This is a genomic window from Pseudoalteromonas sp. Bsw20308, from assembly GCF_000310105.2.
Lineage (GTDB): Bacteria > Pseudomonadota > Gammaproteobacteria > Enterobacterales > Alteromonadaceae > Pseudoalteromonas > Pseudoalteromonas fuliginea.
This window is the reverse complement of record NZ_CP013138.1, coordinates 2,997,820-3,113,162: the sequence shown is the minus strand read 5'-3', so window position 1 is coordinate 3,113,162 and position 115,343 is coordinate 2,997,820. Positions and strand designations below refer to the sequence as shown.

113 protein-coding genes, 1 tRNA gene and 1 pseudogene (1 of these 115 running past the window's edge) are annotated in these 115,343 nt (G+C 39.1%); 93 read left to right on the top strand and 22 right to left on the bottom strand.

Translation table 11 applies throughout. The annotated features are described in order from the left end of the window. The first annotated feature begins 26 nt into the window (after window positions 1-26). The 6 genes from lepA to pdxJ are packed head-to-tail and all read left to right on the top strand — an operon-like array spanning window position 27 to window position 5,835. Entirely contained in the window at window positions 27-1,814 is a 1,788-nt protein-coding gene (gene lepA, locus D172_RS13760; RefSeq protein WP_007377529.1) for a translation elongation factor 4, read from the top strand. Window positions 1,815-1,830: 16 nt separating this feature from the next. Beyond that, window positions 1,831-2,766 carry a signal peptidase I gene (lepB, locus tag D172_RS13755; RefSeq protein ID WP_007377528.1) on the top strand — a complete coding sequence of 312 codons (936 nt, stop codon included), beginning with the start codon at window positions 1,831-1,833 and terminating at the stop codon, window positions 2,764-2,766. Between the two features lie 2 nt (window positions 2,767-2,768). After that, entirely contained in the window at window positions 2,769-3,446 is a 678-nt protein-coding gene (gene rnc, locus D172_RS13750; RefSeq protein WP_007377527.1) for a ribonuclease III, read from the top strand. Beyond that, window positions 3,436-4,368 (top strand): GTPase Era, encoded by a 933-nt coding sequence (gene era / locus D172_RS13745; RefSeq protein WP_007377526.1) that lies wholly within the window; start codon window positions 3,436-3,438, stop codon window positions 4,366-4,368. The genes rnc and era overlap by 11 nt, the downstream gene beginning before the upstream one ends. 20 nt (window positions 4,369-4,388) lie before the next feature. Further along, window positions 4,389-5,081 carry a DNA repair protein RecO gene (recO, locus tag D172_RS13740; protein ID WP_007377525.1) on the top strand — a complete coding sequence of 231 codons (693 nt, stop codon included), beginning with the start codon at window positions 4,389-4,391 and terminating at the stop codon, window positions 5,079-5,081. Between the two features lie 22 nt (window positions 5,082-5,103). Further along, window positions 5,104-5,835, top strand: a complete 732-nt coding sequence (gene pdxJ, locus D172_RS13735; protein ID WP_007377524.1) for a pyridoxine 5'-phosphate synthase — start codon at window positions 5,104-5,106, stop codon at window positions 5,833-5,835. Between the two features lie 27 nt (window positions 5,836-5,862). On the opposite strand, the gene barA is transcribed toward pdxJ, so the two are convergent. After that, a complete protein-coding gene (gene barA / locus D172_RS13730) occupies window positions 5,863-8,649 on the bottom strand; it encodes a two-component sensor histidine kinase BarA (protein WP_033023737.1) in 2,787 nt (928 codons plus the stop codon). A 124-nt stretch (window positions 8,650-8,773) separates the two neighbouring features. Between barA and rlmD the strand changes: the two genes are divergently transcribed. The 5 genes from rlmD to eno all read left to right on the top strand — a co-directional run bounded on the left by rlmD (window position 8,774) and on the right by eno (window position 16,425). Continuing rightward, on the top strand, window positions 8,774-10,099 hold the full coding sequence (gene rlmD / locus D172_RS13725) for a 23S rRNA (uracil(1939)-C(5))-methyltransferase RlmD (protein ID WP_007377522.1): 1,326 nt from the start codon (window positions 8,774-8,776) through the stop codon (window positions 10,097-10,099). An 8-nt stretch (window positions 10,100-10,107) separates the two neighbouring features. After that, a complete protein-coding gene (relA, locus tag D172_RS13720; RefSeq protein ID WP_007377521.1) occupies window positions 10,108-12,264 on the top strand; it encodes a GTP diphosphokinase in 2,157 nt (718 codons plus the stop codon). A 2-nt stretch (window positions 12,265-12,266) separates the two neighbouring features. Then, window positions 12,267-13,061 (top strand): nucleoside triphosphate pyrophosphohydrolase, encoded by a 795-nt coding sequence (mazG, locus tag D172_RS13715; RefSeq protein WP_007377520.1) that lies wholly within the window; start codon window positions 12,267-12,269, stop codon window positions 13,059-13,061. A 154-nt stretch (window positions 13,062-13,215) separates the two neighbouring features. Next, window positions 13,216-14,850, top strand: a complete 1,635-nt coding sequence (locus D172_RS13710) for a CTP synthase (RefSeq protein WP_033015319.1) — start codon at window positions 13,216-13,218, stop codon at window positions 14,848-14,850. A 276-nt stretch (window positions 14,851-15,126) separates the two neighbouring features. Continuing rightward, on the top strand, window positions 15,127-16,425 hold the full coding sequence (gene eno / locus D172_RS13705) for a phosphopyruvate hydratase (protein WP_007377517.1): 1,299 nt from the start codon (window positions 15,127-15,129) through the stop codon (window positions 16,423-16,425). A gap of 199 nt (window positions 16,426-16,624) precedes the next feature. Here the strand turns inward: eno and mutH are convergent, their stop codons facing one another. Further along, entirely contained in the window at window positions 16,625-17,296 is a 672-nt protein-coding gene (gene mutH / locus D172_RS13700) for a DNA mismatch repair endonuclease MutH (protein ID WP_007377516.1), read from the bottom strand. 426 nt (window positions 17,297-17,722) lie between these two features. On the opposite strand from mutH, the gene rppH reads away from it, so the two are divergent. The 13 genes from rppH (at window position 17,723) to D172_RS13635 (ending at window position 29,811) form a co-directional block, all read left to right on the top strand. Further along, window positions 17,723-18,241 (top strand): RNA pyrophosphohydrolase, encoded by a 519-nt coding sequence (rppH, locus tag D172_RS13695; protein WP_002958704.1) that lies wholly within the window; start codon window positions 17,723-17,725, stop codon window positions 18,239-18,241. A gap of 30 nt (window positions 18,242-18,271) precedes the next feature. Then, window positions 18,272-20,536 carry a phosphoenolpyruvate--protein phosphotransferase gene (gene ptsP / locus D172_RS13690; RefSeq protein ID WP_007377514.1) on the top strand — a complete coding sequence of 755 codons (2,265 nt, stop codon included), beginning with the start codon at window positions 18,272-18,274 and terminating at the stop codon, window positions 20,534-20,536. 90 nt (window positions 20,537-20,626) lie between these two features. Further along, a complete protein-coding gene (locus D172_RS13685; RefSeq protein WP_007377513.1) occupies window positions 20,627-21,436 on the top strand; it encodes a sulfite exporter TauE/SafE family protein in 810 nt (269 codons plus the stop codon). Window positions 21,437-21,448: 12 nt separating this feature from the next. Continuing rightward, the gene (gene lgt / locus D172_RS13680; RefSeq protein WP_007377512.1) at window positions 21,449-22,252 is read left to right on the top strand and encodes a prolipoprotein diacylglyceryl transferase; all 804 of its coding nucleotides are present in this window, start codon (window positions 21,449-21,451) and stop codon (window positions 22,250-22,252) included. Between the two features lie 10 nt (window positions 22,253-22,262). Next, the gene (locus D172_RS13675; protein ID WP_007377511.1) at window positions 22,263-23,114 is read left to right on the top strand and encodes a thymidylate synthase; all 852 of its coding nucleotides are present in this window, start codon (window positions 22,263-22,265) and stop codon (window positions 23,112-23,114) included. 21 nt (window positions 23,115-23,135) lie between these two features. After that, entirely contained in the window at window positions 23,136-24,014 is an 879-nt protein-coding gene (gene galU, locus D172_RS13670) for a UTP--glucose-1-phosphate uridylyltransferase GalU (RefSeq protein ID WP_007377510.1), read from the top strand. 565 nt (window positions 24,015-24,579) lie between these two features. Further along, window positions 24,580-25,548 (top strand): IS30 family transposase, encoded by a 969-nt coding sequence (locus tag D172_RS13665; protein WP_007377509.1) that lies wholly within the window; start codon window positions 24,580-24,582, stop codon window positions 25,546-25,548. Window positions 25,549-25,663: 115 nt separating this feature from the next. After that, complete coding sequence (locus D172_RS13660; RefSeq protein WP_007377508.1) at window positions 25,664-26,341, top strand: SPOR domain-containing protein; 678 nt, start codon at window positions 25,664-25,666, stop codon at window positions 26,339-26,341. Window positions 26,342-26,480: 139 nt separating this feature from the next. Beyond that, window positions 26,481-27,074: a FlgO family outer membrane protein gene (locus D172_RS13655; RefSeq protein ID WP_007377507.1), complete on the top strand. Its 594-nt coding sequence runs from the start codon at window positions 26,481-26,483 to the stop codon at window positions 27,072-27,074. Window positions 27,075-27,087: 13 nt separating this feature from the next. Continuing rightward, complete coding sequence (locus D172_RS13650) at window positions 27,088-27,783, top strand: FlgO family outer membrane protein (RefSeq protein WP_007377506.1); 696 nt, start codon at window positions 27,088-27,090, stop codon at window positions 27,781-27,783. A gap of 7 nt (window positions 27,784-27,790) precedes the next feature. Further along, the gene (locus tag D172_RS13645; RefSeq protein ID WP_007377505.1) at window positions 27,791-28,462 is read left to right on the top strand and encodes a FlgO family outer membrane protein; all 672 of its coding nucleotides are present in this window, start codon (window positions 27,791-27,793) and stop codon (window positions 28,460-28,462) included. Between the two features lie 71 nt (window positions 28,463-28,533). Then, window positions 28,534-28,608: transfer RNA gene (locus D172_RS13640), tRNA-Arg, on the top strand. A 309-nt stretch (window positions 28,609-28,917) separates the two neighbouring features. Further along, window positions 28,918-29,811: a DNA-methyltransferase gene (locus D172_RS13635; RefSeq protein ID WP_205986643.1), complete on the top strand. Its 894-nt coding sequence runs from the start codon at window positions 28,918-28,920 to the stop codon at window positions 29,809-29,811. On the opposite strand, the gene D172_RS13630 is transcribed toward D172_RS13635, so the two are convergent. Both D172_RS13630 and D172_RS13625 read right to left on the bottom strand, forming a co-directional pair. After that, entirely contained in the window at window positions 29,808-30,554 is a 747-nt protein-coding gene (locus tag D172_RS13630) for a ScaI family restriction endonuclease (protein WP_007377503.1), read from the bottom strand. The two genes, D172_RS13635 and D172_RS13630, sit on opposite strands and share 4 nt — an antisense overlap. Then, window positions 30,555-30,770, bottom strand: a complete 216-nt coding sequence (locus D172_RS13625) for a helix-turn-helix domain-containing protein (RefSeq protein ID WP_033023736.1) — start codon at window positions 30,768-30,770, stop codon at window positions 30,555-30,557. 199 nt (window positions 30,771-30,969) lie between these two features. Between D172_RS13625 and D172_RS13620 the strand changes: the two genes are divergently transcribed. Further along, window positions 30,970-31,944, top strand: a complete 975-nt coding sequence (locus tag D172_RS13620) for a transposase (protein WP_007377502.1) — start codon at window positions 30,970-30,972, stop codon at window positions 31,942-31,944. Window positions 31,945-32,295: 351 nt separating this feature from the next. On the opposite strand, the gene D172_RS13615 is transcribed toward D172_RS13620, so the two are convergent. After that, entirely contained in the window at window positions 32,296-33,228 is a 933-nt protein-coding gene (locus D172_RS13615) for an exopolyphosphatase (RefSeq protein ID WP_007377501.1), read from the bottom strand. 152 nt (window positions 33,229-33,380) lie between these two features. Between D172_RS13615 and D172_RS13610 the strand changes: the two genes are divergently transcribed. Next, window positions 33,381-34,349 carry an IS30 family transposase gene (locus D172_RS13610; protein WP_007377509.1) on the top strand — a complete coding sequence of 323 codons (969 nt, stop codon included), beginning with the start codon at window positions 33,381-33,383 and terminating at the stop codon, window positions 34,347-34,349. A 124-nt stretch (window positions 34,350-34,473) separates the two neighbouring features. Here D172_RS13610 and D172_RS13605 read toward each other — a convergent pair whose 3' ends face one another. Next, entirely contained in the window at window positions 34,474-35,922 is a 1,449-nt protein-coding gene (locus D172_RS13605) for a dihydrolipoyl dehydrogenase (RefSeq protein ID WP_007378720.1), read from the bottom strand. A 54-nt stretch (window positions 35,923-35,976) separates the two neighbouring features. Continuing rightward, complete coding sequence (locus D172_RS13600) at window positions 35,977-36,705, bottom strand: glutathione peroxidase (RefSeq protein ID WP_007378719.1); 729 nt, start codon at window positions 36,703-36,705, stop codon at window positions 35,977-35,979. Window positions 36,706-36,817: 112 nt separating this feature from the next. Here D172_RS13600 and D172_RS13595 point away from each other — a divergent pair, with 112 nt between their 5' ends. Then, window positions 36,818-37,720 (top strand): LysR substrate-binding domain-containing protein, encoded by a 903-nt coding sequence (locus D172_RS13595; RefSeq protein WP_007378718.1) that lies wholly within the window; start codon window positions 36,818-36,820, stop codon window positions 37,718-37,720. Here D172_RS13595 and D172_RS13590 read toward each other — a convergent pair. Beyond that, window positions 37,717-38,910: a flagellar assembly protein FlgT gene (locus D172_RS13590; protein WP_007378717.1), complete on the bottom strand. Its 1,194-nt coding sequence runs from the start codon at window positions 38,908-38,910 to the stop codon at window positions 37,717-37,719. The genes D172_RS13595 and D172_RS13590 overlap by 4 nt on opposite strands. A gap of 130 nt (window positions 38,911-39,040) precedes the next feature. Here D172_RS13590 and D172_RS13585 point away from each other — a divergent pair, with 130 nt between their 5' ends. Continuing rightward, window positions 39,041-39,499 (top strand): LPP20 family lipoprotein, encoded by a 459-nt coding sequence (locus D172_RS13585; protein ID WP_007378716.1) that lies wholly within the window; start codon window positions 39,041-39,043, stop codon window positions 39,497-39,499. A gap of 45 nt (window positions 39,500-39,544) precedes the next feature. On the opposite strand, the gene flgN is transcribed toward D172_RS13585, so the two are convergent. The 3 genes from flgN to flgA form a co-directional block, all read right to left on the bottom strand. Next, complete coding sequence (flgN, locus tag D172_RS13580) at window positions 39,545-39,976, bottom strand: flagellar protein FlgN (RefSeq protein ID WP_007378715.1); 432 nt, start codon at window positions 39,974-39,976, stop codon at window positions 39,545-39,547. Further along, the gene (flgM, locus tag D172_RS13575; protein WP_007378714.1) at window positions 39,969-40,289 is read right to left on the bottom strand and encodes a flagellar biosynthesis anti-sigma factor FlgM; all 321 of its coding nucleotides are present in this window, start codon (window positions 40,287-40,289) and stop codon (window positions 39,969-39,971) included. Before flgM ends, flgN begins: the two co-directional genes overlap by 8 nt. A gap of 76 nt (window positions 40,290-40,365) precedes the next feature. After that, window positions 40,366-41,073 carry a flagellar basal body P-ring formation chaperone FlgA gene (gene flgA, locus D172_RS13570; protein WP_007378713.1) on the bottom strand — a complete coding sequence of 236 codons (708 nt, stop codon included), beginning with the start codon at window positions 41,071-41,073 and terminating at the stop codon, window positions 40,366-40,368. A 141-nt stretch (window positions 41,074-41,214) separates the two neighbouring features. Between flgA and D172_RS13565 the strand changes: the two genes are divergently transcribed. The 19 genes and pseudogenes from D172_RS13565 to fliD all read left to right on the top strand — a co-directional run bounded on the left by D172_RS13565 (window position 41,215) and on the right by fliD (window position 61,828). Next, window positions 41,215-42,147, top strand: coding sequence for a chemotaxis protein (locus tag D172_RS13565; RefSeq protein WP_007378712.1), 933 nt, complete (start codon window positions 41,215-41,217; stop codon window positions 42,145-42,147). A gap of 20 nt (window positions 42,148-42,167) precedes the next feature. Beyond that, on the top strand, window positions 42,168-43,001 hold the full coding sequence (locus D172_RS13560; RefSeq protein ID WP_007378711.1) for a CheR family methyltransferase: 834 nt from the start codon (window positions 42,168-42,170) through the stop codon (window positions 42,999-43,001). 142 nt (window positions 43,002-43,143) lie between these two features. Beyond that, window positions 43,144-43,551, top strand: coding sequence for a flagellar basal body rod protein FlgB (gene flgB / locus D172_RS13555; RefSeq protein WP_007378710.1), 408 nt, complete (start codon window positions 43,144-43,146; stop codon window positions 43,549-43,551). Window positions 43,552-43,556: 5 nt separating this feature from the next. Then, window positions 43,557-43,988, top strand: coding sequence for a flagellar basal body rod protein FlgC (gene flgC, locus D172_RS13550; RefSeq protein WP_007378709.1), 432 nt, complete (start codon window positions 43,557-43,559; stop codon window positions 43,986-43,988). A gap of 13 nt (window positions 43,989-44,001) precedes the next feature. Next, on the top strand, window positions 44,002-44,682 hold the full coding sequence (locus tag D172_RS13545; RefSeq protein WP_007378708.1) for a flagellar hook assembly protein FlgD: 681 nt from the start codon (window positions 44,002-44,004) through the stop codon (window positions 44,680-44,682). Between the two features lie 59 nt (window positions 44,683-44,741). After that, window positions 44,742-46,112, top strand: a complete 1,371-nt coding sequence (gene flgE / locus D172_RS13540) for a flagellar hook protein FlgE (protein ID WP_007378707.1) — start codon at window positions 44,742-44,744, stop codon at window positions 46,110-46,112. Window positions 46,113-46,304: 192 nt separating this feature from the next. After that, complete coding sequence (locus D172_RS13535) at window positions 46,305-47,048, top strand: flagellar basal body rod protein FlgF (protein ID WP_007378706.1); 744 nt, start codon at window positions 46,305-46,307, stop codon at window positions 47,046-47,048. 21 nt (window positions 47,049-47,069) lie between these two features. Further along, window positions 47,070-47,858, top strand: a complete 789-nt coding sequence (gene flgG, locus D172_RS13530) for a flagellar basal-body rod protein FlgG (protein ID WP_007378705.1) — start codon at window positions 47,070-47,072, stop codon at window positions 47,856-47,858. A gap of 16 nt (window positions 47,859-47,874) precedes the next feature. Beyond that, a complete protein-coding gene (gene flgH, locus D172_RS13525) occupies window positions 47,875-48,558 on the top strand; it encodes a flagellar basal body L-ring protein FlgH (protein ID WP_007378704.1) in 684 nt (227 codons plus the stop codon). A 12-nt stretch (window positions 48,559-48,570) separates the two neighbouring features. Next, complete coding sequence (locus D172_RS13520) at window positions 48,571-49,665, top strand: flagellar basal body P-ring protein FlgI (RefSeq protein ID WP_007378703.1); 1,095 nt, start codon at window positions 48,571-48,573, stop codon at window positions 49,663-49,665. A 132-nt stretch (window positions 49,666-49,797) separates the two neighbouring features. Beyond that, window positions 49,798-50,793: a flagellar assembly peptidoglycan hydrolase FlgJ gene (gene flgJ / locus D172_RS13515; protein ID WP_007378701.1), complete on the top strand. Its 996-nt coding sequence runs from the start codon at window positions 49,798-49,800 to the stop codon at window positions 50,791-50,793. 1 nt (window position 50,794) lies between these two features. Further along, a complete protein-coding gene (gene flgK / locus D172_RS13510) occupies window positions 50,795-52,810 on the top strand; it encodes a flagellar hook-associated protein FlgK (protein WP_007378700.1) in 2,016 nt (671 codons plus the stop codon). Window positions 52,811-52,812: 2 nt separating this feature from the next. Beyond that, on the top strand, window positions 52,813-54,081 hold the full coding sequence (flgL, locus tag D172_RS13505) for a flagellar hook-associated protein FlgL (RefSeq protein ID WP_007378699.1): 1,269 nt from the start codon (window positions 52,813-52,815) through the stop codon (window positions 54,079-54,081). A gap of 227 nt (window positions 54,082-54,308) precedes the next feature. After that, complete coding sequence (locus D172_RS13500) at window positions 54,309-55,799, top strand: flagellin (RefSeq protein WP_007378698.1); 1,491 nt, start codon at window positions 54,309-54,311, stop codon at window positions 55,797-55,799. Between the two features lie 253 nt (window positions 55,800-56,052). Next, window positions 56,053-56,412, top strand: a pseudogene (locus D172_RS21940) (flagellin); the annotation flags it as partial. Window positions 56,413-56,907: 495 nt separating this feature from the next. After that, the gene (locus D172_RS21935) at window positions 56,908-57,588 is read left to right on the top strand and encodes a flagellin (protein WP_007379113.1); all 681 of its coding nucleotides are present in this window, start codon (window positions 56,908-56,910) and stop codon (window positions 57,586-57,588) included. A gap of 697 nt (window positions 57,589-58,285) precedes the next feature. Further along, window positions 58,286-59,770, top strand: coding sequence for a flagellin (locus D172_RS13490; RefSeq protein WP_058230558.1), 1,485 nt, complete (start codon window positions 58,286-58,288; stop codon window positions 59,768-59,770). Between the two features lie 144 nt (window positions 59,771-59,914). Next, entirely contained in the window at window positions 59,915-60,337 is a 423-nt protein-coding gene (locus D172_RS13485) for a flagellar protein FlaG (RefSeq protein WP_007379096.1), read from the top strand. 48 nt (window positions 60,338-60,385) lie between these two features. Continuing rightward, window positions 60,386-61,828 (top strand): flagellar filament capping protein FliD, encoded by a 1,443-nt coding sequence (gene fliD / locus D172_RS13480; RefSeq protein WP_007379097.1) that lies wholly within the window; start codon window positions 60,386-60,388, stop codon window positions 61,826-61,828. A 390-nt stretch (window positions 61,829-62,218) separates the two neighbouring features. On the opposite strand, the gene D172_RS13475 is transcribed toward fliD, so the two are convergent. Then, on the bottom strand, window positions 62,219-62,533 hold the full coding sequence (locus D172_RS13475; RefSeq protein WP_007377969.1) for a hypothetical protein: 315 nt from the start codon (window positions 62,531-62,533) through the stop codon (window positions 62,219-62,221). 8 nt (window positions 62,534-62,541) lie between these two features. Next, entirely contained in the window at window positions 62,542-62,943 is a 402-nt protein-coding gene (gene fliS / locus D172_RS13470; protein WP_007377968.1) for a flagellar export chaperone FliS, read from the bottom strand. A gap of 354 nt (window positions 62,944-63,297) precedes the next feature. Between fliS and D172_RS13465 the strand changes: the two genes are divergently transcribed. Next, entirely contained in the window at window positions 63,298-64,734 is a 1,437-nt protein-coding gene (locus tag D172_RS13465) for a sigma-54 dependent transcriptional regulator (RefSeq protein ID WP_007377967.1), read from the top strand. A 242-nt stretch (window positions 64,735-64,976) separates the two neighbouring features. Here the strand turns inward: D172_RS13465 and D172_RS13460 are convergent, their stop codons facing one another. Next, entirely contained in the window at window positions 64,977-65,573 is a 597-nt protein-coding gene (locus D172_RS13460; RefSeq protein ID WP_007377965.1) for a DNA-3-methyladenine glycosylase I, read from the bottom strand. Window positions 65,574-65,703: 130 nt separating this feature from the next. Between D172_RS13460 and D172_RS13455 the strand changes: the two genes are divergently transcribed. The 31 genes from D172_RS13455 to D172_RS13305 all read left to right on the top strand — a co-directional run bounded on the left by D172_RS13455 (window position 65,704) and on the right by D172_RS13305 (window position 95,720). Continuing rightward, entirely contained in the window at window positions 65,704-66,816 is a 1,113-nt protein-coding gene (locus D172_RS13455; RefSeq protein ID WP_007377964.1) for a sensor histidine kinase, read from the top strand. Beyond that, the gene (locus D172_RS13450) at window positions 66,813-68,252 is read left to right on the top strand and encodes a sigma-54-dependent transcriptional regulator (protein ID WP_007377963.1); all 1,440 of its coding nucleotides are present in this window, start codon (window positions 66,813-66,815) and stop codon (window positions 68,250-68,252) included. The genes D172_RS13455 and D172_RS13450 overlap by 4 nt, the downstream gene beginning before the upstream one ends. Window positions 68,253-68,407: 155 nt before the next feature. After that, entirely contained in the window at window positions 68,408-68,740 is a 333-nt protein-coding gene (gene fliE, locus D172_RS13445) for a flagellar hook-basal body complex protein FliE (RefSeq protein ID WP_007377962.1), read from the top strand. A 20-nt stretch (window positions 68,741-68,760) separates the two neighbouring features. After that, complete coding sequence (fliF, locus tag D172_RS13440) at window positions 68,761-70,476, top strand: flagellar basal-body MS-ring/collar protein FliF (RefSeq protein ID WP_007377961.1); 1,716 nt, start codon at window positions 68,761-68,763, stop codon at window positions 70,474-70,476. Beyond that, the gene (fliG, locus tag D172_RS13435; RefSeq protein WP_007377960.1) at window positions 70,469-71,509 is read left to right on the top strand and encodes a flagellar motor switch protein FliG; all 1,041 of its coding nucleotides are present in this window, start codon (window positions 70,469-70,471) and stop codon (window positions 71,507-71,509) included. Before fliF ends, fliG begins: the two co-directional genes overlap by 8 nt. A 3-nt stretch (window positions 71,510-71,512) precedes the next feature. After that, window positions 71,513-72,319 (top strand): flagellar assembly protein FliH, encoded by an 807-nt coding sequence (fliH, locus tag D172_RS13430; RefSeq protein ID WP_007377959.1) that lies wholly within the window; start codon window positions 71,513-71,515, stop codon window positions 72,317-72,319. Between the two features lie 18 nt (window positions 72,320-72,337). After that, on the top strand, window positions 72,338-73,672 hold the full coding sequence (fliI, locus tag D172_RS13425; RefSeq protein WP_007377958.1) for a flagellar protein export ATPase FliI: 1,335 nt from the start codon (window positions 72,338-72,340) through the stop codon (window positions 73,670-73,672). Beyond that, window positions 73,672-74,118, top strand: a complete 447-nt coding sequence (gene fliJ, locus D172_RS13420) for a flagellar export protein FliJ (RefSeq protein WP_007377957.1) — start codon at window positions 73,672-73,674, stop codon at window positions 74,116-74,118. The genes fliI and fliJ overlap by 1 nt, the downstream gene beginning before the upstream one ends. Window positions 74,119-74,211: 93 nt before the next feature. Next, window positions 74,212-76,146: a flagellar hook-length control protein FliK gene (locus D172_RS13415; protein WP_007377956.1), complete on the top strand. Its 1,935-nt coding sequence runs from the start codon at window positions 74,212-74,214 to the stop codon at window positions 76,144-76,146. A 57-nt stretch (window positions 76,147-76,203) separates the two neighbouring features. Further along, on the top strand, window positions 76,204-76,734 hold the full coding sequence (gene fliL, locus D172_RS13410; protein ID WP_007377955.1) for a flagellar basal body-associated protein FliL: 531 nt from the start codon (window positions 76,204-76,206) through the stop codon (window positions 76,732-76,734). A gap of 9 nt (window positions 76,735-76,743) precedes the next feature. Further along, window positions 76,744-77,832, top strand: a complete 1,089-nt coding sequence (gene fliM, locus D172_RS13405) for a flagellar motor switch protein FliM (protein ID WP_007377954.1) — start codon at window positions 76,744-76,746, stop codon at window positions 77,830-77,832. 20 nt (window positions 77,833-77,852) lie between these two features. After that, window positions 77,853-78,251, top strand: a complete 399-nt coding sequence (gene fliN / locus D172_RS13400) for a flagellar motor switch protein FliN (protein ID WP_007377953.1) — start codon at window positions 77,853-77,855, stop codon at window positions 78,249-78,251. Next, entirely contained in the window at window positions 78,248-78,631 is a 384-nt protein-coding gene (gene fliO, locus D172_RS13395) for a flagellar biosynthetic protein FliO (protein ID WP_007377952.1), read from the top strand. Before fliN ends, fliO begins: the two co-directional genes overlap by 4 nt. Window positions 78,632-78,635: 4 nt before the next feature. Further along, complete coding sequence (fliP, locus tag D172_RS13390) at window positions 78,636-79,376, top strand: flagellar type III secretion system pore protein FliP (RefSeq protein WP_007377951.1); 741 nt, start codon at window positions 78,636-78,638, stop codon at window positions 79,374-79,376. 40 nt (window positions 79,377-79,416) lie between these two features. Then, window positions 79,417-79,686: a flagellar biosynthetic protein FliQ gene (locus D172_RS13385; RefSeq protein WP_007377950.1), complete on the top strand. Its 270-nt coding sequence runs from the start codon at window positions 79,417-79,419 to the stop codon at window positions 79,684-79,686. Between the two features lie 2 nt (window positions 79,687-79,688). Further along, entirely contained in the window at window positions 79,689-80,468 is a 780-nt protein-coding gene (fliR, locus tag D172_RS13380; RefSeq protein WP_033023775.1) for a flagellar biosynthetic protein FliR, read from the top strand. 9 nt (window positions 80,469-80,477) lie between these two features. Next, window positions 80,478-81,608, top strand: a complete 1,131-nt coding sequence (gene flhB / locus D172_RS13375; RefSeq protein WP_007377948.1) for a flagellar biosynthesis protein FlhB — start codon at window positions 80,478-80,480, stop codon at window positions 81,606-81,608. A 73-nt stretch (window positions 81,609-81,681) separates the two neighbouring features. Next, on the top strand, window positions 81,682-83,793 hold the full coding sequence (gene flhA / locus D172_RS13370) for a flagellar biosynthesis protein FlhA (RefSeq protein ID WP_007377947.1): 2,112 nt from the start codon (window positions 81,682-81,684) through the stop codon (window positions 83,791-83,793). Window positions 83,794-83,813: 20 nt separating this feature from the next. Beyond that, the gene (flhF, locus tag D172_RS13365; RefSeq protein WP_007377946.1) at window positions 83,814-85,298 is read left to right on the top strand and encodes a flagellar biosynthesis protein FlhF; all 1,485 of its coding nucleotides are present in this window, start codon (window positions 83,814-83,816) and stop codon (window positions 85,296-85,298) included. Beyond that, complete coding sequence (locus D172_RS13360; protein WP_007377945.1) at window positions 85,291-86,151, top strand: MinD/ParA family ATP-binding protein; 861 nt, start codon at window positions 85,291-85,293, stop codon at window positions 86,149-86,151. The genes flhF and D172_RS13360 overlap by 8 nt, the downstream gene beginning before the upstream one ends. A 26-nt stretch (window positions 86,152-86,177) precedes the next feature. After that, the gene (locus tag D172_RS13355) at window positions 86,178-86,888 is read left to right on the top strand and encodes an RNA polymerase sigma factor FliA (protein ID WP_007377944.1); all 711 of its coding nucleotides are present in this window, start codon (window positions 86,178-86,180) and stop codon (window positions 86,886-86,888) included. 40 nt (window positions 86,889-86,928) lie between these two features. Continuing rightward, on the top strand, window positions 86,929-87,312 hold the full coding sequence (gene cheY, locus D172_RS13350) for a chemotaxis response regulator CheY (RefSeq protein ID WP_007377943.1): 384 nt from the start codon (window positions 86,929-86,931) through the stop codon (window positions 87,310-87,312). A 17-nt stretch (window positions 87,313-87,329) separates the two neighbouring features. Then, the gene (locus tag D172_RS13345; RefSeq protein ID WP_007377942.1) at window positions 87,330-88,097 is read left to right on the top strand and encodes a protein phosphatase CheZ; all 768 of its coding nucleotides are present in this window, start codon (window positions 87,330-87,332) and stop codon (window positions 88,095-88,097) included. A 15-nt stretch (window positions 88,098-88,112) separates the two neighbouring features. After that, window positions 88,113-90,302, top strand: coding sequence for a chemotaxis protein CheA (locus tag D172_RS13340; protein WP_007377941.1), 2,190 nt, complete (start codon window positions 88,113-88,115; stop codon window positions 90,300-90,302). Between the two features lie 61 nt (window positions 90,303-90,363). Further along, window positions 90,364-91,494, top strand: coding sequence for a protein-glutamate methylesterase/protein-glutamine glutaminase (locus D172_RS13335; RefSeq protein WP_007377940.1), 1,131 nt, complete (start codon window positions 90,364-90,366; stop codon window positions 91,492-91,494). Beyond that, complete coding sequence (locus D172_RS13330) at window positions 91,487-92,251, top strand: flagellar motor protein (protein ID WP_007377939.1); 765 nt, start codon at window positions 91,487-91,489, stop codon at window positions 92,249-92,251. The genes D172_RS13335 and D172_RS13330 overlap by 8 nt, the downstream gene beginning before the upstream one ends. A 5-nt stretch (window positions 92,252-92,256) precedes the next feature. Continuing rightward, entirely contained in the window at window positions 92,257-93,207 is a 951-nt protein-coding gene (locus tag D172_RS13325; RefSeq protein ID WP_007377938.1) for a flagellar motor protein MotB, read from the top strand. An 18-nt stretch (window positions 93,208-93,225) separates the two neighbouring features. Beyond that, the gene (locus D172_RS13320) at window positions 93,226-93,996 is read left to right on the top strand and encodes a ParA family protein (RefSeq protein ID WP_007377937.1); all 771 of its coding nucleotides are present in this window, start codon (window positions 93,226-93,228) and stop codon (window positions 93,994-93,996) included. A gap of 3 nt (window positions 93,997-93,999) precedes the next feature. Beyond that, window positions 94,000-94,782 (top strand): chemotaxis protein CheW, encoded by a 783-nt coding sequence (locus tag D172_RS13315; RefSeq protein WP_007377936.1) that lies wholly within the window; start codon window positions 94,000-94,002, stop codon window positions 94,780-94,782. Window positions 94,783-94,806: 24 nt separating this feature from the next. Beyond that, a complete protein-coding gene (locus tag D172_RS13310) occupies window positions 94,807-95,301 on the top strand; it encodes a chemotaxis protein CheW (protein ID WP_007377935.1) in 495 nt (164 codons plus the stop codon). 17 nt (window positions 95,302-95,318) lie between these two features. Then, the gene (locus tag D172_RS13305) at window positions 95,319-95,720 is read left to right on the top strand and encodes a DUF2802 domain-containing protein (protein ID WP_007377934.1); all 402 of its coding nucleotides are present in this window, start codon (window positions 95,319-95,321) and stop codon (window positions 95,718-95,720) included. A 31-nt stretch (window positions 95,721-95,751) separates the two neighbouring features. On the opposite strand, the gene D172_RS13300 is transcribed toward D172_RS13305, so the two are convergent. Both D172_RS13300 and D172_RS13295 read right to left on the bottom strand, forming a co-directional pair. Beyond that, complete coding sequence (locus D172_RS13300) at window positions 95,752-96,060, bottom strand: EscU/YscU/HrcU family type III secretion system export apparatus switch protein (protein ID WP_007377933.1); 309 nt, start codon at window positions 96,058-96,060, stop codon at window positions 95,752-95,754. Between the two features lie 2 nt (window positions 96,061-96,062). Beyond that, entirely contained in the window at window positions 96,063-98,423 is a 2,361-nt protein-coding gene (locus D172_RS13295; RefSeq protein WP_007377932.1) for a flagellar hook-length control protein FliK, read from the bottom strand. Window positions 98,424-98,536: 113 nt separating this feature from the next. Here D172_RS13295 and ccmA point away from each other — a divergent pair, with 113 nt between their 5' ends. The 10 genes from ccmA to D172_RS13245 are packed head-to-tail and all read left to right on the top strand — an operon-like array spanning window position 98,537 to window position 106,254. Further along, complete coding sequence (gene ccmA, locus D172_RS13290) at window positions 98,537-99,154, top strand: cytochrome c biogenesis heme-transporting ATPase CcmA (RefSeq protein ID WP_108912434.1); 618 nt, start codon at window positions 98,537-98,539, stop codon at window positions 99,152-99,154. Then, a complete protein-coding gene (ccmB, locus tag D172_RS13285; RefSeq protein ID WP_007377929.1) occupies window positions 99,154-99,840 on the top strand; it encodes a heme exporter protein CcmB in 687 nt (228 codons plus the stop codon). Before ccmA ends, ccmB begins: the two co-directional genes overlap by 1 nt. Beyond that, the gene (locus D172_RS13280) at window positions 99,840-100,577 is read left to right on the top strand and encodes a heme ABC transporter permease (protein ID WP_007377928.1); all 738 of its coding nucleotides are present in this window, start codon (window positions 99,840-99,842) and stop codon (window positions 100,575-100,577) included. Before ccmB ends, D172_RS13280 begins: the two co-directional genes overlap by 1 nt. 2 nt (window positions 100,578-100,579) lie before the next feature. Next, window positions 100,580-100,783 (top strand): heme exporter protein CcmD, encoded by a 204-nt coding sequence (gene ccmD, locus D172_RS13275; protein WP_007377927.1) that lies wholly within the window; start codon window positions 100,580-100,582, stop codon window positions 100,781-100,783. After that, entirely contained in the window at window positions 100,780-101,259 is a 480-nt protein-coding gene (gene ccmE / locus D172_RS13270) for a cytochrome c maturation protein CcmE (RefSeq protein WP_007377926.1), read from the top strand. Before ccmD ends, ccmE begins: the two co-directional genes overlap by 4 nt. A 2-nt stretch (window positions 101,260-101,261) precedes the next feature. Beyond that, on the top strand, window positions 101,262-103,232 hold the full coding sequence (locus tag D172_RS13265) for a heme lyase CcmF/NrfE family subunit (protein WP_007377925.1): 1,971 nt from the start codon (window positions 101,262-101,264) through the stop codon (window positions 103,230-103,232). Then, window positions 103,229-103,798 carry a redoxin family protein gene (locus tag D172_RS13260; RefSeq protein WP_007377924.1) on the top strand — a complete coding sequence of 190 codons (570 nt, stop codon included), beginning with the start codon at window positions 103,229-103,231 and terminating at the stop codon, window positions 103,796-103,798. Before D172_RS13265 ends, D172_RS13260 begins: the two co-directional genes overlap by 4 nt. After that, window positions 103,798-104,259, top strand: coding sequence for a cytochrome c-type biogenesis protein (locus D172_RS13255; protein WP_007377923.1), 462 nt, complete (start codon window positions 103,798-103,800; stop codon window positions 104,257-104,259). Before D172_RS13260 ends, D172_RS13255 begins: the two co-directional genes overlap by 1 nt. Beyond that, the gene (ccmI, locus tag D172_RS13250; RefSeq protein WP_007377922.1) at window positions 104,260-105,513 is read left to right on the top strand and encodes a c-type cytochrome biogenesis protein CcmI; all 1,254 of its coding nucleotides are present in this window, start codon (window positions 104,260-104,262) and stop codon (window positions 105,511-105,513) included. A 9-nt stretch (window positions 105,514-105,522) separates the two neighbouring features. Next, a complete protein-coding gene (locus tag D172_RS13245; protein ID WP_007377921.1) occupies window positions 105,523-106,254 on the top strand; it encodes an MlaA family lipoprotein in 732 nt (243 codons plus the stop codon). 59 nt (window positions 106,255-106,313) lie between these two features. On the opposite strand, the gene D172_RS13240 is transcribed toward D172_RS13245, so the two are convergent. Then, entirely contained in the window at window positions 106,314-107,540 is a 1,227-nt protein-coding gene (locus D172_RS13240; protein ID WP_007378628.1) for an EAL and HDOD domain-containing protein, read from the bottom strand. 343 nt (window positions 107,541-107,883) lie between these two features. Here D172_RS13240 and putP point away from each other — a divergent pair, with 343 nt between their 5' ends. Next, window positions 107,884-109,404 carry a sodium/proline symporter PutP gene (gene putP / locus D172_RS13235; protein ID WP_058230557.1) on the top strand — a complete coding sequence of 507 codons (1,521 nt, stop codon included), beginning with the start codon at window positions 107,884-107,886 and terminating at the stop codon, window positions 109,402-109,404. An 84-nt stretch (window positions 109,405-109,488) separates the two neighbouring features. On the opposite strand, the gene D172_RS13230 is transcribed toward putP, so the two are convergent. Beyond that, the gene (locus D172_RS13230) at window positions 109,489-109,806 is read right to left on the bottom strand and encodes a YebG family protein (RefSeq protein WP_007378630.1); all 318 of its coding nucleotides are present in this window, start codon (window positions 109,804-109,806) and stop codon (window positions 109,489-109,491) included. 302 nt (window positions 109,807-110,108) lie between these two features. On the opposite strand from D172_RS13230, the gene D172_RS13225 reads away from it, so the two are divergent. Then, entirely contained in the window at window positions 110,109-110,405 is a 297-nt protein-coding gene (locus D172_RS13225) for a ComEA family DNA-binding protein (protein WP_007378631.1), read from the top strand. A gap of 16 nt (window positions 110,406-110,421) precedes the next feature. Here D172_RS13225 and D172_RS13220 read toward each other — a convergent pair whose 3' ends face one another. From D172_RS13220 to nhaB, 3 genes are all read right to left on the bottom strand, one after another. Beyond that, entirely contained in the window at window positions 110,422-110,724 is a 303-nt protein-coding gene (locus tag D172_RS13220; protein WP_007378632.1) for a DUF6170 family protein, read from the bottom strand. 5 nt (window positions 110,725-110,729) lie between these two features. Then, entirely contained in the window at window positions 110,730-111,248 is a 519-nt protein-coding gene (gene dsbB, locus D172_RS13215) for a disulfide bond formation protein DsbB (protein ID WP_007378633.1), read from the bottom strand. Between the two features lie 104 nt (window positions 111,249-111,352). Next, entirely contained in the window at window positions 111,353-112,933 is a 1,581-nt protein-coding gene (gene nhaB / locus D172_RS13210; RefSeq protein ID WP_007378634.1) for a sodium/proton antiporter NhaB, read from the bottom strand. A 304-nt stretch (window positions 112,934-113,237) separates the two neighbouring features. Between nhaB and fadR the strand changes: the two genes are divergently transcribed. Next, window positions 113,238-113,951: a fatty acid metabolism transcriptional regulator FadR gene (gene fadR, locus D172_RS13205; RefSeq protein ID WP_007378635.1), complete on the top strand. Its 714-nt coding sequence runs from the start codon at window positions 113,238-113,240 to the stop codon at window positions 113,949-113,951. A gap of 362 nt (window positions 113,952-114,313) precedes the next feature. Then, a complete protein-coding gene (locus tag D172_RS13195; RefSeq protein WP_007378637.1) occupies window positions 114,314-114,919 on the top strand; it encodes a peroxiredoxin in 606 nt (201 codons plus the stop codon). A gap of 59 nt (window positions 114,920-114,978) precedes the next feature. On the opposite strand, the gene D172_RS13190 is transcribed toward D172_RS13195, so the two are convergent. Then, window positions 114,979-115,343, bottom strand: partial view of a TonB-dependent receptor gene (locus D172_RS13190; RefSeq protein WP_007378638.1) — the end only. It continues 2,227 nt past the right edge of the window; only the last 365 of its 2,592 coding nucleotides appear in the window; its start codon lies off the right edge, out of view; it ends in the stop codon at window positions 114,979-114,981.

The window sequence follows — 115,343 nt, the reverse complement described above, 5'->3', positions numbered from 1 at the left end:
TAAAATAGAAGTATAGAATCCAGTTTATGAAGCATATCCGTAATTTTTCGATCATCGCCCATATTGACCATGGTAAATCGACCCTTTCAGATCGTTTGATCCAAGTTTGTGGCGGTTTAACCGACCGTGAAATGCAAAAACAAGTTTTGGATTCAATGGATATTGAGCGCGAACGTGGTATTACCATTAAAGCGCAAAGTGTAACGTTGAATTACAAAGCGAACGACGGCGAAACCTACCAACTTAATTTCATTGATACTCCAGGACACGTTGATTTTACGTATGAAGTGTCGCGTTCTTTAGCTGCATGTGAAGGTGCGCTACTCGTTGTTGATGCAGGCCAAGGCGTTGAAGCACAAACACTAGCTAACTGTTACACCGCTATTGAAATGGAATTAGAAGTAATTCCAGTACTTAATAAAATCGATTTACCGCAAGCAGACCCTTTACGTGTTGCAGAAGAAATTGAAGAGATTATTGGTATTGATGCCCTAGATGCTGTGCAGTGTAGTGCTAAAACAGGCGTAGGTATTGCTGAAGTACTTGAAATGATTGTTAAAGATGTTCCGCCACCAGTAGGCGACAAAGATGCACCTTTACAAGCACTTATTATCGATTCTTGGTTTGACCCATACCAAGGCGTTGTATCACTAGTGCGTATTAAGCACGGTGAATTACGCACTGGCGATAAAATAAAAATAATGTCGAACGAGCATATCCATACTGCCGACCAAGTGGGTGTGTTTACACCTAAGCAAACCAACACCGGTATTTTAAGAACAGGTGAAGTAGGGTTTGTTATTGCTGGCATTAAAGAGATACATGGTGCGCCAGTAGGTGACACTATTACTCATCAAAAAAATGCAGCTCCACTTCGCTTACCTGGCTTTCAAAAGATTAAGCCTCAGGTTTATGCGGGTATGTTCCCAATTGCATCAGATGAGTATGAATCATTCCGTGATGCACTTAACAAATTAAGCCTAAACGATGCGTCGTTATTCTTTGAACCAGAGAATTCAACCGCACTAGGTTTTGGTTTCCGCTGTGGCTTTTTAGGCATGCTACACATGGAAATCATTCAAGAGCGTTTAGAGCGTGAATACGATATTGATTTAATAACAACTGCACCTACGGTAATCTATGAGATAGTTACTAAAGAAGGTACATTTCAGATTGATAATCCGTCTGATCTACCTGCTGTAAACGATATTGTAGAGATTCGTGAACCAATTGTTGAAGCAAATATTTTGGTACCACAAGAATACCTAGGTAATGTTATTACCTTATGTATTGAAAAACGTGGTAGTCAAACAAAAATGACTTATCACGGTAAGCAAGTAGCTGTTACATATGAGCTACCTATGGCTGAAGTGGTCATGGACTTTTTTGATAAATTAAAATCTACAAGTCGTGGTTTTGCATCACTGGATTATAATTTTAAACACTTTCAAACATCTGATATGGTGCGTGTTGATATTTTGATCAACAGTGAACGTGTTGATGCACTTGCGATTATTGTTCACAGAGATGGTGCACAATCTCGTGGTCGTCAGTTAGCTGATGCATTGAAAGAACTTATTCCACGTCAAATGTTTGATATTGCGATTCAAGCAGCGATTGGACAGCATGTTATTGCACGTACCACAGTCAAGCAATTACGTAAAAACGTAATCGCTAAGTGTTATGGCGGTGATGTGAGTCGTAAGAAAAAATTACTTAAAAAGCAAAAAGATGGTAAAAAACGAATGAAGCAAGTAGGTAATGTTGAAGTGCCTCAAGAAGCGTTTTTAGCTATTTTAAAAGTTGGTAAATAAAAACAAAGGATTATAAATGGCTGGTTATTTTTCAGTTTTATTGGTGCTATTAACTTTAGGCTCAGGCTTAATATGGTTAATAGATCACTTACTGTATGCACCTAAAAGACAGGCGCGCTTAGCGATAGCGCAAAAGTCTGCAGGTGCGCCGTTAGATGATGAAACAGCAGCATTAATAGCACCAGAACCAGTAATAACAGAAACGGCAAAGTCGATTTTTCCGATGATTGCTGCAATTACTATTTTTAGATCATTTATTTTTGAACCGTTTCAAATTCCATCGGGTTCAATGATGCCTACGCTGCTAGTTGGTGATTTTATTTTAGTGCAAAAGTACTCATATGGAATAAAAGACCCTGTTTGGCGTACCCAATTAGTTGATATGGGTGAACCTGAACGTGGTGATATTGTTGTTTTTAAATACCCGTTAGATGAAAAAGTTGACTATATTAAACGTACAATAGGTTTACCTGGCGATAAAGTTGTTTATCGTGATAAACGTTTATATATTCAGCCAAATTGTAAAGAAGGCGAAACCCAGCAGGGTGAGCTTTTATGTAATGAATTCAATAAAATTGATTTTAAATTAATTAATGATAATGAATTTAAACAAGGCCCAATGCCTCTAGCTCGCGTAAATGAAAATTTAACAACAGTTACGCATGATATTTTAATCAACCCACAAGCGCCTGAAAGAAAAGGGCGTTATTACCAGCAACCGGGCACGCCTTCTGATGAATGGATTGTTCCTGCTGAACATTATTTTATGATGGGTGATAACCGCGACAACAGCCAAGATGGTCGCTTTTGGGGCTTTGTACCAAAAGAAAACTTGGTGGGTAAAGCTGTCTTTATATGGATGAGTTTTGAATTTGAGAATGGCCCTGATGATATTTTACCAGGATGGGTTCCAACTGGTGTTCGTTTTGAGCGCCTAGGTAATATTCAGTAACAATGAAAAAAAATGTAACAGAATTATATGACAAAATTGGCTATGTATTTACTGATCAAGGTTTACTTGAGCAGGCAATGACGCACCGCAGCCACAAAGGTCAACATAATGAGCGACTAGAATTTTTAGGTGACTCTATTTTGAGCTTTGTGATTGCTAATGCACTTTATGCCAAATTCCCTAAAGCGCGTGAAGGTGATTTAAGCCGTATGCGCTCAACACTTGTACGAGGTCAAACTCTTGCCGAGTTTGGTCTTGAATTTGGCTTGGGCGATTATTTACGCTTAGGTCCGGGTGAGCTTAAAAGTGGCGGATTCCGTCGTGAGTCAACGCTTGCTGATGCAGTAGAAGCTATTATTGGTGCTGCATTTTTAGATTCAGGTATCGACCGCTGTGGCGAGCTTATATTAGCGTGGTATGAATCTCGCTTGGATGCTATTTCACCAGGGCTTAATCAAAAAGATCCGAAGACCCTGCTACAAGAGCATCTACAAGGTCGTAAGTTGCCTCTTCCAGGTTACACTGTGGTTGATACTAAAGGCCAGGCACACAATCAAACATTCACGGTTGAATGTATTGTTGATGGAATGGATAGCATAATTTCTGTTGGTAGCTCACGCCGCAAGGCTGAACAAAAAGCTGCCGAAAAAGCATTGAAGATAATTAAAAATGAATCTTGATACCCTAATACAGCCTCGTGAAGGTGATGTAGATACGTTTTGTGGCATGGTCGCAATTGTAGGACGTCCAAATGTTGGTAAATCGACTTTACTCAATGAGATCATTGAGCAAAAAGTAAGTATTACCTCACGTAAACCACAAACAACGCGCCATCGTATTATGGGTATTCATACCGAAGGTAAACATCAAGCTGTTTACATCGATACGCCAGGGCTACACGTTGAAGAAAAGCGTGCTATTAACCGCTTAATGAACCGTGCAGCGTCTAGCTCAATCGGTGATGTAGAGCTTATTATATTTGTAGTTGAAGGCACTCACTGGAATGCTGATGACGACATGGTACTGAACAAAGTATCGCAAAGTGGTAAGCCGGTATTATTGGTTATTAATAAAATAGACCAAGTTAAAGACCGCGATCTTGTATTGCCTCATATGAAGTGGTTAGGCGATAAGTTTGATTTTGTTGGTATTATGCCTGTGTCTGCAAAACAGGGAAAAAATATAGACTTAATCAAAGCTGAAGTAACTAAGCGCTTACAACCGTGTGAGTTTTACTTCCCTGAAGATTACGTCACAGACCGCTCAATGCGCTTTATGGCGGCTGAAGTTATCCGTGAAAAATTAATGCGCTTCATGGGTGAAGAATTACCGTATTCTGTTACTGTCGAAATTGAACAGTTTAAATGGCAAGACAACGGTATTTGGCATATCAACGGATTAATTCTTGTTGAGCGCGAAACACAAAAACGCATGGTTATTGGTAATAAAGGCGAAAAGCTAAAAACCATTGGCCGTGAAGCCCGTAAAGACATAGAGGAAATGCTTGATAACAAAGTATTTTTAGAGCTTTGGGTGAAAGTTAAATCTGGTTGGGCTGATGATGAACGAGCACTACGAAGCTTAGGTTATGGTGAAGACTAAACCAATAATTAGTATTATCTATGGATAGCGACTTCTACACTGCTTATTTATTGCATCGACGTCCTTACAGTGACTCGCAAGTAATGCTTGATATGCTTGTAGAAGGCGTTGGGCAACTTAGAATGATTGCACGCATTAGTGGCCGCCAGGCCACTAAACATAAAGCTCAGTTACAACCTTTTCAACCACTACTTGTCCATTACAGTGGTAAATACGATCTAAAATACATCAATAAGTTTGAGCTACATGGCACACCACTTTTTTTAAAAGGTGATGAGCTTTATTGTGGCTTTTATTTAAATGAATTAACTAACCGAATAGTGCCTATTAATGAACCTATAGAACAGGTTTTTCATCTTTATAAAACGCATTTAGAAAACCTAAACAGTGGAGCTAATTTACAAGCTGTGCTTCGCTCATACGAGTTTCAATTATTAGAGCTACTTGGCTATGGCGTCGATTTTAGTTTTGATGCCAGTGGTGAACCAATAGACGAGACGCAAACGTATAGTTACTTTCCTGAGTTTGGTTTTTTAGTGCAAGAAGATACGCGTTCTGGCTTTAGCGGTTTACAACTAAATGCGATAGCAAATCATGACTTTAGCCAAACTGATGTGTTATATATGGCAAAACAATTAAGTCGATATTTATTAAAGCCTTTATTAGGTAATAAGCCATTAAAGAGCCGTGAGCTTTTTAGTGCTTCTCAATAATCGTAATTTTACAGGTAAAATAATGAAAGATATTCTTTTGGGTGTAAACGTTGATCATATTGCAACGCTTCGCCAAGCGCGTGGAACTACATATCCAGACCCTGCTCATGCAGCCAGTGTTGCTGAGCACGCAGGCGCCGACGGCATTACGATTCACTTACGTGAAGATCGTCGCCATATTCAAGACCGCGACGTTTACGTGATGGCTAAAACGATTCAAACACGCATGAATCTTGAAACAGCTGTTACCGATGAAATGATAAAAATAGCGCTTGAAGTAAAACCTGAGTACGTGTGTTTAGTACCTGAAAAGCGCGAAGAATTAACAACCGAAGGTGGCTTAGACGTAGCCGGTAATATAGATAAAATTAAAGCCGCAACAAAAACGCTTACTGACGCAGGCATTAAAGTATCGTTATTTATTGATGCAGATAAAGTGCAATTAGATGCAGCCAAAGAATGTGGTGCTCCTTATGTAGAGATACACACAGGCGCGTATGCTGATGCAACAAATGATACCGATTTACACAAAGAGTTAGAGCACATTCGTGAAGGTGTTAAATACGCAGCGAGTTTGGGGCTGATTGTTAACGCGGGACATGGACTTCATTATCATAATGTAAAACCGATTGCAGCAATGCCAGAAATTTACGAGCTTAATATAGGTCATGCTATCATTGCTCGCGCCGCGATTGATGGATTGGAAAAAGCAGTCCGCGATATGAAACGCCTAATGCTTGAAGCACGAACTTAAGTTATTTTAGTTAAAAAGACACGCTTATTATAGCGTGTCTTCTTTAGATTTTTCAGCTGATTTTGAATCGAGAAGTAAGCTTTCAAGTTCATCTTGTAGCTCAAAAAGCTCTGGTTCTATACTCTCAAGTATACATTCGCTCTTAAGTGATGTTTCGATGGTCTCTGCCAATGACTTAAGTCTTGGTACACCTGTGTAACAACACGCTCCATGGAACTTGTGGACAATGCTTAGCACTTGTTTACAACTGGTATCATCAATTGCTTTTGCAAGTAAGCTAAGTGTTTCAGGTATGCTTGATAACAGCATGTTGAGCATTTCAAGAGCAAGCTCATTTTTACCACCAGCACGTTGCAGTGCTAATGCCCAATCTATACGATTACTTTCGAAAGGAGCAGGGCTTTGTGGTACTTCATTTTTGGTTTTATCACGATTAACAGGTGTCTGCGGGCTATGTTCGCTGATTATCTGTTTCAACATGTCTTCATCAATAGGCTTGGTTAGGTAACCTTTAAAGCCATCTTTAAGTAGCTGCTCTTTTTCGCTATTCAGTGCATGAGCAGTCACTGCAATGATTGGTGTATCTTCGTTTAGAGATGACTCTTGAATAAGTTTACATGCAGTAATACCGTCCATAATTGGCATTTGTATATCCATAAAGATGACATCATATTTATGGCTTTTACTTAAACTATAAGCCTGTGAGCCATTATGAGCGGTTTCTATTACTTCAATCTGTTCACTTAATAAAGTATGGAGAAGCTTTAAATTAGCATCGTTATCATCAACGACAAGTACTTTAAGTGGAAGTAACTGGTGTTCATTCTGCTCAATATTATGAACAGGGTGGTCTAGTCTGTATGGTGCTGCAAGTACTTCACACAGTTTTCGGTGGTTAAGTGGTTTACTTAAACACGCATCAGCACCACTGCCTATAAACGCTTCTCGCATATTGTGCGAAACTGTATTTAACATTAAATATAAGTAGTCAGTCGATTCGCGAACTGATTTTACATAGCTTTTTAATTGCTGCATATCATCAACAGAAGCCATGTGACCTATTAAGCAAATATCGTATTTATGCTCTTTATTTGTTATAGCGTCTAAAAAACTGGTTTCGTTAAAGCAGGCTGTAACTGATGTTTGCCACTGTGTTAATAACGATAGAACAGCGTGATGAGTATGCTCATGCGGTTCTAAATATAAAATACGTTTACCAATGAGAGATTTACTCGGTAAATCGTTGGTAAATACGTGATTCGGTAATCTAAATATACTGTTGAATGTGAAACACGTGCCGTTACCAGGTGCTGAGTTGAGTGTTATTCGGCCATTCATTGCTTCAACAATATGTTTGGTAATGATAAGCCCCAAGCCCGTGCCACCGAATTTTCGGGTAATACTTGAATCAGCTTGGCCAAATGGGGTAAACAGTGAGTCTTGTTTATTCATAGGAATACCAACACCCGTATCAGTTACTGAAACTAATAAAGAAGCACGCTCTTCATCAAGTAATCGGTAACTTACATCTACTTTTATAGAGCCTTTTTCAGTAAATTTTATAGCGTTACTTAATAAGTTTATAAGTATTTGTTTAAAACGAGTTGGATCGCCAGTTAAGTCATCAGGGACTTGTTGATTAATATAAATAGATAATTCAAGTTGCTTATCATGAGCACTCGGAGCGAGCAATGTCATTACTTCGTTTATGGCATCCCTAAGTTGAAACTGAATTGATTCAAGTTCCATTGCACCGGCTTCTAATTTAGAAAAATCTAAAATATCACTAATAATCGTCATCAGGCTATTTGCAGAAAGTTCAATTGTGTCTAAATAGTCTTTTTGGTGTTTATTTAGCGGTGTTTTATAAAGTTGTCGTGTAAAACCAATCACCCCATTTAAAGGGGTACGTAGTTCGTGACTCATTTTAGCTAAAAAATCAGACTTAACTCTGTTGGCATCTTGCGCTTCTTTTTTTGCCATCGTGAGCTGGATATTTTGAGTTTCGTACTGCTCTAATGTTTCACGATAATCACTGGTTGCTTGATCGATGTTTTTTTGCATTTCATCTTTTTGCATTACCATTGTATGGGCTATCGTATTTAAACCTTCCCGCAATAGTTCAAACTCACCGATCATGGTATCAGTTAGTCCCGTATTTCTTTTTCCTTCAACCAACTTGTCGGTGGCAAGTACGAGTTTATTAAGCGGCGTCATAAACATACGACTAAGTCTTAATGCTAAAATAGCGGCAAACACCAAAGATAGAATAATAACAATACCGCTTATTAATAGCGCACGTTGTTGGCCTATTACAGCTTGATCTTTATTTAGCTGTAAAATAACCGTGCCTAAAGGTGATTGTAATTGACTCGGTTCCCATTTCAAATCTTGGCTAGTGTGATTGAAAATGGGGGTAAAAAACGTGACGAGTTCATCTGACTTTTGCACTTGAGTAGTATTTAAGTTTTGCATTGCTTTTTGATTAATTAACTTATCAAAAGAGCGATGATAATTACTGGTCATGATGAGCTGATTATTATCATCAAAAATGGCAATCGATTTTACTGTGGGTGAGTGCTTATTATGGGTATAGCTAATTAGTCGATTAAGTAGTTGTTTGTTTTTTTCTTGTAGTGGTTGTTCAAGCGCAATTGCTAAAGGCTCTGAAATAGTAGTCCCTTGTTGATATAAAATTTCATCAAGCTCAATGTAACGATTTATTGTAAAATACCCACCAAGTAACAATCCAATGATCACCGTCGGGATCAGGGTCAGTGTTAAAACAGAATCGCGTAAGCCTAATTTGGTCATAATGGAAGCATTTTTATCATTATTAGTATCCTTTGAGTATATACGGATCAACACCTATTCTCAAAGCATCTACCATCGTTGAAGATCAATTGTTTTAACCAATAATTATTTAAGGTAATGCCAAATGGCACAAATTTTTAAAGCTAAAAAACAGCCGCTACAAAAAAAGTCAGTGGTACTTGATATAACAGCAATGGATCATCAAGGGCGTGGTATAGCTAAGCATAATAATAAAGTGTGTTTTGTTAGTGGTGCTTTACCTAACGAACAAGTTAAAGCAACAATAATCGATGATAAAGCCCGCTACAGTAGCGCGGCAACGCAAAAGATTATTAAAGCAAGTGATGCACGCGTAACCCCTTTTTGTGAACATTATAATCACTGCGGTGGCTGTCAATTACAGCATTTAGAGACAAGCCAACAAGTCATTGAAAAACAAACGGCGGTTAACCAGTTATTTGAAAAGTTCGCCAAACAAAAAAACTTAAATTGGGAGGCGCCATTATTAAGCAAGTCAACGCATTACAGGCGCAGCGCCCGTATTGCTGTTATGTTTGATAAAGCGGCTAAAAAAATACGCGTGGGTTATAGGGCGAGTGGTTCTAAAAATATTGTTAGTATTAACCAGTGTGCAGTATTGAGTGAAGCATTCGCAGATGTATTTACACTTTTTGATAGTTTAATTAATCAACATAAGTCGCTGCACAGTATCAGTCATCTGCAGTTGTGTGAAAGCGACGAGCACAGCTTTGTTGTTATTCGTCATACAAAAACAATCCCCGACGAGTTTAAAATATTAGTCGAGCAGGCTACTGCAAGTCATAAATATGAGATTGTATGGCAAAGTGAAAGTGACGTGATTGAACATTCACACTTTGCGATGCCGTATTATTATTTAAAAGAATTTGATCTTAAGTTTGAATTTGGTTTAGGTAATTTTATCCAAGTAAACGCGCAAGTTAATCAAGCTATGCTAAAGCAATCCGCAGACTGGCTTAATTTAAATGGCGATGAAAGTGTATTAGATTTATTTTGCGGCATTGGTAACTTTTCACTCGTGTTGGCAAAACAAGCAAAAACAGTTATTGGCGTAGAAGGTGTTACTTCAGCGGTTGCAATGGCGGCTCAAAATGCGCAAACTAACTCTATTACCAATGCCGAGTTTTATTGCTTTGATTTAACGCAAAAAATACAAAATGCGCCGTGGTTTAGTAAAGATTTAGATGTATTAGTGTTAGACCCATCTCGTACTGGTGCAATGGCTGTTTTAGAGCAACTACCTTTAAAGCAGTTTAAAACAATTTTATATGTCTCTTGCGACCCTGTTACTTTAGCCCGTGACAGCGCTATTATTTCGCAAGCAGGCTTTGAGCTTAATAAAATAGGGCTAATGAATATGTTTCCTCATACAGGACATATCGAAACTATGGCGTTATTTCAACGGAGGTAAAGCGCATTATGGTAGCTACACGTCAATCACATCAGCAAGTTGAAACAGGTGATTTTGCGACTCGTCTTAAAGTACTCAAACTTTGTGCTGAAAAGGCGGAGATGCTTAATCAAGCGCAAGCACTGTGTGTTAACAGTAATAGTCAGAGTCGACAAAACACAGCCATTGAAATGGTTGAGATTTTAGTTGAGTTAAATCTTGATGCTGAATCGTTAGCGACGGCGTATTTAACCCCATATTTTTTAGATGGCTTAGTGCCTTTAGAAGTGATCGAAGAGCAGCTAGGTAGTAATGTGGCCATACTGCTAACAGGCGTTGCGCAAATGGCGACTATTAGCACTTTATCGCATCAAGGCAAAGGCACGGTGCAAGTCGATAACATTCGAAAAATGCTGTTAACCATGGTTGAAGATGTCCGTGCAGTGGTTATCAAGTTAGCTGAGCAGGTTTGCCATTTACGTAACGTAAAAGATGCTGGCGAAGAAGATCGCGTTATTGCTGCAAAAGAAACTGCCGATATTTTTGCCCCACTAGCTAATCGACTCGGTATTGGGCAATTAAAGTGGGAGCTTGAAGATTTATCGTTTAGGTATCTTCGTCCAGATATTTACAAAAATATTGCTAAGCAACTCGATGATAAACGTTTAGCACGCGAAGCTTATATGGAAGATATGGTGGAGCAAGTCAAAAGCCGTTTGAGTGAAGCAGGCATAGAGGCTGAAGTTTACGGTCGACCTAAACACATTTACAGTATTTATAAAAAAATGGCGCAAAAAAACTACGAATTTGATCAACTGTTTGATATTCGTGCTATGCGTATTGTGGTTGAGCGCTTGCAAGACTGCTACGGTGCGTTGGGTATTGTGCATACCAATTGGCGTCATCTTAATAAAGAGTTTGACGATTACGTCGCGACGCCGAAACAAAACGGCTATCAGTCTATTCATACCGTGGTATTTGGCCCTGAAGGTAAAACTGTAGAAATTCAAATACGTACCCAAGATATGCACCAAGATGCAGAGCTGGGTGTGGCAGCGCATTGGATATATAAAGAAGGCGCATTACCAGGGCGCGGCTCGGGTTATGAGCAAAAAATTAGCTGGCTACGTAAATTACTGCAATGGCAAGAAGAAGTAGTTGATGGCGGCGATTTAGCTGAAGAGCTTAAAAATCAGGTGGTTGAAGACCGCGTATACATATTTACACCCAGTGGCGATATTATTGATTTGCCACTTGGCGCTACACCGCTTGATTTTGCTTATTATATTCATTCGAACGTTGGCCACCGCTGTATTGGTGCAAAAGTATTTGGCAAAATAGTGCCGTTTACGCATCAACTTACAACGGGGGATCAAGTAGAAATACTGACACAAAAGCAGCCTAATCCGAGTAGAGATTGGTTAAACCCGTCACTAGGTTACATTAAGTCATCGCGTGCAAGAGCTAAAATACATCATTGGTTTAAGCAACTTGATCGCGACAAAAACTTAAGTGCTGGTAAAGAAATACTTGATAATGAACTGCAAAAATTAGGTTTAAGCTATAAAGCTCTAGAGCCAGCAATAAAGCGGTTTAACTTTAAAGAGCTTGACGATTTAATGGTTGCCATTGGTGCGGGTGATGTACGCCTCAATCAAATGCTAAATTTTGTTACCGACCGCACAGAAGACGAACCGGTAATTCGTATTAAAGCACCCAGTAAAGTAACGGGTGATAAAAACGGCATTGTAGTTGATGGCGTTGGTAGTTTAATGAGCCATGTTGCAAAATGTTGCCGCCCTGTACCTGGCGATGAAATTATCGGCTATATTACGCAAGGGCGTGGTATTGCGGTGCATCGTGAGGATTGTGACTCATTTTACCACCTTAAGGCACAACACCCAGAGCGTGTTATTGCAGTGAGTTGGTCAGACGATATTAGTGGTTCATACGCACTAAGTATTAAAATAGAAGCAACCGATCGTTCAGGGCTAATACGCGATATAAGCTCAGTACTTGCTAACGAAAAAGTCAACGTACTTAATATGAATGTAAATACGGTTGAAGATAATCAGTTAGCAGTGTTCACAATGCAAATAGAAGTACATGACTTATCGGGTACTAACCGTGTTCTTTCTAAGTTACACCAAATTGAAGGTGTACACGATGCCAAGCGTGGTCATTAACCATGAATGATAATGCAGCGCTTACACAACTTCTTAGCATAATGAACACACTGCGAGATCCCAAGGGCGGTTGTCCGTGGGATCTCAAGCAAGATTTTAAATCTATTGTGCCGCATACATTAGAAGAAGCATACGAAGTTGCTGACTGTATTGAGTCAGGCAACTTAGGTGAGCTTAAAGGTGAGCTCGGTGATTTGTTATTTCAAATCGTGTTTTATGCCCAACTAGCTCAAGAGCAAAACCTATTTGATTTTAATGATGTAGTTGAGCAATTAAACAGCAAATTGATCCGTCGTCATCCACATGTATTTGCCGATAAAAAAGTACTCACTGCTGAGCAATTATCGCAGCAGTGGCAAGCAATAAAAGCGCAAGAACGTAGTACCAGAGCAAAAAGCGAATCACCTTCCTTTTGGCAAGATATTCCTGCAAATATGCCAAGTTTAAGTAAAGCTAAAAAAATCCAACAACGCGTGGCTTCTCTTGGTTTTGATTGGCCAACGTATCATGGTGCTCTTGATAAAGTGAGCGAAGAAGTGCTTGAAGTAAAAGAAGCGATTGAACAGGACCCTTTTTCGGATCATACCGCAGAAGAACTTGGCGACTTACTTTTTGCAACCGTGAATGTAGTACGCCATGTAAAACGCGACCCTGAGCAACTTCTTCGCAGTGCCAATGATAAGTTTTCAACGCGCTTTGAAAAAGTCCAAGAGTATTTAAACGCACAAGGCAAAAGTTTAGATACTGCCACCTTTGAAGAAATGGATCGCGCATGGGATGCGATTAAAAAATTGTAATTAAATTATGCACATTTTTTGTGCGCACATTTGCTATTTTTAGCTGGATTGATAAGCCGTGTTTTGGTACAATTTCGCCCCGTCTTGATGATATACCCTTAGGCTCTTCTTTGGGTGTTATATTCCTTTTAATTCCTGATATTCTAGGGTTCGCATGAGTACAAAATTTATCTTCGTTACTGGCGGAGTTGTTTCTTCGTTGGGTAAAGGTATTGCAGCAGCATCGTTGGCAGCTATTTTAGAAGCCCGTGGTTTAAATGTTACCATTTTAAAGCTGGATCCTTACATCAACGTTGACCCAGGCACAATGAGCCCAATTCAACACGGTGAAGTATACGTTACAGAAGACGGCGCAGAAACTGACCTTGATTTAGGTCACTATGAGCGTTTTATTCGTACCAAAATGACTAGTCGTAATAACTTCACACAAGGCCGTGTATACGAAGACGTATTACGTCGTGAGCGCCGTGGTGAATACCTAGGTGCAACTATTCAGGTTATTCCACATATCACTAACGATATTAAGCAACGTGTATACGACGGTGCTGAAGGTTATGATATTGCTATTGTAGAAATTGGCGGCACAGTAGGTGATATAGAATCACAACCGTTTATTGAAGCAATTCGTCAGATGGGAACTGAAATTGGCCGCGAACGCGCGCTATTTATTCACTTAACGTTAGTGCCATTCTTAGGCCCTGCCGGTGAAGTGAAAACTAAACCAACTCAGCACTCTGTTAAAGAGTTACGCTCAGTCGGTATTCAACCAGATATTCTTATTTGTCGTTCTGACCGTAAACTACCAAATAATGAGCGTGCAAAAATCTCATTATTTACAAACGTAGAAGAAAAAGCGGTTATTTCACTGCCAGATGTAGACAGCATCTATAAAATTCCAGCATTATTAAAGTCGCAAGAATTAGATAATTTTGTATGTCGTCGTTTTCACTTAGATCCACCAGAAGCTGATTTAGCTGAGTGGGAACAAGTACTTTATCAAGAGTCTAACCCAACAGGTGAAGTGACAATTGGTATGGTTGGTAAATACATTGAATTACCAGATGCGTACAAATCGGTTAACGAAGCATTAAAGCATGCGGGCCTTAAAAACCGTTTAACAATTAATATCGAATACGTAGATTCACAAGATCTTGAAAGTAAAGGTGTTGAGTTACTCTCGCATTTAGATGCTATTTTAGTGCCAGGCGGCTTTGGCGGTCGTGGTGTTGAAGGTAAAATATTAGCGGCTAAATATGCGCGTGAAAATAAAGTGCCTTACTTAGGTATTTGTTTAGGTATGCAAGTAGCGCTTATTGAATATGCACGAAATGTTGCAGGCCTTAGTGATGCAAACTCAACCGAGTTTAATGCAAAATCTGCAGCACCTGTTGTTGGTTTAATCACTGAATGGCTAGATGCAGAAGGCAATGTTGAAACGCGTGATGCTGAATCTGATTTAGGTGGCACAATGCGTTTAGGCGCTCAAAAATGTCATTTAACACCGGGCTCTAAAGTACATGAAGTATATGGTAGTGATGAAATTGTTGAGCGTCATCGCCATCGCTACGAAGTTAACAACAACTTTGTAGAGCAATTAGAAAAAGCAGGTTTAAGCTTTACCGGTTTATCAGAAGATAAAAAACTGGTAGAAATTATCGAAAATAAAGATCACCCTTGGTTTATTGCCGCGCAGTTCCACCCGGAATTCACGTCAACCCCACGTGATGGTCACCCGCTATTTGAAGGGTTTGTAGCAGCCGCTCATATCCACCAAAAAGCGTCATCGTAATTTAAAAAGGCCGTGCATATTGCACGGCTTTTTTGTTTTAAGGGCTGACTAATACCCATTTTATTAAAAACATGAGCATTGTATCGCATTAAATAACTCACTCACTGCGTTAAAAATTACTCATATAGAACAACTATATGTCATAATTTCTGCCTTGTTATTGAGCTATTTTCTTAGCGCTATAATAGCTCACTAATTTAATGCAATTGGTATAAACTATATAAAACGTAGTAAAGTTAGTCGAACTCACCATTTTGGGAATATAGAGGAATCAAGATGTCAAAAATCGTAAAAGTAATAGGTCGCGAAATTATGGACTCGCGTGGTAACCCAACTGTTGAAGCTGATGTACATTTAGCTGATGGTTCATGGGGCCGTGCTGCTGCACCTTCTGGTGCATCTACAGGTACTCGCGAAGCATTAGAGTTACGTGATGGTGACAAAACGCGTTATTTAGGTAAAGGCGTATTAAAAGCAGTTGGTTATATCAACAAAGAAATTGCTGACGCTTTAGCTGGTCAAAATGCATTAGAGCAAAGTACTGTTGATAAAGTAATGCTAGATTTAGATGGTACCGAAAATAAAGAAAAATTAGGTGCCAATGCAATCTTAGCTGTATCACTAGCAACAGCAAAAGCAGCTGCACAATCTAAAAAGGTTGAGCTTTATGAACATATTGCTGACTTAAACGGCACGCCGGGTGTTTATTCAATGCCACTTCCAATGATGAACATCATCAATGGTGGCGAGCATGCAGATAACTCTGTAGACATCCAAGAGTTTATGATCCAACCTGTTGGCGCTACTAACTTCCGCGAAGGTCTACGTATGGGCGCTGAAGTATTTCATAGCCTTGCTAAAGTACTTAAAGCTGATGGCCATTCAACAGCAGTTGGCGATGAAGGTGGTTTTGCGCCTAACCTTGCATCTAACGAAGCGGCTCTTGCTGCAATCAAAGTAGCTGTCGCAAACGCAGGTTACGAGCTAGGTAAAGATATTACTTTAGCGATGGATTGTGCAGCTTCTGAGTTTTACGACAAAGAAGCAAACATCTACGACCTTAAGGGTGAAGGCAAAAAATTCACTTCTGAAGAATTTAACTTTTTCTTACAAGATCTTACTGAACAGTACCCAATCGTTTCTATCGAAGATGGTCTTGATGAGTCTGATTGGGATGGCTTTGCACATCAAACTAAGCTAATGGGTGATAAAATCCAATTAGTAGGTGATGATTTATTCGTAACAAATACTAAGATTTTAAAACGTGGTATCGACAACGGTATTGCTAACTCAATCTTAATTAAGTTTAACCAAATCGGTTCTTTAACTGAAACGTTAGCAGCAATTAAAATGGCTAAAGACGCTGGTTTCACTGTTGTTATTTCTCACCGTTCTGGTGAAACTGAAGATTCAACAATTGCTGATTTAGCAGTGGGTACTGCTGCAGGTCAAATTAAAACAGGTTCATTGAGCCGTTCTGACCGTGTTGCAAAGTACAACCAATTGCTACGTATTGAAGAGCAATTAGGCGATAAAGCACCGTACAACGGTCTTAAAGAAGTTAAAGGTCAGTAATTCTATTTTATATAGAATCTAATTTTTAATTTTAGATGATAAAATCCTCGCACAAGCGGGGATTTTTTATGCCTGATACTTTTATTCAAAGAGATGAAAATAAGTTGTAGGTGTTAAGCTTGCTGACGCGCACGCAGTGCGAAAAGGAAGATTCACAAATAATAACTCTTTGTTTAAGTCTTACTACTTTACAGAGCACTCAAAGCTGAAATTGCTGTTTTAAAATCTCGCCAGTAAAGCTGGTTTTTAGATAAAAGCCACGGGGCAGGGTTTTTATTATTTGCCCATTAGGGCCAATGGCATCAGTGACTATTTTGCTATGGGCCGCTTTTGGGCGTATTTGCATTGCATCGCCTAAATGGCCCGATATTTCGTCAATTCGGCCAAGTGCAATTAACTCCATTTGCTCTTCCCAGTCGCGCTGTAATAAAGCGTCCTGCTCAGGTGTGGGTTGCCATAAAAAGCCACTGCCGATTGTTCTATCAAATGGAGCAATATCACGCTCGCTTAAAATAGGTAGCCATAAAACGTGATTAAGCTTTTTGCGAACGCTGCTGGTATGCCACGTCATCCCCGTCACGTTCATTAGTGGCGTTACAGATACAAATGTTGTTTCCAGTGGTTTCCCTTTATAAGAAATAGGGAGTGTTTTTAGCTCTATGCCTAAATCTTCAAAATCGGGTAGTGGTTTAGAGCCTGCAGTTGCACCTAAAACGTATTCTATTAATTGTCCCGTCCAGCCTTTTTCTCGCAGTAAATCGTCAGGCGTTTTAAAGTTATACTCATTGGCTAATTGGCCAAGTGTCAGGCCTGCAATATTATCAACCCGCTTTATTAGGTCATTAATTGAATGTGGTTTTGTTGGTCGCATATCACTAATTTGAGTTGAATAAATCACCTTGTCATGATAGCAAATCAGCTAAGCCGTGGATATCTTTGCGTTTGTGTGTTTTTTGTACATGAGGTGTTTGCTGTAATTTTACACACGCTAAAAAGTGAGCGAATTAACTTAAGTAACTGAACTGCTTTGTAATTTTGTGTTTTATAGTTCAGCTTTAATTAAGTGAGATTAGAGTTGCAGGGATAAATACAGATGTATGAACAAGTTTATCCACAGATTCTGTGGAGAAAGTCAGTTTTTAGATCTCATATTGTGGATTTGTTTGCAAAATGAGCGTGTTTTACAAAAGTTATGCACAAGCTGTGGGTAAGCAGAGTAAAACTCGTAATAGTATTTGCCGTATTGCGGGTTATGTGGAACAATCATAAAAAATCGACTTACAAATGAGGCACTAAGGTGATTGATGCCGAAGGTTTTCGTGCCAATGTCGGAATTGTAATTTGCAATAATCAGGGACAGGTGTTTTGGGCCAGACGCTATGGTCAACATTCTTGGCAATTTCCCCAAGGTGGTGTTGATGATGGTGAGACAGCAGAACAAACCATGTACCGCGAGTTACACGAAGAAGTAGGGCTGCGACCAGAAGATGTAGAAATAGTCGCAAGCTCAAAACATTGGTTACGCTATAAATTACCCAAACGATTAATCCGCCGAGACTCTAGTCCGGTGTGTATTGGGCAAAAACAAAAATGGTTTTTACTAAAATTACGCTGTAAAGACGAAGATGTAAATTTACTTAAAACCCATCATCCTGAATTTGATGATTGGCGCTGGGTAAGTTATTGGTATCCTGTAAGACAGGTTGTATCGTTTAAACGGGATGTTTATCGACGAGTAATGAAAGAGTTTGCTCCTTTCGCCATGCCTTTTAATAAGAGAGAACAACATAAAGATCATTGGCGAAGTAAAAGGTAGTAATTTCTCGATACAATAAAGGAGCAGGGTATGCTGGCTACACTGAGATCTATTGCGGAGTCTGTATCGCGGCAAGCGAATTTAGACAGCGCATTAGTGTGCTTTGTGCAAATGGTGAAAGATGCCATGAAAACCCAGTGCTGCTCCATTTATTTTGCAGATTACAGCCAAGACAATTTTGTACTTATGGCAACCGAAGGACTAAACCCCGATGCGGTAGGTAAGTTTAGAATTGGTTTTACCGAAGGTTTAGTTGGCCTAGTAGCGCAACGCGAAGAACCTATTAATATTGCATTTGCTAAATCACATCCGCGTTTTAAGCTCTCCCCTGAAGTAAATGAAGAAGGCTACAACGCTTTTTTATCTGTACCCGTTGTTCATCAAAAAAAAGTATTGGGTGTTATTGTCGTTCAACAAAAAATGGCGCGTGTATTTAGCCAAGATGAAGAGTCATTTTTAATTACGCTTTCTGCTCAACTGGCTTCACAGTTAGCACATGCCGAAATTAAAGAAGTTTTGCGCCAAGATGAATCATCTCATCAAACATCGGTATTAAAAGGCGTATCGAGTGCGCCGGGTATCGGTATTGGACAGGCATTTGTACTTTTGCCTAAACTTGATTTTAAATCGATTGAACTCAAAAAAGATCATGATACAACAGAGCAACGCCGTTTGTTTACACAAGCCGTAGCTGCAACGCGTAAAGAATTTAGTACCCTTTCGATGACGCTAAGTGATTCTATTCCGCACGAAGCTCTTGCTGTATTTGATGTTTACCAACAGCTACTTGATGCAAAAAGTTTAGGCCACAATGTAGAAATGCAATTACAAGAAGGCTGGTGTGCTAAAAGTGCATTAAAAATTGTAATAGAGCGTTTAATATCTCAATTTAATGCCATGCAAGACCCTTACATAAAAGAGCGCGCCGTTGATGTTAAAGACATTGGCTTGCGGGTACTGCATCATCTTGTAAATACCGAACATGCTGTTAAAAATTACCCTCCCAATACAATTTTGATTGCCAATACGTTAACACCAGCAATGCTTGCAGAAGTACCAAAAGGGCATTTAACCGGTGTCGTTAGTGTAAATGGCTCAGCAAATAGTCACGCGTCTATATTAACGCGTGCAATGGGTATTCCTGCTATTTGGGGTATAGAGGATTTACCTTTATTGCAGTTTGACGGTAAATCAATGATTTTAGATGCATTTGCAGGGCGTTTATACATATCGCCATCGCAAATGTTAATGGATGAATACACCGAATTACAGCATCAAGATAATCTACTTAATAATCGCTTTTTAGCAGAGCAAGACTCAGAATCAATTACGCTTGACGGTGAGCATGTTAGCTTATTATTGAACGCAGGCCTTGAGCTTAATACCGAGCAAAGTAGTTCACATATTTGTGACGGTGTAGGGCTTTATCGAACCGAAGCGTGGTTTATGCAAAAAGGTCAGTTTCCTTCGCAATCAGAGCAAGAAAATTGGTATCGAGAAGTACTAACTAGCTATCATCCCAATCCTGTGGTTATGCGAACATTAGACATAGGTGGCGATAAGGTTCTTGATTACTTTAACATAACCGAAGAAAACCCATTTTTAGGTTGGCGTGGTATTCGTATCAGTCTTGATCACCCTGAATTGTTTTTAGATCAACTCAAAGCCATGCTTAAAGCCAATATAGGTTTAGGTAATTTAAAAATAATGCTGCCAATGATCAGCGGAACCGAAGAAGTAGACGAGTCACTCGCATTGTTTGAGCAGGCTTATTTTGAGCTAAGTGAAAAATACCCAGAACAACAAATAGAAAGACCCGATATAGGTATTATGCTTGAAGTGCCATCAAGCGTATTTATGCTGCCAGAGTGGTCTAAAAAAGTTGATTTTTGCTCCGTAGGCAGTAACGATTTAACGCAGTATTTATTAGCGGTAGATAGAGCAAATGCCCGAGTTGCTGAGTTGTTTAATCCCTATCACCCTGGCGTACTTAGAGTGCTTAATAAAATAGCCTGCGAGTGCGAACAGTATGAGTTACCTTTTAGTTTATGTGGAGAATTAGGCGGCGATCCTGAAGGTGCAATACTCCTTATTGCTATGGGATACAGACGTTTAAGCATGAATCTATCATCACTTAATAAAGTTAAGTGGGTACTCAGACGTTTAAGTGTAAGTGATATGGAACAATTACTAACTGCATGTTTGGCGCAGTCGACTGCAAAGCAAGTACTGCGTTTAACACGTAATTTTATGTTAGAACATCACTTAGGTGACTTGTTTTACACGCCAAAATAACTAAGTGCGTCGAATTAATTTAAATACGAAGATGCTATTAGTTTTATAATCCTTTAATATATAAGTCTCCAAAGGGTATTTGAGATTACTATGTATGACTTAGGTTTGTTAGTCGCAAGCTGCGCACTACTAGGCTGTATTGTCGGGTTTTTAGCGGGTTTACTAGGCATTGGCGGCGGTTTAATTATTGTCCCAGTACTCAGTGCGTTACTGCTGTCATTTAATGTAACCTCAGCAGATCATGTATTAGTGATTGCTATTGCAACGTCACTTGCTTCTATTTTATTTACCTCCACCTCTTCAGCGTTGGCTCATCATAAAAATGATAATGTGCCTTGGGCAATTGCGCCTTGGGTTATGTCGGGTGTGGCTTTAGGCGCGCTTATTAGCGGCTTTGCAGCAAGCCTTATTCCAGAGCAAATATTGCGCACTGTGTTTGCTGTAAGTGTTGTATTTATAGCAGGGAGAATGGTGCTCTCAACTCGTAATAAACCAATGTCAGAAAAACCGTTACCAGCAGGTCCTATTTTAGGCGGGATTTCGGCAATAATGGGCGGGTTATCAGGTTTGATAGGTATTGGTGGCGGCGCATTAATAGTCCCTATGCTTAATTATTTTTCGGTTGATATAAAAAAAGCAATTGGTTGTGCCGCAGCCTGCGGAATTGTTATTGCATTATTTGGCTCTGTTGGCTATGTCAGTGCCGGCTGGCACGTGACTGATTTAGAACATGGTTTTGCAGGATTTGTGTATCTTCCTGCGTTATTTGGTATTGTATTAACGTCGTGGTTTGTTGCACCTATTGGTGCTAAAGCAACTCATTATTTACCTGTTAATACAATTAAGAAAGTTTTCGCGGTGCTGCTTGTAGTTATCGCAATCAAAATGGTTTTTAGCTAAAGGTTTATTTTTATGGCACTTGAGTTTCCTCAAATCGATCCAATAATTTTTTCAGTTGGGCCACTTAGCGTACGTTGGTACGGCTTAATGTATTTAATAGGTTTTGCATTTGCGATGTGGTTTGCAAATCGTCAAGCGTCAAAACCAAACTCTGGTTGGACTAAAGACCAAGTAAGCGATTTACTGTTTTACGGCATGTTAGGGGTAATACTAGGCGGGCGTATTGGCTACGTATTGTTTTACCAGTTTAGTTACTTTATAGAAAACCCACTGTATTTATTTAGAATAGATCAGGGCGGCATGTCGTTTCATGGTGGAACACTTGGCGTTATAACCGCCGTCGCAATTTTTTCGTGGACGCGCAAAAAGTCACTGCTTCAAGTGGGCGACTTTGTTGCACCATTGGTTCCTGTAGGGCTTTTAGCCGGACGTATTGGTAACTTTATAAACGGTGAGTTATGGGGCCGAGTTACCGACGTGCCATGGGCAATGGTATTTCCAACGGGCGGTCCGCTTGCGCGTCACCCATCGCAATTATACGAAGCATTTTTTGAAGGCTTAGTGCTCTTTTTAATCTTGCAATGGTTTATTAAAAAGCCTCGTCCGGCAGGCAGCGTAGCCGGTGTGTTTTTATTAGGTTATGGCGTGTTTAGGTTCTGTATTGAATACTTCCGCCAACCAGATGCACAACTCGGTTTATTTGCTGACTTTATTTCAATGGGGCAAATACTTTCGCTTCCTATGATAGTAGGCGGATTAGGGTTATTAATTTGGGCTTATAAGCAACCACAACACGTTACAACAGCTAAGGCATAATACAAAAAACATGAAACAATATTTAAAGTTATGTCAGCGTATTGTTGACGAAGGGCAGTGGGTAGAAAACAAACGTACAGGTACGCGTTGTTTAACTGTAATTAATGCTGATTTAGAATACGATGTAGCTAATAATCAGTTTCCGATGATCACCACACGAAAAAGTTACTACAAAGCAGCGATTGCTGAATTACTAGGTTACTTACGTGGTTACGACAGTGCTGGGCAGTTTCGTGATATTGGCTGTAAAACATGGGATGCTAATGCGAACGATAATAACGCATGGCTTAATAATCCTAACCGTAAAGGTGAGGACGACATGGGACGCGTTTACGGCGTACAAGGGCGTGGTTGGCAACGCCCAGATGGTTCAACACTTGATCAGCTCGCTAAAGTTATTAATAACTTAAAAAATGGCATTGATGACCGTGGTGAGATAATCACGTTTTATAACCCAGGCGAATTTGAGCTTGGTTGTTTGCGCCCGTGTATGCATACGCACACCTTTTCGTTGCTTGGCGATACCTTATATTTAACGTCTTATCAGCGCAGTTGTGATGTGCCGCTTGGCTTGAACTTTAATCAAATACAATGCTTTGTATTATTGGCGCTAGTAGCTCAAATTACTGGTCATAAAGCGGGTAAGGCATACCATAAAATTGCCAATGCACATATTTATGAAAACCAACTTGAGTTGATGCGAGATGTGCAGTTAACACGTCAGCCATTTGCATCGCCTCAACTAAAAATTAATCCAAAAATTAAATCGTTAGAAGACATAGAAACGTGGGTAACACGAGACGATTTCGAAGTAACAGGCTATCAATGCCACGAAGCGATTCAATATCCATTTTCAGTATAATAAAAGATTAAGGAAAACATAATGAAAGCAGTGATCCCCGTAGCGGGCCTTGGTACTCGCATGTTACCAGCAACAAAAGCAATTCCTAAAGAAATGCTGCCAGTGGTAGACCGTCCTTTAATTCAATACGTAGTTAATGAAGCAGTTGCTGCCGGTATTAAAGAGATAGTGCTAGTAACGCATTCAAGTAAAAACTCAATCGAAAATCACTTTGACACCAGTTTTGAACTAGAAGCTACTTTAGAGAAGCGTGTTAAGCGGCAATTACTTGCCGAAGTGCAAGCTATTTGCCCTAAAGACGTAACCATTATTCACGTACGCCAAGGTGAAGCCAAAGGCCTAGGGCATGCTATTAGCTGTGCGGCACCGATTATTGGTAACGAACCGTTCGTAGTTATTTTACCAGACGTAATTATTGATGATGTAGAGAGCGATCTTAAAAAAGATAACTTAGCAGAAATGATCGCACACTTTAACGAAACCAAGCACAGCCAAATTATGGTAGAGCCAGTACCAATGGCACAAGTAAACCAATTTGGTGTAGTTGATTTAGGTGACGTTGAGTTAAAGCAGGGCGAAAGCTCGCCAATTATGAATATGGTAGAAAAACCACCTGTAGACGAAGCACCATCAAACTTAGCGGTAGTGGGTCGTTATGTGTTAAGTGAAAATATCTGGCCTTTACTTGCAAAAACTCCGCAAGGGGCAGGCGATGAAATTCAGTTAACAGATGCAATTGCGATGCTAATGGAACACGAAAAAGTAGATGCATACGCTATAAAAGGCCGTAGCCACGACTGTGGAAGTAAAGTTGGTTATTTAAAAGCGACTATTGAATTTGCACTACGCCGTGATGAATTTGCAGATGAACTAAAAGCATTTATTAAAGCGTTGATTTAATTTAAAAGATAACGTTAATAATAAAAAGGCGCCAACATGGCGCCTTTTTTAATGTTTAACCAGAGCTCTGGTTAAGAGATATACTAACATATTGAATTATGGTGATATTTAAATTTATTTTCTCTAGCCAGAGGTTTTCAGTGAAAACAAGGCTAATTTACGCGTCAATAGCTTTTGGGGATGAAGTTATTATCGAAATTGTGGGTTAAATACACTGTTGCAAACGTAGTATCTAAAAATACAACAACTCAAAAACTGTTGTTATTTTAAGGATTGAATATGTTTAAATGCGCGGTTTTTAAGTTATATTGTTGTTTTTGTGTTAATTGGCACTAAATTTGTATTAAATGTTTTCTTAAGGATAAAGGGACCCGCGTTAATTGTTTTTTAAAACACAATTAAAGCTGAAATGAGTTGTTCCCATGGCCTATTTAAAGTTAAACACTTAGTACCAACTTGCAATAATGTCCTAGATTCAAATTGTAAGTGCATAACTTGTTTTGACTAGATTAAGTGGTCAGTTGCTCATAAGCTAACTGCTTTTTCTCCGGCAAGAGATTTTACAATGAGACATTACAAACAACTGACCTATGAGCAAAGATGCCAGATCGCTGTTCTAAAGAAAAGCGGTTTTACGCAACAAAGTATTGCTGAGCTAACTAATTTATCGCAATCTACGATTTCAAGAGAGCTTGCTAGAAATACAGGCAAGCGAGGTTACAGATACAAACAAGCTCATGAGCGGGCTTTGTCTCGCCGAAGAAGTGCAAGAAAACCACTTAAGATGACACTTGAAATGATGGCTTTAATTACCCAGAAGCTTAATGAGAAGTGGAGTCCTGAACAAATAACGGGATGGTTGCGCAAGGAAAATAAACAATCTGTCAGTCATGAATGCATTTATCTATATATCTGGGAAGATAAAAAAGCAGGTGGTGAGTTATACCTACATCTGCGCCGACACGGTAAGAAATATCACAAGCGCAGTCATGGTAAGACAAACCGAGGACAAATAAAAAATCGCGTTAGCATTGAAGAACGTCCACAAATAGTTGATGAGAAAGGCCGTATCGGAGATTGGGAAATAGATACCGTCATAGGTAAAGGTCATCGAGGCGCCCTTGTTACCATTGTAGAGCGGGTCACCCAATTCACTGTATCAACTCAGGTGGCAGGCAAAACAGCACAAGCCGTCACTGCGGCGACGATAGAACTATTAAGACCATATAGGTCAGCGCTTCATACCATCACGGCTGACAATGGAAAAGAGTTCGCTTATCATGAGCAAATCACAAAGGCATTAAGTGTTCCTGTTTATTTTGCTCATCCTTATCACTCATGGGAGCGCGGATTGAATGAAAACACGAATGGATTACTACGCCAGTATTGGCCGAAGAGCACAGATTTTAAGGCGGTAACACCAGCGCAAGTTATACCAGTACTTGAGCAACTTAATAATCGTCCGAGAAAGACACTTGGATTTGAAACGCCTGCAAAATTGATGCAAGATCATTTGGCGGCTAAAGCCGCCTAAACGTTATGCACTTCAGATTTGAATCCGCGTGTTTAATTAAGCGAATTGGTATAATTTATAAGAATGTTTAGTTGAAATGTAAGTGTAATTACACTGCTTTCAGGATAACGAATACATGTTTAAACATAAAAATAATAATAAAAATATAATTCTGAGTCTTTTAACGTTTGTATTTTGTACTGCCTGTGCTTCTACGTCAGAAGTAAACCAGTTAGAAAAACCAAGTAATTTACCAGAATATGTGTCAATTACGGCCTTAGAGCTTGCTCAGTTAAAAGATGCAGCAATGCAATGGCAACAAGCTAGAGCGGGCCTTGAGCGTATTTTAAGGCTCGAAAAAGAGATCACTTATTTAGTTAACCATATCGACATTATTAACACTAAAGCGATAACGCAATCCAACCAACGTTATACTCGTGCTGATACACGCAATCCTACAGCTGCTCATACCATAAAGGCGCTTTCGAAAGCGCCTAAACATAGCTACAGTAAAAAACGGGCTGTAAAATTAAATACGCTTAAGCATTCATTTTCATTACAAGTGGCATCAGTTAGCTCTGAGCCAAGCTTAAAAAAAGTATGGCAAAACCTGAACATACAGGCAGCTCCATTGTTTAGAAAAAAAATAGAGACTAACGTAGAGCAAATCCGTATTAACGATAAAACATTTTACCGCTTAAAACTGGGTTCATATCAAAAGTTAAATAACGCCAAAGCAGATTGCGAAGTATTTAAACTTTATAAACTCGATTGCATAGTAAGTAGTTACACAGATAAACCCATTAAACTATAGTTTAAACAAATAGTTGAGGTGGGCATGTTAATCGGATTTAGGTTAAGCATTGGTGTAGGTTAACTAGCAAAATAATTCAAAATTCTTTTAGGCATAATAATTGCTTCATCTTTTGTATATTTGAAAGAGGATGGCAATTATGCGCCTTTTATTACCCCTATTATTAGTTAACTTAGCCGCTTGCAGTTTGATACCGCAACCAGCGCCAAGTATAAGCACACACGCTCCTAAAGCGGCTATGGCACCTTACACAGTTAATGATTATGTAAATACGCTAACAGTGCAGCTTAGTCATTTAAAAGAGCCGTTAAGTCGTAATTCCCGCATTGGTGTAAGTAGCTTTTATTTTGCTGATGGGCTCGACACCAAGTTAATGACAGAGCAAGCTTCAGGGCTTAGCCAACAAATCCAAGAAAGTCTATTAACCCAAATGACCCAGCTTGGTTACCATACGGTAGAGTATAGATTAGACAATAATATAACATTATCGAGTAATGCCGATAATGTACTAAGTCGCGATTTAAATAAATTACGTGAACGTCAAAAAATTGACTTGATAGTTACCGGTACTGTGACTCGTCAGCAGCATGCATATATAGTAAATGCGCGACTAGTTAATATAAACAGCAAACAAGTTTTATCAGCAGGCAGTACCGAGATCCCTATTAATGTAATGTGGGGAAATGAAAAAATTCAGCAGCGCGACGGCCTTTTATACCGCAGCGAATACTAATTTGGAGCACAAAATGAGAAACCTACTAATTACATTATGTTTGCCATTGGGATTTGGCTGTTCGCAAATGTTTAATGGCATGGAGTCAGAACAAGTAGAAGAACCGCAAAGCAATAGCCCTGTAATGCTTGTAAGTGAGCAACGCGAAGTTGCGTCGCCTGTTGTAAATAATCAACTTTTTCAGTCTGGGTTGGTTGAGCAAAATAACTACACTAAATCAATGCCCGCCAAGCGTAAAAATATTAACCATTACGTGCGTGGCATAATGCAAGACATGGTCGAAAACTTACAGTACGTAAATGATAAAACACCACTTGCTGTTTCAAGCTTTGTATTTTTAGATGATAACTACAACGATGGCAGTTTATTAGGAAATCAGATATCAGAAAGCTTTATGCACGAACTGCATAGTTTTGGTATACCGGTCATTGATTTTAAAACAACCGACTTTATGCGAGTAACACCGGCGGGTGACTTTGTATTTAGTCGCGACTATTTAGAGTTAAATCAAGATCAAAATTTTAACTACGTCCTAGCCGGTACCTTAGTGAGCCATCAAGGGGGGGTATTAGTAAATGCTCGTATTGTTGGTTTGAAAAGTAAAGCGGTTGTAGGCAGTGCACAAGGCTTTATTCCTCAGTCAGTTGTTGATGCGCTTAACAGCAGCTACCGAACTGATGGCATAATGCTTAAGCAAGCGGATGAGTGAGGTGATTATGCGTTATACATTAAACAGCGTGCTTAGCGCTTTTAGCATGCTAGCATTGGCTGGGTGTTCTATGACACATATTACTCAACAGCAACAAAACACAAATACCCGCGTAGATGTAAACACACAGCATGAGCAAACACCGGAAATGCTGTCGTCGGCTAAAGTAGATGTACATGACGAATACGATTCATCACAACAATTTATGCCCCTTAACCACCATCAAACATTGGTTAATTATGTAGAGCAAATGGCCCTCGATCTAGTCGACACCCTCGAATCAGGTAATGATACTAATGCGCATTTAAATATTGCGGTTACAACCTTAGTTAATTTAGATGCCACACTGAACAACACAAATCAGCTTGGAAATCAAATATCTGAAACCTTAATCCATCAATTACAAAAATTTGGTTATGGTGTTGTTGATTTTAAAACCACAGAAACCATAGACGTAAATAGCCGTGGCGACTTTGTTTTATCGCGTGATATAGCAAAACTTAATGAAGACCAAATGGCCAGCCACGTACTTGCAGGTACTTTAATTTATCGACGTAATGGGGTTGCGGTCAATGCGCGTGTTATTAACATAGACACCAAGCAAGTTGTTGCCACTAGCCGAAAATTAATACCGTTATACGTACTAAATAAAGAAGATATATACTTATCAAGCAATTAAGTTCAGTTGTCGCTTGATATAAAAAACCAGATACCGTTATAATTCACACCTCTAAGCACACGCTTATTTGTGGCCTCTTAGTTAAATGGATATAACGGCCCCCTCCTAAGGGGCAGTTACAGGTTCGATTCCTGTAGGGGCTACCAATAAAATCAATGGGTTATGATTTAAGTTCTTTTATTTTTAATTTCTGTGTAGCAAATATGTAGCACTGTGAAGTTCAGATAAAAAATCTTTAACCTTCCATTTTACTCTAGAATAGAAAGTTTAGTACATGTAACTTCTATTGAGTCTCTTTTTTCTTGTATGAAAATCCACTGCTTAATTAAATTGAATTTAGTTAGTACTCAAAGTGAGAAAATTACTTTGTTGAGATGGCTTGTCTCCATCAACGTGGACTGAAAAAAAGCGTATCTCACGTGTTACTTGATTTAAAACTTCAAAGTGCTTAGGATATGCGTCACTTTATATTGGGTAGTTTTCATAGAATGAGTTTAGAGAAATTTAATAAAATAAAACAAATATTAGGAGAGCCAAATTTAGAAAGGGAAGGCGTAGCGATATATCAAATGGATTGCCTTGAAGCTATGAAAAAACTCCCTAGTGATCTGGTCGACCTCACTATAACCTCACCTCCATATAATATAGGTAAAGAGTATGAGGAATTAGCCAAGTTAGATGATTATTTGAACTGGTGTGAGAGCTGGATTGGGGAAATTTACCGTTTAACTAAAAAAGATGGAACATTTTGGCTGAATGTTGGATATTTAGAGGTCGCAGATGAGGGGCTTGCAGTTCCAATACCTTATCTACTTTGGAATAGAACACCTTTCTACTTTCTCCAAGAAGTTGTATGGAATTATGCTGCCGGTGTTGCATGTAAGAAAAGGTTTTCGCCTAGAAACGAAAAGCTTCTTTGGTATGTGAAAGATAAAAAAAGCTATACATTCAATCTCGATGCGGTCAGAGATCCTAATGTAAAATATCCTAATCAAAAGAAAAATGGAAAGCTAAGATGCAATCCATTTGGAAAGAATCCTAGTGATGTTTGGCAAATTACTAAAGTTACATCTGGTAAAAATAGATCGTCAGTTGAGAGAACCCCACACCCCGCGCAATTTCCAATGGAACTTGTCGAGAGGATGCTCAAGGCTTCCAGTAATACAGGTGATGTTGTTATAGATCCTTTTATGGGGTCAGGAAGCACTGCTGAATGTGCAATTCGAAACGGGCGTTATGTTGTAGGTTTTGAGCTGAAAAGTGAATATATAGGTTATGCAGAACAACGTATAGACAGATACCTAGAAGATAAAGAACTAGCTTCTAGGCAGGAGAGTTTAGAGATTTAAAATGAATTTAGGAAGTCATAGTTGTCTTGATATGTTTTCCTAATTTTTAAGTTCATACCAGAGTAGGCTTTTAAATCACCAAAGGTGTATACTTGTTCAGAGTGAAAAATAGTTGCAGCTCTAGGGCCAATTCCATTAAGGAGTTCTATAGGACTATTATTTCTATAGGCTCCATTTATTTCAAATAGTTTGTATTTGTAAACATCTGGTTTTAATACCGCAGCTTGCCCAGTTGCAGCCCCTTGAGGAACCCAATCATCTTGATCTACCCATCCTATTCTTATTAACGTAATTGCATGCTTATAAAAGTTTACTGTAATGTAAAAGCCTGACTTATCTTTACCAGCATTTTCCAAGGATAAAGCCTGCTGATTGTAGCTGCGGTTGCCATAAAGAGAATAGCCAAGCTGTCCCGAACTCTTCATTTCAGTTGAAAAAATAGGATTTTGAATATTTACTAAATCTTTATCGCTTTTGAACTCTTCGCCTTTCCAATCAAAAGGGTATCTACTTTTTAATTCATGAGAAAATAATTTCTGGAAGAAGTATCCTACTACTGTTGCAGGTAAATCAACTTCGTACAAATCAATCTCACCGCCAATTCGAGATGTCCATAATCGCTCCCAAGAAAGCATTGCTATTTCTAATATTTCTTCAGGATTAAGAGGATACTGATTGATAAGATCTTCGGTGATATTTGTCCAGTTAGCTATAGGTTGATTTGCGTAAGGTGATATTTTCATTTATTTTATTCCTTTAAATAAAATAGAAGGTGAGGTGTTTAGAGCTTGGGAAATTAAGATAATATTATTAAGGCTAATATTTCTTTCTCCTCGTTCTACCGAGCCAATATAAGTCCTATGCAGAGAACATAAGTCAGCGAGTTCCTCTTGTGATAATTCAGCATTTAGGCGAAGCTCTTTCAAGTTCCTACCAAATTGTTCTTTATATGTTTTCATGTTATTCAGTTTGTATTTGTGATGACGATGAGTCTACAGACTATGAGTAGCAGTTAAGGGAGGGGCAAATAAATAGTTTGTATTTTTACAGCGCTTTTTGATGGTTGATTTCTAATAACAAAGACACCCATTCTAATTTTGCACTTTATGAAACGAAGTACTAGGCTTTATTTAGTGCAAAAAACAAGCAGGGTGTTACATGGCAATCGCAAGAAAGCGCCAAGTAAGTTTGGTCGATACAAAATATTATCACTGTATTTCACGTTGTGTTCGCCGTGCTTTTTTATGTGGCGAAGACCATTTCACCGGTCAATCTTATGAGCATCGTAGAGGTTGGGTTGAAGATAAGCTGCTTGAATTAGCTAAGGTATTTTGTATTGATGTATGCGCTTATGCAGTGATGAGTAATCACACTCACTTAGTACTGTATGTTGATGATAAAAAAGCAAACAGGCTGAATGATAAAGCGATTGTTATTCGCTGGCATAAACTCTGTAAAGGCACATTGTTAACGCAGAAATATGTACAAGGTGAAAAGCTAAGTAAAGCTGAACTTATCTTTTTTAATCAAACAGTAAAGGAATACCGAGAGCGCTTATCAAGTATTAGCTGGTTTATGAGGTTATTAAATGAAGACATTGCGCGCAGAGCAAATAAAGAAGATAACTGTACTGGCCGTTTTTGGGAGGGACGATTTAGATCCCAAGCATTATTAGATGAAGCTGCACTTGCCGCCTGTATGGCGTATGTCGATTTAAATCCCATCAGAGCCAAAATGGCAAATACACCAGAGGAATCAGACCATACCAGCATCAAACAACGCTTAACACGGGCAAACGAAGGCAAGCAACCAAAACAACTGCTCCGCTTTGCAGGCATGCCACGTCAAATAATGCCAAAAGGACTCCCGTTTGAGCTTAAATCGTATCTTGAACTTGTTGAGTTAACAGGGCGTTGTATGCGAGAAGATAAACGCGGGTATATTGAAAGTACACGCTTACCCTTACTCGAAAGAGTAAATATCTCCCCCGAAAACTGGTTAAAACTCACCACACAATTTACACGCGTATTTCACGGTGCAGTAGGGAGGCCCACTTCACAAGTGAGTTACTGTGAAAACTTAAACCGAAAACGGCGAGCGAATATAAGTAACTGCGAAAAGCTACTCGCATAACGTTTAAACAACTCAATAAAAATTAAAACTGCAATGATGCAGCTATTTTCATGCGCGTAATTTAAGTTTAACAGTGATAATGGCTTATTTGGTAATCCCCCCGAAAAATAATAATATAAAAAGAAATGAATTCTTGGTCAAAAAAGTAAATTTAATGACACAATATTATTTGTACAATTAGATAGAGTGGCTGTCCTGTTTAATCAGTTTAATCAGCCTTTTACTTCGAGTATGAGTTCTCCATCGTAATAGCTTTGTAAGTATGCTTTATTATTTTTATACACAAAAAAAGCGAGTAAACGTCAATTTACTCGCTCTATTAATAGTTTAAAAAACGCTAAATTTTAATGTCTAACCATCACTTGTAATTGTATCGATTAACTCACTAAGTACGGCTTCAGCTTGGCTTGTTTCTACTTGGCAAGTGCCGGCATTTAAGTGCCCGCCACCATTATATTTTAAGCATAGCTCGCCAACATTGGTGTTTGAGGTACGGTTGGTGATTGATTTACCAATTGCGTACACTACGTTTTGCTTTTTAAGGCCCCACAGTTTATGAATTGAGATGTTGCAGTTGGGGTACATGGCGTAAATAACAAAGCGGTTGGTAGCGTAAATAGTTTCTTCTTGGGTTAAATCAAGTACCACTAAATTTTTATGGACAGTGGCGCATTGAGTAATTTGCTCTTTTGCTTTTTCGTTATGCTCGTTATATAAAGCAACACGTTCGGCTACATCTTCTATTTGTAGTATTTGTTCAATGCTTTGGTCTTTACAGGCGTCAATGAGTTTCATCATTAATTGGTAGTTTGAAATTTTAAACTCACGGAAACGGCCTAACCCTGTGCGTGCATCCATAATGAAGTTCATTAATACCCAGTCTGTTGGGTTTAATATTTCGTCTTTTGAAAACTGAGCAGCATCACCTTTGTCTACGGCGTCCATCATTTCAACTGAGATATTCGGAAATTTTTCAGCGCCACCATAATAGTCATAAACTACACGTGCAGCCGAAGGGGCTTGCGGATCAATAATATGGTTTTTAATGTCGTTTGAGTTACGTACGGTTTCGCTAAGGTGATGATCAAACGCTATATGACAACCTGCAACGTAGGGAAGGTTGGTGGTAATGTCGTTTTCGGTAATGTCTATTTTGCCATCTTGCATGTCTTTTGGATGAACAAACAAAATGTCGTCAATTAGGTCTAAGTCTTTTAAAAGGACGGCGCATACTAGGCCATCAAAATCACTGCGTGTAACAAGTCTAAATTTATTATTGGACATAGCTATTCCATCATTTTAATTGAGTTATCAATTGAGTGTAACAGTAAATATATTACCTAGATTCAAATTGTAAGTGCATAACTTGTTTTGACTAGATTAAGTGGTCAGTTGCTCATAAGCTAACTGCTTTTTCTCCGGCAAGAGATTTTACAATGAGACATTACAAACAACTGACCTATGAGCAAAGATGCCAGATCGCTGTTCTAAAGAAAAGCGGTTTTACGCAACAAAGTATTGCTGAGCTAACTAATTTATCGCAATCTACGATTTCAAGAGAGCTTGCTAGAAATACAGGCAAGCGAGGTTACAGATACAAACAAGCTCATGAGCGGGCTTTGTCTCGCCGAAGAAGTGCAAGAAAACCACTTAAGATGACACTTGAAATGATGGCTTTAATTACCCAGAAGCTTAATGAGAAGTGGAGTCCTGAACAAATAACGGGATGGTTGCGCAAGGAAAATAAACAATCTGTCAGTCATGAATGCATTTATCTATATATCTGGGAAGATAAAAAAGCAGGTGGTGAGTTATACCTACATCTGCGCCGACACGGTAAGAAATATCACAAGCGCAGTCATGGTAAGACAAACCGAGGGCAAATAAAAAATCGCGTTAGCATTGAAGAACGTCCACAAATAGTTGATGAGAAAGGCCGTATCGGAGATTGGGAAATAGATACCGTCATAGGTAAAGGTCATCGAGGCGCCCTTGTTACCATTGTAGAGCGGGTCACCCAATTCACTGTATCAACTCAGGTGGCAGGCAAAACAGCACAAGCCGTCACTGCGGCGACGATAGAACTATTAAGACCATATAGGTCAGCGCTTCATACCATCACGGCTGACAATGGAAAAGAGTTCGCTTATCATGAGCAAATCACAAAGGCATTAAGTGTTCCTGTTTATTTTGCTCATCCTTATCACTCATGGGAGCGCGGATTGAATGAAAACACGAATGGATTACTACGCCAGTATTGGCCGAAGAGCACAGATTTTAAGGCGGTAACACCAGCGCAAGTTATACCAGTACTTGAGCAACTTAATAATCGTCCGAGAAAGACACTTGGATTTGAAACGCCTGCAAAATTGATGCAAGATCATTTGGCGGCTAAAGCCGCCTAAACGTTATGCACTTCAGATTTGAATCCGCGTTATTTGAGAGGTCTGCTTTAAAAAATTTATAAAAATAAAAAGGCCAAAGTAAATACTTTGGCCTTTGTTAGCAAGTGTATGTGCAATGAGCAGTTTATGCGCCTGGGCCACATTCCATACATGAGTTTACAATGTCTGGGCCAAATTTAAGTTTGGCGTTTAAGTCGCGAAGGGCGGTGCGTAAGCCTTCTTCAATTACTGGGTGGTAAAATGGCATATCAAGCATTTGTGGTACGGTCATTTTGTTTTGAACAGCCCATGCTAATAAGTGAGCAATGTGTTCGGCTTGTGGGCCAATAAATTCAGCACCTAAAAATAAGCCTGTGCCTTGCTCTGCGTATACACGCATGTGGCCTTTGTTTTTAAGCATTACTCGGCTTCGGCCTTGGTTTTCAAAGCTCACTTCGCCTACTTCAAAACAGCCGCATGGGCCTAATCGGTCAGTAATTTGCTTGTAGCTTTCGCCTACCATTGCTATTTGTGGGTCGCTAAATACAGCTGCAATTTTAGCTCTGCGCAGACCTATACGTACATCTGGAAAGCGCCCTGCATTTTGACCCGCAATAGCACCTTGGTCAGATGCTTCGTGTAGCAATGGGATCATGTTGCTGGCATCACCGGCTATAAATATGTTCGACTCACCACATTGCATTGTGTGTGTGTCTGCGTGCGGTACGCCGCGTTCATCAAGTTCAATACCGGTGTTTTCAAGGCCTAGTTTATCTACGTTAGGTACTCGGCCTGTGGCTGCAAGTACGTAGTCAAACTGTTCGGTGTGTTTTTCACCTTGTTTGTCGGTGTAAGTTAGCTGTGCTTTGTTGCCAACTTGCATCATGTCAGATACGTTTGAGTCGGTATCTACAAAAAATTCTTGAGCGAACACAGTGTTTGCATAGTCTTTTACTACTGGATCTGTAAGTGGGCCAATTGCGCCGCCTACACCAAATAGTTTTACATTTACGCCTAGTCGGCTAAGTGCTTGGCCAATTTCAAGACCTATTACACCAGGGCCAAATACAGCGACTGATTCTGGTAGGTCATCCCAATCAAATACGTCGTCGTTTATAATAAGTTTGTCGCCAAAGTTATTAAATACGCCAGGGTATGAAGGGCGTGAACCGGTGGCAATTACAAAGCGTTTTGCTGTAATAATTGTATGATCGTCTATTTGTACGCGGTTTGTGTCTAAAAATTTAGCGTTACCACGAATTTTATCTCCATCTGGTAATTCATCTACGGCTTCTACTACGAATCCTGCAAAACGATCTCGTTCACTTTTAACGCGTGCCATAACTGCTTTGCCGTCAATGACTGGCTTTGAGCTATGAACACCAAATGCAGGTGCCATTTCAATTGCGTGTGCGGCTTCGGCGGCTGCAATCAATAATTTACTAGGCATACAACCAACACGTGCGCATGTTGTGCCATATGGGCCTGATTCAATCATTAATACATTTTGTGTGAACTGTTTAGCATTACGATAAGCACTTAAACCAGCTGTACCTGCGCCTATAACAACAACATCGGTTTGCAATTCTTTCATAGTAGGTATCCTTTATTAAACAGGGGCAATAGGCCCCTGTTAATTTTTACTTAATTAAGCAAAGTATTTTTCTAAATCGTCTGAGCCGCCAATGTGTTTACCACCAATAAATATTTGTGGAACAGTATCACGACCAGATACAGCTTTAAGGCTTGTTAGTGATGCACCTGCACCCATAACAATCTCTTCATAGGCGAAACCTTTTTCTGCAAGTAGCTCTTTCGCTTTTTTACAGAAAGGGCAGCCAGGTTTAGTAAAGATACTTACTGGTTCTGGTTTAGCTTGCTTAGGGTTGATGTAGTCAAGCATTGTGTCTGCGTCAGATACTTCAAACGGGTCGCCTGGTAAATCTGGTTCGATGAACATTTTGTCAATTACACCATCTTTAACCAGCATAGAGTATCTCCAGCTGCGCTTACCAAAGCCTAGGTCATTTTTGTCTACTAACATGCCCATGCCGTCAGTAAATTCGCCGTTGCCGTCTGGTAATAAAGTAATGTTTTGCGCTTCTTGATGTTCAGCCCATGCGTTCATTACAAAGGTGTCGTTTACTGATAAACATACAATTTCGTCAACGCCGTTTTGCTTAAGTACGCCTGCTAATTCGTTGTAACGCGGTAAGTGAGTTGATGAACATGTTGGTGTAAATGCACCTGGTAGTGAAAATACTACAACCGTTTTACCTTTAAAAATGTCATCTGTTGTTACTGATTTCCATTCGTTATTTTCACGAGTTGCAAATGTAACACTTGGGATTGTTTGACCTTCGATATTGTTTAACATAGTTTTTGTTCCTCTTGATTTGTTGATAGCCATTATGGTGAATAATTAAATATAGTTCCAATCGTTTGTTTGTATTAAACTGATAGCTATAAACTATCAGGTGGAGCTGAATATGAACTTAAAAGATTTCGAATATGTAAAAGCAATCGCGCACTATAAACATTTTCGTAAAGCTGCTGATGCCTGTTTTGTTAGCCAGCCTACATTAAGTGGGCAAGTAAAAAAACTTGAACAAGAGCTGGGTGTTGTTTTATTTGATCGTTCCACCAAGCAAGTTACTCTTACGAGTAAAGGCGCTCGTTTATTGGCGCAAATAGAGCTGATTTTAGAGCAAACACAAATACTGAAAGAATTAGCCGCGACATCAAATGAACCCCTGCAAGGAAAATTAACCATTGGTATAATTCCTACCATTGCGCCTTACTTGTTGCCTGCGTTATTAACATCAATGAAAGCGGCATTTATTGATAGTCAGTTTTCGTTTATTGAGATGCAAACAGCAACAATTTTAGAAGCTTTAAATAATGGCGAACTCGACTTTGCTATTTTAGCCGATGTGCCAGAACTTATTAATTATCATACGGTTGCTCTATACAAAGAAGATTTTTTAGTGGCGGTATCACAAGATAACGCGCTTTCTAAGCATAAAAAAGTGGCGTTAAGCGACCTTCAAGGATGCAGCCTACTAATGTTAAGTGATGGCCATTGCTTTAAAGATCAAGCCCAAAAGTTTTGTTTTTCTGCAGGAGTCGATGTATCTAATCAGTATAAAGGTAATAGTTTAGAAACATTATTAGCGTTAGTGGCCATGGATGACGGTATTACATTTGTACCAAAGCTTGCTTGCACAGAGCGGGCGGGTATTGACTACATGCCTATATTTCCTAATCAGCAGCGTAATGTGGTATTTGCATGCAGAAAGCATTATCCGCATTTATCTGGTGTAGAACAATTGGGCGAGTGGTTGTCTGCTCACCCTAATTTAAAAGCTAAATTAACTAAAAAGGTTAATTAAAGATCTTGGCTGATTATTTCTACTACATCGTTTATTTGCACGCCTGGTAGCGGTTTGTCATCAATACTTACCGCAATGGCACTTTGTTGATAAAGCTGTTCAACGCGAATGGTGTTAAGTGTGGTTACTTTATGCGGCATGATATTACCCGCTGCATCCGTTAAGTAATTATGATGTGCAATGCTGAGCAGTTGGCCTTTTTGTAAACCGTGTGCTTTACCTAAATTTAAGACTATTTTGCTGTTTTCAATGTGCATTATTTTACCTTGCGTTGGTAAACACGCCATTGCAGCTTGTATGTCGTAACTTAAAGAGTGATTTATTTCACTTATACTTTGCCCAAAAGGTGATTGCCAAAATCTATCACTGTTTACATCAATTATGGCTGTTTTTTCGAATGGCCAAATTGCTTGGCTTTGATAGCTATTTTGCCAAAGTTGCTCGTACGTTGTGCCATCAAACAATGTTAATTCTATTTGGTAGCTACGCTGGTAGCTTTCATCTTGCCAAAACGCATATTCACTATTGAGTTTATTACTGGTCGATAGGTTTGTTATTTGGCTTAATAAAACATATTGAGCGTTGCTGCGAGTTGCAATTTCTTCTAACTGAGCAGTGGAGTAATCATGTTGTTGAGTAAAATATTTATCAACTTTGATAGCGTTTTTGTAATAGGCAACAGGTATTGCACTCATTTTTGATTTTTGCAGCGCCGAAAAAATATTTTTGCTAACCGCTTTATCTATGTCAAAAATTTGACCCATTTTTGCTTGCTCGCGATGATTAAGCTGGCTTTGGGTTACAGCTAAAAATTTATTAAAGCTGTTTTGCGGGCATTGTTCTGTTTGAGCGAAAATGTCTAAGCGCAGTGTGATTGCAAATTTATCGTCGTATTTATTTTCGCTTATAAGCTCAATTTTTTGAATTTCACCGTGACTACTAATTTTAAGTTGATCTTGCATTAACACGCCATCTACCAAGGTTTGCACTGAGCTTACTCTTGCGCCTGAAAATACTAAAGCTTGGGTTATTGCGTCTTTTATAGCGGCAGATTTGGCTGCGCTCATATCCCCATTTTGAACAAGTGCGTGCCCAGTCGATTCATACCACTGCGCTTTTGTGAAAGGTGAAAACGTTAATAAAGCAGTTGCGCTTAATCCTACAAATACTGATGATAAAAACGATTTCATACACTTACTCCAATTAAACTTTAGCTAGTAGTGTGTTTAGAGCAAGGACTATACCAACGTTGTTTTTAATACTATAAATGGCATTAAACGTGCATATAGTTACATAATTAGTTTATTAGGACGATGTACAATGCGAGCAATATCATTATCTATCACACTGGGGTGCTTAGCACTAAGTGGTTGCAGTAGCGTGTTTGATAAACATGTTGAATATAAATATGTAGCGCCAAATAATTACCCTATTATAAAAGCGATTGGTTATGCGCCTATCAGCTTGCAAAAGGGCGTTAACAGTTCGCAAAAGCAACTAATGGCTATTAAAGCGTCAAAGCTGGAGGCTTATCGAGAATTAACAGAACAAGTTTACGGGCAAAAAATTACCGCCGGAACTACTGTTGCAGGCTCAATAGCGCAAGATGACTATTTACAAAGTAAAGTGCAGGGGATTATAAAAGGGGCGCAAGTAATTAAAACGTATGCTGTAGATGATACTTATGTAACTGAGCTTGAATTAAATATGAAACGTGTTCACGATTTATATATAGGTGAAGTTAAGCCTCGAGAAGTAAAGAAAGTAACGTATTACTAAATTTATTTAATTAGGGATGATGACTTTTTATTATACCCAATCAATCTAGGCTTTTAGGTTACGTACAAGTTGGCTGTTGGTGTTTACTTCGCCACCGGCTTGATCGTATGTAGTTGAGGAAGGAGCACCAATTAAAATCTCTTTCAATTGTTTAACGCTCAATTGAGCTTGATGCGCCGCATGTGCATTTACATCATTTTGTTTTTTACATTTTTCAAGTTTACTACGCACAATGGAAATTAAATCAGGAACTTCATCTGACAGTTCGTCGTTATTAGCAATGAGTTTGTTTAATTCTTTATCAAGAGAATTTAACTTAGTTAAAAAAGGCATTTTTTGTTGAGCAATTTCTTTCAAACCTTCGCCACGTCGAGACGCAATCGCGGTCAGCTCATCATTTAATAAGGTGGCTAATGAATCTAAGCATTTTCCTTGCTCGTTCAGCTTGACGATAATTAAACTGTTATGATCAGCCATATACGTCAAACTCGAAACTAGCTAAGTTTTTAGCTAACTTTTCATTGTCAATTTGGTACTTACCTTCAGTAATTGCTTTTTTTAGTTCTGAAACTTTATCACTGTCGAAACCAGATGATTGCTGCGCTTTTTCTTGCAACGTTTTTAATTCTTTCGCTTGCGGCGTTAGACTTACTGAGTCACTGGCGGCCTTAGGTGAAGCAGACTGAAGTGATTGCGTATTTACATTATCTCTTTGTAAATCAACTTTTTGTTGCTTAGTATTAGCTAAAGCAGCAGTTTGTTGATTACCTGAATTAACTTGACTGACCATAATAATAAACCTGTATATTACCCAACTTATGCCAACATATCGGCACCTACGAAGAATACTTTAGCATAATTTTGAATTAAATGTTTACCTGCACCGACTCTACACCATCCACTCGTGCATTTAAAACTTTACCCGTTTTTTTGTTTTTAACACGTATTTGTTCTCCAATTGTTCCGTCCTCTAAAGCAACTCCCGTTGTCTTTATTTTCAACCCTCTAAGGTTAGCTAAAATGTTTACAGAATCACCTTTGCACACCATACATATTTGGTTAAGTAATATAGGCATCCCGCTTCTTATGTTGCGTTTGCTCCTACTTCCAATAAGTATTTCTGGGTTATCTAAATACTGCATTCTAACAAAATGTGTTGGTTTCATTTCAATACTTAAGTGAGAACTTGTTATTACTTCACCTCGCACTAAATTTGCGTTAGCGATCACAACAGGTGCCATTTCAACTATTCTTACATGCACGTACTGAGACCAATTTTGAGTATCGTTACATTTTATTTGTAATGTAACTTGTCGATTAAATGGCGGCTCACTTGGGATTAGTAACTCGAGCGCATTTTGACAGGTTCGATCAGGAATACGACTATCAAGTGGTAAAGCACTTAATTGTATTTTAGTATTTTCTGTAGAACCAATCTGATCGGCGACATAACTTATTGCGATCTCTTGTAATAAATCTTTATTAAAGACTTTTGCGTGCAGGGGTAAAGCGAAGCTGAGGCTAGCAACAAAATAAAAAACACTGTATCTTCTGACTTTTTTTAACAAACTCATAATGTTTCGACTATGCTTATGGTTTCAAACAGGGTATAAATATTTTGCGTCAAAAAGAAGACGCTCCCGTGATGTTATGTAAGCTTTATAAATAGAAAGCAATTATCATTCCGTATTATTTGTTTTCTTTAGGAGATTTGAATGGCAGGCATTTTAGACTCAGTAAACCAGCGCACCCAGTTGGTTGGGCAGAACCGCCTAGAATTACTATTATTTAAGCTCAGGGGTCGGCAGCGTTTTGGTATAAACGTATTTAAGGTGAGGGAAGTATTACAATGCCCTCCACTAACAAGTATGCCAAAGTCAAACGCCTATATTCGTGGTGTTGCACATATTCGCGGCCAGACTATTTCGGTGATAGATCTTTCTATGGCCGTGGGTGGGCGACCAATAGAAAACATAACAGACAGTTTTATTATCATTGCTGAATATAACCGCTCAGTGCAAGGTTTTTTAGTGGGTGGGGTAGAGCGTATTGTTAATATGAATTGGGAAAAAATAATGCCGCCTCCATCAGGTGCTGGCCGATATTCATATTTAACCGCTGTAACCGAAATCGAAAATGAACTGGTCGAAATATTAGACGTAGAAAAGATTCTTAACGAAATTTGCCCTGTAAACACAGAAGTAAGTGCTGATGTAGCAGCTAGCGGCGATATTCAAAAAGACTTGGGTGAGCGAATTGTGTTTATTGCTGATGATTCAGCTGTTGCGCGTAACCAAGTTAAACGTGCGCTAGAGCCACTTGGTGTTCAAACTGAGTTAGCTAAAAATGGTAAAGAAGCCTTAATAAGGTTAAAAGAAATAGCTGAATTAGATTGTAAAGACAATATTACCGAACGTGTCGCTTTACTTATATCTGATGTTGAAATGCCTGAAATGGATGGCTATACGTTAACGGCAGAAATTAAAGCAGATCCTAAACTCGCCCCTTTACATGTTATTTTACATACTTCATTGAGTGGTGTTTTTAATCAGGCGATGATTGAAAAAGTAGGGGCTGATGACTTTATTGCAAAATTTAACCCAGATGAACTAGCAACTGCTGTGAAAAAATGGGTTCATTGTGATTAATAAAAATAGGTGTTACTAATTTGAATAATAAAGATTTGCAGCAAAGTGAATACGATCAGTTTCGTTCGTTTTTGGAGCAGCAATGCGGGATCGTTTTAGGTGAAAATAAACAATATTTGGTGAAAAGCCGACTTGCGCCGTTAATGACTCGATTTAATGTAGAATCTTTATCAGAGCTGGTTAGCAAAACGCTGGGTCCTCATGAGCGACAGCTTCGAGCTGCGGTTGTAGACGCAATGACTACGAATGAAACGTTGTGGTTTAGAGATCAATACCCGTTTGAATTGCTTCAAAATAAGCTTTTCCCGGAATTTAAGGAGCTAAGAAGACCACTAAAAATTTGGTCGGCAGCGAGTTCTTCTGGTCAAGAACCATACTCTATTTCAATGTCTGTTGCTGAGTTTCAAGCAAAGCAACCTAATGTGTTACGGATGGGGGCGCAAATTATTGGCACTGATATCTCTAATACGATGCTTGATATGTGTAAAAATGGTGAATACGATGCATTGGCTTTAGCAAGAGGTCTTTCTGCTGAGCGCCGTAAAAAGTTTTTTAAAGATAGCGGCAATGGTATGGCTCAAGTAAATGATTCGATAAAAAAGCAAGTTAGCTTTAGACATTTAAATCTACTTGATTCTTACGCACTTATGGGTAAATTCGATATTATATTTTGTCGAAATGTACTTATATATTTTGCCCCAGAAGTAAAAGCTAAAATTATTAGTCAATTTGCTCAAGCGCTGAATCCTAAAGGTTACTTATTTTTGGGTGCATCAGAGTCAATGACAGGCTTAAGCAGTGAATTTGACATGGTACGATGCAACCCTGGCATTATTTATCAAAAAAAGCTGTAATAGTAACTCCTTCCCTATATAAATGACGCGCCTAGCGTCATTTTTCTTTTTAATACATACTCTTATATAAATAATCACCACTCTAGTATTAATGGCGTATTTTTTGCTTTATTCAAGGTAAGTCAATTTTTTGGAGATGGTTATGGCTATCAGTTTTGATAAGGCATTAGGTGTGCATCCGCAGGCTATGTTGATCCGTTCACAACGAGCAGAAGTAATTGCAACTAATATTGCGAATGCTGATACGCCGGGCTACAAAGCAAAAGATATTGATTTTGCCTCTGCATTAAAAGCGGCAAGATCAAACCAGCAAAGCGGCAATACAATGGTACGAACTAACGATAAACACATCGGTGGTGGTACTCGTAGTATGGATGATTCAGAATTATTTCGCTTACCAAATCAAGCAGATACGGGCGATGGTAACTCGGTTGATATACAAGTGGAACGAAACTTGTATACACAGAATGCTATGGAGTATCAGGCCAGCTTGCAATTTTTAAGCAGCAGATTTAAAGGTCTGAATAAAGCACTCGGTAGTCAAGGATAAAAATTATGAGTTTATATAATGTATTTGATATTGCAGGTTCAGGTATGAGCGCACAAAATGTACGCTTAAATACCACCGCAAGTAATATTTCTAATGCGAATACGATTAGTTCTTCTCAAGACAAAACATACCGAGCGCGACAACCTGTATTTGCTGCTGAACTTACCAAAGCTTCAGCATCGGCAAGTAATCAACAGGGCTCCGCCGTTGGCGTTAAAGTTTTAGGCATTGTTGAAAGCAGTGCTCCATTACAGATTGAGTATAATCCAAATCACCCGAGTGCGGATGAAAATGGCTATATTTATAAACCCAACGTTAATGTTGTTGAGGAGATGGCTAATATGATTTCTGCCTCTCGCTCTTATGAAACAAACGTGCAAGTTGCAGATGCAGCTAAGCAAATGTTAAGTAAAACACTGCTGCTAGGTCAGCGGTAACCGAGGGTAGGTTATGAATAACGATATAAGTACATCTTCATCCTATTTAGACTCAATCCGTTGGCAAGAGCAGCAAGTAGCTAGCAGCGAAGATGAGAGTGACGCGTTAACACAAGAAGATTTTTTCTCGTTGTTGACGCAGCAATTGTCGTATCAAGATCCCAGTAACCCTGCGGACAATGATCAAATGATTGCGCAAATGACTAGTTTTACTATGGCGCAAGGCATTACAGATTTAAATACTAACTTTGAATCCTTAGCCTCTTCGATGACGTCTAATTCTGCATTACAAGCCTCAACGCTTGTTGGTAAGCAGGCTTTACTAGAGTCAAATACCCTTGATTTAAATGAAACGGGTGATGCTAGAGGCTCAGCAGTAGCAGAAGAAGCTATGGATAACCTTAAAATCAAAGTAACTGACGAATCAGGTCAATTAGTAAGAACGATTGATATGGGTTCTCAGGCAGCTGGAGCAATTCGCTTTGCTTGGGATGGTAACAACGAAGCCGGCGAACGTTTACCTGAAGGTGAATACACAATAACAGCTGAAGGAAGTACTAACGGTGAATTTTCAAGTTTACCCGTTGCTACTTTTAAGAACATTGAAAGTGTAAATATTAACGGCTCAAGTGGCATTATTATTAACACTAAAGAAGGTGCGGTTAGACTGACGGATGTCGCAGAAATCGCATAATTAATTTTAGTATTTTTTGCCTGCCAGCAGGCTTCAGATTGATAGGTTAGAGGTGAATTATGAGCTTCAATATTGCATTAACAGGCCTTGCTGCCGCGCAAAAAGATTTAGATGTAACAGCAAATAATATTGCGAACGTCAATACTACCGGTTTTAAAGAGTCACGCGCAGAGTTTGCCGATGTTTATGCATCGTCAGTATTTAGCGCAGGTAGGACTAAAAATGGTGATGGTGTGCAAACGACGATGGTTGCACAGCAGTTTCACCAAGGATCACTGCAGTTTACTAATAACTCTTTAGATTTAGCTATTACAGGTGAAGGTTATTTTGCGATGACCGATGATATTTCATCGCAAGATTTAACCTATACTCGTGCCGGTGCATTTAAATTAAACCAAGATAATTTTATGGTTGACGCTAAGGGTAATTTCTTACAAGCATTCCCTGTAGATTCATCAACCGGTGATACAACATCAGTGAGTTTGAGTACAACAAACCCAGTTCAAATACCAGATTCATCAGGTTCGCCACGTGCTACAGAAAATGTATTCTTATCGTTCAATTTAGATGCGACAGCTGATGCACCGGGTATAGATTTTGATCCTACATCAAATGGTACTTATAACTCATCTACATCAACGACAGTTTATGACTCGTTAGGTGAGCCGCATATATTGCAATACTTTTTTGTAAAAGGACCTGACGCAGCTTCAGGTGGTGCAGATAATAGCTGGGAAGTGTATGCGACACTTGATGGAAAGGTAGTTGATGGAACTTCGGGCGCAGAACAAACCACGACCCCTTATGCACCGATCACAACTCTTGGTTTTGATTCAAGTGGTTTACCTGCAACGACAGGCGGAGTAGCAAATACAAACCTAACCACTTTTGATGAGATAAACCTACCTGCTGGTGCTGGTACTGGTTTATCTACAATGCTTGATAATGGTGCTACATTCCCAGGCACAGGTATTGAGCTTAATTGGCGTGATGAAAACAATACGGCAGGACGTATACCAACACAGTATTCAAGTGGTTTTGAAGTTAAAGCACTTGATCAAGATGGTTCGACTGTTGGTCGTTTAGCTGGAATTGATATTGGCACCGACGGTAAACTAGTTGCTTCATACAGTAACGGTGATTCAACATACCTTGGCCAGATAGCTATGGTTCGCTTTCCTAATTCGCAAGGTTTATCACAAATAGGCGACACAAGTTGGAAGCAAAGTATTGACTCAGGTGAGCCTGTTGCAGGTGAGGCAGGGTCAGGTACATTTGGTAGTATTAACTCATCAGCACTTGAGCAATCAAATACAAATTTAACTAATGAGCTTGTCGATTTAATCACAGCTCAACGTAATTACCAAGCTAACTCGCGAGCGCTTGAAGTTAACTCAACAATCCAGCAAAGTATTTTGCAGATTCGATAATTTAAATTTAATTAAATATTTTAGGCTGCATTTTGCAGCCTTTTTTATTTTAGCCTCTAAACCAAAACCAATGGTTACAGTAAGTGGCTATCATTTCTATTGTTTGTTTCATCACTCTAATGTTACGTAAACTCTAATCTGGCATCTATTTTGCATTTGTTAAGTTAGAGATTTTTAATGTGAGTCGATGTTATGGACAAAATGGTCTACATTGCGGCCTCAGGTGCTAAACAGAGCCTGCAGGGCCTTGCCCTTAAAGCCAATAATTTGGCGAATGCCAATACGACAGGCTTTAAATCAGACTTTGCTCAAGCACGTTCTATGCAAGCGTTTGGTGAAGGGCTGCCAACACGTGTATTTTCGATGCAAGAACGTCCGGGTTCAAACATGACATCGGGTGGCATAGTTGAAACAGGCAGAGATTTAGATATCGCAATGAGCGATAACGCATGGCTGAGTGTGCAAGATGCGTCGGGTAATGAAGCTTACACTAAAGTAGGCACGCTCAATATCACAGCAGAAGGCATGCTGGTAACAAGTCATGGACGTCAAGTTATTGGCGAAGGTGGTCCAATTATACTGCCTGTACCAATTGAAAAGGTTGAATTTAGTCAAGATGGTGCTATTCAGGTTCGTCCGCAAGGCGCCCCAGCAAATTTTTTAGAAGAAGTTGATCGCTTAAGGGTCGTTGAGGCTGATAATTCACAACTTGAAAAAGGTAATGATGGCTTATTTAGACCAAAACCAAATCAAGTTGTTGATACTTCCGCTAATGTAAAAGTATTGAGTGGAACCTTAGAAATGTCGAATGTAAACCCCGTTCATGAAATGGTCGATATGATAAGTCATCAACGCCAATTTGAATTACAAGTCAAACTGATGAAAACAGCTGAAGAAATTGACGAACGTCAAGATCAGCTGTTGCGCATAGTTTAACTTTAAAATGAGGACACTATTATGAATCCTGCATTGTGGATCAGTAAAACAGGGCTTGATGCTCAACAAACCGATATTTCGGTTATTTCAAATAATTTAGCGAATGCCAGTACGGTTGGTTACAAAAAAAGCCGCGCTATATTTGAAGATTTACTTTATCAAAATATTAATCAGCCAGGTGGTCGTTCATCGCAAGACACTGAAATGCCATCAGGCCTAATGTTAGGTGCGGGTGCAAAAGTTGTAGCCAACCAAAAAGAGTTTACGCAAGGTAACATGTTAACCACCGAAAACTCACTAGATTGGATGATTTCCGGCGAAGGTTTTTTTGAAGTGCTGCAGCCAGATGGCAATATTGCCTATTCGCGCAATGGCCAGTTTACCACCGATGGTGATGGACGAATTGTTACATCGGGTGCTGGTTATGTTATTCAGCCAGAAATGAATGTCCCCGAAGATGCTCAATCGATTACTGTTTCGCAAGACGGAGAAGTATCTGTTCGTGTTGCAGGTCAAGCCGATAACGTAGTTATTGGTCAGATCACCATTAGTGACTTCATTAATCCATCGGGTCTTGAGCCGATTGGTCAAAACCTTTATACCGAAACAGCTGTAAGTGGTGCTCCGGTGCAGGGTAACCCTGGGGTTGAGGGGCTTGGTAGTATTATTCAAGGCTCACTTGAAACATCAAACGTAAATGTCACAGAAGAGCTGGTAAATCTTATCGAAACTCAACGTATTTATGAAATGAATTCAAAAGTAATTTCAGCCGTCGACGAAATGATGAGTTATATCAATCAGCAACTATAAGGTTTAGGGGCAGAATATGCGTAATATTATGTTATTTGCGGCAGGCACTCTATTTTTAAGTGGATGTGTATCAACACAAAATAGTGAAATAGTGCAAGACGATCCTTACTATGCGCCAATGTACCCAGAACCAAATATAGAACCTGTTGTAGCAACAGGCTCTTTATTTAACACGAATGTGTCGAACGATTTATACGCGGACAGAAAAGCTCTGCGTACCGGCGATATCATTACGGTTAAATTGCAAGAATCTACCCAAGCTACAAAAGCGGCAAAAACAGAAACAGATAAGCAATCTGACACGAGCCTTGACCCTGTAATTGGTTTGGGGGGACTTCCTGTTAATATCGGTGGCGACAGTATTCAATTTGGAATTGGCAGTGATTCATCGTTTTCTGGTGACTCTAAATCAAATCAATCAAATAGTTTATTTGGCAATATATCGGTTAATGTGATGCGTGTTTTACCAAACGGTAACTTAGTTATTCGAGGTGAAAAATGGTTAACTCTTAATACAGGCGAAGAGTTTATTCGCTTAGAAGGGTTGGTGCGCCCGCAAGATGTTGGCTCAGATAATACGGTTGAATCAAACCGAATAGCTAATGCACGGATTCAATATTCAGGTAAAGGGCAAACCCAAGAAGCACAAAGTGCTGGTTGGTTAACGCGCTTTTTTAGTAGCTCGCTCTTTCCTTTTTAGAGGACATTCAATATGAATGTATTTAAGTTTTTTTGTTTAATTGTTTTGCTGGGATGTCAATTTTCGGCACATGCAGAGCGTATTAAAGATATCTCTATGGTTGAAGGTGTGCGTTCTAACCAATTAGTGGGTTACGGGTTAGTTGTTGGCTTACCTGGGACTGGCGAGCAAAGTAAGTTTACCCAACAGAGTTTCAAGGGCATGTTAAGTAATTTTGGTATTACACTGCCGGCTAATTTAAGCCCTAAAATTAAAAATGTGGCTGCTGTTGCTGTGCATGCAGAGTTACCTGCGTTCAGAAAACCAGGACAAACAATTGATATTACCGTGTCGTCTATTGGCAGCGCCGGTAGTTTGCGCGGTGGTACTTTAATTCAAACATTTTTAAAAGGTGTTGATGGGAATGTATACGCTATAGCACAAGGTAGCCTTATTGTTGGCGGCTTAGGAGCTGAGGGTTTGGATGGCAGCAAGGTTGTTATAAACACACCCACCGTCGGTCGAATTCCCAATGGTGCTACTGTTGAACGTGCCGTTAAAAGTCCATTTATGCAAAGCGACTATATTACTTTTAATTTAAATCGCCCAGATTTTACAACAGCGAAACGTTTAGAAAGTACGATAAACGACTTAGTTGGTCCCAATAGCGCACAAGCTATTGATGCTGCATCTATTCGTGTTATTGCCCCAAGAGATGCATCACAACGTGTATCGTATTTATCAACACTTGAAAACTTAGAGTTTACCCCTGCGGATAACGCAGCAAAAATTATTGTTAACTCTCGTACGGGGACGATTGTAATTGGGAAAAATGTAAAACTACAGCCAGCCGCGATTACTCATGGTGGTTTAACTGTGACGATTACCGAGCAACAAAATGTATCTCAGCCTAATGCATTAAGTGAAGGTGAAACCGCCGTTACGAATCAAAGTATCATTGATGTGAATCAGGATGATTCACGTGCATTTGTATTTAATCCTGGTGTTAGCTTGGACGATTTAGTCAGAGCAATCAATGAAGTTGGTGCTGCACCAGGTGATTTGATGGCTATTCTTGAAGCGCTAAAAGAGGCTGGTGCAATAAACGGTCAACTAGTTGTTATTTAGTATTTAAACACGCCCTAGTAACATTTTTACTAGGGCAAAATCATTCCCTCGCAATATATCTAATTTAAAGTTAGTCAACTGGCTCAATTTTTGCATTTTAATTGCATTACTCATTATTGTGTCAAAAAGCTGATGGAAACAAATCATCTCGATAAGCAAAACTTTTTTGATTTAGGCAACTTAGATTCACTTCGTAAAGAAGCCTTAACCAGTGGTGATTCATCGACTGATGCATCAAAGGCTGCGCTAAAAAAAGCCGCTGCACAATTTGAAGCAATTTTCACTCAAATGTTACTTAAAAGTATGCGCAAGGCAAACGAAGCATTTGAGGACAAAGAAAGCCCATTTAATTCCAGTGGGGTTAAGTTCTTTGAAGAAATGCACGATCAACAATTATCGACAGAACTATCATCAAATGGTTCTTTAGGCCTTGCAGACTTAATCGTTCAACAGTTATCCCCTGATGGTAAAAATTTTATGCCCGGATCTGTTTTGAGAACAACAGCGGACTTTTTAAGTGATAAGCGAGTGGGCTCAGAGCTTCCTCATGAAAATAATAATAAATCAGTAGAGCCTGTAAGTACGAACATGAACATGGATATTACAGAATCAAAAATAGAGACTCCGGTATTTGAATCGGCTGAAGAGTTTGTTAGCTCTGTGTGGGAACACGCTAAAACGGCAGCAAAGAAAATTGGTTTAAACCCGGCTGTAATGGTTGCGCAAGCAGCGCTTGAGACTGGTTGGGGTAAACATATCATTAATAAAAGTGATGGTAACAGTTCAAATAACTTATTTAATATTAAATCAGATAAAAGCTGGGAAGGTGAAAAAGCCAGTAAAGTCACACTCGAATTTGAGCAAGGTACAGCGGTCAAAAAGAAAGCAAACTTTAGGGCGTACGACTCAATAAAAGAAAGTGTAAATGACTTTGTTGATTTTTTGACACAAAACCCACGCTACCAAGAAGCATTACAAAATACAGCAAAGCCAAGCGACTTTTTAGATTCGTTACAAAAAGCGGGTTATGCAACCGATCCAAATTACGCTAGCAAAATAAAACAAGTACTCAATAGTGCAGAATTAAAAGATATTGCAGCAAACGCGATTCGCCAAGGAGTAAAGTAACATGTCGTATGATTTATTGAGTATTGCCAGTTCAGGAGTCAGAGCTAGTTCTGAGTTACTGCAAACGACAAGTAAAAACATTGCCAATGTAAATACAGAAGGCTATGTACGCGAGCGCACAGAATTTACTACCATGGTAGATAATCAGGTAGGTAGGGGTGAAACCTACCGTTTGCTAAACCAATTTGCTCAAGAACAGCTAAACAGAGATACATCTAATAAATCATTTTTTGATCAGTTTGTAACAGAGGCAAATAGGGTTGATACCTTATTTTCAGAGGAAGCAAATAGCTTATCTACAGGCATAAATTCGTTATTTAATAACGTGCAAGAGGCACTCAATCAACCATCATCAACGGTAGCTCGTTCTTTAGTTATTACTGATGCACAAAGCTTAATTGATCAAATGGATAGACTCTCAGGTATTGTCTTTGATCAGCAAAGTATAGTGAATGAACAATTAGAAATATTTTCAGAGGAAGCCAATACGCTAATCCAAAGTATTAGCGCTTTAAATAAAGATATAGCTGCTGTAAATGGAACGAATAATGCTGCTGATGCAAGTTCAACTTTTAACGAACGTGACAAAGCAATACGTGATTTATCCGAACTTATAGATATAGAAACACTTGATGGACCAAATGGTGAAAAGCTTGTGTTTATGGGTACAGGAGAAGCCGTTGTTATGCAAAATGGTTCGTTTAATTTGTTTTCTATGAGAGGCGACCCCGATCCTAGTTTTAAAGAGCTAACGTTAGATGTTAACGGTGGCAAAGCTGTGCCACTTGAAATTGATACGAGCAAATTAAAAGGTAAAATTGGCGGTTTACTTGCTTTTAGAGACGATATTTTAGTGCCGGCGCAAAATCAAATCGGTCAAATGGGACTGGCTATTGCAGATGCATTTAACGAACAAAATAAATTAGGCATGAATGCAAATGGTGAGTTGGGGGGGGATATTTTTACCATACCAACAGAAAATGCATTTGCTTATCAAGATAATACTGGTGGTGTTACAAACATGACCGCAACGGTTGAGCCAGGCAAAGGTAGTGAATTACCTGCCAGTAACTTCATTATTACCTATACCGCTAATCCGAACGAAGTAAGTATTCAGGCAATTGATAATAAAGGGGAGCCTATTGGCAACCCATCACTTGCAGATACAACCAGTGGAGTGATTGATTCATCATCAATTACCAGTGGCGAGTCCTTTGGACTGCAAATAACAGTTGCTGGTACAGGTGCTACTGGTGATCAATTTCAAGTTAAGCTAAATTCTCAAGCCGCTTCTAGCATATCGCTTGCAACCGGACGTGGTGATGACCTTGCGTTAGCGTCGCCAATTAGAACTGCGAACGATATAAATAATATAGGCACAGGCACGATATCAGCAGGTACAGTTAGTAGTGTTACCTCAGGTGGTTTTACATCAACTACACCACCTGCCTTAGCGAATGGCGATATCACAATTGTTAAAGCAGCGGGTACTAATGATTACCTTATTAGTGATGGTAATGGCGCTAATGTAGCTGTGACGATAGCGCCGCCGGGTGAAAATGTTTTAGCTGGCCTTGGTGCTCCTTATGACTCATACGGTTTTGACTTTGATATAGAGGGTACACCGGCAACAGGCGATACATTTACGCTGGAGTTTAACGAAGGTGGATTTGACGATAACCGTAATGGTTTAAAGTTGGCTGATTTGCAAAATGGTGAGTTGGTACGTCAAAATGTTGTCACAACAACGACGGCAGATAACCATAAAACATTTAATCAAGCCTATGCTGGTATGGTTAGCGATATTGGTGTGGTAACTGGACAAGCTATTACGAGTGGAGCTGCATTCGATGCTCTCGCACAGCAGTCTGAAGCTTGGTATGAATCATTATCGGGAGTAAATCTCGATGAAGAAGCCGCAAATTTATTGCGTTTTCAACAGTCTTATGCCGCTTCAGCACAGGTTTTAGCTGCTGCGCGTTCAATTTTCGACACTTTACTTAGTGCTGCGAGGTAATCATGCGTTTATCAAATAATTTAATGTATCAAAGCAGTATTAATAAAATACTGGATGGGCAACAAGGTGTCGCAAATGCGCAAGAACGCGTTAATACAGGGCAAAAATATTTAACAACGTCTGAAGCGCCTGCAGATATTTCACAGGCAATGTTATATTCAAATAAAATACAAACCAATGAGCAATATACAAAAAATATTAATCAGCTTAGTGGTCGTCTCGAAACAGAAGAAAGCGTTTTAAAAAGTATTAATACCAGTATTCAAGAAGCGCAATCTCTAGCATTACAAGCGGGTAATGGCGCTTATACTAAAGACGATTTGAAGTCGATTGCATCCGAGCTAAGTGGTATTCAGCAAACGCTTGCTAATTTAATGAATACCCGCTCCGAAGATGGGAAATTTATATTTTCAGGTTATCAAGATAGCACCCAACCTTATCAGTTTGACTCAACGCTAGGTGAATACACTTATAATGGCGATCAAGGTGTCCATCAAATAACGATAGCTGAAGGTGTATCAATTAAATCGAGTGATAACGGTTTTGATACATTTGAAAAAACAGCAGCACGCTTAGATGTAGACTCAAACACGGCTTCAATTCCTACTACAGTCCCTGCTAATAACATCACCGCAGGTACAGTATATGTTGATGGTCAAACTGAATTTGATCGATTTCATCAATCTAATTACAATGCAGATCCAGCAGCGCCAGCAACAGCAAATACTTATAATGTTGTGATTACAGCTGGGGCAACGCCAACTGATCCTGATCAATACGAAATTCAACGTGATGGCGTGTCTCTTTCTCCTCAAGTGATAGGTGATATTACCGATGAACCAATAGATTTTGCAGGAATGAAAATTGAATTTGAAGGTACAGCACCTGGTCAGCTTGATTTTAGCCTTGAAAAACCGGAGAAAGAAAACGTACTTAATACGTTGCAAGCACTTATTACAGGTTTGAATGATGGCACACTTGAAGGAGACGACTTTCAACAAGTATTAGCCGATGGTGTTGTTCAGCTACAAAATGCCAGTGAACAAGTGGTTTTCACGCAGGCAAGTTTAGGCGGAAGAATGGTTGCGCTTGAACTCGTAACCGACACTAACTTAGCGCTTGATATTCAAAATAAAAGTAATAGATCTAGTTTAATTGAGGTGGATCAGGCTGCTGCTATTAGCGAGCTCACTAAGCAAGAAACCGCACTGCAAGTATCTCAAGCAACCTTTGGGCGTTTATCTAACCTTTCATTGTTCGACTACCTTTAACCAGAAATATTTTGCCGCTTTACTTATTTTAAAGCGGCAAAAAATTGTCGCTTCAAGTTACTTTTTAAATTCAACTTTAAATTTAAATTATAAACCAGTAAAAACAGTGACTTAAACTTGTTTTAAAGTTGGCACAGTAAATGCTTATTATAATAAGAAATTATCGAATAGTGGTTCCTGTTAAAACGTGTTGAACCACACTCTGCTTAAACCTAGGAGATGGTAAAATGGCATTAACAGTAAATACTAATGTGTCGTCATTAAACGCACAACGTAACTTAAATAAATCAGGCGAAGGCTTAGCAACTTCAATGCAACGTTTATCATCAGGTATGCGTATTAATAGCGCAAAAGATGATGCTGCCGGTCTGCAAATTTCAAACCGACTTACGTCGCAAATAAATGGTTTGTCAGTAGCCCAGCGAAATGCCAACGATGGTATTTCAATGGCACAAACCGCTGAAGGTGCGATGAGTGAGTCAACAAGTATTTTACAGCGTATGCGTGAACTTGCATTGCAATCAGCTAATGGTTCAAACTCGCCAGAAGATCGTGAGGCACTGCAAAAAGAAGTATCAGCACTTCAAGTTGAATTGACACGTATTGCAGATACAACCTCGTTTGGTGGTCAACAATTACTAGATGGTGCTTACGGTAGTAAAACCTTCCAAGTAGGTGCTAACGCTAATGAAACGATTAATGTATCGCTTTCAAGTGTTGCAGCTGAGAAAATTGGCGCAAATCAAACGAATTTGCAATCAGCGACTACTGTGGATGGTTTTGGTCAAGTAAATGAAACGGGTACCGGTACGCTTGCCGCTAGTGTAATTGCATATGGTAACTTGGCAATTTCTGGTCGAGAAGATTCTACGGTCACTATTCCAAATGGTGCCAGTGCAGAAGAAGCTGCTGATTTAATAAATCAAGTAACGGGTGCTACAGGTGTTTCGGCACAAGCAAGATCTGAAGCTCAGCTTGATATTACCGGCACGCAAACAGCTGCAGGCGAACCTGTAAGCTTTGAGCTAAATGGCGAAAAAGTCTCGTTTGTTGCAACAGGTACTGCAACCGGTGATGAGCAGGCAATGGCAGAAGCTATTAATAGCAGAACTGATGAGCATGGTGTTACAGCAACCATTGATAATGGTGTTTTATCTGTTTCAAATAATAATGGCGCAGATATTGAAATCGTTGGATTTGCCGGAGACGCAGGCTCAACCTTAGATATAACTCCTCAAGGCTATAACGAAGGTTCTGCCGGTGATGTTGTGGTACTGACTACTGGTGCGACAGACTCTGCCAGAATAGCCGGTGCTATCCAATTAAATTCATCAGATATATTTACTACAACAGGTAGTACTTCTGTGGATGAGGTTGCGACTAAAGTGACTAGTTCTTTAGAAAATGCAGCTGATATTGATATTACAAGTCAAAAAGGTTCACAAGATGCTTTATCGGTAATTGATAACGCGATTGCCAATATTGACTCACAACGTGCCAGCTTGGGTGCAGTACAAAACCGCTTTAGCCATACAATTAGTAACTTGGCAAATATTTCTGAGAATGTATCTGCATCACGTAGTCGAATTCAAGATACTGACTTTGCAACAGAAACAGCGCAAATGACTAAAAATCAGATATTACAACAGGCGGGTACATCAATCTTGTCGCAAGCTAACCAAGTGCCTCAAGCCGCAATTAGTTTATTAGGTGGTTAATTAAACTAACAATAGTTTTTGTTATATTAAAAGCGCATTTATTGCGCTTTTATGCTTTATAGTATTTGGGTTTCATATTAATTAATATTTAAATCAGGTGGTTAGCCTTTTTTTTGGTCGTTTTTTAAATAAAAGCTAAAGGTATTTTGTTTCCTGCCGTTAACTTAATCAGTAAGGGGCTTGTACATAAATTTGTTACGGCTCTTGGTTAAATCAAAACAGTACTTTTACGAAAGTAATCAGGAGTTTTATTATGATTTCAGTAAACACAAATGTATCTTCATTAAACGCACAACGTAACCTATCTCAATCAGGTTCTGATTTAGCGACATCAATGGAGCGTTTATCATCGGGTATGCGTATTAACAGCGCGAAAGATGATGCGGCAGGCCTACAAATTTCAAATCGTTTAACATCACAAGTAAATGGTTTAGGCGTAGCGCAAAGAAATGCAAACGACGGTATTTCAATGGCGCAAACAGCTGAAGGCGCGATGAGTGAGTCTACAAGTATTTTACAACGTATGCGTGAATTAGCACTACAATCAGCGAATGGTTCAAATTCATCAGAAGACCGTGAAGCGCTACAAAAAGAAGTATCAGCTTTATCAACAGAGCTAACACGTATTTCAGATACGACTTCGTTTGGTGGTCAGCAATTATTGAACGGCAGCTTCGGTTCGAAATCATTCCAAATTGGTGCAAATGCAAACGAAACAATTAACGTATCACTGTCTAGTGTAGCGGCAGAAAAAATTGGTTCTAACCAAGTAGATTTACAAGGTGGTACTGCTAACGAAGGTTTTGGTACTGCTACAGCTGCAGCTGCTTCTACCGCTGCGGCAAGTACAAATGCAGGCGGTACATATGATATCTCTGGACGTAATGACGCTCAAGTTACTATTGCTGCAGGCGCTAGCGCAGAAGATACAGCTGCTGCAATTAACAGTGTAACGAGCTCTACAGGTGTTAGTGCGCAAGCTAGAACAGAGGCCACGGTAGTTGTTGGTGGTGCTGCAACAGTTTCTGGCGAGACGGTTAGTTTTGAGCTTAACGACGAGAAGGTTTCATACGTAGCTACAGGTAATGCAGATGGCGACCAGCAAGCAATGGCTGAAGCTATTAATGGTGCAACTGATGAGCATGGCGTAACAGCGAGTATTGAAAACGGTGTATTATCAGTATCTAATAATACGGGTGCAGATATAACGTTAGAAGGTTATGCAACAGCAGATGCTGCTGGTGCTCCTGTAGCGAGTACATTATCAGTGACAGCTCTGTCTTATGCCGGTGTTGAAGATGATGGCGGAACGGGTACGGCTGTCCCTGTTGTACTAACAAGTGGTGTGGCTGGTACTGCGACTGACTCAACACGAATTTCAGGTGGTATTCAATTAAACTCTTCAGAAACATTTAGCGTAGAAGCGTCTGATGATTCACTAGCTGGTGTAATCACAGAAACAACAAGTAAGCTAAATGATGTTGCTGATGTTGATATTACAAGCCAAAAAGGCTCGCAAGATGCGCTAGCAATTATTGATAACGCGATTGCAAACATCGACTCACAACGAGCGAGCTTAGGTGCGGTTCAAAATCGTTTTAACCACACAATAAGTAACTTAGCGAATATATCAGAGAACGTATCTGCATCACGTAGCCGAATTCAAGATACTGACTTTGCAACAGAAACAGCAGAAATGACGAAAAACCAAATATTGCAACAAGCAGGTACATCAATCTTGTCGCAAGCGAATCAGTTACCGCAAACAGCGCTTAGCCTATTAGGTTAATTGAAATAAGGTATTAGCTACCTCTTTAATTTAGCGAATACCAATAATAATTTAAAAAGGAGATGACTTTGGTCATCTCCTTTTTATTTAGCTTTTAATATTGTACCAATCGGCTTATATATGGGCTTTATTTAACGACAAGATAATTGTGTAATTTGGTTGTTCTCGATAATTACTTTTATATTGTTCCCTCTTCTTTGTACATCCATGCAGTCGTAATCAAAAATAATAATACAGTTTGTATCAAATTTAGCCCCCCCCAAATTAATTAAATATTATTACGGACTGGTACTACAATAGTTTGGTTTGTTTACGTGAAGAAGGTCTATGGTGTGTGGTTATTCCCCATAAATAGGCAAATAAGTGTAATATACGCTGCTCACAGGTTCTTTTTAAGGGCGACTAACTCCTTGTTACTCGATTTACTTAACCCACTAGGTTATAAATATCGCGCCATCGTTAACACCTTAAGATTAAATGAATTTTAATCTTAAGGTGTTAACGATGTCATCGTAATAAAATAGACTAATCAACAAATTACAAATTTGTTAACATGAATTTGTAATTTTTTTAAAATAAAAGCTAAAGGTATTTTGTTTCCTGCCGTTAACTTAATCAGTAAGGGGCTTGTACATAAATTTGTTACGGCTCTTGGTTAAATCAAAACAGTACTTTTACGAAAGTAATCAGGAGTTTTATTATGATTTCAGTAAACACAAATGTATCTTCATTAAACGCACAACGTAACCTATCTCAATCAGGTTCTGATTTAGCGACATCAATGGAGCGTTTATCATCGGGTATGCGTATTAACAGCGCGAAAGATGATGCGGCAGGCCTACAAATTTCAAATCGTTTAACATCACAAGTAAATGGTTTAGGCGTAGCGCAAAGAAATGCAAACGATGGTATTTCAATGGCGCAAACAGCTGAAGGCGCGATGAGTGAGTCTACAAGTATTTTACAACGTATGCGTGAATTAGCACTACAATCAGCGAATGGTTCAAATTCATCAGAAGACCGTGAAGCGCTACAAAAAGAAGTATCAGCTTTATCAACAGAGCTAACACGTATTTCAGATACGACTTCGTTTGGTGGTCAGCAATTATTGAACGGCAGCTTCGGTTCAAAATCATTCCAAATTGGTTCAAATGCAAACGAAACAATTAACGTATCACTGTCTAGTGTAGCGGCAGAAAAAATTGGTTCTAACCAAGTTAATCTGCAATCAGCAGCAGCAGATGGTTTTGGTCAAGCTGCAGCTGCTACAGCAACACTAGCAACAAGTGCTGTTGCAGGCGGTACATATGATATCTCTGGACGTAATGACGCTCAAGTTACTATTGCTGCAGGCGCTAGCGCAGAAGATGCAGCTGCTGCAATTAACAGTGTAACGAGCTCTACAGGTGTTACAGCTCAAGCAAGAACTGAAGCTGGCTTATCTCTTTCTGCGCTAGCTGCTGCAGATGAATCTGTAAGTTTTGAACTTAATGGTGAGAAGTTATCATTTGTTGCTACAGGTTCTAAATCAGGTGATGAGCAAGCATTAGCAGAAGCTATCAACAGTGCAACAGACGAGCATGGTGTAACTGCAACGATCGAAAATGGTGCTCTTTCTGTATCGAACAATAATGGTGCAGATATTACATTTGCAGATTTAACAGACAGTGCCGGTACACCTACAGTTGAACTTGATGTTACTCCAGAAGGTTATGATGGGGCTGCTGGTACAGCGGTAACATTAAATACAGCCGCTGGTGCAACGAGAGTATCAGGTGCTGTTCAGTTGAATTCTTCAGAGACATTTAGTGCTCAAGCAAGTGATGCGTCTTTAGCCGCCGGTACAACTGATGTAACAAGTAAGCTAAATGATGTTGCTGATGTTGATATTACAAGCCAGAAAGGCTCGCAAGATGCGTTAGCAATTATTGATAACGCGATTGCAAACATCGACTCACAACGAGCGAGCTTAGGTGCGGTGCAAAATCGTTTTGACCACACAATAAGTAACTTAGCGAATATATCAGAGAACGTGTCTGCATCACGTAGCCGAATTCAAGATACTGACTTCGCAACAGAAACAGCAGAGATGACGAAAAACCAAATATTGCAACAAGCAGGTACATCAATCTTGTCGCAAGCGAATCAGTTACCGCAAACAGCGCTTAGCCTACTAGGTTAATAAGCTAATAGTAGCGGCTAGGTTGTTGGCTAACTAATACAAAAAGTCAGTATTAGTAATTAAAAAGGAGATGGCTTTAGCTATCTCCTTTTGTAGTTTAAAGCTACAATTAGTACCAATCATATGCGTAATGCAGGAGGTGATATGAACACCATAACTTCAAGCTCGGAAACGATGTTGCCAGTTTCAACTACAGCGAGTGATGTTAAGCAAGCAGGTAACACTGCTAGTAATTTAACTGAACGTGCTATTGATGATGTAAAGCAAGTAGATACACAGACCCAGCAGCAATTGCAGCAGAAAATGTATGAAAAAGAGGCTGAAGATAAACAACAGCCTTTAGAACGTGAGCAACTAGAAGAAATGGCGCAACAATTGCAGGACTTTATGGGAGAAATGAATCGCAGTCTGCAATTTAAAGTAGATGAAGATTCAGGACGTGATGTAATTAAAGTGCTCGACAAAAACAGTGGAGAAGTAATTAAGCAATATCCTTCGGAGGAAGTATTAAGCTTAGTGTCTAAGCTGTCTGAATCGGCAGGTATTTTGATTGATCAAACGGTTTAGTATCAATATTAAATTAGTTTGTTTTTTAAGTATTTAAAGAGGTGAAGTATGTCTATTTCGTTTAATGGCTTAGGCTCTGGTTTAGCTGTATCAGATATTGTTGATGCATTAGTAAATTCAGAACAAGCACCAGCTGAAGCCCGTTTAAATACTAAAGAAGCTAGTTTAACAACTGATATTTCAGCCGTTGGGGCGTTAAAGTCAGCGCTTGAAAAAGTGCAAACCTCAATGGAAGCCCTTGGTGATAGTGACAAATATCAGCAACGTAGTACATCAGGCACTGATGATTTTATATCAATAAGTGCAGATGAAGACGCACAACCAGGCAGTTATAACGTAAAAGTGGATGCATTAGCGCAGGCTCATAAGTTATCATCAAGCGCATTTACTTCAGATGAGGCAATAGGGGCAGGTGTAATTACGATAGGCTCTGGTGATAATAGTTTCTCCACTGTTTTATCGGCTACCAATACTTTAGAAGACTTACGAGACCAAATTAATAACGGGCCTTTTACTGGCAATGATAGTAATGACTCAGTTGTTGCAACGATAGTAACAAGTGATTTAGGTCAGCACCTAGTGCTCACAAGTAAAGAGACCGGTGAAGAAAACGCGATTAAAATCACTGTACAAGACAGTGATGGTAATAATACAGATACAGGTGGATTATCTCGATTAGCCTATGATGTAACAGATGCAGACCCCCTAAATCATACAACTAACTTAACTGAAGTAAACGCTGCGCAGAATGCACAAATCACCATTGATGGCACGTTGGTTGTATCTAGCAGTACTAACGAGTTTAGTAATGTGATTGATGGTGTCGATATTACCGCTAAAAAACTGCATGATGCCGCGGATAGTGGTGACATAAGTGACATATCGGTCACTGAAAATAATAATAATATTAAAAGTGGTTTAAGCGGTTTTATTGCAAGCTACAATGAGTTGCTAGAACTTAGTAACACTTTAGGTGCATCTGGCGAAGATGGCGTAGGTGTAATGGCGGGAGATTCCTTATTACGTGGAGTCATGTCTAAACTAAGAGATACAATAACAAATTCAGTTAATGTAGAAGGTAATTCGCTGTCACTTTCACAACTAGGTGTAACAACAGACCGATATGGTGTGCTTAGTTTAGATAGTGATACCTTAAGTGACCAAATTAATGCAGATGTAGGTTCTGTGCAGCAGTTTTTTGTTGGCAGTAACGATGATGATGGTGGTTTTGCACAGTCGTTTGATGAGTTAATGAGTTTCTATACAGATTCTGACGGAATTATTCAAAACAGAATCGATAGTAAAACAAATCAACTAGATGATTTAGATGATCAGCGAGAGAGTTTAACAAGTAAAATGGAATCGTTATCGTCTCGACTATATGCTCAATATAACGCAATGGATTTATTAGTTGCAAGCCTTAATAACACCAGTAGTTATGTTCAAGCTCAATTAGAAAATATGCCAGGTGTAGTTAGACAATCAAATTAATCCTTTAGTAAAAGCTTTGCTAAACGTGATCAATAAAAAACCGCTAAGTTTAAACTTAGCGGTTTTTTATTGTGTAATATTTATCTGAGATAATACTTATACTAATCTGCTTATATGGGGTCTATTTAACCTAAACTCTGGACAATAAATCTATCTCGGGCAGCTATTTTCAGCGCTAATACCAATCTGCAATAAAACTCGATAAATTTGAGGGCTTAAACTTGGCGCTAACTGTGTTAAAAATTTCTGATATAGAACAACTAAATAACGAAATTTTTGCCCAGTTATCGACAAGGTTTTCTTTCCTCAAAATAGCTCACTTAATTAAGCTGATTGGTATAAATTACGTGTAATATATAGAGTATTGAATAAAGTTATTCAATTTACTCACTAAGTCGCTTTATAAGCCTTAATAGCCCTTCCTGACTTTTTATACTTAATAATTGCTTTAGATGATTCATTTTTAGCTATGTTAGCTTTAGCTAAAATGGAATTAATTGTAATTTGAATTGACTGTAATTGCTCTGCATTAGGGCTGTTATTACTTTCACACCATTTTTTTAAATCTGTATTTAAGGTTTTTAAAATGGGTTGAGCTTCATCGGCATTATTATCGTTTACTAACGATTCAATTTCCTTAAGCAGTATTTTTATATGTTCTGCTTGATTTGTTGTTAGCTGCTCTGAAGCATTACTCGCATTCATAATATAAGCTAAACCGCAGAAACACGTTGATCAACAGGAATATTATCCCAGCCTTCTTTTATTTCTTTTACAATGTTAGACACCTCTAATACCGCGTCAACATCATTATTTAAATTGGCTTTGGTTAATGTGCGTTGGCAATAATCGTAAAGTGCCAATAAGTTGTTAGAAATACTAGGGTCTTGTTCTACTTCTAAATTAAGTGCATCTTGCAGCGCGCCGAATAACAAAACGCAGGCTGATATATTCTCGCCCTTTTTTTCAATCTCTTTTCGCTCAATAAATCCTTTTGTAGCTGCTAAGCGACCAATAATATTACTGAAAATAAGATTTATTTGTTCGTACGGGGTCATTTCGGCAATATTACTTACACGAACTTGACTGTATTTTTTTACTGAAACATGAGCCATGGGGAAATCCTAGATTTAAACGATAAAAATTATGTAAAAATAAAAGCAATAATAATGCCAAGCATTTTTTACTTATCTATTTATCGGCATGTTCGCTTTCAACTTAAGCTAATATTAGATTATATTTACTAAGAAAGTCAGCTTTGCTAAGGAATTAAATAATTTTAAAAAAATGATTTTGACACAACTTTAATAATTGGTACTTAATGATTAACTCTTAAGTATTGTTATTTTAACTAGCTGTCTGTTTTTTGGCGTTTATGTCAAAAAAATGCCGCTATCGCTTGCATCCATGGCGAACTGGCTTACAATTTAGGTAATTAAATAAATGAGTGAAAGTACGGCTCGCTAAATATGATCTTGATTTTAGATAATAATAACAATCGCGCAATAGGTTTAAATGCATCGCTTACTTTTATTGGTGAAGCAGTACAATTGTTAAATGAAACAAATTTTGAACAAGAGTGTGAAAAGTACCAACAAAAAGAATGCATGATCATTTTAGGTGCATTGCAGTTTCTTGATCACGAAGGTTTAATTAAGCGCTACCCAACCTTACCTTTTTTATTAATAGGCGAAACCCTTAAACCATTACTAAGCATTGCTAATGTGGTTGGCCTCATTTGCGAACCGTTTAGTCATGAAGTAACAACACAGTTGCTTCACGATTGTCAGCAATATCAGCGAATGTTACCAAATGGACATAAACATACCAAACCCCTTAAAACCTTTGACGGGCTAGTGGGTGAAACAGATGCAGTAAAAGATGTACGCTTTTTAATTGAGCAAGTGGCAAAAACGGACGCTAATGTTTTAATTTTAGGTGAGTCAGGAACCGGTAAAGAAGTCGTTGCTCGTAATGTACACCTGCTTTCTAAGCGTAACAATGGGCCATTTGTGCCTGTTAACTGTGGTGCTATTCCGGCGGAGTTATTAGAAAGTGAGTTATTTGGCCATGAAAAAGGGGCATTTACAGGAGCAATATCCGCTCGTAAAGGACGCTTTGAACTTGCACAAGGTGGTACGCTGTTTTTAGATGAAATAGGTGATATGCCGTTGCAAATGCAGGTTAAGTTGCTGCGCGTATTACAAGAACGCAGTTACGAGCGAGTTGGCGGTACAAAGGCGATTCAAGCTGATGTACGTGTTATTGCTGCAACGCACCGAAATTTAGAAAATATGATTGAGGAAGGTAGTTTTCGTGAAGATTTGTACTATCGCTTGAATGTATTTCCTATCGAGAACCCATCGCTGAGTGAACGTGCTGATGATATTCCGCTGCTTTTAAAAGAGTTAATGCGCCGTGTTAACGACCAGACTGGTTCTACCGCCAAGTTTACAGAACGCGCAGTTGAGAGCTTAAAGGAGCATGCGTGGCCTGGTAATATTCGTGAGCTAGCTAATTTAGTGGAACGAATGGTTATTATGTTTCCTGAAAAGGTAGTCGATATTCCCGATTTACCCAATAAATACCGCTATATTGAGGTAGAAGCATATGAGCCTGAGTACCCAGAAGAGTTAATGGAAAAAGACGCGTTTAACGATATATTTAGCACAGGATTCAGTGATTACGAAAACGAACCTGAAGCAGAGTTTAACCAAGTTGGAAGTGGGTTGTTGCCCGATGATGGTATTGAACTTAAAGATTACTTAGCCGAGCTTGAAATTAGCTTAATAACGCAAGCGTTAGAGCGCTTTGATTACGTTGTGGCTCGCGCAGCAGAAATATTAGGTGTACGCAGAACCACGCTAGTTGAAAAAATGAAAAAGTATAACCTTTCAAGAGATTAGTTTTTGAACGCCTGCAAGCAGCGCGTCTACAAAACAACCTCAAAAACTTTGGTGGTAGACGTCTAGCTTGCTCACGTGAAAAGCGAAGCTTTTAATTATTTAAACACCCATCCAAAAAACTACGTTTTTGAACGCCTGTAAGCAGCGCGTCTACAAAGCAACCTCAAATCAAAACTTTGGCGTAGACGCTGAGCTTGCTCGCGTGAAAAGCGAAGCTTTTAATTACCTACCTATTTACCTGCTTACTCACCACTAAAAGCCTTAATAATTTCTTCTTTTCTAAAACAGTCATTACTGTGATCGTTAACCATACCGCAGGCTTGCATGTGTGCATAGACTGTTGTTGGGCCTAAAAACTTAAATCCTCGCTTTTTTAAGTCTTTAGCAAATGCAGTTGATTGTTCAGTTATAGCAGGGTAGTCCTCAATATTATTCACGTGACTAACAAGCGGCTTATTACTCACAAATTGCCATTGATAGTTGCTAAAGCTACCAAACTCTTTTTGAATATCGATAAAACATTTTGCGTTATTAACAGTTGCTGCAATTTTTAAACGGTTACGAACAATCTCTTTATTTAACATTAGACGCTCAATGTCATCTGATGTAAATTCAGCTACTTTTTTTACATCAAAATTAGCAAATGCCTTTTTATAACCTTGGCGTTTTTTTAATATGGTGTACCAACTCAAACCCGCCTGTGCTGATTCAAGAGTTATAAATTCGAATAGTTTTTGGTCATCATAAAGTGGCACCCCCCATTCTTCATCATGGTAAGTAACGTAGTCAGGTTTAGTCGTGTCTAGCCATGGACAACGGCATTCTATTTGCTCACTCATTATTATTCCTTAGCGTGCGTCATTTTTATGTCGCTTGTTTTTCTTATGTAACTTAATGATAAATATATAAATAAACTTTGGTACAAATTGTGCATTTAACTCTGTATCTACATTAGTTTGAGATTTGATTATGGCCCTTGCAAGCGTGCTAAAACCACAGTTTATTTCTGCAAATAAGTATAACCCATGTTTACTTCAAGAGGAGTACATTGGTGAGCTAAGTGATCTTCGTAAGCAGGCAAGTTGGCTTTCGCACTTGGTTGATACAATGCCCACTGGTGTTGTTGTACTTGATGGTAAAGGCATGGTTGCTAAAGCGAACCAAATTGCGATTGATATGCTTGGTGAACCACTTGAAGGTGAAAAGTGGTTTTATGTTATTCAGCGGTCTTTCAAACCACATCAAGATGATGGACACGAAGTATCATTAAAAGACGGGCGTTTAATTAAGCTCGATATCACCGCTTTGGCTCCAGAGCCGGGACAACTTATTTTAATGACGGACTTAACTGAGACGCGACGTTTACAAAAACGTGTTGCACATATGCAGCGATTAAGTGCGCTGGGTAAAATGGTGGCGTCTCTTGCGCATCAAGTACGCACGCCTCTATCTGCAGCAATGCTTTATGCTGCTAACTTAGGCTCAAAGCGCTTGCCAGAAGCATCTCGCGATAATTTCCAAACTAAATTGATGTCACGATTAAAAGATTTAGAAACGCAGGTTAATGACATGCTGTTATTTGCTAAAAGCGGTGAGCAGCAAGTCGTTGAACAAGTCTCTATGCAGCAATTATTAACAGAAGTGAAAACCGGTGCTGATGCCATGGTCGCACTTAATGAAAGCGAGCTGGATGTAAGTCTTCCTGAACCAGATATTGTAATAGTGGGGAATAAGACAGCGCTAGCCAGTGCTGTTCAAAACCTTATTCACAATAGCATTCAAGTGATTGGTTCTGGGGCTAAAGTGCATTTGAGTGCCGCGACTGATTTACAAGATCACGACTTTGTGCGTATTAGTGTAAGCGATAATGGTCCCGGTATTGATTTAAGTCAGGCTGATAAAATGTTTGAACCCTTTTTTACTACAAAAAGCCAAGGCACTGGTCTAGGGCTTGCTGTTGTAAGTTCGGTGGTTAATGCGCATCAAGGACGTGTTGACGTTAGTAACAATGCTCATGGTGGAGCTTGTTTTAGTTTACTGTTGCCAATACGCGCGACATCTAAATTAGAGGAATCATTATGAGTAATATTATTTTAGTCGTAGAAGATGATGCGGGGCTCCGTGAAGCTTTAATTGATACGCTGGAGATGTCAGGTATTGAATGCGTTTCAGCTAATAGCGCAGAGCAAGCGATGTTATTGCTTAAAAAAGAGCAATTTTCATTAGTCGTAAGTGATGTGCAAATGGGAACCATGAGCGGTTTGGACTTACTGCGAAGTATTAAATTAAATTATCCCGATTTACCTGTATTGATGATGACGGCCTATGCCACGATTGATGATGCTGTTGAAGCTATGCGTTTAGGTGCTATTGATTATATGGCTAAACCATTTGCACCTGAAGTGCTGCTAAATATGGTGAGTCGCTATTTGCCTGAAAAAGCGAGAGAGACAGATGGCCCTATTGTTGCCGACCCAAGTAGCATTCAATTACTCGAACTTGCAAGTAAAGTTGCACGCTCTGATGCGAGTGTAATGGTGCTCGGGCCTAGTGGTTCAGGTAAAGAAGTGCTCGCGCGTTATATTCACGATAAATCGAGTCGATGCAATGAACCCTTTGTTGCTATAAATTGTGCTGCGATCCCTGAAAATATGCTTGAGGCCACTTTATTTGGTTACGAAAAAGGGGCGTTTACAGGTGCTATTCAAGCATGCCCTGGTAAATTTGAACAAGCGCAAGGCGGAACAATTTTACTAGATGAAATCACTGAAATGGATTTAGGATTACAGGCAAAGCTACTACGAGTGCTACAAGAGCGGGAAGTAGAGCGTTTAGGTGCTCGTAAGACAATCCAACTAGATGTTCGTGTATTAGCAACGAGTAATCGTGACTTAAAAGAAGCGGTCGCTAAGAACCAATTTAGAGAGGACTTATATTACCGACTTAATGTTTTTCCATTAATGTGGCGACCTCTTTGCCAGCGCCCTGGTGATATAATTATACTCGCAAAGCATTTAATAGAACGCCATATAAATAAAAGTAAAGAGCCTATGGCCTACTTAGATAAAGCAGCAGAGCAAAAACTACTTGCTCATGCATGGCCTGGTAATGTTCGTGAACTGGATAACGTAATTCAGCGAGCACTGATACTACGAAGTGGTAATACAATAAATGAACATGCTATTTTTATCGAAAACTTAGTAGCAAGCGATTTTGTAATTACACCAACAGAAGTATTGGAAACAGCAACGTCAAACGAAGCTATAAATAGCTTAAGCACGGCATATTACGATGAAAAAATGCCTATGGTTGGTGAGCCAAAGCAAGATTTACTTGCGGTTGACACCGGGAGCTATAAAGATGAACTTAAAGACAAAGAGCATAGTATTATTTTAGAAACATTAGCTCGCTGTCAAGGTAAGCGCAAAGATGTAGCAGAAACATTAGGTATTAGCCCTCGAACATTACGTTATAAGCTAGCGCAAATGCGCGATTTAGGTATTTCACTTCCTGCATAATCCCTCTAAGCCCCAAATTTAATTAATTTAATTTGGGGTTGTCAAAACTCTGACTCACAAGTTAACTATAACCAATTGTTTTTATTGTATTTTTAACTGGCATGGTTTGTGCTTTATTCTCTTTATAAGCTTAACTGCATTGTCAGAGAAAAATTATGAAAATTCAAAATAGCGCTGTCTTTCAAGAAATGCAATCAATGGCCCTTGAAGCTGGCCGTAATAATCAAATTAATAAATTGCCAACTCAAGTGCAGTCTACTTCTACTGCACAATTTGGCGATATGCTAAGTAATGCGCTAAATACAGTGCATGAGTTACAACAAGATACAGGCCAAAAAGTAAAAGCAGTTGAAATGGGTGACCGAAGTGTATCGCTTGCTGAGGCGATGATTGCTTCTCAGAAATCTTCGGTTGCATTTGAAGCTACAGTACAGGTTCGTAATAAACTTGTAGAAGCCTACAAAGAAATCATGAACATGCCTGTTTAACTAGGTAGTGGAGAATTATCGTGGCGCAATCTAACCAATCTACAGACCTTGCACTTGCTAGTGGTGATATCGACCAAAGTGATAGTGATGATCAACAAGAACAGAAATCAGGCTATTTAAGTGCTTTAAATGGTACAGATGTATTACGCCAAGTGACACTGGTTATAGCTCTGGCTATTTGTTTGGCTATTGCCATTTTTATCATTATTTGGGCACGTCAGCCAGATATGCGCCCATTGGGTAAAATGCAAACAGAAGAGTTAATTCAAACCCTCGATTTTTTAGATGCACAAAAGATAGAATATCAACTTGATGGTAATGTCGTATCGGTTGATGAAAGTGAATATCAAAATATAAAATTATTAATGACTCGCGAAGGGTTAGACCAAGGACCTACTTCGGGATCAGATATTATCATGCAAGATATGGGGTTTGGGGTTAGTCAGCGTCTTGAACGTGAGCGCCTCAAACATGGTAGAGAGCAGCAATTAGCACGTACTATAGAAGAGCTTAATAATATTACTCGTGCGAAAGTATTGCTTGCGATACCAAAAGAGAACGTATTTGCGCGCAGAGAGAAAAAGCCATCTGCCACCGTTGTGTTAACACTTAAACGTGGGCGCTCTCTTAATGGTGAAGAGATAGACTCTGTTGTTGATATGATTGCTTCAGCAGTACAAGGCTTAGAGCCAGCTAGGGTGACTGTTACAGATCAAAATGGTCGCTTATTAAATTCAGGTTCGCAAAGCTCATTAGCAGCACGTTCTCGTAAAGAGTACGACTTAGAACGTAAACGAGAACAAGAATATTTAGAAAAAATAGACAGCATTCTAATACCTGTCGTAGGGCTTGCAAATTACACAGCCCAAGTTGATTTAAGTATGGACTTTAGTGCGATAGAAGAAACACAAAAACGCTACAATCCAGATTTACCTGCAGTGAGAAGTGAAACCACATTTGAAGAAAATAACATAGGCGGTTTAGCCGTTGGTATTCCAGGTGCGCTTACGAATCAGCCTCCACTAAACTCGAATATTCCAGAAGTAGCAGGACAAGGTGGTGCAGGAACAGGCACTTCGCCAACTCGTAATCACAAAGAATCTACGCGAAACTATGAGCTTGATACTACTATTTCGCATAAACGCCAGCAAACGGGGGTAATACGCAGAATAAGTGTATCGGTTGCTGTTGATTATATTCCAAAAGTGGATGAAAACGGCGAAACGACCATGACACCACGATCAGTGGAGGCATTGTCAAATATTCGTCGTTTATTACAAGGCGGTGTCGGGTTTGATATGCAGCGTGGCGATGCACTTGAAGTGGTAACAGTGCCATTTGTGCGTGAAACGACAGGTTTAGACCTTGAAGTCCCAATGTGGGAGCAAGATTGGTTTGTGAAGTATGTGCGTCTGGGTCTAGGTGCCTTAGTAATTATTGTTCTTATTATGGCCGTTGTTAAACCAATGCTTAAACGTCTAATTTACCCAGATAATACCTTGGAAGAGTATGATGAAGATGCATTGAGTTCAGGGGTTGATATTGGTGACAGTACACTTGATATGCTAAATAAAGACTTTGATTCTGCTTCAATTGGCTTCTCTAGCGATGGTACACTACAGTTACCAGACCTACATGGTGACGAGGACTTATTAAAAGCAATTCGTGCCCTTGTAGCTAACGAACCAGAACTATCATCACAAGTAGTGAAAGCGTGGTTAACAGAAGATGACTGATCAAGAACAAAAACAACTGCCAACAGCATTTGATGTTGATAAGCTCGATGGTGTAGATAAAGCGGCTATATTACTTTTGAGTTTATCAGAAGAAGATGCGGCGCAAATACTCAAGCATTTAGAACCTAAACAGGTACAAAAAGTGGGTATGGCAATGGCGGGCTTAGATGACTTGTCTCAAGCTAAAATAAGTGCCGTGCATAATTTGTTTATTGAACAAATTCAGAGTTTTAGTACGATAGGCTTCCAATCTGAAGATTTTATCAAAAAAGCACTTACAGCTGCATTGGGTGAAGATAAAGCAGCCAGCCTTATTGACCAAATTGTTATGGGATCAGGCGCTAAGGGACTTGATTCTCTTAAGTGGATGGACTCTAAGCAGGTAGCGAATATTATTCGTAATGAGCATCCGCAAATTCAAACTATTGTTTTATCTTATTTAGAGCCAGAGCAGTCTGCTGAAATATTGGCACAGTTTCCTGAAAAAGTACGTTTAGATTTAACTATGCGTATTGCTAATCTTGAAGAAGTGCAACCTGCGGCATTGCAAGAGCTCAATGAGATTATGGAAAAACAATTTGCAGGTCAAGCGGGTGCGCAAGCAGCTAAAATGGGCGGTTTAAAAGCTGCAGCTGATATTATGAACTACCTTGATACAAATGTAGAAGGGCAGTTAATGGACTCTATTCGTGAGCACGATGAAGAGATGTCACAGCAAATTCAAGACTTAATGTTCGTATTTGAAAACTTAATGGATGTTGAAGACCGTGGCATTCAAGCAATTTTGCGTGAAGTACAACAAGATGTACTTATGAAAGCGATTAAAGGCACAGACGATGCTCTTAAAGAGAAAATATTAGGTAACATGTCTAAACGTGCAGCAGAAATGCTTGCTGATGATTTAGAAGCAATGGCACCTGTAAGAATTAGTGAAGTTGAAGCTGCGCAAAAAGAAATTTTATCAACTGCACGTCGTTTATCTGATTCTGGCGAGATTCAGCTAGGTGGCGGTGGTGGTGAGGAGTTCCTGTAAAGCATGAGTAAGTTAAAAGGTCGTCCACTCAATGCAGAAGAAGCAGATGAATTATTAAGAAACTGGTCAGTGCCCAATATGGCTCCGGACGAAAGAAGTTTTGGAGATCGTTCAACTGCTTTTGGCACACCACTTTCGGATTTATACAAAAAAGAAATGGCCGAAGAGGTACCTGTAGAGGAACCTCAGGAACCTGAATTACCTTCTATTACTATGGCTGAACTTGAGCGAATTCGACAAGATGCTTATGAAGAAGGTCTTAAACAAGGGCATGAGCAAGGTTATATTGATGGTTTTGATAAAGGCGTTACAGAGGGAAAAGAGGCCGGTTATAAAGAGGGGCTTGAACTAGGTAAAACTCAAGGTCATGAGGACGTAAAACCATTAATTGAAGAACAACTCACGGGTTTGCGTAGCATATTAGATAATTTAACTACTCCTTTGAATAAAGTGGATGAACAAGTTGAAAAACAATTAGTCCAATTGACAGTAATGCTTGCTGAAGCAATAATTTATCAAGAAGTAAAAACCTCTCCTGATGTTATTTTACATACACTTAAACTAAGTATCGATTCGCTTAATGCTGAGCAAGAAAAGGTACGTATACATTTACACCCAGAAGATTTAGAACTCATAAAAAACAGCTATGGAGAACAAACCATCGCAGATAATAATTGGCAACTAATCGCTGAACCTACACTTGAACGTGGCGGTTGCGAGGTTAAAACAGCCCAATCCTCACTCGATATGACCTTGAAAACTCGCGTCAAAGAAACATTGGATAGTTTTTTGCATAATAGTGGTATCTAACTACTTTATTGGCATGTCATGTCTGAACAATGTGCATCTTTAAGCGAACGCTTATCTCAATATAAACAGCATATTAATACACCAGCCCTCGCGGTAGCGGGTATTTTAACACGTGTCGTAGGCCTCACACTTGAAGCAAAAGGTTTACGTGCGCCTGTTGGAAGCCAATGCAAAATAGAAACTATGAATGGTTTTGTTGATGCTGAAATAGTAGGTTTTAATGAGCAAACTCTTTACCTAATGCCTAATGATCATATTTCAGGAGTATTACCTGGTGCTCGAGTGATCCCTCAGGTCAATAACTTAGGTTTACCCGTTGGAATGAGTTTGTTAGGCCGCGTTGTTGATGGATTAGGTCGCCCACTTGATGGTCTTGGTAAAATAAATGCGGAACATTATTTAAAATTTGCACAAAATACTATAAACCCACTTTCTCGACGTCCGATAAGCCAGCCTATGGATGTGGGAGTGCGTGCTATAAATTCGGTCATTACTGTAGGTCAAGGCCAGCGCATGGGCTTGTTTGCAGGTTCTGGTGTCGGTAAGTCGGTGCTTTTAGGTATGATGACACGCGGCAGTGAGGCCGATGTTATTGTTGTTGGACTAGTAGGTGAACGTGGCCGAGAAGTAAAAGAATTTATTGAAGAGATTCTTGGTGTAGAAGGGAGAAAACGTTCAGTTGTTGTTGCTGCACCGGCTGATTCATCTCCTCTTATGCGTTTAAAAGGCTGTGAAAGTGCTGTAACAATTGCTGAGTATTTTCGTGATCAAGGTTTAAATGTATTGTTGCTACTAGATTCAGTTACTCGATATGCAATGGCACAACGTGAAATTGCACTTGCTGTTGGCGAGCCTCCAGCTACAAAAGGTTATCCGCCATCAGTGTTTGCTAAATTACCGGCGCTGGTGGAACGCGCCGGTAACGGCGGGGAAGGGCAGGGATCAATTACTGCTTTTTTCACAGTATTAAGCGAAGGTGATGATATGCAGGATCCCATTGCTGATGCTGCACGGGCTATTTTAGATGGCCATATTGTACTTTCCCGTGATTTAGCTGACAGTGGTCATTATCCGGCAATTGATATTGAAAAGTCGATTTCACGAGTGATGCCTCAAGTTGTCTCACAAAAGCATATGCAACAAGCTCGTGTGCTTAAGCAGGTATATTCTATGTATCAGCAAAATAAAGATATGATCACTTTAGGCGCTTATCAAAAAGGCACTGACCAAATGCTTGATCAAGCTATTAATATGATGCCCAGAGTTAATACTTTTTTACAGCAAGGTATGCGTGATGTGATTAGTTACGATGATGGCTTACAAGGCTTAGCACAACTATTAGGACAAGCATAATGGCTAAGAATAAGCTGCATTTGTTGCTCAAACTTGAAAATGACAAAGAAGAAAACTTGCGCATGAGTTACCTACAAGCAAATCAGAATTTGCAGGCCAATCAACAAAAATTACAAGGTCTGAATGATTTTCGAATGGAATACATGCAACAGTTACATGTAAAAGGCCAGTCAGGTTTATCAAGTGCGGGATTTAGTCAATATCATGCTTTTATAGCAAAAATAGAAGAAGCAATTCGCCAACAGGCAAGTACAGTTAATACGGCTAAGCAAGTAGTCAGTCAACGAAAAGCAATTTGGTTAAAGCAACAAATTAAAGCTAAAGCTGTTGCTAAGTTAATTGAAAACCAAAAATTAAAAGCTGATGTGCTTATTGCGAAAAGTGAGCAAAAAATGTTAGATGAGTTTTCATCCAACCAATTTTTTCAGCGTCGTAAAGTTTTATAAATTAGGCACGTAAATTGCTTTATTTAGGCAGTCTTTAATTTTTGGCAATATGCGGTGGCGTGTTGCCGCAATAATGTTAGGTGGTTTATGGTGATGAATGATATTTCTAGTTTGGTTGCGTCTGAGCAAGATTCTTATTTAGCCTCTAAAGACAATCGTTTAGCTAAAGATAAAGAAAGCAATGACACCGAGTTTCTAAATCAGTTACACAGTGCGCATAATTCAATTGAAGCGGCAAGTAAACGTAGCTCTTCAGGTGATGCGAAAGATTCGATTCGTGCCGCTGAGCCTAAACAGGCCAAAACCGATATTGTAGAAAATGAGCAAGAAAACCAAGATAATACTAATTTATCTGGAGATAGTATGCTGGCTCAAATTAACTCTGCACAAGCTATTGATATATCAGTTAAAAAACACTCTGAACAGAGTTCTGATACTGTTGATACTGTTGATACTGGTTTAGATAAAACTAAAAGTAAATCCGCTGATAATATAATTTCAAGTGCATCACAAAACATCGGGCAAAAGGCCGCTGAACAAAAAAGTACTGAATCGCAAGCTACTGACAAAGATACTAGCGATGCTGCAGCATTAAATAAAAGTAATATAAATAAAGGTTTTGCCGCAGAGAAGCTTGATGAGCAATTAAATCCAGTCGTTGATAAAAATGAACACGATAAAGAGGGGCCTATTATAGATAAACCAGGCATCGCCAAACGTGTTGCTGCTGATGAATCACAAATTAAACCTGCCTTGGTAGACAACAAGCAAACGCCAAAAGGTGAGATCACGAATACTCAACGTGTAAGTAATGTGGATTCTCAAAGCAGTAACAGTGCTGCAGTTGAAACGTTGTTAAGTAAAGATGATAGTGCAATAAAGTTAGATAAAATATTGTCAAGTTTGACTCCTGAGCAGCGTGAACAATTAATTACTCAATCTCAAACCGTAAATAAATCAATTAACAATGATAATATTGCGGCTTTAAAACAAATGCTTAATGCGTTTGTGACTGAAAATAATAAACCACAAGCTTTAGTACCTAAACAATCTTTTAATGCAGAAATTAGCGCGTTAACGACGACTGAAAAACAAGCGTTATTGTCTCAGTTAACAACTTATATTAAAACCGAACAGCCACAAGGTGCTCAGTTAACTTATCTCAAAGAAGCGGTAAGTGTGCTTGAAACATCAATCAATTTAGAACAACCAAAGAATAAAATAACTACTTTTGTTGCAGGTGAAACTCCAAATACTGTTTACAATCCGCAGAAGCAGAGTGTGAAATCGACAATAAATGAAAATAGTATTCCGCCAGACCAATTAGCTGAGGCGGACGATGATTTGATAAAACAACTAGACATGATTCAAAAAGATGGTTCTAAAATCAATAATGCAGAACAGCTAACCCCGCGTTCTATGCAGCTATTTACACAAATCACAGGCGCACTTGATACCTTGCAAAGGGGCGGATTAAGTAATTACGATATTTTAGGCTATGAACAAGCAATACTAGATACGCAAGTGTTGCAATCTCAACAATTACAAAGCACTGCGCAAGGTAAGCAAATGAGTATTGAACCGGGTGTTATGCAGGCGGTTAATATTATTAAAAGTGATGCCGCTAAGCTCTTGCAAGAGCGCGTCAGTTCAATGCTAAATATTAACAATAAAGAAGCTGAAATACGCTTAGATCCACCTGAAATGGGCAGTATGCAAATACGTATTAGAAGTGATGCTGAGCAAGCCCAAATTAATTTTGTAGTACAAAATCAGCAAGCAAAAGAGGCGTTAGAACAATCATTACCTCGTTTGCGTGAAATGCTCGCACAACAAGGTATTGAATTAGGCGATAGCAGTATTTCATATGGCGATTCTAAGAACGAAACCACAGAACAAAATGACGATGATTCAAAAAACGGTTTGGTTAATAAAAATACCATTAACGAAGAAAATGCCGATTCAGGAGAGGCTCAACTACAAAGTTCTCGGCAACAAACTTCATCAGCAATAGATTACTATGCCTAAGTACTGCTATTATAATAACTAAAACAAGTAAGTACCTTTGCAAATAAAGGAAATACAATGGCTGAAGACACTAATTTAGAAATTGAAGAAACAGGTAAAAGTAAAAAGAAGCTGATAATTATTATTGTTGCCGTTGTACTTGTTGTTGGTGCCGCCGCAGGTTATTTTTTAATGTCAGGTTCTGATGAGGTCCCAGCAGAAACGTTAGATGAAGAAACGGCCATAGCGGCTGAGGCTCCTGTTGCTTCTGGCTCATCTGCTTCGATTGGCAGTGCACTGTATGTTGCTATGCCCAGACCTTTTGTATTTAATGTACCAGGTTCAAGTCGTGATAGGATTGTACAAATTAAAGTGCAGTTATTGGTTCGTGGTGAAGTCAATGAAGAGACTGCAAAAAAACATATCCCACTTATAGAAGGCACGTTATTAAGTGTATTTTCTACAACTACAGCTGATGAATTAAGTACAAGTGCAGGCAAAGAAACATTGCGTTTTTCTGCGCTTGAAAAAGTACAAACAGCTTTGGCTGGCGTTGAAGGTAGTAAAGTAATTGAGCGGGTTTTGTTTACCGGCTTTGTGATGCAATAAGGGGTTAGCGTGAGCGATTTATTATCCCAAGACGAAATTGATGCGTTATTACACGGTGTTGATGATGTCGAAGAGGAAGAGCACGATAGTGAAGACGGCGGAGGTAGTACACTTCAGTACGACTTCTCTTCGCAGGATCGAATCGTGCGTGGTCGCATGCCGACACTTGAAATTGTTAACGAACGTTTTGCTAGGCATATGCGAATTAGCCTATTTAACATGATGCGCCGTACTGCTGAAGTATCGATAAATGGTGTGCAAATGATTAAATTTGGTGAATATATTCACACCCTTTTTGTACCTACCAGCTTAAATATGGTCCGCTTTCGACCATTAAAAGGCACCGGGCTAATCACTATGGAAGCACGACTTGTGTTTATTTTGGTTGATAACTTTTTTGGTGGCGATGGACGTTATCATGCAAAAATAGAAGGCCGCGAGTTCACACCAACAGAACGTCGTATTGTACAAATGCTACTTAAAATAATCTTTGAAGATTATAAAGAAGCATGGGCGCCTGTCATGGATGTATCTTTTGAATACCTCGACTCAGAGGTCAACCCTGCCATGGCTAATATTGTGAGCCCCACAGAGGTTGTAGTTATTAGCTCTTTTCATATTGAGCTTGATGGTGGTGGTGGTGATTTTCACATAGCATTACCTTACTCCATGCTTGAGCCAATCAGAGAGCTGTTAGATGCAGGTGTGCAGTCGGATACTGAAGATACCGATTTACGATGGAGTAAAGCGCTTCGCGATGAGATTATGGATGTAGAAGTTGGATTATCAACTCAATTACTTGAAGTTGATTTGTCTTTAAAGCAAATAATGGAACTCAAAGCAGGCGATATAATCCCTGTTGAAATGCCTGAGCACATTACAGTATTTGTCGAAGAGTTACCTACATTCAGAGCCAAAATGGGCCGCTCTCGTGATAGTGTTGCCCTACAGATTAGCGAAAAAATTAAACGACCTGATTCAGTTAAATCTGAGCTGCATGTATTTACCAAAGGCGGCAAGAAAATTGACTCAGATGCAGAATTAGCAGAATTAGAGGATGATTTACACCTTTCTGATGGTGTAGATTTAGACTGGTAATTGATTAAAAGGTTAAAAGTATGAGTGATGATCAAGATACTATGGACGAGTGGGCTGCTGCGCTTGCAGAAGCCGATACCCCAGATGAAGGTGCTGAGGCGCATGTTGCAGAATTAGACGAGTTAAGTGATTCAAAGCACGAAATCAGCGGCGATGAAAAACGTAAACTCGATACGATTTTAGACATACCAGTTACCATTTCTATGGAAGTTGGCCGTTCTAAAATAAATATTCGTAATTTACTGCAGCTTAACCAAGGATCAGTTGTTGAGCTTGATCGTGTTGCGGGTGAGCCATTGGATGTTTTGGTTAATGGTACTTTGATTGCTCATGGAGAGGTTGTTGTAGTAAATGACAAGTTTGGTATTCGCTTAACTGATGTAATAAGCCAAATAGAGCGGATCAAAAAATTACGATGAGCTTATTAGTTGCTTTAACGAGTTCCGTTTTTTCAAAAGCAGATGTGGCAACACCAACTGGAGATATACTCTCTATGGTGCTGTCACTCGTAATGGTGCTAGTACTTATCATCGTGCTGGCATTTTTTGTAAAGAAGCTTAATCCAAATCTAGCAAACAGCGATGAGTTTAAAGTAGTTAGAAGCCTACCTTTGGGTTCTCGTGAGCGTTTAATGGTTGTTGAAATAGACAATGCGCAGCATTTGCTTGGTGTAACGCCTCACAGTATTAATTACTTACACAAGTTAGAAACCCCATTAAGCGAAAAAGAACTTCCTGAATTAGCTAAACGATTTGGTAAACTTTTAAACCCGCAATCAAACCAAAATAAAAAGAATTAGACCTATGACAAAGTGGCTGCTTATTATTTTCGCCATGGTATTTGTACCAAGTGTCAGTGCTGAGGGTATTGATGCGCTAACCATTACAACAAACGCCGATGGCACACAAGATTACTCAGTAACGTTACAAGTTTTAGCGATTATGACGGCGCTGAGTTTTATACCAGCCGCTATAATCATGATGACCTCATTTACACGTATTATTGTTGTGCTTGCTATTTTACGCCAAGCAATTGGTTTGCAGCAAACACCGTCGAATCAAGTGTTACTAGGCATGTCGCTTTTTTTAAGTATTTTTATAATGTCTCCTATTTACCAGCAGGTGAACGAGCAGGCCATAGAACCTTATTTAAATGAGCAGGTTACTTCAGTGCAAGCTTTAGAGCTTGCAAAAGAGCCTATGAAAGCCTTTATGCTATCTCAAGTTCGTCTTAAAGATCTAGAAACGTTTGCTAAAATTGCCGGGTACGACCAGCTTAACTCGCCAAAAGATACACCATTAATTGTATTGATCCCTGCATTTGTTACCAGTGAACTGCAAACCGCATTTATAATCGGGTTTATGTTTTTTATTCCATTTTTAATTGTTGATTTAGTTGTTGCCTCGGTATTAATGGCGATGGGTATGATGATGCTCTCTCCTATGATAGTGTCTTTGCCGTTTAAAATTATGTTATTTGTACTTGTTGACGGTTGGAGCTTAGTGATGGGTACCTTAGCCAAAAGCTTTGGCTTAGGGACTTAGTATGCAAAGTATTAATGTAATTCAACAATAGGAGTACAACATGGAACCGGAAATTTTTGTTGATATTCTAAGTGATGCCTTGTTTTTGGTTATTAAGTTGGTGTCTGCAATTGTAGTACCAGGCCTAATTATTGGTTTAATTGTTGCTGTATTTCAGGCTGCAACATCAATCAATGAACAAACACTCAGTTTTTTACCTCGTTTATTAATCACTATAAGTGCGCTAATTGTGGGTGGCCATTGGCTTACTCAAGAGTTAATGGATTTTTTCACTCGTTTAGTATTGCTCATTCCTGAAATAGCAGGTTAAAAGTGGAGTATCCGTTTTCAGTCGTAATTCAATGGTTGAGTGATTTTTTGCTGCCCTTAGTTCGCATCAGCTCAATGATAATGATTATGGCTGGTTTGGGTGCTAAAAACGTCCCTACTCGGATAAAGATGGGGTTATCGGTTGTAGTAACTCTCGTTGTTATACCTGTATTACCTCCGGCCACCTTCACTAATTTGTTTTCGTTTGAAATGATTTTAGTTGTTATCCAGCAAATGTTGATTGGTATTGCGATTGGTTTTGCATCTATACTCTTATTAAACACCTTTGTGTTAGCTGGGCAAATATTAGCAATGCAAACAGGTTTAGGTTTTGCTTCAGTTATTGATCCCTCTAATGGTGCAAGTGTACCTGCTGTTGGACAGTTTTTTCTGATTTTAGCGACACTTCTATTTTTTGTTTTTAATGGCCACTTAATGATGATTCAGATGGTGGTCCATAGTTTTCAAGTGTTACCGATTGATGGCACGTGGTGGTCTGTAGATCATTACTGGGACATAGTGACCTGGGGCGGCTGGATGTTTACTACAGCACTTGTACTCTCACTTGCACCGCTCACAGCTATGCTCGTTATTAATATGTCGTTTGGTATTATGACGCGTGCAGCGCCGCAATTAAATATTTTCTCTATTGGTTTTCCGTTTACCTTGGTAGCGGGACTTATTATTATTTGGGCGACACTAGGCAACTTTGTTACTCAGTTTGAGTTTCAATGGTTAAAAATGATTGAGCTAATGTGTACTTTAGTTGGTTGTTCACCTTAGGAGAAAGTCATGTCTGAAGACTCAGGGCAGGAAAAAACAGAAGAACCCACATCCAAAAAACTTGACGAATCTAAAAAGAAAGGTCAAATAGCGCGCTCAAAAGAGTTAGGTACCATGTTTGTGCTTATTTTTTCGGCTATATCTCTTTTGATGTATGGACCAGAAATTGGCAAAGGTTTATATAATGTGATGGGCCGTACACTTAGCTTAAACCGTAACGAAGCATTTGATACAACTAAAATGTTTGCCGTTTGGGGAGAAGTTGCTGACGCTTTAATGTTCCCGATGGCCATGTTTGTATTAATTATTGTTTTAGCTGCATTTATTGGTAATACATTGTTAGGTGGTTTTAATTTTAGCTGGGAAGCTGCCGCGCCTAAAGCAAGCAAAATGTCACCAATGAAGGGCTTTAAGCGAATGTTTGGCCCGCAAGCGGCTGTTGAGCTTATAAAGTCACTTTTAAAATTTGGTTTAGTTGCAAGTTTTGCAGTGTTTTTAATTGATACTTTTTTTGATGAAATACTGCACTTAAGCTTAGAAAGTGCACCGGGTAATATTATTCATGCCTTAGAGATTTTAGCGTGGATGTTTTTAGGGCTTTCATGCACTTTAATTATTATTGCAGCAATTGATGCGCCATTTCAAAGTTATAACCATAACAAGCAACTTAAAATGACAATGCAAGAGGTTAAAGATGAGTATAAAAACTCGGAAGGTGACCCACAAATAAAAGCACGTATTAGGCAAACACAAAGGCAAATGTCGCAAAAACGCATGATGCAAGATGTGCCTGATGCAGATGTTATTGTTACTAACCCAACTCATTACTCAGTCGCTTTAAAGTACGATACGGAGCGTGCAGGAGCGCCTATTGTACTAGCCAAAGGTATTGACGAGATGGCAATGCAAATTCGTAAAGTAGCAATTGGTAATGAAGTCCCCATTGTAGAGTCCCCCATGCTAACTAGAGCACTTTATCATACGGCTGAAGTTGGCGATCAAATACCTGATCAGCTATTTACGGCTGTTGCACAAGTGCTAGCGTATGTATTTCAGCTAAAACGTTTTAACAAGGGACGAGGAAAACGCCCTACAAAGCTTAGTAATAAACTCCCCATCCCCGACGCCTACAAGTATTAATATCGCAAATTTACTAACTTGGAATAGTTATTGCTAATTCTATATAGTGTCAATTTTTTGAAATTGTAGAATTATGAGTTTTAAAGCGGTATTACAACAACTTAATAGAGACAAAAAAGAATATGCCAAAGGAGTAGGGACTCCTTTGCTTGTGCTTGCTGCACTGGGAATGGTGATTTTACCATTACCGCCATTTTTACTCGACATCCTTTTTTCGTTTAATATTGCGCTCGCATTAGTTGTATTACTCGTGACTGTTTACACGATGAAACCAGTTGAATTTGGTATGTTCCCCGCTGTATTACTTATCGCTACGATTATGCGCTTAGCGCTCAACGTTGCTAGTACTCGAGTTGTGTTACTTGAGGGTCACAACGGTGGTGATGCTGCAGGTAAGGTCATTGAAGCATTTGGCTCAGTTGTAATTGGTGGTAACTATGCAGTTGGTTTAGTTGTATTTTTAATTCTTATCATTATCAACTTTGTAGTAATAACAAAGGGTGCTGGACGTATTTCTGAGGTATCTGCACGTTTCACCCTTGATGCAATGCCAGGTAAACAAATGGCAATAGATGCCGATTTAAATGCCGGCTTTATTAGTGCTGAGCAAGCGCGTGACCGTCGCGAGGAAGTAACTCGCGAAGCCGATTTTTACGGTTCAATGGATGGTGCGAGTAAGTTTGTAAAAGGCGATGCAATAGCCGGTATCGTTATTTTAATTATTAATATTGTAGGTGGCTTATTTGTTGGGATGATCCAGCATAACTTAAGTTTTAGCCATGCAATGGAAGTATATACACTTCTAACCATTGGTGACGGTTTGGTTGCTCAGCTTCCATCATTATTGCTCTCAATTGGCACGGCAATTGTAGTAACACGTCAAAATGAGTCGCTTAATATGGGTGACCAATTCAAGAAACAACTTGGTAACGAAAAGTCACTCTTTATTGCTTCAGGTATTTTGATCATCATGGGGTTAGTCCCTGGTATGCCGCATTTTGCTTTTTTGAGTTTAGGCGCACTACTTGGTTACTTAGCCTATTACACGCAGCAAAGTAAAATCAAAGCTGCTGCAGCCGAAGCTGAAGAGGCTGCAAATGGCGGAAGCACCGCGACAGGTGTTGCGAATAAACAAGAGCAAAAAGAGCTTGGTTGGGATGATGTTCAGCAAGTTGATGTAATAGGATTAGAAGTAGGGTATAGATTAATTCCGCTGGTTGATCAATCACAAGGTGGTGAACTACTCAACCGGATTAAAGGAGTGCGTAAAAAGCTTTCTCAAGAGCTTGGATTTTTAGTTCCTCCTGTTCATATTCGCGATAATTTAGAACTAGACCCTAATGCTTACAGAATAACGCTAATGGGAGTATCTACTGGTGAGGGGGAGCTTAAGCATGGTGATGAGCTGGCTATTAACCCAGGGCAAGTATTTGGTCCGATAAAAGGAATTGAAACTAAAGATCCTGCATTTGGGTTAGACGCGGTTTGGATTAAACCTGATCAAAAAGACGAAGCTCAATCTTTAGGCTATACCGTTGTTGATTCTGCCACAGTGGTTGCAACTCATATTAGTCAGTTGTTAACTAACAGCGCAGCGTTGTTACTAGGGCATGAAGAAGTTCAAAACTTACTTGATATGCTTGGAAAGAGTCATCCTCGTTTGGTTGAAGGGCTTGTCCCTGATGTATTGCCGTTAACCGCTATTGTAAAAGTACTACAGAACTTATTGAACGAAGGGGTGGCTATTCGCGATATGCGATCAATTGTACAAACCCTTGTTGAGTATGGTCCTCGTAGCCAAGACCCTGATGTATTAACGGCTGCAGTGCGTATTTCTCTGCGTAGATTAATTGTTCAAGATGCGGTTGGAATGTCATCTGAAATACCTGTCATAACCTTGGCGCCTGAGTTGGAACAGATGTTGCATCAGTCATTACAAAATGCAGGCGATGAAGGTGCCGGTATAGAGCCAGGACTTGCAGAGCGACTTCAAGTGTCATTGAATGAAGCGCATCAAAATCAAGAAATGGCCGGTGAACCTTCAATACTGTTAACGTCAGGAATGTTACGTACTGTGTTATCTCGTTTTGTTAAGTACACCATCCCAGGATTAAGGGTGATGTCTTATCAAGAGGTGCCAGACGAAAGACAGATAAAAATTGTCAGCTCTGTAGGCCAACAATAAGATTTTAAAGGGGTTGAATAATGAAAATTAAACGTTTTTTTGCTAAAGATATGCGTACAGCACTTAAAGAAGTGAAAGATGAACTTGGTGTTGATGCGGTTATTATGTCTAACAAAAAGCTGGCTAATGGCGTTGAGATTGTAGCCGCAGTTGATTATGAAAAAGCGGCCCCTAAATCAGTTGCACAGCCGCAAAATACTTTAGCGCGTGCGGATGACTCAGCACAATCACACAGTATACATAATTTTGTAAAGCCAGAGCCACAACGCCCTAAAGCGGCTCCCCAAGCTAGGGTTGCAGATAGTTTAGAAGCTTTACTAGAGCGTCAATCTCCTCGCCCACGTTCACCTGAATTAGCATCAATGTTTTCTCAATCGGGTATTGAAACGACCGATAATTATCAAGAGCCCGTTGTCAAACCTCGCTCAGCGAATATGTTTGCTCGCGAAGATATTGCACCAACACGTCCACAGACCCAAGCCGATAGTTTAGGTTTTGATGACCTAGATCGTGATTTTGATGATCTAGATAGCCCTGTAACACCTCAAGCGCACGTTAAAAATAATGAAAGTGAAGAAATGACGTCAATGCGTGAAGAAATGAACGCTATTCGTCAATTGCTAGAGCACCAAGTATCAGGTTTAATGCAACAAGATATGGCACGCCGTGACCCCACACGTGCTTGTATGATTGACCGTTTAGTTGGTATGGGAATCGATAAAGAAGTTGCAGAACAAATGGCGTGTTTTGTACCTGATGACGTATCTCGCCAACAAGGTTGGAAGGCTTTGTTAACAATGGTCGAAGACCAGATGCAAACTACGAATAATGAAATACTACGTCAAGGTGGTGTTTACGCATTGGTAGGCCCAACTGGTGTGGGGAAAACGACAACAGTTGCAAAGTTAGCTGCTTTAGGCGCACAGAAATACGGTGCAGATAAAGTGGCGCTAATAACCACCGATACATACAGAATTGGTGCTTATGAGCAACTTGCAACATACGGTCGAATTATCGGTTGTGGAGTAAAGCAGGTTAAAGATGCTAATGAATTAGCTGAAGTTTTATACCATTTACGAAATAAACGTCTAGTATTAATTGATACAGCAGGTATGAGTCAACGAGACTTACGTTTAACAGAGCAATTGAATACGCTTATGCGCAATCAACGTGTTGATATTCGTAGTTATTTAGTATTAAGTGCAACAGCGCAAATAAATGTCTTGCAAGAAACAGTACGACACTTCAAAAAAGTGCAGTTAAGTGGTTGTATTTTCACCAAGTTGGATGAATCTTTAAGTTTAGGTGAGATTATTAGTATTGCGATTCAAAATCGCCTTCCAATAGGGTATCTTACTAATGGTCAACGAGTTCCAGAAGACATTCGTGTTGCAAATGCAGAAAAACTAGTAAAAAAAGCTGAGCAATTGTATTTGAAAAGAATAAAAGCACAACATTCACGACACCAAGCAGTGGCGTCGAGCACAGTAGGGATGTATGATTAACACAGTATTAGATCAAGCAAGCGGCCTGCGCAAAATGAGTCAAAACAATAACAACGGCGTAAAAGTTATCGCTGTTACTGGTGGCAAGGGTGGTGTAGGTAAAACAAATGTTTCACTTAACACGGCAATAGCATTAGGCCAGCAAGGTAATCGAGTTTTAGTACTTGATGCCGACTTAGGTCTAGCGAACTGTGATGTGATGCTCGGATTACGGGTTGAACGTAATTTATCACATGTACTTTCTGGTGAGTGTGAACTCGATGAGATTTTAGTTGAAGGTCCTGCAGGAATTAAAATTGTACCAGCGACCTCTGGTTCTCAGAGTATGGTGGAATTATCACCGTCTGAACATGCAGGCCTTATACGCGCTTTTAGCGAATTAAATACCGAATTTGATATCTTAATTGTAGATACCGCTGCGGGTATTTCAGATATGGTACTGAGTTTTTCTCGTGCTGCTCAAGATGTAATGGTTGTAGTGTGCGACGAACCGACTTCAATCACAGATGCTTATGCACTTATTAAAGTGTTAAGTCGTGAGCATGGGGTGTATAAATTCAAAATTGTAGCTAATATGGTTCGTAGTATGCGTGAAGGTCATGAGTTATTTGCAAAACTTTCAAAAGTAACGGACCGATTTTTAGATGTGTCAATGGAGTTGGTTGCAACAATCCCCTATGACGAAAATATGCGTAAGGCAACTCGCCGTCAAAAAGTGATTGTAGAACTTTTTCCTAGTTCTCCTGCTTCAGTTGCCTTTAAAGCACTGGCGACAAGAGCAGTGAAATGGCCTATACCTAACCAACCTTCAGGACATTTAGAGTTTTTTATAGAGAAGCTAGTTAACGGCTAATTATGACAACATTGGTAAATAGAGCTATGGGATATCAATCAACACAAAATTTAAATGTGATTGTTGAAAAACATGCATCGCTAGTCAAAAAAGTGGCATGTCATTTAATTGCTCGTTTGCCTCCAAGTGTCCAACTTGATGACCTAATTCAGTCGGGTATGATAGGCCTAATTGAAGCATCAAAAAACTTTGATGCAACCAAAGGCGCAAGTTTTGAAACGTTCGCGGGAATACGAATTCGCGGTGCCATGCTTGATGAAATGCGCCGTGGTGACTGGGCTCCTCGGTCGGTTCATAGAAAAAGCCGTCTTGTAGCCGAGACGATTGCTGGATTAGAAAGTAACTTAAATCGTGAACCAACCGATATAGAAGTTGCTGAAAAACTTGAAATTTCGTTAAATGAGTACCATCATATTTTAAACGATGTAAACACAAGTAAAGTGTTAGGCATCGAAGACCTCGGGGTCGATGAAGATGTTATTACCACGGCTGGCCAAGATTTAACGCTAGACAAACCGTTTAATAACGTTAAAAATGAACGATTTAATGAATCATTATTAAATGCTATCAAGTCATTACCAGAACGAGACGCAATGGTACTTTCTTTGTACTATAACGATGAAATGAATTTAAAAGAAATTGGACATATACTCGATGTAAGTGAATCGCGTGTAAGTCAGATACATGGTCAGGCGATGATTAAGCTAAAAGCAAAAATCAATGACTGGATAAACTAGTAGTAAGTAAATACAGGTTAAGACCTCACTGGAGGATGTTTTGGATAAAAACATGAAAATTCTTGTTGTTGATGATTTTTCGACAATGAGACGTATTATTAAAAATCTATTGCGCGACTTAGGCTTTACCAACGTCCAAGAAGCGGATGACGGCTCTACAGCCTTACCCATGTTACAAAATCAAGTTTTTGATTTTGTGGTAACAGATTGGAACATGCCAGGAATGCAAGGTATTGATCTTTTGAGAGCGATAAGGGCTGACGATAAATTAAAACACCTTCCTGTTTTAATGGTGACAGCTGAAGCTAAAAAAGAACAAATAATAGCAGCGGCTCAAGCTGGTGTTAATGGCTATATTGTAAAACCATTTACAGCTGGCACATTAAAAACTAAATTAGAAAAAGTGTTCGAACGCTTAGGTTAATAATAGGGGAAAGGCTTATGCCAGCACCTGCTGCGCCTCGGATAACGTTAGAACAAGCTCGTCAGCTCGTCACTTTTTTAGAAAATGGCGAACATGATAAAGCTGATCAACTAATTTTAGATACTGCATCTAAAGAGCAGTCAGAAATATTTGACGAAGTGGGAAAGTTGACGCGTCAACTACATGAAGCTTTAAAAGGCTTTGAGCTAGACACGCGCCTAACAGATCTCACTAACGACGCTATACCTGATGCTAAAAAACGGCTTAATTATGTCATTGAGATGACAGAAAATGCTGCAAATAAAACCATGGATGCGGTTGAGGCGAGTTTACCGATAGCACAACAGTTAGCGGATGAAATATCCCATATCAAACCGACATGGGACCGTCTAATGAGTCGTGAAATTGAACTCGGTGAATTTAAAGTACTGTGCCACAGCATTGATAAATTCATGAGCAGTTCTCATCATAAAACTGATGAGTTACAAAGCTTCATGACTAACATATTAATGGCCCAAGATTATCAAGATTTGACAGGTCAAGTAATTCGCCGAATTATAGAACTTGTTAGGGAAGTTGAAGAAAGCTTACTTCATCTTTTAACTGCTTTTTCTGAACAAGATATCAGTAAAGCAGTCACCCTAAAACCACAAAAAATAGATGACCCAGTTGACCCAGAAACATTAGCAGGTCCTGAAGGGCCTATTATTGATAAAGAATCACGTAATGATGTTGTGTCTGATCAAGATGAAGTCGATGATCTTTTATCAAGTTTGGGCTTCTAAGAGGAGAGTAACTGCATGTTTGAAGTCGATGAAGATATTTTACAAGACTTTCTTGTAGAAGCAGGAGAAATCCTTGAGCTTTTATCTGAACAGTTAGTTGAACTGGAAAACAATCCAGAAGATACCGAGTTGCTAAATGCTATATTTAGAGGCTTTCATACCGTAAAAGGCGGTGCTGGATTCTTAGCTATGACTGAGCTTGTTGACGCATGTCACGGCGCAGAAAATGTATTCGACTTGTTAAGGCAGGGCGTTCGTTCTGTTAATTCTGAGCTAATGGATGTTATCTTACAAGCACTTGATACTATCAATGAAATGTTTGCGACGATTCAAAATCGTGATAAACCAGAACCTGCGGATCCTCAACTACTTGAAGTTTTACATAAGTTAGGTCTCCCCCCCACAGAAGACGAGTTATCAGGTACTTCTCCTGAAGTTGTTGTAGAACAGCCTCAAGAAGCCGCTGAAGCACAAACTCCCAGTACTGATGGTGCGGACCCTTTTGCTTTTGATGAGCTGTTTAGTGGCCCAACTTCATCTGAAACTGACTCTCAAATTGATGAAATTACAGAGGATGAGTTTGAAAACCTACTTGATGAATTACATGGTACAAGCCAAGAATCGGCAGTAAAAGCCCCCACAAATAGTCATGATTTGAATGGTGATATTACAGACGATGAGTTTGATAATTTACTAGACGAGCTTCATGGTGTTGGCAGTTTCGGCTCTGTTGCAGCGCAAGAAAGTAATGTTACACCTGATGTACAAAAGCCATCGCCTTCGACTAACAATACAGATTCATCGAACGATGATATCAGTGATGATGAATTTGAATCACTGTTAGATGAACTTCATGGTAAGGGAACTGCACCTAAATCTTTAGAAAGCACTCCTGCGATTGCTGAAAAACCAGCCGCAAAACAAGCTGTTCCTAAGCCCAAAGCAGCCCCAGTACCAAAAGTTGAAGCATTAAAACCAGTACCTGCAAAACCTGCTGAAAAAACAGCTGCTGCTGCTCCAAAAAAGGCTACTGCACCAACTGCTGAAACGACAGTGCGTGTTGACACTAAACGCTTAGATCAAATTATGAATATGGTCGGTGAATTGGTACTTGTTCGTAACCGCTTAGTTAGCTTGGCTACGAATTCTGAAAGCGAAGCAATGGGTAAAGCTATATCTAACTTAGATGTTGTTACTGCTGATATTCAAGGTGCGGTTATGCAAACCCGCATGCAACCAATTAAAAAAGTGTTTGGCCGATTTCCTCGAGTTGTTCGTGATTTAGCACGCAGCTTAAATAAAGACATTAATCTATTATTAGTTGGTGAAGAGACTGATTTAGATAAAAATTTGGTTGAGGCATTAGCCGACCCTTTAGTGCATTTAGTGCGTAACTCTGTTGATCACGGTATTGAAATGCCAGATTTTCGTGAGGCTGCTGGAAAACCAAGAACAGGTACTGTTACGTTATCAGCATCTCAGCAAGGCGATCATATTTTACTTACCATTAAAGATGATGGTGCTGGTATGGATGCTGAGAAGCTGAAAAAAATAGCGATTAGTAAAGGTGTTCTTGATCACGACCAAGCAAGCCGGCTTTCTGATACTGAAGCATATAATTTAATTTTTGCACCTGGTTTTTCAACAAAAGAAGAGATTTCGGATATTTCAGGTCGTGGCGTTGGTATGGATGTAGTTAAAACCAAAATTACCCAACTTAATGGCTCAGTAAGTATTCAGTCAGAGTTAGGTGTTGGGACTACTTTAGAGATAAAAGTACCATTAACTCTCGCTATCTTGCCGACCTTAATGGTTGTTGTTGGAGAGCAAACATTTGCATTACCACTTGCGGGTGTTAGCGAAATATTCCACCTCGATTTAACTAAAACGAATGTTGTTGATAGTCAATTGACAATTATTGTGCGCAAAAAAGCAATTCCATTGTTTTATCTTGAGCATTGGCTAGTTAAAGGCGCTGACCGCTCTCAGCGTAAAGCACATGGTCATGTAGTTATTGTCCAAATTGGTACACAACAAGTAGGCTTTGTCGTAGATTCGTTAATAGGGCAAGAGGAAGTTGTAATAAAACCTCTTGATGCTTTATTACAAGGAACACCCGGTATGGCTGGTGCTACAATTACTTCCGATGGTGGTATTGCACTTATTTTAGATGTACCAAATATGTTAAAACATTACGCGGGCTGATAATAAATAAAGTAGGTGCACTGTAAAAGTGCCCTACACTTCAATTTAATAAGAGAGCTAAATGGCCGTTAAAGTTTTAGTTGTTGATGATTCTAGCTTTTTTCGCCGCAGAGTGAGCGAAATACTTGAGCAAGACAGCGATATAAAAGTAATAGGTTTTGCTGTGAATGGCAGAGAAGCTGTTGAAAAAACAGCTGAACTACGCCCTGACATGATTACAATGGATGTAGAAATGCCTGTGCTTGACGGTATTAGCGCAGTTAAAGAAATAATGTCGAGTAATCCGACACCAATTTTAATGTTTTCTTCACTAACTCGAGATGGTGCAACGGCAACGCTTGATGCATTAGATGCCGGAGCAATGGATTTTTTACCGAAAAAATTCGAAGATATTGCACGTAACAATGAAGATGCAATAAAGCTTTTACAAGCTAAAGTGAAAGAAATTGGTCGAAGAAGAGTTCCCCGTACATTCAAGCCCATAACACCAGCTAAACCGCAAAGTATGCCATTAGCGACTCCAAGTTCATTAAGGAACACGGCAACGTTAAAGCAGCCAGATAGAAGCTTTCAACGTACGAATTCTAATGCCTCCGTTCATGCTAGTGGTAAAAAATATCAACTTGTTGCTATTGGTACATCGACTGGCGGACCCGTTGCATTACAAACAATATTAACTCAATTACCAGCAAATTTCCCGCATCCTATATTATTAATTCAGCATATGCCTGCCGCATTCACACCTGCATTTGCTTCGCGTTTAAATGGTTTATGCCAGATAAAAGTAAAGGAAGCTCAACAAGGGGATCGATTACAACCAGGGACTGCATACTTGGCTCCAGGTGGCCAACAAATGATGGTTGAGGGGCGTGGGTCTTCAAAAACATTGCGCGTATTTGAAGATAACAGTGAGCGAATAACATATAAACCAAGTGTTGATGTGACTTTTGCAAGCGTTGCAAAAGCTTGTCAAGGTGACGTACTGGCTATTGTTCTTACTGGTATGGGGGCTGATGGGCGTGATGGTGCTCGAATGTTGAAGCAGACTGGCGCCACTATTTGGGCACAAGACGAAAAAAGTTGTGTTGTTTACGGTATGCCACAGGCGGTTGCAAGTGCTGGCTTAGCAAGTGAAAGTCTTGCTCTAGATGATATAGCTCTAAGGATTAAAAAAGAGATTGGTTGTGGATAAGCTTTCTATATTAGGTTTATTTATTGCGTTAGGCGCTATAGCGATAGGTTATTCTTTAGAAGGCGGTGTTGTCTCTGCGTTATTCAATGGACCAGCACTTATAATCGTAGTTGGTGGTACGCTTGGCGCTGTGATGTTGCAAACATCATCTAGTACTTTTAAAAAAATGCTAAAAATAAGCCACTGGGTTTTTATTTCGCCAAAGCATGATGTAGACGAAGCGATCGAACAAGTTAAACAATGGTCTCACAAAGCACGACAAGAAGGCTACTTAGCACTTGAAAATGAGGCCTTAACTCATCCCGATCCATATGCAGCTAAAGGTCTTAGCTTACTTGTTGATGGTTGCTCTGAGCAAAAGCTGCGCGATACACTTGAAATTGATTTATTATTAGAACGCGACCGTTTATTAGAGGCAGGACGCGTTTATGAAGCTATGGGCGGGTATAGCCCAACAATAGGGATTTTGGGCGCAGTGCTTGGTCTTATTCAGGCTATGTCATTTATTACCGATCCGCAAAAGCTGGGTGCTGGTGTCGCGACAGCATTTATAGCCACTATTTATGGTGTCGGTTTAGCTAATTTACTATTTTTACCGATGGCAAATAAACTAAAACAACGTGTTGAACAAAAAATGTTGTATCACGAACTGTTAGCTGAAGGTGTTATTGCAATCAGTTTAGGCGAAAGCCCTGTTAATATTGAATTAAAGTTAGAAGCTTATCGTGTAGAACGCCCTAATTTAGTGGATAAATAACGATTATGCTACGTCGACGTTTACGTCACACTTCCTCTAAAAGTCAGCATACTGAGCGTTGGCTTGTGTCTTATGCAGATTATATGACGATAATGTTTGCCTTTTTTGTGGTTATGTACGCTATTGCTATAGATAAGGAAGAAAAATTTCAAATATTATCGGATTCGCTCGAGCATGTTTTTGATAAATCTGCGCGCCAACATTCACAAGTTGGTGATGGTGTTAATGGGAGTGGGGTCTTAACCGACAGAGTAACGCCGGAACAAGAGGTGTTGTATGGCGAAAGTATTCAAAAAAAGGAACAAGGCCCTGAGTTATTAGATGGTCAAAGTGACACAAGTAACATTAAACAAAAATATTTAGGAAAACCATTAGATAGCTTGTTAACTAAACTTCAATCAGCACTCATTGATGAAATTCGTGATGGAGAAGCGAGTCTTGAATTGAATCAAGATTGGCTCATTATAGAGTTGAGTTCAGGAATGTTATTTTCTAGTGGTAGTTCAGTTGCTCATTCGCGTGCTAAGCAAGTCGTAAAAATTGTCAAAGATATTATTGATCCAGTCGATAACTACATTAGAGTGCGCGGTTATACAGATAATGAGGTTATTAGTAACGAAATATTTCGTTCAAACTGGGAGCTTTCAGTTGCAAGATCCACCTCAATTTTAGTCGAGCTTGAAGCGTTGGGTATTAATTCTGCACGAATGGCAATAGAAGGTTATGGCCAGTATTCTCCTTTTGGTGATAATAACACAGAGAAAGGTCGAGCTGAAAACCGTAAGGTTGTAATCGCTCTTTCTAAGTATGGTTTACCACCTAAAGATAGTCCATCGTTAGAGCAAAAAAATATAGCAGTACAGACAGAGCCTGAAGTGGAACTACCATCAGACGATAATACAATAAAAATAATTCGTTTACCTCATGGTGGGATCCGAATAACGACGCGAAATTAATAGCAATTAGGATGTAATGTGAAGATTTGGACTGTTGCGAATCAAAAAGGCGGGGTCGGTAAAACAACAACGGCAGTTAGCCTAGCCGGTATTTTAGCGTTACAGGGCAAACGTGTATTGCTTATTGATACAGATCCCCATGCATCACTAACTTATTATTTTGGTATCGACTCTGAAGATTTAGAAGTCAGCGTGTACGATATTTTTGCTCGCGGAACAAGTATGCAAAGTGAAGAAATATTGCAAGCACTTTGCCCGTCAACTCTTGAGAATCTTGATATTTTACCCGCTACTATGGCAATAGCTACACTTGATAGAAGTATGGGTAATAAAACAGGCATGGGTTTAATACTAAAGAAAACGCTTGCTAAAATTAGTGAATATTATGACTATGCAATACTTGATTGCCCGCCGGTTTTGGGGGTTTTAATGGTTAATGCATTAGCTGCGAGTGAGCGTATTTTAGTTCCCGTACAAACCGAATTTTTGGCCCTGAAAGGGCTTGATAGGATGATGCGGACTATGGAATTAATGCAAAGCTCTCAAGCGAAAAGTTATCAATATACTATAATTCCTACTATGTATGATAAACGCACTAAAGCATCGTTGGAAGCATATAAAACTTTACAAGAAACCTATAAAGATAAAGTGTGGCCAGGTGTTATTCCTGTTGATACAAAATTTAGAGATGCGAGTTTGGCACAAAAAGTGCCAATAGAGTTTTGTCCTCGTTCCCGTGGTGTTTTTGCATATAAAGCATTATTAGACTATTTAATAGAGCAAGGTTAATGAATGAGTAAGCAATTATTTGCTAATGAAAAAGTAATGACTCAATATTTAGGTGCGTTATTACGTGATGACGAGCCTACAGATAACCTTGAACCTGTGGCAAAACTGCTTGAACAAATACCGAGTGAACAGCAAAAAGGGCAAGTACATTTAAAGCCTAATGAACAATTAAAAGCAGCGGAAAAAATATTTGCTCAAGATCTGCAAACAGAAGAGCTAAAACCATTAGATATTACTAATGAGCCAGAGCCAGTTAAAGCTGATTTAGTTGTAGAGACAAGCTCACATTTATCAGTAGAGCCGGAACAAAGAGCAGTAACAAAAAGCCAAGAAGATTATTTTGACGGTGAGTTTCAAGCATTATTTTTTGAAGTTGCGGGTTTGACTTTGGCTGTACCATTAAAAGCGTTAGGTGGGATTCATCAGTTAGGTGAAGTAAATCACTTATTTGGTAAGCCAAAATGGTTCAAAGGCGTTATGCTTAATAGAGATGAAAAACTTAATGTTGTTGATACAGCGCATTGGGTGATGCCTGAGAAGTATGACGAAAAACTAGAAGCGTCACTTAACTATCAATATTTAATAACGTTAGGTGACAGCCAATGGGGGTTATTAGCTGAAAAGTTAATAAATAACATTACATTGAGTAAAGAAGATGTAAAATGGCGTACAGATCAAAGTAAGCGCCCATGGCTTGCTGGAGTTATTAAAAAGAAAATGTGTGCTTTAATTGATGTAGATAATTTAAATGCGCTATTAGAGAAAGGCTTAGATAGTCGTCAGTAATAATGACCATTACGGAGTAACAGCATGAATCAAGATAAATTACTGTCAGCAAATAAAAATGCAGACAATGACGAAATATTACAGTGGGTTACCTTTAAGTTAGAAGAAGAAACTTATGGCGTAAACGTAATGCAAGTCCAAGAGATATTACGTTACACTGAAATAGCTCCAGTACCAGGTGCTCCTTCTTATGTAATTGGTATTATTAATTTACGGGGTAACGTAGTAACAGTTATTGATACGCGTGCTCGTTTTGGTTTAGACGCCGCTGATGCAACCGATAACTCTCGTATTTTAATAATAGAAGCTGAAGAGCAAGTTATTGGTATTTTAGCCGATAGTGTTTCTGAAGTTGTATATTTACGCAGTTCAGAAATTGACAGTGCACCTAATGTCGGTACTGAAGAGAGTGCTAAATTTATCCAAGGTGTTTGTAATCGTGATAATGAGTTACTTATTTTAGTCGATTTAAACAAGTTACTCAGTGATGATGAATGGGATGAGTTAAGCGATTTATAAGCTTTACCAATAAAAATATGCTGTTACTTAGTATTGCAATAGCTGCGCTGGCGATAGGTCTAATATCGTTAGCGTTAGTTTTTGCATTGAAAAATAAACAAACGAGTGAGCTGAATTTTGTCATGCAGCAGCTTAAAGATACCTCCGAACAAACTCATATTTTGCGAAGTGAGGTTTCTGAATTACGAACAGGCTTGTTGAGTATAGGTAAGCGTGTACTTGATGTTGAACAGCAGCATCAAGAATTAGTTCAACAACAAGCGGCTCAAAAGTATGATGATCCAGATGCCAAAATTTATTCGCGTGCTGTTAAAATGGTTGAGTTAGGGGCTGATTTAGAGGAGGTAATACGCGAGTGTGAATTACCTCGCGCTGAGGCTGAATTACTCTTTTCATTGCATAAACAAAAAGGCGCTTAGCGCCTTTTTAGTTATCAGCGTATAAATAATCTCATGCTTTAATATTCAACTTACCTTGAAAGTCTTGCCAACCTGGCGGGAATTGACCCCTTAATACATACGAAAATGCAATGAGTTCTGCAATTACATAATAAAGTTCTTTTGGGATCTCTTCTCCTAACTCCAAATGCGACAACGTTTTAGCAAGTGCAGCATCTTCGTGGATCATAATTCCTTTTAGTTTAGCCGCTGCTATTATTTCATCAGCTAACTCACCAAACCCCTTCACACTTACAGTGGGGGTGTTGCCAGCTTCGTATAAAAGTCCAATGGCTGATTTATTAATAGGTGTATCACTCATAGCTAAACCTTAATATTAATAATTGCATGAGATTTATAAAATGCCTGATTGTTAGCATCTCCTCGTTTTAAATTAAGTTCACCAACTTGCAAACCATGTTTAGCTAGTTTTGATCTTAAATTATCTAGGTGAGGGTGAGCAATTGCGCTTACTTCTTGGCTTGAGGCTAATAGCTGGCAATCAAGTGCTTTATCCATTAACTCAGCAGTAATTTGTAGCTGCCCAAGTTGGGCATAATCAAAGTTTAGCCTTACAAACCATACATTTTTATCTCCTAATTTATCTGCGTTTGGCTTTTTATATTGCCCCAGTGTTATTTCTGTTTGTGCTGCTTCTGGAGGTAATCTCATGGGTAATAAAAATTGTGCAAGCGGGTTTGTGTCTGGCTGTTGATTTGGTGTTGAGACACTTACTTGGGTAAGTGTATTTTTAACTTGTACAATTTCGCTAGCCAAAGCTTGAACTTGAGCCTGTTGGAGTTGCTCAAGCATTTTTGCTCCAGTGTTACCTGTTTTAAAAGTAGGTATAAGTACTTGCAAAAGTGCATCTAAGCCAGTTTGATTATTAAAACTGATAGGTGTTACTGACTGGCTAATTATAGGGGCGGCTAAAATACTCACAGCTACTTGTTCAAGCCCTTTAGTGAAACTACTTTGCAAAATGTCCCCCGTTAGATGAGACGGTTGTAAAGTAGCAAGTATTTCACGCTGTATGGTCGCAGGGTGTGTGTTATTGCTTGAGACCATACGATTAAATGCTTGGTTGATTAACCGAGTTAAATCGGGTGTTTCTTTTGTTACTTTATTTGTAATATCAGTGATCTGATTACTTAAAAGTTGTTTATTGCTAGCCATTTTATCTGTAGGGGCGGTGGTGTCAGGAAGCTTTAATAATATAGTTAATAGCTTTGCTTCTATTGGTTGAAGCATTTGACTACGAGAGCCTGTATTAGATAACGGCTCTGCTGATGAGATAATATTTTTAGTAACTGTTTCATTTGTAGTCTTAATTAACGTGTCAGTTTTACTGTTAGTACTCGCATTTAGGATGTTTAATTGATTTGCTTTTAAATCACTTGGTGTAGAGCAAGCTACTGTATTTTGAGTAATGTTATTTGTTGTTGGCGTGTTGGTTGTTATGTTTGAAGGTGATTGCCAAACACTAACACTTCCTTTCATAAGCTGAGTTAGTTGCACAAGCGGCGGGAGTCTAGAAAAGTGCTCGGTCAAAATGTTACTTGTATTTTTTGATATCTGAACACTTGCACTTTGGGTAATGTTAACTCTGTCTAGTGGTACAACTTTGGTGTTTTTTTGTAAGGCGGCGGATGAATTGGCAGCTGTAAACTCTGACTTATTTTGTGTCGTAAAAGGCTTACTTTCAAAATATTTTACCGCATCATTAATTCGTGTTCTTAAGTCACTCAAGCTATTTTGTAGCCACGATTTTATTGGGCTATCAGTAGTAAGTAATGGATTTACTTTAATATTACTCGCAGAAACGGCTACTTCAGGTGCATTATTTTTTTGAGCTAAAAGCAACTCGTTAAATGGTTTCGAGAAGGAGTTATTAAGCATCACTTTTATGTTGCTAGTATCGGTTTTAATAAACAATTTATCAGCCTGGTTTTCTAAGTTTACCTTAATAGTCGTGCTGGGTAGTTCACTAACTTGTTTATTATTTATAGGCGTTGTAAACGACCCCGACTTTTGTGGATGAGTTAAAATGGCCAGTTTTGGTGTTGCTTGCAGTTGTGCATTAGGTAGCAGCGCTGCGAGTAATTTAGTCAGTCTTGTTTGACTCAGTGGTTGCGAATGAACTGTATCAGCAAAGCTGTTAATAATATTTAGCTGTGCGCCTTTATTGTTAGTGCTTACAATTACTTTTAAAGGTTGCTCGGTTATAAGTAGCTGCGCTACGTCTTTATTTATTGCAATACTGGCGTTGAGTTTATCAATGACTAATTTGGGAGTAGGCGATAAAACAACCTGGACATCCATTGGCTTACTTTCTACCTCAGTGCCTGTGCTTACATAATTTAATAAACGCTGTAACTGAGTTGGTTGACTTAAGGTGAGGGTTGTACTGTTTGGTATAATGTTGAGCTTTTTGCCATCAGGGCTGAGCTGTATGTTAGCACTGGCTATTTTTTGTAAGTTTTGAGGTGCGCTTGTAGTGCCAAGCCTTAATGTTTGCCAATGCTTATCAATAAATACATCAAGCGTAATCGAATCTTTCGAAAATTGTATATTTTTAGCGGCAAGCACCTCATCAGGTAATTGCGATAATTCATTCGTTTGAGCATTGCTCGATTGATTGATAACCAATGAATTAGATAATGTGATTTGCGTTGGCGTATTCATTATTTTAAATCAAGTTTTCTCTATTTTAAGTGAATCGATTTTAAAGCAATATTCGTATTACCCTATCATTATGGTAGACTAACGCCTAATTTTTGGCAGAGAGAATCGTCATCTTGTTACACATTAAGTCCGTCACCTGCATCAAGCAAGATCGTTGTTTGTTTGCGGATCTTAATTTTAGCCTTAATAACGGTCAAATCATGCAATTAGCAGGCCCTAACGGGGCTGGAAAAACATCGTTATTGCGTATTGTCGCAGGCTTTTCTGCGCCTGATGAAGGGGCTATATTATACCAAGAATTGCCGATATCTAAGTACTATGAAGAGTATGCCAGAGAGCTATTGTTTATAGGTCATAAAACGGGCGTAAACACTCAGCTTAGTGCAGTGGAAAATGTTAGCCATTGGTTGCAAATTAATGGCTATAGCGAGCCTGAACTATACCCTATTTTAGCGAAACTAGGCCTTGTTGGACTTGAAGATGTGCCTGTTAGGATGTTATCTGCAGGGCAGCAGCGACGTGTTGCTTTAGTAAGACTATGGTTAAGTGATGCTAAACTATGGGTGCTTGATGAGCCATTTACTGCGCTTGATAAAAGTGGTGTCGCCTTTTTACAACAACGATTTACTGAGCACTTACAAAGCGGTGGTGCTATCTTATTAACAACCCACCAAGACTTAACGACCCACTTTAGTAACTTACAAACGGTTACACTGGAGTATCGCCACTAATGACTCGTCAACACTCTTATTGGTTGCTATTTAGTGCGGTATTTACCAAAGATGTAAAACTTGCGTTTCGCCAGCGCGCCGAAATTGTAAATCCTATTTTATTTTTCTTAATTGTAATCTCATTGTTTCCGTTAGCAATAGGGCCTGAGCCCGGTCTACTTGCGAGAATGGCGCCAGGTATTATTTGGGTTGCCGCATTACTCTCTACCATGTTGGGCTTAGATAAGTTGTTTAGGGATGATTTTAACGATGGCTCGTTGGAGCAGTTAATTGCATCCTCTTATCCATTATCGCTAACCGTACTTGCTAAAGTGGCTGCTCATTGGGTGGTAACAGGTTTACCGCTTGTATTAATGACACCATTGTTTGCATTGTTATTGAATCTAGAAAGTTCGGCGCTAACAGCGACCGTTTTAACATTATTATTAGGCACACCGCTATTGAGCTTTATCGGCGCAATTGGCGCTGGGCTTACTGTAGGATTACAAAAAGGGGGAATTTTGATGAGTTTACTCGTACTGCCTTTGTATATTCCAGTTTTAATTTTTGCAACGTCGGCTATCGATACCAGTACCATGTCACTGGATTATAGTGGACAGCTTGCTATCCTTGGTGCAATGTTACTTATTGCTATTATTAGCGCACCAATTGCCATATCGTCAGCTTTAAAAGTGAGTGTAAGTTAATGTGGAAGTGGTTACATCCCTATGCTAAAGCGGAGCGTGCATATCAATTATGCAATACGTTACTGCCTTATTTTGCCGTAGTTACTGTAGTTAGTATGATTGTTGGTTGGGTATGGGGGCTTGGTTTTGCACCTGCCGATTACCAGCAAAAAGACAGCTACCGTATCATTTTTATTCATGTTCCTTCCGCCATTTTATCTATGGGCGCTTACTCATCAATGGCTATTGCAGCTGTTGTTGCACTTGTATGGCAACTACGAAATGCCGAACTTGCCGTTATTGCTATAGCGCCTGTTGGTGCTTGTATTACAGCTATAGCGCTTATTACTGGCGCTGCATGGGGTAAGCCTATGTGGGGTGCTTGGTGGGTATGGGATGCGCGTTTAACGTCTGAACTTATTTTATTATTTTTATATCTTGGCGTGCTTTCGCTTTACCATGCATTTGAAGATAAGAAGTCAGCAGGGCGTGCGGCTTCTATTTTAGCGATTGTGGGCGTAATCAACTTACCTATTATTCATTACTCTGTTGAGTGGTGGAATACGCTACACCAAGGCGCAAGCATTACAAAATTAGACACAAAAGCAATAGACCCAAGTATGTTTTGGCCACTTATGGTTAATATTTTAGCCTTTGCTGCTTTTGTAGGAACAGTGACTTTAATTCGTCTTAAAAATGAAATTTTACAACGCGAAAAGCACCGACCGTGGGTACGCTCGTTGTTAAATAAGGGGTAATTATGCAGTTTGACTCTTTTTCTGATTTTATTGCAATGGGGGGCTATGGGTTTTATATATGGCTTTCTTTTGGTACATGCGCACTTATTTTACTCGGTATTTTAGTGAGCTCTTTAAGAGATACCAAACGCATTATGGCTTCAGTAGAACAGCAAATAATACGCGAAGCGCGAATTAAAAAAGCTAAACAGGAACAAGTCTCATGAATCCAAGACGTAAAAAGCGCCTATTGGTAATTATTGCCGTGCTGTTTGGTATTGGTGGATCAATTGGTTTAGTGCTTTATGCACTTCAAGAAAACATTAATCTTTTTTATACGCCAAGCGAACTTATTGATGGCAAAGGGCCTAATAAAGAAAAGCCTTTCATTGGCCAAAAGTTACGTATTGGCGGCATGGTTGTACCAGGCACTGTTGAGCGTAATGAACAGAGCTTACAAGTAAGCTTTAAGCTAATAGATACAGGTCCATTAGTGACCGTGCGTTATCAAGGTATATTGCCAGACTTGTTTCGTGAAGGGCAAGGCATTGTAGCTCAGGGCGTATTAATCGAACCTAACGTTATTGAAGCATTTGAAGTGCTAGCAAAGCATGACGAAAAATATATGCCAGCAGAAGTTGCAGAGGCAGTTAAAGGTATTAAGCACGAAGAACCAAAATACAACTTAGATAGTGGTAATTAGCTATGATCCCAGAAATTGGTTATTTTTCTTTAACGCTTGCCATGGTATTAAGCGTTTTACTGTGTATTTTTCCTCTTTGGGGCGCGCATACCGGTAATCTTCGATTAATGCGTGCAGCTCCCTCTTTAGCAATTGGGCAATTCGCTTTTGTTTTAATCTCTTTTGCAGCACTTATTTACGCCAGTGTAACGGATGATTTTACCGTATCGTACGTAGCATATCATTCAAGTAGTACGCTGCCTTGGTATTACAAAATCACCTCTACATGGGGCGGCCATGAAGGCGCTATTTTACTGTGGCTTGTAATGCAAGCGGGTTGGACTGCAGTAGTTGCTGCACGCTCTAAATCACTCCCTTGGGTGTTACGTGCTCGCGTATTGGGTGTGCTTGGCTTTTTAGGTGTCGGTTTTATGATGTACACCTTGCTACTTTCAAGCCCGTTTGAGCGCCTACTTCCTTATTTTCCGGTAGAGGGGCGTGATTTAAATCCGTTACTTCAAGATCCGGGTATGATTATTCATCCGCCATTACTGTACATGGGTTATGTTGGGTTATCGGTTGCTTTTTCTTTTGCTATTGCTGCGTTATTAACCGGTAAGCTTGATAACACATGGGCTAAATGGTCACGTCCATGGACAATGACTGCATGGGGCTTTTTAACTCTAGGAATCACAATTGGTAGCTGGTGGGCATATTCAGAGCTTGGCTGGGGCGGCTGGTGGTTTTGGGATCCGGTTGAAAACGCCTCGCTTATGCCATGGCTTGTTGCAACTGCATTATTACACTCTTTAAGCGTGACTGAAAAACGCGGTGTATTTAAATCATGGACTGTTTTACTAGCTATCGCAGCGTTTTCATTAAGCCTTTTGGGAACCTTTATTGTACGCTCGGGTATTATTGTATCGGTACACGCTTTTGCAACAGACCCTGATCGTGGCTTATTTATACTTGCCTTCTTAGGCATCGTTGTAGGCGGTGGCTTGGCGTTATATGCACTGCGTGTGTCACAAGTTCACAGTGAAGGACGATACAAGCTGGTATCACGCGAAGTGGCATTATGGCTCAATAATATATTTTTAGTGGTTGCTACATTGATCGTATTGCTTGGTACGCTATTACCTATGGTGCATAAAGAGATGGGCCTAGGCAGTATTTCTATTGGCGAACCGTTTTTTAATAAAATGTTTGCAATAATTTTAGTGCCATTTGCTATTTTGATGGGAATAGGACCATTTTTACGCTGGAAGCAAAATAAATGGGCTTTCTTACAAAACAAAATATTAATGGGCGTATTAGCAAGTGTTGTAATTACCTGCGCTTGGTTGTTTTCAAGTTACGACTTAGTAAAACCACTTACGCTATTAGCTACTACGCTTGCGGTTTGGATTGCAATATCAACCGGGATCGATATTTACACTAAAGCCGTAGTGCATGGCACCTTAAAAGAAGGTTTAAAACGCTTAGGTGTAAGTTACTGGGCTATGGTGCTTGGGCATATTGGTATTGCATTTGTTATTGCGGGTGTAACGCTTACATCGGCATATTCAGTTGAGCGTGATGTATCTATGAAACAAGGCGATACAGTCCAGCTTAATCAATATGAATACCGCTTTGATGGTGTTAAAGCTATTCGCGGACCAAACTACAGTGGTCATGCTGGTGTTGTATCTGTGCTTAAAAATAATGAACTAGTAACACGCTTACACGCCGAAAAACGTAAGTATGATATTGGTATGCAGTTTATGACCGAGGCGGCAATAGATGCAGGCTTTACACGTGATTTATACTTAGCGTTAGGTGAGCAGTTAAGCCAAGGCGCATGGTCACTTCGCATTTATCACAAACCGTTTGTTCGTTGGATGTGGATTGGTGGTGTGCTTATTTCCCTCGCTGGATTTATGATTTTATTTGATAAACGCTACCGCACATCAGCTAAAACAGCGCGTAGGGCTGCATCGGAGAGTGTTTTATGAACCGTAAAATTTTAGCTATTGCGCCGCTTTTAGTGTTTGTTTTTGTGTGTGTATTTTTATACCAAGGTCTTTTTGCTAACCCTCGTGAAATTCAAACGGGGCGATTAGGTCAAGAAATGCCAGCATTTAATCTACCTGATTTAATGCAAGACAATAAGCCATGGACTAACGAGTCTTTAAAAGGCGAGGTTTACTTACTAAATGTATGGGGCACTTGGTGTCCTACATGTTTAGTTGAGCTTGGCTATTTAACTAAGTTACGTGAGCAAGGTGTTAAAATTATTGGGCTTTATTACGTACAAGGTTACGATGCTGATTTTGATGGCCCTTTTGATATGCAATCACTTCGCACAGAAGTGAGCGATATGCTGCAACGTGCGGGTGACCCATATCAATTTAATATCTTGGATTTACATCGTACTTTGTCGTTGGATTTAGGCGTGTCGGGTGCGCCTGAAACATTTTTAGTCGATAAAAACGGCACTATTTTGTTGCATCACACGGGCGATATAAACCCGCGAGTATGGCGAGCTAAATTTGCGCCAATTATGCAGGAGCTTAAATAATGAAATGGTTACTACTTACGCTTAGCATTTTTGTAAGCATCAGTGCGTTTGCTGAGCAAGACCGCTATCAATTTGATAACAACAAACAAGCAATATTGTTTGAAGAGCTAACTAAAGAGCTGCGTTGTCCTAAGTGTCAAAATCAAAATATTGCGGACTCCGACGCTGTTGTTGCTAAAGACTTACGCGATAAAGTACTCGTATTGGTTAAAGAAGGTAAGAGCAAAGACGAAGTGATTGATTACATGATTGACCGCTTTGGCTATTTTGTTCATTACGACCCACCAGTTACACCCGCGACTTTAGTACTTTGGGTATTACCTGTATTAATTGTCATAGTCGGCTTTGGTTTTATTGTTATTCGCCAGCGAAAAGCATCAGTAAAACAAACCTGGAGCAGTGACGACGAAATGCTGCTAGCTAAGCTAATTGAACAAAATAAACGTCAGGAGCAAAGTTAAATGATTTTAATGTGGGCGTGTTTTGCTTTACTCACACTGGTTGCTCTTGCGTTTGTGATGTTGCCTTTTTTAAAAAAAGAGCACGTTAAAACAATTACTCATAATGCCAATGCGGAGCTAATTAGTATTTATGAGCAGCGTTTAGTTGATTTACAAACCGATTTAGATAATCAACGCATTGATAGCATCAATCACACAGAATCAATTGTTGAATTAAAACGTCGTTTATTGAACGAATTATCGCCAGAAAAGTCACTTAATAGCAAAGGTAATAATCGTATTTTTGCTTTAACAGGCGGTGCATTTGTTCTTGCACTAACGGGGATTTTTTATAGCTTTACAGGTAGTCAGCAGCAAATTTCGGCTTGGCATGATGCAATGGATAATTTAGCGGATTACGGTGAGCGTGCTGTAATGCAAAAAGGTGAGCCGCTTAGTCAAAATGAGCTGCAGGCTTTTGCATTGGCGCTTCGTACTAAGCTTAGCCGTTCGGGTGATGATGAAGTCGCTTGGATGCTACTTGGACGAGTTGCTATGTCGCTTAATGAATTTGACATGGCGCAGCAGTCATTTGATAAAGCACTACGTATGAATCCTGATAATATGCAGGTACTTATTAGTTACAGCCAAGTTTTATTACTAGAAGGCAGCGAAGCTAATATGACCCGTGCGGCAGGTATGCTCTCAAAAGTACTAAAAGTCGAGCCTACCAATTTAGATGCTATTTCGTTACTCGCGCTTATAGCGTATGAGCGCAAAGATTGGCCGCAAGCTAAAACTGCATTTGAAGTTTTATTGGCAAGCATGGGAAAAAATGATTCTCGTTATAGCATGATCTCTGAGCGTATTGCTGATATAGAGCAGCAAATGCAAACGGAAGGCTCAGTTATGCCAGTTACTACTACAACGGGTGCTATTGCAGTTACTGTCGACATTGCAAAAGAGCTTATTGATAAACAACCAAAAAACGGTATTTTATTTATATTTGCAAAAGCTGCAACTGGCTCACCTATGCCATTAGCTGCTGTTAAACTCGCTAAATATTCATTTCCAATTACAGTTGAGTTGAGTGATAGTAGTGCAATGGTTGCAGGGCTTAACTTATCGAGTGCCGAAAATATTATTATTTCGGCGCGTATTTCTATAGATGACTCGGTTATGCCAAGTTCTGGTGAGCTAGAAGGTCATTCACAGTCGTTAAAGCGTGAAAGTGTAAGTGACTACCAACTTCAAATTGATACATTAATACCTTAAGGACGTTAGATGTTAAAGCATAGTTTTACTTTTTTATGTTTATTGGTACTGGCCGGTTGTGCTCAAGTACCACAAAGTAAAGTAGATGAGAGAGATCCTCTGCAAAGTATTAATCGTCCATTATATGACTTTAATATGGATGTACTAGATGCATACTTGTTGCGCCCCGCAGCAGTTGGTTACATGACAGTTACACCTGTACCTGTACGCCAGAGCGTTGTCCATTTTACCGACAATATAACGGCTCCTGTAGATATGATAAATGCCGGCCTGCAAGGTAAGCCGGGTAATGCAAGTGTTAGCCTTGCGCGTTTTTTAGTTAATTCTACTGTTGGCATATTTGGTTTGTTTGATGTTGCCAGCTCATTAGGCCTTGAAGTTGTAGATGAAGACTTTGGACAGACCTTGGGTGTGTGGGGGGTGGGCGATGGCGCTTATTTAATGCTGCCTGCTATGGGGCCAAAAACAGTGCGTAACTTAACGGGTGATGTCGTCGATAACTTTGTACTACCTGAGGTAGCATTAACGACTCCACAAACTATTCTAGTGTTTGTTTTAAAGGCAGTGGAAGCGCGCGCCTCATTAATCCCTCAAGAGGGGCTATTAAATGATTCACTTGATCCATACTTGTTTGTGAAAGATATTTATTTCCAGCGTCAAATTTATGAACTATACGACGGTAATCCGCCAATCAAAGAAGAGCCCGCTGATTTTGATGAAGACTTTTTAGAAAGCTTATAACTCAATACCAGCAAACAAAAACGCCAGCTAAATGCTGGCGTTTTTGTTTGCCGGTATTGTTATTCTTCGTGGATCATTAAATGCATTTGCTCATCGACCCAAGCTAGCGCTTCATGGTAGGCATCAGGTACTTTTTCACCAAGGTTTAGTTCTGTAGTTATGTCGTTGGCCGCTGACCAGTTTGCTTGCTCATAATACTTAACTAGGTTTAGGTATTTTGCCAATAAACCTTCGTTATCGAGTAATGCAGCTTTTATTTCGTTAGATAAAGGTAATTTTTGCATTACACTTTCCATGCTCTCATCTAAAATAGCATCCATTAGAGACATCATACCGGTTAAAAAAGCCATGCCAGTATCTTTAAATTGGCCATGAGAAATAGCGAGTAATTCACCAAAACGTGCTCGGGTTAAGGATAATTTGATTAATTCAACGGGCTTATCTGCAGATACTTGCGCAGCAAAAAGCAATGATAAGAGTTTTTTAATTTCGCTAGCGCCAAGCACAATAAGTGCCTGCTTAATTGTGCTGATTTCAGCACGCCTTGCAAAGGCAGCAGAATTTGAATACCTAAGAAGCTTATAAGATAGATTTACATCACGCTCAAATACATTAGTGATTTTTTTAAGATCCATTTCAATACTTGAGGTTTCATACAGTAATTCAGCTAATGCCATCTCTGATGGTGGCAATGCTTTACTTTGCACCATCTCGGGTTTTGAAAAGAAGAATCCCTGAAAGTAATCAAAACCGAGCTCTAATGCCAAGCTATACATTTCATACGTTTCAACTTTTTCGGCAAGTAATTTAATATGAGAATGCTGTTTTATATCGTTAATAACGTTTTTTATTATACTTGTATCACATGTTAAAAAATCAATTTTAATGATGTCTATAAATGGATAAAAGTGACGCCACACAGGCTGATGAATGTAATCGTCAAGTGCAATAGTATACCCTTTATCTTTTAGGTCTTTAACAATTGCTAATAAGCGCTTTCCGGGTTGAACTGTTTCAAGTATTTCAACCACAATTGTATCTTTACCCAGTAGTGTTGGATAACCTTTTGATAACGTATCCAACGTAAAGTTTATATAAGCGGGCTTATTATCAGTTAAATCTTCTAAACCAAAGTTGAATTGACTGCCTTCTATTAAACGTGTTGTCGCTTCGTCACCATCTATATCGGGAAACACATTATCGACGCCATCGCGAAATAAAAGCTCATAACCAATGAGTTCTTTTTCACGATTTAAAATCGGTTGGCGTGCGGCATAAAAGTACATAAACAATTCCGTATGAGTAAAGTCAGCAGGTATTGTAATAATATATTGGAAAACATTCAAAATAGCATTACGTATATTTGCATGATTAATAAATTATCATTAAAAATAAGAGGGTTTATCTGTTTTATTTTGTGAGTTTACATAGTGTTGTTCTAAAAGTGTGCAGCATGAATATTTTTAAACTAGGAAAAGGTAACAAGTTGGAGATTTCCATATTAGGCATGATATAGTCGGCTGGAATGCTTTTACCTCAATGCTGTCTTTATTATAAAATTTTAAGAGTCAATATTCGGATTAAAAGCTTGGTATTATTAAATGTGCGGAGGCTAATTTGGAAACAGGAATGATTATTTCACTGGCGTTATATTTTGTTGTAATGCTAGGTATCGGACTATATGCATATAAACAATCTACAAGCGATGTCTCTGGTTACATGTTAGGTGGGCGAAACTTATCACCAAGTGTTGCAGCTCTTTCAGCTGGTGCATCAGACATGAGTGGTTGGCTTCTTATGGGTCTGCCTGGTGCGATGTATTTATTTGGTTTAAGTAAAGCTTGGATTGCAATAGGCTTGGTAGCTGGCGCTTGGGCAAATTACTTTTTAGTTGCTCCTCGTCTACGTGTTTATACAGAGAAAGCAAACGATTCGGTTACAATTCCTGATTACTTTGCAAATCGTTTTGCAGATAATAAAAATATCCTTCGTGTTATTTCTGCAATCATAATTATTCTTTTCTTTACGCTTTATACATCATCAGGTGTAGTTGCAGGTGGTAAGCTATTTGAAAATTCATTTGATATGAGTTACGAAATGGGCTTGTATGTAACAACAGGCGTTGTGGTTATATACACTCTGTTTGGTGGCTTTTTAGCAGTAAGTTTAACTGACTTTGTGCAAGGGTGTATTATGTTTTTATCCTTGTTAATTGTCCCTATTGTAACTTACAGCATGCTGGATAACTCTGTGGTTGATACACTTTCAACAGCAACTTATGATCTACTACTTAGTGCACCTAAACCAGACGAAAAGGTACCATTAGACATGCTTAACTGGTTTGCCGGTGGCTCAGTTGTTGCAATTATTTCAGCATTAGCATGGGGGCTTGGCTATTTCGGTCAGCCGCATATAATTGTTCGTTTTATGTCTGTGCGTTCGGTTAAAGATATGCCGGCTATGCGACGTATTGGTATGTCGTGGATGACGTTATCTGCAATAGGTGCAGTTTTAACGGGTTTATTTGGTGCTGCATATATGATCGAAAATCAAATGTTGATTGGCGATAAAGAAACTATCTTCTTAGTTTTATCAGAACTTGTATTTCATCCATTGATAGCTGGTTTTTTGCTTGCTGCTATTTTGGCTGCAATCATGAGTACTATTTCATCACAGTTATTGGTTTGTTCAAGCTCACTAACTGAAGATTTTTATAAAATTTATCTAAATCGCAGTGCTTCACAAACAGAATTAGTTTTGGTTGGTCGTATTAGTGTTGCACTTGTTGCACTTGTTGCTATGTTTGCTATTTACTTAGCGTACGATAAAGACAGTTCTATATTAGATTTAGTGAGTAATGCTTGGGCTGGATTTGGAGCTGCTTTTGGTCCATTAGTGCTGATCAGCCTTTATTGGAAACGCATGAACTTTGAAGGTGCGTTAGCCGGTATGATAGTTGGGGCTGTAACCGTTCTAGTTTGGTTTTATGCGCCAATTAAAGTCAATGGCGAACATATTAGTACACTAATTTACGGTATTGTCCCAGGCTTTATATTATCGAGTATTGCAATCGTTGTGGTTAGTTTGGGTACTAAAGCGCCTAAAAAGGAAATCACTGACTTATTTGATGAAGTGGAAAAAGAACTGTAATTAGCTGAATTCAAGTTCGAATTAAGCAATAAAAAAGGGAGCAACTTAGTTGCTCCCTTTTTTATTTATATATTAGTAAACGGTTTAGCTTACTTTTTTCTCATCGTTATCTTGGACAGCGGAAGCGTTATCTGACTTTTTAGTTTTTGCTGGGGCTTTGGTGACAACTGGGTCTTTGCCACCTTTTAATATAGTCATAAAGTCTTCTTTACTCTTTGCTATTTCTAAAGCAAGTGACTCTATTTGTTGCTCGCTTAATGGCACATCTACCTTTTCTAACATTAGCTCAAGCGACTCAGCAATATCGAGCATTTTGTCATAAGCATCAGCTTCTTTTTTAGTAGTAAACGTCATGCGCTCGACTCCGTTTCGTTCTACAACATATTTAACAACAACAGCCATGATTTCTCCTGCAAGCTTGCGTGGCAATGTGGTTTATGAAAACCATTAGATTACTGTTTTTATGTACAGTAATGGTTTGTGGTGTAATTTGCAAGTATCTGATATTAATTTTTAGTTTATTTAAGATTTGACAAAAAACTGTAACTTTACTTTATTTAATAAATCACTTGTTGTACCAGCTGCATTTTAGGATTTCGGATAATAGTGATCATGTGTTTAGGTGATTTTATATAATGAGCTATTTTTATTTTACTATTTCCTGAGCAAAATTTAATAATTCGAAAGTACAATAAGGAAAATAAATGCGTCTTTTACAAAAACTCTTATTCATAAGTATATTATGTTTGCTCCCGACTACTGCAGCGTTTTCACAGGTAGTTGATGTGGTCAAAGAAATGCCTAAATATGATGTTGTAAGTATTAATGATGCTGATGCGAGTATGCTCGCTAAGCTACCAGGAATAGGGAAGAAAAAAGCACAAGCAATAGTTGATTATAGGGAAGCAAATGGAGAGTTTACTGAAGTAAACGATTTAGCGAAAGTGAAAGGTGTAGGAAAAAAGTTAATAACTAAGCTAAAAGATAAAATAACATTATAAGTGGGTTAGGGCGCTTCTAAGCGCCCTGATCATATTCTTTTAATGCTTTACTAAGATTTTTTTTGGCAAAATTAATTTCGATAGGCGTAGTTAATAATGGATAACAAAGTACACCAAGCATTAAAAATGGAATAACTACCCAGCCTTCAAATAGGGTAAATATTAAAAACAGTGGGCTTAATAATATAAGCTTTATTATACGTAATAACACGCGTTCAGTAGGTGAGATCAGACCTAGCGATAGGGCTACAACGGCTTGCCTTTCACGTACTTTTAAATGTTTTAATTCTATAATTTGACTCGAAAAAAAAGTAAACATACTAATTAAACCGATCTTTTAAAAAGTAAACGACTACTAATCACTATAAAAAATACACTAGCAAATAGTCCAAATATGATTTCCATCCAAGCGGGCATACTCATACCCAAAAATTGCCAGTCTATATTTCCACAATCACCAGTTGCCTGAAAAAAGCTAGGGATCCACTCATGCAATGGTAAAAATGATGGGAAATTAGGTTCAAATTCACAGCTAAAAGCAAAAGGGTCTGTGGTGGTTTGCATATCTATATGTTCTTGAGCAATCAGGTATCCCCAGACACTTGATACGCCCCAAGTTAAGTAAGCCGCTATTCTGACTACTTTGTTTTGCGGTTTAATTGAGCCAATAATACCAGCGCTAAGTAACCCTAGTACTGCGGTACGTTGATAAATACACATTATGCAAGGTGCTAACCCCATTTTGTATTGAAAGAAAAGGGCGGTTACTTCAAGTAAAAAAACAATAACGGTGAATAAAATCCACGGGGTACGTTGAGTCGGTAATTGTGCAAGCCAGTTCATAAAAATTCCACGCTTAAATAAGACGATATATTATGGCGTAGGATAAAGTACGCAGCAACAAAAAGGAAAGAAAAGCTACCGAAGTAGCTTTTTTTAAGATGAGATTAGTGACTACTTGATGCAGCCCCTATGGTCGCTACATGATGATCTATCCAGCCCCATTGATACATTAGTTCGGTCATATCGCTTAAACCTATGTAAGTAAAGGTAAGCCCTATAGTAGTTAACACGATTGTATATGGTAATGCCATGTAAACCATTCTCCCATAGGACAAACGCAGTACTGGGGCAAGTGTTGATGTAAGCAAAAATAAAAATGCAGCTTGACCGTTTGGAGTCGCAACACTTGGTAAATTGGTACCTGTATTAATAGCAACAGCTAAAAGGTCGAATTGATCACGGGTAATTTCCCCAGCTTTCAGTGCCGCTGCAACTTCGTTTATATACACAGTACCAACAAATACATTATCGCTTACCATGGAGAGTAACCCATTGGCGATAAAGAACATGACTAATTGTAATTGCCCTTCAAATGTAAGTACCCAAGCAATAACAGGTGTGAATAGGTGTTGGTCTATAATAACGGCAACAACGGCAAAAAACACACATAAAAGCGCTGTAAATGGCAGAGCTTCCTCAAATGCTTTTCCTAGTTGATGTTCTTCAATAATACCGGCAGAGGCAGTTGCCAATATAATCACTGATAAACCTATTAACCCAACAGCGGCTAAATGCATTGCTAAACCGACAATAAGCCATACCGCAATGAACGCTTGGATAGTTAAGTTAACTTTATCGCGTTTAGTTCGTTTACTATCAAGCCCTTCAGCGTGATTTTTTAAGATAGTGTGAATTTTTTTAGGTAATTTAGCGCCATACCCAAAGGCTTTTGTTTTTTCCAGAACAAAAGTAGTTAATAAACCAGCAAAAAATACAGGCAAGGTGATAGGCAGCATTCTTAAGAAAAACTCACCAAACTGCCAACTCGCTCGTTCAGCAATAATTAAATTTTGAGGCTCACCAACCATAGTACAAACACCACCGAGTGCAGTGCCAATAGATGCATGCATTAATAGGTTACGTAAAAAAGCACGAAACTCTTCGAGTTCTTGGCGATTAACTTCTTTTACTTGATTATCATCATTTATATCATGTTCGCTGTTGGAGTCTTTTCCTGACGCGACTTTGTGATAAATACTGTAAAATCCCATTGCAACGGCAATGACTACTGCCATAACTGTTAATGCATCTAAAAATGCAGATAAAAAAGCAGCTGCAAGAGTAAACGCTAAAGATAAAATAGATTTACTTCTGACTGACACGACTAGTTTCGTGAAAATGTAGAGTAATAAATCTTTCATGAAGTAAATGCCGGCGACCATAAAAATCAACAGCAAAATTACATCTAAGTTTTGTGCTATTTCATGTTCAACTTGTCCTGCAGTCGTCATTCCTATAAATAAGGCTTCAATGACAAGTAAGCCACCAGGCTGCAGTGGATAGCATTTAAGTGCCATTGCCAAGGTGAATATAAATTCTAATACTAACGCCCAGCCTGCCACGTATTGATTTAGTTGAAAAAGGATAGGGTTAATAATTAGAAACGTAATGATCGTATATTTATACCATTGTGGCGCATTACCTAAAAAATTCTTAAATGTTGCAGTTAAAACACTCTGCTGCATAGGTGTTCCTTTTTATTGTACTTATATGTATAGCTAGTGCCCGTTAAGTTAATTCAGCTAAAGCTTTGTGTAAACAAAAATATGCGAGTGATAACAATGTACCTAATGTGAATGTGGCCTATATTTATATACACTGTAGCTAAAATAGAAAAATCAAAATTTAATTATTTATAAATATTAAATTTCTACTCATTTGGTTGAACTAATATGCCTTACTTTACTTGTTAGTTGTGCTTCCTCTGGTACAATCAGTCAGTTATTCGTGTAAGACGATAAGTTGTAGATTACTTCGAGTGGGAATTGAATGAGAATTTTTAAAGCGAAAAGCCCAGCAGGATTTGCTGAAGAATATATAGTTGAGTCTATTTGGAATGGCGATTTCCCTCCAGGTTCAATTCTACCTGCCGAGCGAGAGCTCTCAGAGTTAATTGGTGTCACAAGAACAACTTTACGAGAAGTACTACAGCGTTTAGCTCGCGATGGTTGGTTGACTATCCAGCACGGTAAACCGACACGAGTTAATAATTTTTGGGAAACGTCTGGTTTAAATATTCTTGAAACGTTAGCACGCCTTGATGAAGATAAAATGCCTGAGCTGACAGATCAGCTTTTATCGGCAAGAACGAATATTAGTGCTATTTATACGCGTGCCGCTATTAAGTTGAATCCAGAGCGCGTTATTGAAATTTTATCACAAAGCCATGAATTAGAAGATACTGCACAGGCATTTGCTGATTACGATTATAAAGTTCATCACGAATTAGCAGTTGCTGGTAATAACCGTATTTATGTATTAATTCTTAACGGTTTTAGAGGGTTTTATTCAAAGATTGGTTGTCATTACTTTTCAGATGCAGGAACACGAGAGCTTGCTCGTCAGTTTTATAAAGATTTAACTATACTGGCTGAAAATAAAGAGCATGATGGCGCTATTTCTATGATGCGTAAGTATGGTCATCAAACGGGTGAAATTTGGCAGAATATTCGAGGTGATATGCCTTCGGATATAATGGATTAAATCTAAACGAAAAACCTGCATTTGCAGGTTTTTTTATCTGTAAAAATTCATACCACATTATATGTTTTTTTAAACAATTTAATGTATTAACCCTTCTTCAGTAACGCTAAAAATACTATCTAATTACAACGCAATTTACACCTCAAAATAGATCTATTATTCAAGCAGATTAGTGCAAGTTGTAAGTGTTCGTTATTTTCGATTGCTCACATCGCTAAATACGATTGTTCTTTTTAAACTAAAAAATTTAGAATGCCAATTAATTATATGTATGCGCTATTGGTTTTTAATTTTTAGCGCCCATATAAGTACCAGCATTGCGAAAGCAATTGAAAACAAACTCAAAATATTTGGAGAATAAAATGGGTGTATTAGTAGGCCGCCAGGCACCAGACTTTACCGCTGCAGCTGTTCTTGGTAACGGTGAAATTGTAGATAGCTATAACCTTCATGAAACAATCAAAGGTAAAAAAGCAGTTATCTTCTTTTACCCACTAGATTTCACGTTTGTGTGTCCTTCAGAACTTATTGCATTTGATAAGCGTTTTGAAGAGTTCCAAAAGCGTGGCGTAGAAGTTATTGGTGTTTCTATCGATTCACAATTCTCACATAACGCATGGCGTAACACTGCTGTAGCAGATGGCGGTATTGGTAAAGTTCAATACGCACTAGTTGCAGATGTTAAACACGAAATTTGTAAAGCATACGACGTTGAGCATCCTGAAGCGGGTGTTGCGTTTCGTGGGTCATTCTTAATCGACGAAGAAGGCAATGTACGTCACCAAGTAGTGAACGATTTACCACTAGGTCGTAACATCGATGAAATGCTTCGTATGGTTGACGCACTAGCGTTCCATACTGAACACGGTGAAGTATGTCCTGCTGGTTGGACTGAAGGTAAAAAAGGTATGGACGCAAGCCCTGAAGGCGTTGCAAAGTTCTTATCTGAAAACGAAGGCGAGCTATAATTTAGCCCTTAGTTTTAAATAAAAAACCGCCAATTGGCGGTTTTTTTTGTGTCTTTTACTTAGAAGGAGAAGCTTACTTTAGTATACAGGTAACGGCCACGAGGGTTGTGCACACCTGACGCATAACCATATAAATCGCCATCGCCATCACCAATAGCAAATGGTGGCTCTTCATCAAATAAGTTATTAACACCTAAAGATATTTTAGCTGATTCAGTAATACGGTACGATGTTTGTAAATCCACAAGCGTTTGTGAATCTATCATACGCGATGTATTACTATCAAAATCTAAATTACCATCAAAGTCGATATCAGGTGTATCTTCAAATTCACCCACATAACTGATATTTACGTTAGTATTAAAATCGCCAATTTCCCAGTTAGTTGAGAAAATAAAGCGGTGCTCTGGGTAACCATATTCAC

What these genes read in the sequence shown, in the direction of transcription:
- D172_RS13595 (WP_007378718.1), top strand. Translation starts at nt 36,818, where the DNA reads ATGAACTTAAAAGATTTCGAATATGTAAAAGCAATCGCGCACTATAAA.
- D172_RS13230 (WP_007378630.1), bottom strand. Translation starts at nt 109,806, where the DNA reads ATGGCTGTTGTTGTTAAATATGTTGTAGAACGAAACGGAGTCGAGCGC.
- ccmB (WP_007377929.1), top strand. Translation starts at nt 99,154, where the DNA reads ATGACTCGTCAACACTCTTATTGGTTGCTATTTAGTGCGGTATTTACC.
- D172_RS13455 (WP_007377964.1), top strand. Translation starts at nt 65,704, where the DNA reads ATGGCCCTTGCAAGCGTGCTAAAACCACAGTTTATTTCTGCAAATAAG.
- D172_RS13685 (WP_007377513.1), top strand. Translation starts at nt 20,627, where the DNA reads ATGTATGACTTAGGTTTGTTAGTCGCAAGCTGCGCACTACTAGGCTGT.
- D172_RS13465 (WP_007377967.1), top strand. Translation starts at nt 63,298, where the DNA reads ATGATCTTGATTTTAGATAATAATAACAATCGCGCAATAGGTTTAAAT.
- flgC (WP_007378709.1), top strand. Translation starts at nt 43,557, where the DNA reads ATGAGTTTATATAATGTATTTGATATTGCAGGTTCAGGTATGAGCGCA.
- fliP (WP_007377951.1), top strand. Translation starts at nt 78,636, where the DNA reads ATGACAAAGTGGCTGCTTATTATTTTCGCCATGGTATTTGTACCAAGT.
- D172_RS13650 (WP_007377506.1), top strand. Translation starts at nt 27,088, where the DNA reads ATGAGAAACCTACTAATTACATTATGTTTGCCATTGGGATTTGGCTGT.
- D172_RS13590 (WP_007378717.1), bottom strand. Translation starts at nt 38,910, where the DNA reads ATGAAATCGTTTTTATCATCAGTATTTGTAGGATTAAGCGCAACTGCT.
- ccmD (WP_007377927.1), top strand. Translation starts at nt 100,580, where the DNA reads ATGCAGTTTGACTCTTTTTCTGATTTTATTGCAATGGGGGGCTATGGG.
- nhaB (WP_007378634.1), bottom strand. Translation starts at nt 112,933, where the DNA reads ATGCAGCAGAGTGTTTTAACTGCAACATTTAAGAATTTTTTAGGTAAT.
- D172_RS13345 (WP_007377942.1), top strand. Translation starts at nt 87,330, where the DNA reads ATGCCAGCACCTGCTGCGCCTCGGATAACGTTAGAACAAGCTCGTCAG.
- D172_RS13300 (WP_007377933.1), bottom strand. Translation starts at nt 96,060, where the DNA reads ATGAGTGATACACCTATTAATAAATCAGCCATTGGACTTTTATACGAA.
- D172_RS13360 (WP_007377945.1), top strand. Translation starts at nt 85,291, where the DNA reads ATGATTAACACAGTATTAGATCAAGCAAGCGGCCTGCGCAAAATGAGT.
- fliI (WP_007377958.1), top strand. Translation starts at nt 72,338, where the DNA reads ATGTCTGAACAATGTGCATCTTTAAGCGAACGCTTATCTCAATATAAA.
- D172_RS13240 (WP_007378628.1), bottom strand. Translation starts at nt 107,540, where the DNA reads ATGTACTTTTATGCCGCACGCCAACCGATTTTAAATCGTGAAAAAGAA.
- D172_RS13615 (WP_007377501.1), bottom strand. Translation starts at nt 33,228, where the DNA reads ATGTCCAATAATAAATTTAGACTTGTTACACGCAGTGATTTTGATGGC.
- D172_RS21935 (WP_007379113.1), top strand. Translation starts at nt 56,908, where the DNA reads ATGGCTGAAGCTATTAATGGTGCAACTGATGAGCATGGCGTAACAGCG.
- D172_RS13585 (WP_007378716.1), top strand. Translation starts at nt 39,041, where the DNA reads ATGCGAGCAATATCATTATCTATCACACTGGGGTGCTTAGCACTAAGT.
- lepA (WP_007377529.1), top strand. Translation starts at nt 27, where the DNA reads ATGAAGCATATCCGTAATTTTTCGATCATCGCCCATATTGACCATGGT.
- D172_RS13295 (WP_007377932.1), bottom strand. Translation starts at nt 98,423, where the DNA reads ATGAATACGCCAACGCAAATCACATTATCTAATTCATTGGTTATCAAT.
- D172_RS13620 (WP_007377502.1), top strand. Translation starts at nt 30,970, where the DNA reads ATGGCAATCGCAAGAAAGCGCCAAGTAAGTTTGGTCGATACAAAATAT.
- D172_RS13340 (WP_007377941.1), top strand. Translation starts at nt 88,113, where the DNA reads ATGTTTGAAGTCGATGAAGATATTTTACAAGACTTTCTTGTAGAAGCA.
- D172_RS13385 (WP_007377950.1), top strand. Translation starts at nt 79,417, where the DNA reads ATGGAACCGGAAATTTTTGTTGATATTCTAAGTGATGCCTTGTTTTTG.
- D172_RS13450 (WP_007377963.1), top strand. Translation starts at nt 66,813, where the DNA reads ATGAGTAATATTATTTTAGTCGTAGAAGATGATGCGGGGCTCCGTGAA.
- mutH (WP_007377516.1), bottom strand. Translation starts at nt 17,296, where the DNA reads ATGCGACCAACAAAACCACATTCAATTAATGACCTAATAAAGCGGGTT.
- D172_RS13475 (WP_007377969.1), bottom strand. Translation starts at nt 62,533, where the DNA reads ATGAATGCGAGTAATGCTTCAGAGCAGCTAACAACAAATCAAGCAGAA.
- era (WP_007377526.1), top strand. Translation starts at nt 3,436, where the DNA reads ATGAATCTTGATACCCTAATACAGCCTCGTGAAGGTGATGTAGATACG.
- ccmE (WP_007377926.1), top strand. Translation starts at nt 100,780, where the DNA reads ATGAATCCAAGACGTAAAAAGCGCCTATTGGTAATTATTGCCGTGCTG.
- flgJ (WP_007378701.1), top strand. Translation starts at nt 49,798, where the DNA reads ATGGAAACAAATCATCTCGATAAGCAAAACTTTTTTGATTTAGGCAAC.
- flhB (WP_007377948.1), top strand. Translation starts at nt 80,478, where the DNA reads ATGTCTGAAGACTCAGGGCAGGAAAAAACAGAAGAACCCACATCCAAA.
- D172_RS13305 (WP_007377934.1), top strand. Translation starts at nt 95,319, where the DNA reads ATGCTGTTACTTAGTATTGCAATAGCTGCGCTGGCGATAGGTCTAATA.
- D172_RS13610 (WP_007377509.1), top strand. Translation starts at nt 33,381, where the DNA reads ATGAGACATTACAAACAACTGACCTATGAGCAAAGATGCCAGATCGCT.
- lepB (WP_007377528.1), top strand. Translation starts at nt 1,831, where the DNA reads ATGGCTGGTTATTTTTCAGTTTTATTGGTGCTATTAACTTTAGGCTCA.
- D172_RS13265 (WP_007377925.1), top strand. Translation starts at nt 101,262, where the DNA reads ATGATCCCAGAAATTGGTTATTTTTCTTTAACGCTTGCCATGGTATTA.
- D172_RS13220 (WP_007378632.1), bottom strand. Translation starts at nt 110,724, where the DNA reads ATGTTTACTTTTTTTTCGAGTCAAATTATAGAATTAAAACATTTAAAA.
- D172_RS13710 (WP_033015319.1), top strand. Translation starts at nt 13,216, where the DNA reads ATGAGTACAAAATTTATCTTCGTTACTGGCGGAGTTGTTTCTTCGTTG.
- D172_RS13605 (WP_007378720.1), bottom strand. Translation starts at nt 35,922, where the DNA reads ATGAAAGAATTGCAAACCGATGTTGTTGTTATAGGCGCAGGTACAGCT.
- flgM (WP_007378714.1), bottom strand. Translation starts at nt 40,289, where the DNA reads ATGGTCAGTCAAGTTAATTCAGGTAATCAACAAACTGCTGCTTTAGCT.
- fliE (WP_007377962.1), top strand. Translation starts at nt 68,408, where the DNA reads ATGAAAATTCAAAATAGCGCTGTCTTTCAAGAAATGCAATCAATGGCC.
- D172_RS13310 (WP_007377935.1), top strand. Translation starts at nt 94,807, where the DNA reads ATGAATCAAGATAAATTACTGTCAGCAAATAAAAATGCAGACAATGAC.
- fliN (WP_007377953.1), top strand. Translation starts at nt 77,853, where the DNA reads ATGAGTGATGATCAAGATACTATGGACGAGTGGGCTGCTGCGCTTGCA.
- rlmD (WP_007377522.1), top strand. Translation starts at nt 8,774, where the DNA reads ATGGCACAAATTTTTAAAGCTAAAAAACAGCCGCTACAAAAAAAGTCA.
- D172_RS13485 (WP_007379096.1), top strand. Translation starts at nt 59,915, where the DNA reads ATGAACACCATAACTTCAAGCTCGGAAACGATGTTGCCAGTTTCAACT.
- D172_RS13535 (WP_007378706.1), top strand. Translation starts at nt 46,305, where the DNA reads ATGGACAAAATGGTCTACATTGCGGCCTCAGGTGCTAAACAGAGCCTG.
- D172_RS13660 (WP_007377508.1), top strand. Translation starts at nt 25,664, where the DNA reads ATGTTTAAACATAAAAATAATAATAAAAATATAATTCTGAGTCTTTTA.
- flgA (WP_007378713.1), bottom strand. Translation starts at nt 41,073, where the DNA reads ATGAGTTTGTTAAAAAAAGTCAGAAGATACAGTGTTTTTTATTTTGTT.
- putP (WP_058230557.1), top strand. Translation starts at nt 107,884, where the DNA reads ATGATTATTTCACTGGCGTTATATTTTGTTGTAATGCTAGGTATCGGA.
- fliL (WP_007377955.1), top strand. Translation starts at nt 76,204, where the DNA reads ATGGCTGAAGACACTAATTTAGAAATTGAAGAAACAGGTAAAAGTAAA.
- D172_RS13355 (WP_007377944.1), top strand. Translation starts at nt 86,178, where the DNA reads ATGGGATATCAATCAACACAAAATTTAAATGTGATTGTTGAAAAACAT.
- D172_RS13635 (WP_205986643.1), top strand. Translation starts at nt 28,918, where the DNA reads ATGCGTCACTTTATATTGGGTAGTTTTCATAGAATGAGTTTAGAGAAA.
- barA (WP_033023737.1), bottom strand. Translation starts at nt 8,649, where the DNA reads ATGACCAAATTAGGCTTACGCGATTCTGTTTTAACACTGACCCTGATC.
- D172_RS13195 (WP_007378637.1), top strand. Translation starts at nt 114,314, where the DNA reads ATGGGTGTATTAGTAGGCCGCCAGGCACCAGACTTTACCGCTGCAGCT.
- mazG (WP_007377520.1), top strand. Translation starts at nt 12,267, where the DNA reads ATGAATGATAATGCAGCGCTTACACAACTTCTTAGCATAATGAACACA.
- D172_RS13225 (WP_007378631.1), top strand. Translation starts at nt 110,109, where the DNA reads ATGCGTCTTTTACAAAAACTCTTATTCATAAGTATATTATGTTTGCTC.
- fliG (WP_007377960.1), top strand. Translation starts at nt 70,469, where the DNA reads ATGACTGATCAAGAACAAAAACAACTGCCAACAGCATTTGATGTTGAT.
- flgE (WP_007378707.1), top strand. Translation starts at nt 44,742, where the DNA reads ATGAGCTTCAATATTGCATTAACAGGCCTTGCTGCCGCGCAAAAAGAT.
- D172_RS13460 (WP_007377965.1), bottom strand. Translation starts at nt 65,573, where the DNA reads ATGAGTGAGCAAATAGAATGCCGTTGTCCATGGCTAGACACGACTAAA.
- flgG (WP_007378705.1), top strand. Translation starts at nt 47,070, where the DNA reads ATGAATCCTGCATTGTGGATCAGTAAAACAGGGCTTGATGCTCAACAA.
- fliH (WP_007377959.1), top strand. Translation starts at nt 71,513, where the DNA reads ATGAGTAAGTTAAAAGGTCGTCCACTCAATGCAGAAGAAGCAGATGAA.
- D172_RS13520 (WP_007378703.1), top strand. Translation starts at nt 48,571, where the DNA reads ATGAATGTATTTAAGTTTTTTTGTTTAATTGTTTTGCTGGGATGTCAA.
- ptsP (WP_007377514.1), top strand. Translation starts at nt 18,272, where the DNA reads ATGCTGGCTACACTGAGATCTATTGCGGAGTCTGTATCGCGGCAAGCG.
- fadR (WP_007378635.1), top strand. Translation starts at nt 113,238, where the DNA reads ATGAGAATTTTTAAAGCGAAAAGCCCAGCAGGATTTGCTGAAGAATAT.
- D172_RS13565 (WP_007378712.1), top strand. Translation starts at nt 41,215, where the DNA reads ATGGCAGGCATTTTAGACTCAGTAAACCAGCGCACCCAGTTGGTTGGG.
- D172_RS13645 (WP_007377505.1), top strand. Translation starts at nt 27,791, where the DNA reads ATGCGTTATACATTAAACAGCGTGCTTAGCGCTTTTAGCATGCTAGCA.
- flgH (WP_007378704.1), top strand. Translation starts at nt 47,875, where the DNA reads ATGCGTAATATTATGTTATTTGCGGCAGGCACTCTATTTTTAAGTGGA.
- fliD (WP_007379097.1), top strand. Translation starts at nt 60,386, where the DNA reads ATGTCTATTTCGTTTAATGGCTTAGGCTCTGGTTTAGCTGTATCAGAT.
- lgt (WP_007377512.1), top strand. Translation starts at nt 21,449, where the DNA reads ATGGCACTTGAGTTTCCTCAAATCGATCCAATAATTTTTTCAGTTGGG.
- D172_RS13500 (WP_007378698.1), top strand. Translation starts at nt 54,309, where the DNA reads ATGGCATTAACAGTAAATACTAATGTGTCGTCATTAAACGCACAACGT.
- D172_RS13545 (WP_007378708.1), top strand. Translation starts at nt 44,002, where the DNA reads ATGAATAACGATATAAGTACATCTTCATCCTATTTAGACTCAATCCGT.
- fliO (WP_007377952.1), top strand. Translation starts at nt 78,248, where the DNA reads ATGAGCTTATTAGTTGCTTTAACGAGTTCCGTTTTTTCAAAAGCAGAT.
- D172_RS13325 (WP_007377938.1), top strand. Translation starts at nt 92,257, where the DNA reads ATGCTACGTCGACGTTTACGTCACACTTCCTCTAAAAGTCAGCATACT.
- dsbB (WP_007378633.1), bottom strand. Translation starts at nt 111,248, where the DNA reads ATGAACTGGCTTGCACAATTACCGACTCAACGTACCCCGTGGATTTTA.
- fliJ (WP_007377957.1), top strand. Translation starts at nt 73,672, where the DNA reads ATGGCTAAGAATAAGCTGCATTTGTTGCTCAAACTTGAAAATGACAAA.
- flhF (WP_007377946.1), top strand. Translation starts at nt 83,814, where the DNA reads ATGAAAATTAAACGTTTTTTTGCTAAAGATATGCGTACAGCACTTAAA.
- fliS (WP_007377968.1), bottom strand. Translation starts at nt 62,943, where the DNA reads ATGGCTCATGTTTCAGTAAAAAAATACAGTCAAGTTCGTGTAAGTAAT.
- D172_RS13245 (WP_007377921.1), top strand. Translation starts at nt 105,523, where the DNA reads ATGTTAAAGCATAGTTTTACTTTTTTATGTTTATTGGTACTGGCCGGT.
- pdxJ (WP_007377524.1), top strand. Translation starts at nt 5,104, where the DNA reads ATGAAAGATATTCTTTTGGGTGTAAACGTTGATCATATTGCAACGCTT.
- flgK (WP_007378700.1), top strand. Translation starts at nt 50,795, where the DNA reads ATGTCGTATGATTTATTGAGTATTGCCAGTTCAGGAGTCAGAGCTAGT.
- D172_RS13280 (WP_007377928.1), top strand. Translation starts at nt 99,840, where the DNA reads ATGTGGAAGTGGTTACATCCCTATGCTAAAGCGGAGCGTGCATATCAA.
- D172_RS13260 (WP_007377924.1), top strand. Translation starts at nt 103,229, where the DNA reads ATGAACCGTAAAATTTTAGCTATTGCGCCGCTTTTAGTGTTTGTTTTT.
- D172_RS13335 (WP_007377940.1), top strand. Translation starts at nt 90,364, where the DNA reads ATGGCCGTTAAAGTTTTAGTTGTTGATGATTCTAGCTTTTTTCGCCGC.
- D172_RS13665 (WP_007377509.1), top strand. Translation starts at nt 24,580, where the DNA reads ATGAGACATTACAAACAACTGACCTATGAGCAAAGATGCCAGATCGCT.
- D172_RS13630 (WP_007377503.1), bottom strand. Translation starts at nt 30,554, where the DNA reads ATGAAAATATCACCTTACGCAAATCAACCTATAGCTAACTGGACAAAT.
- D172_RS13675 (WP_007377511.1), top strand. Translation starts at nt 22,263, where the DNA reads ATGAAACAATATTTAAAGTTATGTCAGCGTATTGTTGACGAAGGGCAG.
- ccmI (WP_007377922.1), top strand. Translation starts at nt 104,260, where the DNA reads ATGATTTTAATGTGGGCGTGTTTTGCTTTACTCACACTGGTTGCTCTT.
- D172_RS13600 (WP_007378719.1), bottom strand. Translation starts at nt 36,705, where the DNA reads ATGTTAAACAATATCGAAGGTCAAACAATCCCAAGTGTTACATTTGCA.
- recO (WP_007377525.1), top strand. Translation starts at nt 4,389, where the DNA reads ATGGATAGCGACTTCTACACTGCTTATTTATTGCATCGACGTCCTTAC.
- flgB (WP_007378710.1), top strand. Translation starts at nt 43,144, where the DNA reads ATGGCTATCAGTTTTGATAAGGCATTAGGTGTGCATCCGCAGGCTATG.
- D172_RS13625 (WP_033023736.1), bottom strand. Translation starts at nt 30,770, where the DNA reads ATGAAAACATATAAAGAACAATTTGGTAGGAACTTGAAAGAGCTTCGC.
- relA (WP_007377521.1), top strand. Translation starts at nt 10,108, where the DNA reads ATGGTAGCTACACGTCAATCACATCAGCAAGTTGAAACAGGTGATTTT.
- flgN (WP_007378715.1), bottom strand. Translation starts at nt 39,976, where the DNA reads ATGGCTGATCATAACAGTTTAATTATCGTCAAGCTGAACGAGCAAGGA.
- D172_RS13255 (WP_007377923.1), top strand. Translation starts at nt 103,798, where the DNA reads ATGAAATGGTTACTACTTACGCTTAGCATTTTTGTAAGCATCAGTGCG.
- eno (WP_007377517.1), top strand. Translation starts at nt 15,127, where the DNA reads ATGTCAAAAATCGTAAAAGTAATAGGTCGCGAAATTATGGACTCGCGT.
- flhA (WP_007377947.1), top strand. Translation starts at nt 81,682, where the DNA reads ATGAGTTTTAAAGCGGTATTACAACAACTTAATAGAGACAAAAAAGAA.
- D172_RS13415 (WP_007377956.1), top strand. Translation starts at nt 74,212, where the DNA reads ATGAATGATATTTCTAGTTTGGTTGCGTCTGAGCAAGATTCTTATTTA.
- galU (WP_007377510.1), top strand. Translation starts at nt 23,136, where the DNA reads ATGAAAGCAGTGATCCCCGTAGCGGGCCTTGGTACTCGCATGTTACCA.
- flgL (WP_007378699.1), top strand. Translation starts at nt 52,813, where the DNA reads ATGCGTTTATCAAATAATTTAATGTATCAAAGCAGTATTAATAAAATA.
- D172_RS13655 (WP_007377507.1), top strand. Translation starts at nt 26,481, where the DNA reads ATGCGCCTTTTATTACCCCTATTATTAGTTAACTTAGCCGCTTGCAGT.
- D172_RS13315 (WP_007377936.1), top strand. Translation starts at nt 94,000, where the DNA reads ATGAGTAAGCAATTATTTGCTAATGAAAAAGTAATGACTCAATATTTA.
- rnc (WP_007377527.1), top strand. Translation starts at nt 2,769, where the DNA reads ATGAAAAAAAATGTAACAGAATTATATGACAAAATTGGCTATGTATTT.